Origin of the sequence: Cupriavidus phytohabitans (assembly GCF_000426345.1) — a bacterium.
GTDB lineage: Bacteria > Pseudomonadota > Gammaproteobacteria > Burkholderiales > Burkholderiaceae > Cupriavidus.
In genome coordinates, this window is sequence record NZ_AUFE01000005.1 from 57,183 (window position 1) to 169,135 (window position 111,953).

The 111,953-nt window shown below is 67.6% G+C and carries 107 protein-coding genes, 1 tRNA gene and 1 riboswitch (2 of these 109 cut by a window edge); of the genes, 44 read left to right on the forward strand and 64 right to left on the reverse strand.

Annotated features, from left to right (window positions below; all coding sequences use genetic code 11):
- The 12 genes from K309_RS0105325 to glyA all read right to left on the reverse strand — a co-directional run.
- Positions 1–602, reverse strand: partial view of a riboflavin synthase gene (locus tag K309_RS0105325; RefSeq protein WP_029045449.1) — the 5' portion only. 19 nt of this gene lie to the left of the window's left edge; the window shows 602 of its 621 coding nt (coding positions 1–602); its start codon is at positions 600–602; its stop codon lies off the left edge, out of view.
- A 38-nt stretch (positions 603–640) separates the two neighbouring features.
- Entirely contained in the window at positions 641–1,756 is a 1,116-nt protein-coding gene (gene ribD, locus K309_RS0105330) for a bifunctional diaminohydroxyphosphoribosylaminopyrimidine deaminase/5-amino-6-(5-phosphoribosylamino)uracil reductase RibD (protein ID WP_029045450.1), read from the reverse strand.
- A 62-nt stretch (positions 1,757–1,818) separates the two neighbouring features.
- Complete coding sequence (locus tag K309_RS0105335; RefSeq protein WP_051320345.1) at positions 1,819–2,394, reverse strand: GspH/FimT family pseudopilin; 576 nt, start codon at positions 2,392–2,394, stop codon at positions 1,819–1,821.
- Complete coding sequence (locus K309_RS0105340) at positions 2,394–2,852, reverse strand: type IV pilin protein (RefSeq protein WP_029045452.1); 459 nt, start codon at positions 2,850–2,852, stop codon at positions 2,394–2,396. Before K309_RS0105340 ends, K309_RS0105335 begins: the two co-directional genes overlap by 1 nt.
- The gene (locus tag K309_RS0105345; protein WP_029045453.1) at positions 2,849–4,639 is read right to left on the reverse strand and encodes a pilus assembly protein; all 1,791 of its coding nucleotides are present in this window, start codon (positions 4,637–4,639) and stop codon (positions 2,849–2,851) included. The genes K309_RS0105340 and K309_RS0105345 overlap by 4 nt, the downstream gene beginning before the upstream one ends.
- Entirely contained in the window at positions 4,636–5,241 is a 606-nt protein-coding gene (locus K309_RS0105350; RefSeq protein WP_029045454.1) for a pilus assembly protein, read from the reverse strand. The genes K309_RS0105345 and K309_RS0105350 overlap by 4 nt, the downstream gene beginning before the upstream one ends.
- Positions 5,235–6,149 (reverse strand): PilW family protein, encoded by a 915-nt coding sequence (locus K309_RS0105355; RefSeq protein ID WP_029045455.1) that lies wholly within the window; start codon positions 6,147–6,149, stop codon positions 5,235–5,237. The genes K309_RS0105350 and K309_RS0105355 overlap by 7 nt, the downstream gene beginning before the upstream one ends.
- A complete protein-coding gene (locus K309_RS41570; protein WP_029045456.1) occupies positions 6,146–6,505 on the reverse strand; it encodes a type IV pilus modification PilV family protein in 360 nt (119 codons plus the stop codon). Before K309_RS41570 ends, K309_RS0105355 begins: the two co-directional genes overlap by 4 nt.
- Positions 6,506–6,634: 129 nt before the next feature.
- A complete protein-coding gene (locus K309_RS43765; protein ID WP_255360097.1) occupies positions 6,635–6,757 on the reverse strand; it encodes a hypothetical protein in 123 nt (40 codons plus the stop codon).
- Entirely contained in the window at positions 6,733–6,936 is a 204-nt protein-coding gene (locus K309_RS42380) for a hypothetical protein (protein WP_029045457.1), read from the reverse strand. The genes K309_RS43765 and K309_RS42380 overlap by 25 nt, the downstream gene beginning before the upstream one ends.
- A 195-nt stretch (positions 6,937–7,131) precedes the next feature.
- A complete protein-coding gene (gene nrdR, locus K309_RS0105375) occupies positions 7,132–7,599 on the reverse strand; it encodes a transcriptional regulator NrdR (RefSeq protein ID WP_029045458.1) in 468 nt (155 codons plus the stop codon).
- A 157-nt stretch (positions 7,600–7,756) separates the two neighbouring features.
- Complete coding sequence (gene glyA / locus K309_RS0105380) at positions 7,757–9,004, reverse strand: serine hydroxymethyltransferase (protein WP_029045459.1); 1,248 nt, start codon at positions 9,002–9,004, stop codon at positions 7,757–7,759.
- A 133-nt stretch (positions 9,005–9,137) separates the two neighbouring features.
- Positions 9,138–9,239: riboswitch (ZMP/ZTP riboswitch) on the reverse strand.
- Between the two features lie 154 nt (positions 9,240–9,393).
- On the opposite strand from glyA, the gene ybgC reads away from it, so the two are divergent.
- The 11 genes from ybgC to K309_RS0105435 all read left to right on the forward strand — a co-directional run bounded on the left by ybgC (position 9,394) and on the right by K309_RS0105435 (position 18,403).
- The gene (gene ybgC, locus K309_RS0105385; RefSeq protein ID WP_029045460.1) at positions 9,394–9,798 is read left to right on the forward strand and encodes a tol-pal system-associated acyl-CoA thioesterase; all 405 of its coding nucleotides are present in this window, start codon (positions 9,394–9,396) and stop codon (positions 9,796–9,798) included.
- On the forward strand, positions 9,795–10,478 hold the full coding sequence (tolQ, locus tag K309_RS0105390) for a protein TolQ (RefSeq protein ID WP_029045461.1): 684 nt from the start codon (positions 9,795–9,797) through the stop codon (positions 10,476–10,478). Before ybgC ends, tolQ begins: the two co-directional genes overlap by 4 nt.
- A gap of 63 nt (positions 10,479–10,541) precedes the next feature.
- Entirely contained in the window at positions 10,542–10,985 is a 444-nt protein-coding gene (gene tolR / locus K309_RS0105395; RefSeq protein ID WP_029045462.1) for a protein TolR, read from the forward strand.
- Between the two features lie 70 nt (positions 10,986–11,055).
- On the forward strand, positions 11,056–12,144 hold the full coding sequence (gene tolA / locus K309_RS0105400; RefSeq protein WP_051320348.1) for a cell envelope integrity protein TolA: 1,089 nt from the start codon (positions 11,056–11,058) through the stop codon (positions 12,142–12,144).
- Between the two features lie 206 nt (positions 12,145–12,350).
- Positions 12,351–13,703 carry a Tol-Pal system beta propeller repeat protein TolB gene (gene tolB, locus K309_RS0105405; RefSeq protein ID WP_029045464.1) on the forward strand — a complete coding sequence of 451 codons (1,353 nt, stop codon included), beginning with the start codon at positions 12,351–12,353 and terminating at the stop codon, positions 13,701–13,703.
- 15 nt (positions 13,704–13,718) lie between these two features.
- Positions 13,719–14,225 (forward strand): peptidoglycan-associated lipoprotein Pal, encoded by a 507-nt coding sequence (gene pal / locus K309_RS0105410; protein WP_029045465.1) that lies wholly within the window; start codon positions 13,719–13,721, stop codon positions 14,223–14,225.
- An 18-nt stretch (positions 14,226–14,243) separates the two neighbouring features.
- The gene (ybgF, locus tag K309_RS0105415; protein ID WP_029045466.1) at positions 14,244–15,002 is read left to right on the forward strand and encodes a tol-pal system protein YbgF; all 759 of its coding nucleotides are present in this window, start codon (positions 14,244–14,246) and stop codon (positions 15,000–15,002) included.
- A 126-nt stretch (positions 15,003–15,128) separates the two neighbouring features.
- The gene (gene queC, locus K309_RS0105420) at positions 15,129–15,812 is read left to right on the forward strand and encodes a 7-cyano-7-deazaguanine synthase QueC (protein ID WP_029045467.1); all 684 of its coding nucleotides are present in this window, start codon (positions 15,129–15,131) and stop codon (positions 15,810–15,812) included.
- Between the two features lie 46 nt (positions 15,813–15,858).
- A complete protein-coding gene (locus K309_RS0105425) occupies positions 15,859–16,974 on the forward strand; it encodes a YeeE/YedE family protein (RefSeq protein ID WP_029045468.1) in 1,116 nt (371 codons plus the stop codon).
- Positions 16,975–17,032: 58 nt separating this feature from the next.
- Positions 17,033–17,108 (forward strand) — tRNA-Lys (locus K309_RS0105430).
- A 299-nt stretch (positions 17,109–17,407) separates the two neighbouring features.
- A complete protein-coding gene (locus K309_RS0105435) occupies positions 17,408–18,403 on the forward strand; it encodes an EAL domain-containing protein (protein WP_029045469.1) in 996 nt (331 codons plus the stop codon).
- 16 nt (positions 18,404–18,419) lie between these two features.
- On the opposite strand, the gene K309_RS0105440 is transcribed toward K309_RS0105435, so the two are convergent.
- The 3 genes from K309_RS0105440 to K309_RS0105450 all read right to left on the reverse strand — a co-directional run bounded on the left by K309_RS0105440 (position 18,420) and on the right by K309_RS0105450 (position 19,808).
- Positions 18,420–18,932: a DUF3318 domain-containing protein gene (locus K309_RS0105440; RefSeq protein WP_029045470.1), complete on the reverse strand. Its 513-nt coding sequence runs from the start codon at positions 18,930–18,932 to the stop codon at positions 18,420–18,422.
- Positions 18,929–19,309, reverse strand: a complete 381-nt coding sequence (locus tag K309_RS0105445; RefSeq protein ID WP_029045471.1) for a phage holin family protein — start codon at positions 19,307–19,309, stop codon at positions 18,929–18,931. Before K309_RS0105445 ends, K309_RS0105440 begins: the two co-directional genes overlap by 4 nt.
- 172 nt (positions 19,310–19,481) lie before the next feature.
- Positions 19,482–19,808, reverse strand: coding sequence for an ElaB/YgaM/YqjD family protein (locus K309_RS0105450; protein WP_022536174.1), 327 nt, complete (start codon positions 19,806–19,808; stop codon positions 19,482–19,484).
- Positions 19,809–20,059: 251 nt separating this feature from the next.
- Between K309_RS0105450 and K309_RS0105455 the strand changes: the two genes are divergently transcribed.
- Entirely contained in the window at positions 20,060–20,701 is a 642-nt protein-coding gene (locus K309_RS0105455) for a peroxiredoxin (protein ID WP_029045472.1), read from the forward strand.
- A 179-nt stretch (positions 20,702–20,880) separates the two neighbouring features.
- Here the strand turns inward: K309_RS0105455 and K309_RS0105460 are convergent, their stop codons facing one another.
- Entirely contained in the window at positions 20,881–22,074 is a 1,194-nt protein-coding gene (locus tag K309_RS0105460) for an acyl-CoA dehydrogenase (RefSeq protein WP_029045473.1), read from the reverse strand.
- A 223-nt stretch (positions 22,075–22,297) separates the two neighbouring features.
- Between K309_RS0105460 and K309_RS0105465 the strand changes: the two genes are divergently transcribed.
- On the forward strand, positions 22,298–23,107 hold the full coding sequence (locus K309_RS0105465) for an IclR family transcriptional regulator (protein ID WP_029045474.1): 810 nt from the start codon (positions 22,298–22,300) through the stop codon (positions 23,105–23,107).
- A 100-nt stretch (positions 23,108–23,207) separates the two neighbouring features.
- On the opposite strand, the gene kynA is transcribed toward K309_RS0105465, so the two are convergent.
- The 3 genes from kynA to kynB are packed head-to-tail and all read right to left on the reverse strand — an operon-like array spanning position 23,208 to position 26,047.
- The gene (gene kynA / locus K309_RS0105470) at positions 23,208–24,092 is read right to left on the reverse strand and encodes a tryptophan 2,3-dioxygenase (protein ID WP_029045475.1); all 885 of its coding nucleotides are present in this window, start codon (positions 24,090–24,092) and stop codon (positions 23,208–23,210) included.
- Positions 24,093–24,106: 14 nt separating this feature from the next.
- Entirely contained in the window at positions 24,107–25,363 is a 1,257-nt protein-coding gene (gene kynU / locus K309_RS0105475) for a kynureninase (RefSeq protein ID WP_029045476.1), read from the reverse strand.
- Between the two features lie 33 nt (positions 25,364–25,396).
- Positions 25,397–26,047, reverse strand: a complete 651-nt coding sequence (gene kynB / locus K309_RS0105480; protein ID WP_029045477.1) for an arylformamidase — start codon at positions 26,045–26,047, stop codon at positions 25,397–25,399.
- Between the two features lie 147 nt (positions 26,048–26,194).
- Between kynB and K309_RS0105485 the strand changes: the two genes are divergently transcribed.
- A complete protein-coding gene (locus tag K309_RS0105485) occupies positions 26,195–26,680 on the forward strand; it encodes an Lrp/AsnC family transcriptional regulator (RefSeq protein WP_029045478.1) in 486 nt (161 codons plus the stop codon).
- Here K309_RS0105485 and K309_RS0105490 read toward each other — a convergent pair.
- Both K309_RS0105490 and K309_RS0105495 read right to left on the reverse strand, forming a co-directional pair.
- Positions 26,677–27,114 (reverse strand): MarR family winged helix-turn-helix transcriptional regulator, encoded by a 438-nt coding sequence (locus K309_RS0105490; RefSeq protein WP_029045479.1) that lies wholly within the window; start codon positions 27,112–27,114, stop codon positions 26,677–26,679. The two genes, K309_RS0105485 and K309_RS0105490, sit on opposite strands and share 4 nt — an antisense overlap.
- Positions 27,115–27,129: 15 nt before the next feature.
- Positions 27,130–27,690 (reverse strand): flavin reductase family protein, encoded by a 561-nt coding sequence (locus K309_RS0105495; protein ID WP_029045480.1) that lies wholly within the window; start codon positions 27,688–27,690, stop codon positions 27,130–27,132.
- Positions 27,691–27,844: 154 nt separating this feature from the next.
- Between K309_RS0105495 and K309_RS0105500 the strand changes: the two genes are divergently transcribed.
- From K309_RS0105500 to msrA, 5 genes are all read left to right on the forward strand, one after another.
- Positions 27,845–28,915, forward strand: coding sequence for a 2,5-dihydroxypyridine 5,6-dioxygenase NicX family protein (locus K309_RS0105500; RefSeq protein WP_029045481.1), 1,071 nt, complete (start codon positions 27,845–27,847; stop codon positions 28,913–28,915).
- Positions 28,912–29,730 carry an alpha/beta fold hydrolase gene (locus tag K309_RS0105505; protein WP_029045482.1) on the forward strand — a complete coding sequence of 273 codons (819 nt, stop codon included), beginning with the start codon at positions 28,912–28,914 and terminating at the stop codon, positions 29,728–29,730. The genes K309_RS0105500 and K309_RS0105505 overlap by 4 nt, the downstream gene beginning before the upstream one ends.
- 80 nt (positions 29,731–29,810) lie before the next feature.
- Positions 29,811–31,064, forward strand: a complete 1,254-nt coding sequence (locus tag K309_RS0105510) for an acyl-CoA dehydrogenase family protein (RefSeq protein ID WP_029045483.1) — start codon at positions 29,811–29,813, stop codon at positions 31,062–31,064.
- Positions 31,061–32,602 carry a class I adenylate-forming enzyme family protein gene (locus tag K309_RS0105515; RefSeq protein WP_029045484.1) on the forward strand — a complete coding sequence of 514 codons (1,542 nt, stop codon included), beginning with the start codon at positions 31,061–31,063 and terminating at the stop codon, positions 32,600–32,602. The genes K309_RS0105510 and K309_RS0105515 overlap by 4 nt, the downstream gene beginning before the upstream one ends.
- A gap of 115 nt (positions 32,603–32,717) precedes the next feature.
- Positions 32,718–33,260, forward strand: coding sequence for a peptide-methionine (S)-S-oxide reductase MsrA (gene msrA / locus K309_RS0105520; RefSeq protein ID WP_029045485.1), 543 nt, complete (start codon positions 32,718–32,720; stop codon positions 33,258–33,260).
- A gap of 7 nt (positions 33,261–33,267) precedes the next feature.
- Here msrA and K309_RS0105525 read toward each other — a convergent pair whose 3' ends face one another.
- From K309_RS0105525 to K309_RS0105545, 5 genes are all read right to left on the reverse strand, one after another.
- On the reverse strand, positions 33,268–34,302 hold the full coding sequence (locus K309_RS0105525; RefSeq protein ID WP_029045486.1) for a DUF72 domain-containing protein: 1,035 nt from the start codon (positions 34,300–34,302) through the stop codon (positions 33,268–33,270).
- Positions 34,303–34,336: 34 nt separating this feature from the next.
- Positions 34,337–35,578 (reverse strand): class I SAM-dependent methyltransferase, encoded by a 1,242-nt coding sequence (locus K309_RS0105530; RefSeq protein WP_029045487.1) that lies wholly within the window; start codon positions 35,576–35,578, stop codon positions 34,337–34,339.
- 212 nt (positions 35,579–35,790) lie between these two features.
- Complete coding sequence (pdxH, locus tag K309_RS0105535) at positions 35,791–36,429, reverse strand: pyridoxamine 5'-phosphate oxidase (RefSeq protein ID WP_029045488.1); 639 nt, start codon at positions 36,427–36,429, stop codon at positions 35,791–35,793.
- Between the two features lie 168 nt (positions 36,430–36,597).
- Positions 36,598–37,788: an MFS transporter gene (locus K309_RS0105540; RefSeq protein ID WP_029045489.1), complete on the reverse strand. Its 1,191-nt coding sequence runs from the start codon at positions 37,786–37,788 to the stop codon at positions 36,598–36,600.
- 335 nt (positions 37,789–38,123) lie between these two features.
- Positions 38,124–40,472 carry an AsmA family protein gene (locus K309_RS0105545; protein ID WP_029045490.1) on the reverse strand — a complete coding sequence of 783 codons (2,349 nt, stop codon included), beginning with the start codon at positions 40,470–40,472 and terminating at the stop codon, positions 38,124–38,126.
- Positions 40,473–40,711: 239 nt separating this feature from the next.
- Here K309_RS0105545 and tcdA point away from each other — a divergent pair, with 239 nt between their 5' ends.
- On the forward strand, positions 40,712–41,605 hold the full coding sequence (tcdA, locus tag K309_RS0105550) for a tRNA cyclic N6-threonylcarbamoyladenosine(37) synthase TcdA (protein ID WP_029045491.1): 894 nt from the start codon (positions 40,712–40,714) through the stop codon (positions 41,603–41,605).
- A 14-nt stretch (positions 41,606–41,619) separates the two neighbouring features.
- Here tcdA and K309_RS0105555 read toward each other — a convergent pair whose 3' ends face one another.
- Entirely contained in the window at positions 41,620–42,198 is a 579-nt protein-coding gene (locus K309_RS0105555; RefSeq protein WP_029045492.1) for a P-loop nucleotide/nucleoside kinase family protein, read from the reverse strand.
- A 124-nt stretch (positions 42,199–42,322) separates the two neighbouring features.
- Between K309_RS0105555 and K309_RS0105560 the strand changes: the two genes are divergently transcribed.
- Positions 42,323–42,763, forward strand: a complete 441-nt coding sequence (locus K309_RS0105560) for a bacteriohemerythrin (RefSeq protein ID WP_029045493.1) — start codon at positions 42,323–42,325, stop codon at positions 42,761–42,763.
- 32 nt (positions 42,764–42,795) lie between these two features.
- On the opposite strand, the gene K309_RS0105565 is transcribed toward K309_RS0105560, so the two are convergent.
- A complete protein-coding gene (locus K309_RS0105565) occupies positions 42,796–43,173 on the reverse strand; it encodes a cupin domain-containing protein (protein WP_029045494.1) in 378 nt (125 codons plus the stop codon).
- Between the two features lie 17 nt (positions 43,174–43,190).
- Positions 43,191–44,036, reverse strand: a complete 846-nt coding sequence (gene trxA, locus K309_RS0105570) for a thioredoxin (protein ID WP_029045495.1) — start codon at positions 44,034–44,036, stop codon at positions 43,191–43,193.
- Between the two features lie 183 nt (positions 44,037–44,219).
- Here trxA and K309_RS0105575 point away from each other — a divergent pair, with 183 nt between their 5' ends.
- Positions 44,220–45,935, forward strand: a complete 1,716-nt coding sequence (locus tag K309_RS0105575) for a long-chain fatty acid--CoA ligase (protein ID WP_029045496.1) — start codon at positions 44,220–44,222, stop codon at positions 45,933–45,935.
- 63 nt (positions 45,936–45,998) lie between these two features.
- On the opposite strand, the gene K309_RS36025 is transcribed toward K309_RS0105575, so the two are convergent.
- Both K309_RS36025 and K309_RS0105585 read right to left on the reverse strand, forming a co-directional pair.
- Complete coding sequence (locus tag K309_RS36025; RefSeq protein ID WP_084402364.1) at positions 45,999–46,796, reverse strand: ankyrin repeat domain-containing protein; 798 nt, start codon at positions 46,794–46,796, stop codon at positions 45,999–46,001.
- Between the two features lie 17 nt (positions 46,797–46,813).
- On the reverse strand, positions 46,814–47,605 hold the full coding sequence (locus K309_RS0105585; RefSeq protein ID WP_051320350.1) for a gamma-glutamylcyclotransferase: 792 nt from the start codon (positions 47,603–47,605) through the stop codon (positions 46,814–46,816).
- 276 nt (positions 47,606–47,881) lie between these two features.
- On the opposite strand from K309_RS0105585, the gene K309_RS0105590 reads away from it, so the two are divergent.
- The gene (locus tag K309_RS0105590; protein ID WP_029045498.1) at positions 47,882–48,202 is read left to right on the forward strand and encodes a hypothetical protein; all 321 of its coding nucleotides are present in this window, start codon (positions 47,882–47,884) and stop codon (positions 48,200–48,202) included.
- A 73-nt stretch (positions 48,203–48,275) separates the two neighbouring features.
- Here K309_RS0105590 and K309_RS0105595 read toward each other — a convergent pair whose 3' ends face one another.
- The 7 genes from K309_RS0105595 to K309_RS0105625 all read right to left on the reverse strand — a co-directional run bounded on the left by K309_RS0105595 (position 48,276) and on the right by K309_RS0105625 (position 52,831).
- Complete coding sequence (locus K309_RS0105595; RefSeq protein ID WP_018008195.1) at positions 48,276–48,623, reverse strand: FKBP-type peptidyl-prolyl cis-trans isomerase; 348 nt, start codon at positions 48,621–48,623, stop codon at positions 48,276–48,278.
- A gap of 73 nt (positions 48,624–48,696) precedes the next feature.
- Positions 48,697–49,245, reverse strand: coding sequence for a YaeQ family protein (locus K309_RS0105600; RefSeq protein ID WP_029045499.1), 549 nt, complete (start codon positions 49,243–49,245; stop codon positions 48,697–48,699).
- Between the two features lie 139 nt (positions 49,246–49,384).
- Positions 49,385–49,693 (reverse strand): hypothetical protein, encoded by a 309-nt coding sequence (locus K309_RS0105605; protein WP_029045500.1) that lies wholly within the window; start codon positions 49,691–49,693, stop codon positions 49,385–49,387.
- A 100-nt stretch (positions 49,694–49,793) separates the two neighbouring features.
- Complete coding sequence (locus K309_RS0105610; RefSeq protein ID WP_029045501.1) at positions 49,794–50,387, reverse strand: YceI family protein; 594 nt, start codon at positions 50,385–50,387, stop codon at positions 49,794–49,796.
- Positions 50,388–50,390: 3 nt separating this feature from the next.
- Positions 50,391–50,774 (reverse strand): MAPEG family protein, encoded by a 384-nt coding sequence (locus K309_RS0105615; RefSeq protein ID WP_029045502.1) that lies wholly within the window; start codon positions 50,772–50,774, stop codon positions 50,391–50,393.
- Positions 50,775–50,837: 63 nt separating this feature from the next.
- Positions 50,838–51,074, reverse strand: a complete 237-nt coding sequence (locus K309_RS0105620) for an RNA-binding S4 domain-containing protein (protein ID WP_029045503.1) — start codon at positions 51,072–51,074, stop codon at positions 50,838–50,840.
- Positions 51,074–52,831: a glutamine--tRNA ligase/YqeY domain fusion protein gene (locus K309_RS0105625; protein WP_029045504.1), complete on the reverse strand. Its 1,758-nt coding sequence runs from the start codon at positions 52,829–52,831 to the stop codon at positions 51,074–51,076. Before K309_RS0105625 ends, K309_RS0105620 begins: the two co-directional genes overlap by 1 nt.
- Before the next feature lie 260 nt (positions 52,832–53,091).
- Between K309_RS0105625 and K309_RS0105630 the strand changes: the two genes are divergently transcribed.
- Positions 53,092–54,528 (forward strand): CoA transferase, encoded by a 1,437-nt coding sequence (locus K309_RS0105630; RefSeq protein ID WP_029045505.1) that lies wholly within the window; start codon positions 53,092–53,094, stop codon positions 54,526–54,528.
- On the opposite strand, the gene K309_RS0105635 is transcribed toward K309_RS0105630, so the two are convergent.
- From K309_RS0105635 to K309_RS0105650, 4 genes are all read right to left on the reverse strand, one after another.
- Positions 54,525–55,142 (reverse strand): pyridoxamine 5'-phosphate oxidase family protein, encoded by a 618-nt coding sequence (locus K309_RS0105635; protein WP_029045506.1) that lies wholly within the window; start codon positions 55,140–55,142, stop codon positions 54,525–54,527. The two genes, K309_RS0105630 and K309_RS0105635, sit on opposite strands and share 4 nt — an antisense overlap.
- Before the next feature lie 80 nt (positions 55,143–55,222).
- On the reverse strand, positions 55,223–56,083 hold the full coding sequence (locus K309_RS0105640; protein WP_029045507.1) for a PhzF family phenazine biosynthesis protein: 861 nt from the start codon (positions 56,081–56,083) through the stop codon (positions 55,223–55,225).
- A 169-nt stretch (positions 56,084–56,252) separates the two neighbouring features.
- Positions 56,253–57,878, reverse strand: coding sequence for a gamma-glutamyltransferase (gene ggt / locus K309_RS0105645; protein ID WP_029045508.1), 1,626 nt, complete (start codon positions 57,876–57,878; stop codon positions 56,253–56,255).
- Between the two features lie 71 nt (positions 57,879–57,949).
- The gene (locus tag K309_RS0105650) at positions 57,950–58,927 is read right to left on the reverse strand and encodes a Bug family tripartite tricarboxylate transporter substrate binding protein (RefSeq protein WP_029045509.1); all 978 of its coding nucleotides are present in this window, start codon (positions 58,925–58,927) and stop codon (positions 57,950–57,952) included.
- 171 nt (positions 58,928–59,098) lie between these two features.
- Between K309_RS0105650 and K309_RS0105655 the strand changes: the two genes are divergently transcribed.
- The gene (locus K309_RS0105655; protein WP_029045510.1) at positions 59,099–59,983 is read left to right on the forward strand and encodes a LysR substrate-binding domain-containing protein; all 885 of its coding nucleotides are present in this window, start codon (positions 59,099–59,101) and stop codon (positions 59,981–59,983) included.
- A 374-nt stretch (positions 59,984–60,357) separates the two neighbouring features.
- Entirely contained in the window at positions 60,358–62,622 is a 2,265-nt protein-coding gene (katG, locus tag K309_RS0105660; protein WP_029045511.1) for a catalase/peroxidase HPI, read from the forward strand.
- Between the two features lie 135 nt (positions 62,623–62,757).
- Here katG and K309_RS0105665 read toward each other — a convergent pair whose 3' ends face one another.
- The 3 genes from K309_RS0105665 to K309_RS0105675 form a co-directional block, all read right to left on the reverse strand.
- Positions 62,758–63,231, reverse strand: coding sequence for an aminoacyl-tRNA deacylase (locus tag K309_RS0105665; protein ID WP_029045512.1), 474 nt, complete (start codon positions 63,229–63,231; stop codon positions 62,758–62,760).
- Positions 63,232–63,408: 177 nt separating this feature from the next.
- On the reverse strand, positions 63,409–64,911 hold the full coding sequence (locus K309_RS0105670; RefSeq protein WP_029045513.1) for a tripartite tricarboxylate transporter permease: 1,503 nt from the start codon (positions 64,909–64,911) through the stop codon (positions 63,409–63,411).
- A 13-nt stretch (positions 64,912–64,924) separates the two neighbouring features.
- Positions 64,925–65,386, reverse strand: coding sequence for a tripartite tricarboxylate transporter TctB family protein (locus K309_RS0105675; protein WP_029045514.1), 462 nt, complete (start codon positions 65,384–65,386; stop codon positions 64,925–64,927).
- 373 nt (positions 65,387–65,759) lie between these two features.
- Between K309_RS0105675 and K309_RS0105680 the strand changes: the two genes are divergently transcribed.
- Positions 65,760–67,541, forward strand: coding sequence for a potassium/proton antiporter (locus K309_RS0105680; protein ID WP_029045515.1), 1,782 nt, complete (start codon positions 65,760–65,762; stop codon positions 67,539–67,541).
- A gap of 136 nt (positions 67,542–67,677) precedes the next feature.
- Here K309_RS0105680 and K309_RS0105685 read toward each other — a convergent pair whose 3' ends face one another.
- The 3 genes from K309_RS0105685 to K309_RS0105695 all read right to left on the reverse strand — a co-directional run bounded on the left by K309_RS0105685 (position 67,678) and on the right by K309_RS0105695 (position 70,504).
- Positions 67,678–68,673, reverse strand: coding sequence for a tripartite tricarboxylate transporter substrate binding protein (locus K309_RS0105685; protein WP_029045516.1), 996 nt, complete (start codon positions 68,671–68,673; stop codon positions 67,678–67,680).
- A gap of 28 nt (positions 68,674–68,701) precedes the next feature.
- On the reverse strand, positions 68,702–69,157 hold the full coding sequence (locus K309_RS0105690; protein WP_029045517.1) for a DUF2214 family protein: 456 nt from the start codon (positions 69,155–69,157) through the stop codon (positions 68,702–68,704).
- A 126-nt stretch (positions 69,158–69,283) separates the two neighbouring features.
- The gene (locus K309_RS0105695; protein WP_029045518.1) at positions 69,284–70,504 is read right to left on the reverse strand and encodes a CaiB/BaiF CoA transferase family protein; all 1,221 of its coding nucleotides are present in this window, start codon (positions 70,502–70,504) and stop codon (positions 69,284–69,286) included.
- Between the two features lie 307 nt (positions 70,505–70,811).
- Here K309_RS0105695 and alaS point away from each other — a divergent pair, with 307 nt between their 5' ends.
- On the forward strand, positions 70,812–73,445 hold the full coding sequence (alaS, locus tag K309_RS0105700; RefSeq protein ID WP_029045519.1) for an alanine--tRNA ligase: 2,634 nt from the start codon (positions 70,812–70,814) through the stop codon (positions 73,443–73,445).
- 60 nt (positions 73,446–73,505) lie between these two features.
- Here alaS and K309_RS0105705 read toward each other — a convergent pair whose 3' ends face one another.
- The 3 genes from K309_RS0105705 to K309_RS0105715 form a co-directional block, all read right to left on the reverse strand.
- Positions 73,506–74,270, reverse strand: coding sequence for a slipin family protein (locus K309_RS0105705; protein ID WP_029045520.1), 765 nt, complete (start codon positions 74,268–74,270; stop codon positions 73,506–73,508).
- Between the two features lie 2 nt (positions 74,271–74,272).
- Complete coding sequence (locus tag K309_RS0105710; RefSeq protein ID WP_029045521.1) at positions 74,273–75,742, reverse strand: NfeD family protein; 1,470 nt, start codon at positions 75,740–75,742, stop codon at positions 74,273–74,275.
- Between the two features lie 94 nt (positions 75,743–75,836).
- The gene (locus K309_RS0105715; protein WP_029045522.1) at positions 75,837–76,733 is read right to left on the reverse strand and encodes a LysR family transcriptional regulator; all 897 of its coding nucleotides are present in this window, start codon (positions 76,731–76,733) and stop codon (positions 75,837–75,839) included.
- Between the two features lie 141 nt (positions 76,734–76,874).
- On the opposite strand from K309_RS0105715, the gene K309_RS0105720 reads away from it, so the two are divergent.
- From K309_RS0105720 to K309_RS0105745, 6 genes are all read left to right on the forward strand, one after another.
- Positions 76,875–78,137 carry a YbfB/YjiJ family MFS transporter gene (locus K309_RS0105720; protein WP_029045523.1) on the forward strand — a complete coding sequence of 421 codons (1,263 nt, stop codon included), beginning with the start codon at positions 76,875–76,877 and terminating at the stop codon, positions 78,135–78,137.
- Between the two features lie 139 nt (positions 78,138–78,276).
- Positions 78,277–79,053, forward strand: a complete 777-nt coding sequence (locus tag K309_RS0105725) for a class II aldolase/adducin family protein (protein WP_029045524.1) — start codon at positions 78,277–78,279, stop codon at positions 79,051–79,053.
- A 53-nt stretch (positions 79,054–79,106) separates the two neighbouring features.
- Positions 79,107–79,295, forward strand: a complete 189-nt coding sequence (locus tag K309_RS0105730; protein ID WP_029045525.1) for a 4-oxalocrotonate tautomerase — start codon at positions 79,107–79,109, stop codon at positions 79,293–79,295.
- A 22-nt stretch (positions 79,296–79,317) separates the two neighbouring features.
- Positions 79,318–80,361 (forward strand): threonine aldolase family protein, encoded by a 1,044-nt coding sequence (locus K309_RS0105735; RefSeq protein WP_029045526.1) that lies wholly within the window; start codon positions 79,318–79,320, stop codon positions 80,359–80,361.
- 50 nt (positions 80,362–80,411) lie between these two features.
- A complete protein-coding gene (locus K309_RS0105740) occupies positions 80,412–80,996 on the forward strand; it encodes an NUDIX domain-containing protein (RefSeq protein ID WP_029045527.1) in 585 nt (194 codons plus the stop codon).
- Between the two features lie 28 nt (positions 80,997–81,024).
- On the forward strand, positions 81,025–81,252 hold the full coding sequence (locus K309_RS0105745; RefSeq protein ID WP_029045528.1) for a sulfurtransferase TusA family protein: 228 nt from the start codon (positions 81,025–81,027) through the stop codon (positions 81,250–81,252).
- A gap of 63 nt (positions 81,253–81,315) precedes the next feature.
- Here the strand turns inward: K309_RS0105745 and galU are convergent, their stop codons facing one another.
- Both galU and K309_RS0105755 read right to left on the reverse strand, forming a co-directional pair.
- The gene (gene galU, locus K309_RS0105750) at positions 81,316–82,206 is read right to left on the reverse strand and encodes a UTP--glucose-1-phosphate uridylyltransferase GalU (RefSeq protein ID WP_029045529.1); all 891 of its coding nucleotides are present in this window, start codon (positions 82,204–82,206) and stop codon (positions 81,316–81,318) included.
- A gap of 122 nt (positions 82,207–82,328) precedes the next feature.
- Complete coding sequence (locus K309_RS0105755) at positions 82,329–85,196, reverse strand: valine--tRNA ligase (protein WP_029045530.1); 2,868 nt, start codon at positions 85,194–85,196, stop codon at positions 82,329–82,331.
- Positions 85,197–85,465: 269 nt separating this feature from the next.
- Here K309_RS0105755 and K309_RS0105760 point away from each other — a divergent pair, with 269 nt between their 5' ends.
- On the forward strand, positions 85,466–87,814 hold the full coding sequence (locus K309_RS0105760; RefSeq protein ID WP_029045531.1) for a UvrD-helicase domain-containing protein: 2,349 nt from the start codon (positions 85,466–85,468) through the stop codon (positions 87,812–87,814).
- Between the two features lie 33 nt (positions 87,815–87,847).
- Here K309_RS0105760 and K309_RS0105765 read toward each other — a convergent pair whose 3' ends face one another.
- The 3 genes from K309_RS0105765 to sauS all read right to left on the reverse strand — a co-directional run bounded on the left by K309_RS0105765 (position 87,848) and on the right by sauS (position 92,353).
- The gene (locus K309_RS0105765) at positions 87,848–89,140 is read right to left on the reverse strand and encodes an MFS transporter (protein ID WP_029045532.1); all 1,293 of its coding nucleotides are present in this window, start codon (positions 89,138–89,140) and stop codon (positions 87,848–87,850) included.
- A gap of 241 nt (positions 89,141–89,381) precedes the next feature.
- A complete protein-coding gene (locus tag K309_RS0105770; RefSeq protein ID WP_029045533.1) occupies positions 89,382–90,911 on the reverse strand; it encodes an acyl--CoA ligase in 1,530 nt (509 codons plus the stop codon).
- A complete protein-coding gene (gene sauS / locus K309_RS0105775) occupies positions 90,911–92,353 on the reverse strand; it encodes an acylating sulfoacetaldehyde dehydrogenase (protein ID WP_029045534.1) in 1,443 nt (480 codons plus the stop codon). Before sauS ends, K309_RS0105770 begins: the two co-directional genes overlap by 1 nt.
- Before the next feature lie 178 nt (positions 92,354–92,531).
- Here sauS and K309_RS0105780 point away from each other — a divergent pair, with 178 nt between their 5' ends.
- Entirely contained in the window at positions 92,532–93,290 is a 759-nt protein-coding gene (locus K309_RS0105780; RefSeq protein ID WP_029045535.1) for an IclR family transcriptional regulator, read from the forward strand.
- Between the two features lie 82 nt (positions 93,291–93,372).
- Here K309_RS0105780 and K309_RS0105785 read toward each other — a convergent pair whose 3' ends face one another.
- The 4 genes from K309_RS0105785 to K309_RS0105800 all read right to left on the reverse strand — a co-directional run bounded on the left by K309_RS0105785 (position 93,373) and on the right by K309_RS0105800 (position 96,918).
- Positions 93,373–94,170 (reverse strand): BPSS1780 family membrane protein, encoded by a 798-nt coding sequence (locus K309_RS0105785; protein ID WP_029045536.1) that lies wholly within the window; start codon positions 94,168–94,170, stop codon positions 93,373–93,375.
- Positions 94,171–94,176: 6 nt separating this feature from the next.
- Positions 94,177–95,169 (reverse strand): homoserine kinase, encoded by a 993-nt coding sequence (locus K309_RS0105790; RefSeq protein WP_029045537.1) that lies wholly within the window; start codon positions 95,167–95,169, stop codon positions 94,177–94,179.
- Positions 95,170–95,311: 142 nt separating this feature from the next.
- The gene (locus K309_RS0105795) at positions 95,312–95,725 is read right to left on the reverse strand and encodes a membrane protein (protein ID WP_029045538.1); all 414 of its coding nucleotides are present in this window, start codon (positions 95,723–95,725) and stop codon (positions 95,312–95,314) included.
- Between the two features lie 245 nt (positions 95,726–95,970).
- The gene (locus tag K309_RS0105800; RefSeq protein WP_232232318.1) at positions 95,971–96,918 is read right to left on the reverse strand and encodes an LOG family protein; all 948 of its coding nucleotides are present in this window, start codon (positions 96,916–96,918) and stop codon (positions 95,971–95,973) included.
- A 4-nt stretch (positions 96,919–96,922) separates the two neighbouring features.
- Between K309_RS0105800 and polA the strand changes: the two genes are divergently transcribed.
- The 4 genes from polA (at position 96,923) to K309_RS0105820 (ending at position 103,274) form a co-directional block, all read left to right on the forward strand.
- Entirely contained in the window at positions 96,923–99,751 is a 2,829-nt protein-coding gene (gene polA / locus K309_RS0105805) for a DNA polymerase I (protein ID WP_029045540.1), read from the forward strand.
- 151 nt (positions 99,752–99,902) lie between these two features.
- On the forward strand, positions 99,903–101,228 hold the full coding sequence (locus tag K309_RS0105810; protein ID WP_029045541.1) for an NAD(P)/FAD-dependent oxidoreductase: 1,326 nt from the start codon (positions 99,903–99,905) through the stop codon (positions 101,226–101,228).
- Between the two features lie 123 nt (positions 101,229–101,351).
- On the forward strand, positions 101,352–102,230 hold the full coding sequence (locus tag K309_RS0105815; RefSeq protein WP_029045542.1) for a dienelactone hydrolase family protein: 879 nt from the start codon (positions 101,352–101,354) through the stop codon (positions 102,228–102,230).
- 252 nt (positions 102,231–102,482) lie between these two features.
- Positions 102,483–103,274: a ZIP family metal transporter gene (locus K309_RS0105820; protein ID WP_232232320.1), complete on the forward strand. Its 792-nt coding sequence runs from the start codon at positions 102,483–102,485 to the stop codon at positions 103,272–103,274.
- 23 nt (positions 103,275–103,297) lie between these two features.
- Here K309_RS0105820 and K309_RS0105825 read toward each other — a convergent pair whose 3' ends face one another.
- The 3 genes from K309_RS0105825 to K309_RS0105835 form a co-directional block, all read right to left on the reverse strand.
- On the reverse strand, positions 103,298–104,152 hold the full coding sequence (locus tag K309_RS0105825; RefSeq protein ID WP_029045544.1) for a sulfurtransferase: 855 nt from the start codon (positions 104,150–104,152) through the stop codon (positions 103,298–103,300).
- Between the two features lie 43 nt (positions 104,153–104,195).
- Positions 104,196–105,119: a DMT family transporter gene (locus tag K309_RS0105830; protein WP_029045545.1), complete on the reverse strand. Its 924-nt coding sequence runs from the start codon at positions 105,117–105,119 to the stop codon at positions 104,196–104,198.
- Between the two features lie 177 nt (positions 105,120–105,296).
- Positions 105,297–106,400: an aromatic ring-hydroxylating oxygenase subunit alpha gene (locus K309_RS0105835; RefSeq protein WP_029045546.1), complete on the reverse strand. Its 1,104-nt coding sequence runs from the start codon at positions 106,398–106,400 to the stop codon at positions 105,297–105,299.
- A 368-nt stretch (positions 106,401–106,768) separates the two neighbouring features.
- Between K309_RS0105835 and K309_RS0105840 the strand changes: the two genes are divergently transcribed.
- The 4 genes from K309_RS0105840 (at position 106,769) to folE2 (ending at position 110,972) form a co-directional block, all read left to right on the forward strand.
- On the forward strand, positions 106,769–107,080 hold the full coding sequence (locus K309_RS0105840; protein ID WP_029045547.1) for an exodeoxyribonuclease VII small subunit: 312 nt from the start codon (positions 106,769–106,771) through the stop codon (positions 107,078–107,080).
- A complete protein-coding gene (locus K309_RS0105845) occupies positions 107,077–107,961 on the forward strand; it encodes a polyprenyl synthetase family protein (protein ID WP_029045548.1) in 885 nt (294 codons plus the stop codon). Before K309_RS0105840 ends, K309_RS0105845 begins: the two co-directional genes overlap by 4 nt.
- Before the next feature lie 43 nt (positions 107,962–108,004).
- Positions 108,005–109,921 (forward strand): 1-deoxy-D-xylulose-5-phosphate synthase, encoded by a 1,917-nt coding sequence (gene dxs, locus K309_RS0105850; protein WP_029045549.1) that lies wholly within the window; start codon positions 108,005–108,007, stop codon positions 109,919–109,921.
- A 247-nt stretch (positions 109,922–110,168) separates the two neighbouring features.
- Positions 110,169–110,972, forward strand: coding sequence for a GTP cyclohydrolase FolE2 (gene folE2, locus K309_RS0105855; protein ID WP_029045550.1), 804 nt, complete (start codon positions 110,169–110,171; stop codon positions 110,970–110,972).
- A 64-nt stretch (positions 110,973–111,036) separates the two neighbouring features.
- On the opposite strand, the gene tsaD is transcribed toward folE2, so the two are convergent.
- Positions 111,037–111,953, reverse strand: the 3' portion of a protein-coding gene (tsaD, locus tag K309_RS0105860; RefSeq protein WP_029045551.1) for a tRNA (adenosine(37)-N6)-threonylcarbamoyltransferase complex transferase subunit TsaD. It continues 118 nt past the right edge of the window; 917 of the gene's 1,035 nt are visible here — the last part of the coding sequence; the start codon falls outside the window, past its right edge; its stop codon occupies positions 111,037–111,039.

Sequence of the window (111,953 nt, forward strand, 5' to 3'; positions counted from 1 at the left end):
GTGGACAGCATCCGCTCCACATAGCGCGCAATCAGGTCGATCTCCAGGTTCACGCGGGCGCCGGGCTTCAACTCCTGCAGCGTGGTGACCTCGACCGTGTGCGGGATCAGGTTGATCGAGAACACGCAGCCGTCGGCTTCGTCGCTGACGCGGTTGACGGTCAGCGAGACGCCGTTGACCACCACCGAGCCCTTGTAGGCCAGGTAGCGGGCCAGCTCGCGCGGAGCGCGGATGCGCAGCTCATGCGATTCGCCGACGGGCGCGAAATGCACCACTTCGCCCAGCCCGTCGACGTGCCCGGAGACCAGGTGGCCGCCGAGGCGATCGGCCAGCCGCAGCGCCTTCTCCAGGTTGACGCGCCCGGCGCGCTCCAGGCCGACGGTCTTGTCGAGCGACTCGCGCGAGACCTCGACGTCGAAGCTGTCCGCGCCCATGGCGATCACCGTCATGCAGGCGCCCTGGATCGCGATGCTGTCGCCGATGATCACATCGGACAGGTCCAGGCCGCCGGCGGCGATATGCAGGCGCACGCCGGCATCGGCGGCGCCCAGCGGGGTTACGGTTTCAATGCGGCCGACGGCCGCGACAATGCCTGTGAACATGGTGGTGTCTTCTGTCTTGGTCAATCTGGGTTGGGCGATCAGGCGTCGTTGCGGCGCGCGATCAGCCGCAGGTCATCGCCGATCTGCCGGATTTCATGCCAGCGGAACTGCGCGGCATCCTGCAGCCGCGCTAGCGGCGGCAGGTTGAACATGCCCTGCGCATCGCCGAGCAGCTTGGGCGCCAGGTAGATCAGCAGCTCGTCGGCGCAGTGTTCGCGCACCAGCGAGCCATTGAGCTTGAAGCCCGCTTCGACGTGCAATTCGTTGATGCCGCGCCGGCCCAGTTCCTGCAGCATCCGGGGCAGCTCGACCTTGCCATGCGGGTTGGGCAGGACCACCACTTCGGCGCCGCGCGCTTCCAGCGCCCGCTGGCGTTCGCGGTCTTCCACCGCGCAGAACACCAGTACCGGCTTGGCGAACTCGCCGGCGTCCGGGGTCAGGATCTTTGCGTCGAGCGGCACTTCCAGCCGCGAATCGACCAGGACCCGCTGCGGCTGGCGTGGGGTGGCGAGCGCGCGCACGGTCAGCGCGGGGTCGTCGTCGCGGACCGTGCCGATGCCGGTCAGGATCGCGCAGGCGCGTGCGCGCCAGGCATGGCCATCGTCGCGAGCCGCCTGGCCGGTGATCCACTGGCTGGTGCCGTCATGCAGCGCGGTGCCGCCGTCCATCGACGCCGCCACCTTGACCCGCACCCACGGCAGCCCGCGTGTCATGCGCGACACGAAGCCGATATTGAGATCGCGCGCTTCCTTTTCCAGCAGGCCGCAGCGCACGTCGATGCCGGCATCGCGCAGCCGCTGCAGGCCGCGTCCGGATACCGAGGGGTTCGGGTCTTCCATGGCCGCCACCACCCGCGCCACGCCGGCGCGCACCAGCGCATCGGCGCATGGGGGCGTGCGGCCGAAGTGGCTGCACGGCTCGAGCGTGACGTAGGCGGTGGCGCCGTCCGGATCCAGCCCGCGCGACAGCGCGTCTTTCATCGCCTGGATCTCGGCATGGTCCTGTCCGGCCGGCTGGGTGTAGCCCTGGCCGATGACCTTGCCGTCCTTGACCAGCACGCAGCCGACGCGCGGATTGGGCGTGGTGGTGAACATGCCCCGCGCGGCGAGCGCGAGGGCCTGTTGCATGGCGGCGTGGTCGGTATCGGAAAACATGGCGCCTGTAGCTCGTGGCCGGTTTGCGGTGGATGGAGGAGAGTCTGTCCGGGGTTCCAGGGTTACGGCGGCTCAGGGCCGTCCGCCGCGTCGCAATCGCTGTCGCGGCCCGGCGTGCAGAGCCGGATGCGGCCCTGGGCGCCAAGCCGCACCTGGCGCTGCGCGCCGCGGCAGCTGAGCGCGAAGGTGGCGGCCTGGAAGCCGCCTTGCTCAGACCGAGAGTATCCCACAGGCAGGAATTTCAGCCCATTGGTGCCACGGGCGGTCTGGCGCAGGGTGACTGACAGGCAGGCCATGCCGGGCTCCACGACGGACAGTACGGTGCGTCCCTTTATGGCGCCGGGGTTCGCGACCAACTGCCAGCCATGATCCAGCGTAGTCTCCCCCGCCAGCGGTTCAAGCATCACTTCCGTGCGCCGTCCCAGCGCGGTGGCCCGGGCCAGCGCCAGCGACGCCGCCAGGCGGTCGGCGGCGAGTGCGACCTGCTGGCGGGCGAGCAGGTCCTGGAATGTCGGATAGGCCGCCGCGGCAAGGATGGCCATGACGGCCAGCGCGGTCAGCAGCTCCGCCAGGGTCAGGCCGCGCTCGCCGCGCTGGATGCGGTGGATGCGGTGGATGCTGGCAGGGCGGGCGGTCATCAGCACTCCGGGGGTCTTGCCTGTGCCGTGGCCTGGCCGGCGGGCAGCACCAGCCATTGACCGGTGCTGCGCAGGATCAGCACACCGCATTGCGGGTCGGGCTGCCGGGGCTCGGCGCGCAATTCGACGCAGGCATCCAGTGTTTCCTCCGCGCACGCACCGGCCGTCAACGTGTGCCGGACGGTGCCGGTGGCGGGTATCTGCCGCGGCCATTGGCCGGCGGGGACGTCTGCGCCAGGTTCCGCGGCGAATGTCATGGCGCCTGCGGCGTGGCGCTCCAGTTGCAGCATCGCCTCGGTCAGCGCCGCGCGGGCCTGTGCGCGCCAGCCCCGCTGCAAATAGTGGTGCCATGCCGGCAAGGCAATGGCCGCGAGCACGGCAACGATCGCCAACGCCGTGGCAAGCTCGATCAGGCTGAAGCCATGTCCCTGGCGGCAATGTTTATAGGCAAGGCTCATGGCTTGTCCTCGGTTGCCGGTCCGATGATCTCGCGCCACCGCAGCCTGCCGGTCCGACGGCTGGCCAACGTTTGCGTCAGCAGCGTGGCCCCCTTGCCGTCGGCCGCCCACAGCGACAGTGCGTACGCCTCGCTCGCGGACAGGCCCGGCGTTGTAGCTCCGCCTGGCACTGGCGTAGTGTTGACGAAGACGGTTGCCCCCGCCGGCAGCACCTGGCCGGTTGCCATGTGCACGGCTTGCCCAAGGATGTCCCGAACCACGGAGTCGCCGGTCGCGGCAAGTACGAGGTAGCCACGCCGGACGCCGTCAGGCGTGCGTGTCACAAACATCAGGTGGCCGGGAAACACGGATTCGAGCTGCTCGACCTGCTCGCCGGGATGGGGCAGCGTCAACTGCCAGCCGGCGTATGGCGCGGCGTCGGCCTTTGCCGCGGGCGCGCGCAGGATGTAGCCGCCGTCGCTGGCTTGTATTGCGATCTGCGCAGGCACAGCGCCCGGCGTGCTGCCCTGCGCCGGGTCCGGAACGGCCGACAGGCCGTTACCACCGCCATAGACCACGACCGGCGCCGTCGGCGAACCGAGCAGCACCGGTGCCTCGTCCACCGGAGGCTGGGCCTGGCCCGGCGTGCTGTGCAGGCAAGCGGCCGCGCCCGCGCCCGCCAGCGGGAATCGCCACAGCTGCCCGGCGTTGTCCGTGGCATAGGCAGCGACTGCCTGGCCTGCCATGTCGGCCAGCACGCTGACGGCGATGAGGTCGGCCATTGCCGGCTTGTCCGCGCAGTCGCGCTCGGGCAGCGGCAGCAAGCGAGGCGCGTACTTCCCCGCCCATGCCGCGCCCGCGGGCTTGTCCAGGGACAGCAGCAACAGGCCGGAGCGGCCATAAAGCGCCCGGTCCAGCGTGACGACGGCATGCCAGCGCACGCCAGCCGTATCGGGCATGCCCGCCGCACGTATCGGGCCGCGCGCGGAGATGGGCAGCGTGTCGGAGGCGGTGGCTTCCCACAGCATGCCGAAGGGCTGCAGTGCCTCCGGATCTGACACGTCGAGCGCCAGCACCGCGGCCGGGTTGCCGGTGGCAGGGCTGCCGACGATGCCGCAAAGCAATACCGTGCGCCATTCGCCGCGCACGGTCACGTCCTGCGCTTCGGGGCGTGGGCAGGGCGCCGGCAGCAGCGGCGCACCGGCCTGCGGCAGTGCGAGGGCATAGGGCAACAAGGTCCGCGGCAGGTAGGCCGCGCGCTCGTCGCCGGTGACCGCATCGAAGGCATGCAGCAGGCCATCGGCGGTGCCCAGCCAGGCCATGTGCCGGCGCAGCCCGTAGCGCACGCGAAAGGCGGTGTGCCCGGGTTTGCCGGGTGCCCATGCCGGCGGCGCCACCACGCGCACGCGGGCCCCCGCGGCATGGCCGAGGGCTGTGTCGCGCGGCCGCAGTCCCGACACGGACTGTGCGCCGCGCAGCCAGTCCAGTCGGGCGCTCTGATCGCCGTTGCCGCTCGTTGCCGCGGCTGGCTCCACCAGTTGTTCCGGTGCTTCATCGGTGGGCGCCGACGATGTAACGATGCGACGCGATGCCGGGGGGCGCTGGTCCAGCAGGTTGCCGGCTTCCCAAAGGTAAGACGCCGGCGAAGCGCCTGCCGCCCCCTGCCAGCCGAGCGCGAACAGGCGGCCGGTCCATGGGTAGGCCCCCTCTGTGGTGCGGTAAGCGAGCGGCAACCGCCCGGCATCGGTGTCGGCAGCGGCGGCGCTCAGCCAGGTGAAGGCAAGCACAATCACGGCAAGGTGTCTCATGGCTGGACCTCGCTCTGCACGACTGCGCGTACAGCCCGGCTGCGCCCGAAGCCGATGGCCGTGATCCGGATCCTTGGGCCCGGCTGGCTGGTGGCCGGACTGTCCGCTACCGCATGGCCGGCCGGCGCCTGGTCCAGCAGCTCGGCGACGTAGCGGGGCAAGTCGCGCGTCCCGGCGGTGCCTGGCGGCAGCACGGGCAGCGTTGCGCCGGTGAAGCGGCCCAGCGGCACGCCGACCGCATCGGCGTCGGCACCGGCCAGCAGCCATGGTTGCCAGACCGGCGTGCCGCCTGCAGCAGGCAGGCAGATGCCGGCCTGCAGTCCGGTGCCGCAGTGGCCGGGTTCGGGCATGGGGTCAAGACGGCCGCTTTGGCCCTTGCCTGCCGCCGCCGCCAGCAAGTCGGCTTCGCCATCGAGCAGCGCGACCTCGGCCGCCCGGAATGCGATCTCGCGATCCAGTTGCATGACCGTGAGTTGCCGGCCGGCCATCAGCATCTGCAGCGTGGCGGCGGCCAGCAGCAGGACCAGCAGCAGCATCGTGCCGCATAGCAGCAGCGTGGCGGCGCCTGACTGGCGCGCGGGCAGCGGTTGTCGGGTCAGCATAGCGTGTCCTGGCAGCGTGGCAGGTTGCGCAGCCGTACCGTGGTGGCGAAGACGCGGCGGGCGGTGCCTGGCACGCCCGGGCCGGCGGCATCCAGGTCGGCGGCGGCGCTCCCGGCGGGTGGCGGCGGCTCGGCGTTCTCCTGGCCCGCCGCCGAGCCGGGCCGGTCGCCACGCACGGCCAGCGCGACCTGCACGGCCAGTACGCGCTCCCATGCCGCTGCGCCCTGCGCCTGGATCGTGGCGGCCGGTTCATAGCGGTCGGCCACGCCGTCGCCGTCGGTGTCCAGGCCGTAGCGGAACTGCAGCGACTCGACGCCGCGGACCAGCGCGCCGGAAGTCCAGCCGGTGCCATCGATCGTCCCCTGGCGGCGGGTCGGGTAGCGGCACAGCAGCTGCGGCACGCCATCGCTGCCGGCTGTGACGTAAATCAGGTTGGCCGCGACGTAGTCAGGCGTCCCGTAGGGACCGGCCTGTTGCGCGGCGACGCCATAGCCGCTGCAGTCGGTCATGGTCTGGTCCGGTTGCGCCAGCGCTCCCGGCAGGCCGCTGCCGTCGAAACGCACCAGCAGCGCATCGCTGCGTCCGACCCCGGCCCTGGCGCAGGACGGCAGGGGGCCGATGGCTGGCTGGCCGCAATTGTCGGCACCGCTGACGGCAGGGAATGCCGTCACTGCGGCGGTCGCCGCGCCCGCCGGTGCCATCCGCCAGCCGGCCTGCCGCAGCAACAGCGTGATGACGGCCAGCGCGCGCTGGCCGCGCTCTTCGAGCAGGATGCGATCGGCGATCACGAGGTATGCCGCCTGTGCCGCGAGGAATGTCGATACCGCGGCTGCGGCAACAACCAGTCCGAGCGTCATGCCGACCAACAGCTCCACCAGCGTGTATCCCGGCATGGTGCGAAGTCTCAAGGCCGCACCCACAATGCCATGCCTGACAGGCCATCCGTGCCGCCGCTCCATGTTGCGGTAACCAGCTTGTCAGCTTCCGCGCAAAGGCGCAGCGTCGGCGTTCCGGCGCACCGGTCAGGTATCGCCACGGCAGCGTCGGTCTCGGCGAACTCAAGCGCAAGGCGCGCTGACCGGTTGATGGTTTCCTGCTCGCGCAGATGGCCCATTGCCTGGGGCGCGAGGCCCATCAAAGGCAGCAGCCCTGTGCCCAGGACGAACAACGCGCAAAGCGAATCGTGCAGCGTGAAGCCATCTGGTCCACGGCGGGTACTGGCGAGCTGTGGCGTGGACGTACGGTAGCGATGCAGATGCGGCATGGGGAGTCAGCGTGACTGGCAGGGACCCCCAAGATAGCTGCCGGACGTGCGCGGCTACGTTTCCGAGCGTGAAGAATCTGCGGAATGTTGTGTCGGTTCAGCGCCGGCGAGGGCTGGCTGCAACTCGCCTCACTGGCACGCTGTCGACTGCGTCGCCTGCGGCCGGCAGACACGCACCCGGCCGAGCTGGCTGATGTCGACCAGCCGCTGGTTGCCGTTGCCCAGCGTCAGCAGCAACTGCGCGGATTGCATGACATCCGCCAGCGTGCGCGTATAGCCGACTGGCGAGAGTCGGTCCACTGCGTGTAGACCGGGAAGCCGTCCTTGTAGGACGCATAGCTCGAAATCGCTTCCGGCGTCGGCTGCTGGCCTTGCAGGTAGCGGATGCTTTCGTAGTACAGCTCGCTGACCGGGTCGAGCGACTTGTACACGCCGGAGCGGCCGAACTGGTTCAGGTAGTTCTTGTCGACCGTGGACGCGCCGACATACGAAAAAGGCGTTCCGACTTCGTTATTTTGTTATTTCGGACTGCTTATTTCGGCCTGCATTCCGGCCCTTTTTGTGTCTTTGCACGGGCTCGAATGGAATGCAACGGGGATTAAACAACTAGTAATTCGTTACTTTTGCTACCCCTTCCGAGGGGTGGACGCCGCGAACTCGTCCAGTACGTCGCGGAATTCCGACACATCCTCGAAACTCCGGTACACCGACGCAAAGCGGATATAGGCGATCTTGTCGAGCTTGCGCAGCTCGCGCATCACCAGCTCGCCGACCTGGCTGCTGGCGATTTCTTTCTCGCCCAGCGACAGCAGTCTTTCCTCGATGCGGGTGATGGCTTCATCGATGGCTTCAGCCGAGACCGGACGCTTGCGCAACGCCAGGCGCATCGAATCCTTCAGCTTGGCGCGCGCGTAGTCGACGCGCGAGCCGTTTTTCTTGACGATGGCGGGGAAGAACAGCTCGATCCGCTCATAGGTGGTGAAGCGGCGGTCGCAGGACTCGCAGCGGCGGCGCCGGCGTACGGCATCGCCGTCTTCCGACATGCGCGTGTCGAGCACCTGGGTATTGGAATGACCGCAAAAGGGGCATTTCATGCCTGACCACCTTCAGTTGAATTCCGCCGCCTGTTCCGCGTGGGTGTTCCGCGGAGGCGGGGCGGGTTGGCGAGGCCCGCAAGCCGGACCGCCTGTGTCATGTGACAGGGCGCGGCTTGCGGGGCTGCCGGCCACCCTCGCGGGTGGCCTGGAAGCATCAGCCGTAGACCGGGAAACGCTTGGTCAGGGCAGCCACCTGCTCGCGCACGCTGGCGATGTTGGCGGCGTCGTGCGGGTTCTCCAGCACGTCGGCGATCAGGTTGCCGACGATGCGCGCTTCTTCTTCCTTGAAGCCGCGGGTGGTCATGGCCGGCGAGCCCAGGCGGATGCCCGAGGTCACGAACGGCTTTTCCGGATCGTTCGGGATGGCGTTCTTGTTGACGGTGATGTGCGCCTCGCCCAGGATGCGCTCGGCGTCCTTGCCGGTGATGTTCTTGGCGCGCAGGTCGACCAGCATCACGTGGCTTTCGGTGCGGCCCGAGACGATGCGCAGGCCGCGCGCGATCAGGGTCTCGGCCAGCACGGCGGCGTTCTTCACCACTTGCTGCTGGTATTCCTTGAACTCGGGCGTCAGCGCTTCCTTGAACGCCACCGCCTTGCCGGCGATCACGTGCATCAGCGGGCCGCCCTGGATGCCAGGGAAGATCGCCGAGTTGATGGCCTTCTCATGCTCGGCCTTCATCAGGATCACGCCGCCGCGCGGGCCGCGCAGGCTCTTGTGCGTGGTGGTGGTGACAAAGTCGGCGTGCGGCACCGGGTTCGGGTAGACACCAGCGGCGATCAGGCCGGCGTAGTGGGCCATGTCGACCATGAAATAGGCACCGATCGACTTGGCGACGCGGCTGATGCGCTCGAAGTCGATGCGCAGCGCGAAGGCCGAGGCGCCGGCGATGATCAGCTTGGGCTTTTTCTCTTGCGCCAGCTTTTCCAGCGCGTCGTAGTCGATGTCTTCCTGCGCGTTCAGGCCATAGCTGACCACGTTGAACCACTTGCCGCTCATGTTCAGCGCCATGCCGTGGGTCAGGTGGCCGCCTTCGGCCAGGCTCATGCCCATGATGGTGTCGCCCGGCTTGAGCACGGCGAAGTACACGCCCTGGTTGGCCTGCGAACCCGAATTGGGCTGCACGTTGGCGGCCTCGGCGCCGAACAGCTGCTTGACGCGGTCGATGGCGAGCTGCTCGACCATGTCGACAAACTCGCAGCCACCGTAGTAGCGCTTGCCGGGATAGCCCTCGGCGTACTTGTTGGTCAGTTGCGAACCCTGCGCGGCCATCACGGCCGGCGAGGTGTAGTTTTCGGAGGCGATCAGCTCGATGTGGTCTTCCTGCCGCTGGTTTTCCTTCTGGATGGCGGCAAAGACCTCAGGGTCGATCTGGTCGATCGTGAAACGGCTGCGTTCGAACATGGCGAGACTCGTCTGAAAAAAGGGAATCCGATTCAAGCATCGGGAGCATCGGTTAGGGCGCGCGGGGAAGGCTAGCGGCGACCGGCGCTGGCGGCACTTTGCAGCCGTCGGCGCAGGGCGCACCCTGCTTCCCATTCGCTGCCCAGGCGAGCGGCAGGCGTGTGAAACGACACGCCAGAGAACTTGCGCTTCCTCGTGGTAGTGCCCACTGACTTCGCCAGTCGCGCAAGGTGGAATGGTTGCGCGCAGTGTAGCGCGTAGAGTGCGCCCGCCGCAAGCCGTCAACCCGCCAGCCAAGGCTGGTCAAGGGCTGGCCAGCAACTTGCTGTTGCAAACTCGTACCGCGGGTTTACACGAAACCGCGTTCGCTCTCCGTTACAATCGCGGCCATGACAAACTTTGTCTGGACCCTGCGGGTGTACTGGGAAGACACCGACGCGGGTGGCGTAGTGTTCTACGCCAACTACCTCAAGTTCTTCGAACGGGCCCGCACCGAGTGGCTGCGTTCGCTCGGTATCGAGCAGCAGGCGCTGGCCGACGAGGCCGGCGTGGTCTTCATCGTCCGTAGCACGGCGGTGGACTACAATGCGCCCGCCCGCCTCGATGACCAGCTCGAGATCCGAACGCGCATCGACCGGGTCGGCCCGGCCTCGGTCCAGTTCACGCAGGAAGCCTGGCGTGACGAGCTGATGCTTGCATCCGGCGCCATCCGCGTCGGATGTGTCGATCGAAGCACTTTCCGTCCCGCCCCGATTCCCGCCCCCGTCCTAGCTACCATCAAGTCCGCCCGATGAATCCCGTGACCGTCACGCAAGACATGTCGATCGTAACGCTGGTGCTCCACGCCAGCCTGCTGGCACAGGCCGTCATGGCGCTGTTGCTCGTCATGTCGCTGTTTTCGTGGACCTATATCTTCCGCAAGCACCTGGCGCTGCGCTCGGCGCGCACCCAGACAGAGGGGTTCGAGCGCGACTTCTGGGCTGGCGGCGACCTGCAGGCGCTATATAACAGTGCCGTCAACAACCGCCACAACACCGGCGCGCTCGAGCGGATCTTCGAATCCGGCATGGGCGAGTTCCTGAAGGCGCGCGAGCGCGGCAACGATTCCGGCGCGCTGCTCGACGCGGCCCGCCGCGCCATGCGCGCCGCCTACCAGCGCGAGATGGATGTGCTCGAGTCGCACCTGCCGTTCCTGGCCTCGGTGGGCTCGGTCAGCCCGTATATCGGCCTGTTCGGCACGGTGTGGGGGATCATGAACGCATTCCGCGGCCTGTCAAATGTGCAGCAGGCCACGCTGGCATCGGTGGCCCCCGGCATTGCCGAGGCGCTGGTGGCCACTGCGATCGGCCTGTTCGCGGCGATCCCGGCGGTGATCGCCTATAACCGCTATGCCACCGAAATCGACCGCCTCGCGATCCGTTTCGAAAGCTTCATGGAAGAGTTCCTGAACATCCTGCAACGGCAGACCCGCTAACCGAATCCAAGACAGGCAGTCCGGGTGACCGCCCGGGCTCCCGTCGTTTCCAGGAGTCCTGCAATGGCAGCCATTCAGCGCCGCGGCGGTTCGCGCCGCCGGGCAAGCGCCGACATCAATGTCGTGCCATATATCGATGTCATGCTCGTGCTGCTGGTCATCTTCATGGTGGCAGCGCCGATCGTGAGCCCCGCCACCGTGGACTTGCCCACCGTGGCCAACGCCACGCCGCAGCAGAAGGCGCCGCCGATCGTCGTCACCGTGCACGAGAACGGCGACCTGACCGCGCGCGGCAAGGACAACGCCGGCAATGCCTTCGAGCGCAAGCTCGATAAGCAGGGCCTGCTCGATTTCGTGCACCAGCGCCAGAACGAGAACCCGGACCAGCCGGTGGTGATCGCCGCCGACCGTTCGGTGAAGTATGAAGCCGTGCTCGATGTCATGTCGGTCCTGAAGGCCGACGGCATCAAGCGCGTGGGCCTGATGGTCAAGTCCAAGACTTCCTGACGCGTTGAACCCGTATAGAAGCCGCATTGATGCGCCCGACTGACAGCCTTTGCGATTGCCGTTGCGCCCGATGAATACCGTCGCCGCCTATCCCTACCAGCCGGTGAAAGAGCGGGGAACCATGCGTTCCTTCACGCTCGCGCTCGTCATGCACCTGCTGCTGGGCATCGTGCTGTATTACGGCGTGCACTGGCAGAGCAGCACGCCGGTCGGCGCCGAGGCCGAGCTGTGGGAAGAGATTCCCGCCGCCACCGCGCCGCCACCGACGCCGCGCGAGCCCGAGCCCGAGCCGGTGGTGCAGCCGCGCCCCGTGCCCGCGCCGCCGGCGCCGCAGGTGAAGAGCAAGGTCGAGGAAGACGCCGACATCGCGCTCGAGAAGAAGAAGCGCCAGGCCGAGGCCGCTGCGCGCGAGGAAGCCGAGCGCAAGGAAGCGGCCCGCAAGGAGGTCGCGCGCAAGGAAGAGGCCCGCAAGGAAGAGGCCCGGAAGGAAGAGGCCCGCAAGGAAGAGGCGCGCAAGGAAGCCGAGCGGAAAGAGGCCGAACGCAAAGTGGCCGAGCGCAAGGAAGCTGAACGCAAGGAAGCGCAGCGCAAGGAAGACGCGAAGAAAAAGGCCGCGCAGCAGGAGCAGGACCGCAAGGAACAGGCGGAGCGCGAGCGCAAGGAAGCCGCCGACGCCAAGGCCAAGGCGCAGGCCGACGCCAAGGCGAAGGCCCAGGCCGAGGCGAAGGCCAAGGCACAGGCCGATGCCAAGGCCAAGGCGCAGTCGGAGGCGGCTGCCAATGCACAGCGCAAGAGCGAGCTGGCGCGCCTGCAGGCGCTGGCCGGTGGCGGCGCCGGCGGCGGCGGCGTGGGCAGCACGACCGGCGCGGGCGCCGGTGGCGGCGGCAAGGCGTCGCCGGGCTATGCCGACCGCGTGCGCCGCCGGGTGAAGCCGAACATCGTGTTCACGGAAGACGTGCCAGGCAATCCGAGCGCGGTGGTATCGGTGCGACTGGCACCGGACGGCTCGCTGATGTCCGCGCGGCTGTCCAAGTCCAGCGGCAATTCGGCGTGGGACAACGCCGTGCTGCGCGCGGTCGAGCGTTCTGACCCGCTGCCGCGCGACGAGGACGGCAAGGCGCCGGCCAGCTTTACTATCACCTTCCGGCCGAAGGACTGAGTGACCGGCACGCCATGATTTGCAACATAATGCAACCTTCATCGCCGGCTTTTAGTCCCAACGCTACGATGGCAGGTTGCCTGACGCAGCCGGCAGTGTGCAGACCGCACGCACAACGGGGATGCGCCATGCGCGGTCCTGCCCGTGTTGCCGTCTGCCTGATTCCTGCCGTGCCCGACGAATCTTGAAATCGACTGAGGAGCAGCATGCGAAAGCTTTGGGCCCCCAACTGGCTGTCCGAGAGGCGGCACAATGCAAACCAACGAGCCGCCCGCCGGGCGGGACGCCGCGCGCTGATGGCGTGGCTGGCCGCGGCACTGACCGTGGCCGCCGGCGCCGCGCACGCGCAGCTCAACGTTGAAATCTCCGGGGTCGGCTCCAGCCAGATCCCGGTCGCTACCGCCAATTTCCAGGGCGAGGCCCAGGCCCCGCAAAACCTGACCGCGATCATCCGTGCCGACCTGGCGCGCAGCGGCCGCCTGCGCAATGTCGACCCGGGCGGCGCCACGGTGGCGGAATCCGCCAATGTCGACCTGGGCAGCTGGAAGTCGCGCGGCGCCGACGCCTTCGTCGCCGGCAGCGTGACCCCGGCCGGCGGCGGCCAGTACGAGGTGCGTTTCCGCCTGTACGACACGGTCAAGGGCCAGAGCCTGGGCGGGCTGGCCTTCACCGTCAACCAGGCCCAGCTGCGCGTGACCGCGCACAAGATCGCCGACTACATCTATGAAAAGCTGCTGGGCGAGCGCGGCGTGTTTGCCACGCGCCTGTCGTACGTGTCCAAGGTAGGCGGCAAATACCAGCTGCTGATCTCGGACTCGGATGGCCAGAACTCGCAGGTGGCGCTGACCAGCAACGAGCCGATCATCTCGCCGTCGTGGTCGCCGGACGGCCGCCGCGTGGCCTATGTCTCGTTCGAAGCCAAGAAGCCGGTCGTGTACGTGCACGATCTCGCCAGCGGCAAGCGCACGCTGGTGTCGAACCAGAAGGGCAACAACAGCGCGCCGTCGTGGTCGCCTGACGGCCAGCGCCTGGCGCTGGCGCTGTCGCGCGACGGCAATACCCAGATCTACCAGGTGAACGCCGACGGTTCGGGCATCCGCCGCCTGTCGCGCAGCAGCGCCATCGACACCGAGCCGCAGTACTCGCCCGATGGCCGCAGCATCTACTTCACCAGCGACCGCGGCGGTGCGCCGCAGGTCTATCGCATGCCCGCCGGCGGCGAAGAAGCCGGCGCGGCACAGCGTGTCACCTTCAAGGGCAGCTACAACGTGAGCCCGCGCGTCTCGCCGGACGGCAAGTACCTGGCGTACATCTCGCGCGCGGGCGGCTTCAAGCTGCAACTGCAGGACCTGAGCAACGGCGACGTGACGTCGCTGACGGATACGGCCAACGACGAGGCCCCGAGCTTCGCCGCCAACGGCAAGTACATTCTCTATGCCACCCGCGTGGGCGGTCGCGCGGTGCTGGCGGCGGTGTCCACTGACGGGCGTACCCGGCAGGTTCTGTCCCTCCAGTCCGGCGATGTTCGCGAGCCGTCCTGGGGTCCTTTCATGCAATAACAGGAGTCATTCACCATGCCCCAACTGATGAGCAAAACCCTTGCCGTCGCCGCACTGCTGGCCCTGGGCGCCTGCAGCTCCGGCGTCAAGCTGGACGACACCGCCAACGGCGCCGGCAAGGCCGGCACGGGTGCGGACCCGCGCGCCGTCACGCCGGTGACCGCTGCCGATCCGTTGAACGACCCGAACAGCCCGCTGGCCAAGCGCAGCGTGTACTTCGACTTCGACAGCTACACCGTCAAGTCCGACTACCAGGGCATGCTGACCGAGCACGCGAAGTACCTGGGCGGCAACAAGGGCCGCAAGATCCTGATCCAGGGCAACACCGACGAGCGTGGCACCAGCGAGTACAACCTGGCGCTGGGCCAGAAGCGCGCCGAAGCCGTGCGCCGTTCGCTGGCCTCGATGGGCGTGCCCGACGGCCAGATGGAAGCCGTGAGCCTGGGCAAGGAAAAGCCCAAGGCCACCGGCCACGATGAAGCCTCGTGGGCGGAAAACCGCCGCGCGGACATCAACTACTGATCTGCGGACTGACCCTCCATGAAAGCACGCGTATCCACCCTGTTGTGGCTTGCCGCCGTCGCCGGCGGCGGCATGCTCCCGCTCACGCAGGCGCAGGCCGGTGTGTTCGACGATGACGAGGCCCGCAAGGCGGTTATCGGCCTGCGCGACCAGTTCAACGGTTTCCAGGCGACCGCCACGCAGCGCATCGAGCAGAACAGCCGCACCACGCTCGACATGCAGAACCAGCTCGAGGGCATGCGCCAGGAAGTGGCGCGGCTGCGCGGCCAGAACGAAGTGCTGCAGAACACGGTGGACACGCTGCAGAAGCAGCAGAAAGACTACTACGCCGACCTCGATGCGCGCCTGAAGAAATTCGAGCCGCAACAGGTCACGGTCGAAGGCCGCGAAGGCGTGTCGCAGCCGGGCGAAAAGCCCGAATATGACGCCGCGCTCAAGCAGTTCCAGGCGGGCGACTTCAAGAGCGCAGGGAATTCGTTCTCGGCGTTCGTCAAGAAGTACCCGCAGAGCCCGTACCTGCCGCTGGCGCAGTACTGGCTCGGCAACTCGCTGTATGCGCAGCGCGACTACAAGGGGTCCACCTTCGTGCTGCAGAACATGGTCAACGCCAGCCCGACGCACCCCAAGGTGCCGGACGCGATGATCGCCATTGCCAACAACCAGCTCGAGTCCGGCCAGAAGGCGGCCGCGCGCAAGACGCTGGAGCAGGTGGTGGCCAAGTATCCTGGCACCGAAGGCGCACAGGCGGCGAGCAACCGGCTCAAGACGCTGAAGTAAGCGTCGGCGGCGGCGCGCCGCCCGCTGCTGCAAGGCCCGCTTCGGCGGGTCTTTCTCGTTTGTCGCGCTAGAATATGCGATTCGCCTGAATGTTCTTGCGCGCCGCCCCGGTGCGCCTCCCGCACCATGACCAAACGCGCCATCGTCCTGCTTTCCGGCGGACTCGACTCCGCCACCGTACTTGCCATGGCCCGCGCCCAGGGTTTCGAGACCTATGCGCTGTCGATGCGCTATGGCCAGCGCCACTCTTCTGAACTGGAGGCCGCGAAGCGCGTGGCTGCGGCGCTGGGCGCCACCCGCCACGAAATCGTCGACCTCGACCTGCGCCGCTTCGGCGGGTCGGCGCTGACCGACGACGCGCTGGAAGTGCCCACCGACGGCACCACCGGCGGCATCCCCGTCACTTACGTGCCGGCGCGCAACACCATCATGCTGTCGCTGGCGCTCGGCTGGGCCGAGGCCGTGGGTGGTCGCGACCTCTTCTTCGGCGCCAATGCGGTGGACTACTCCGGCTACCCCGATTGCCGGCCCGAGTACGTCGCCGCCTACGAAACCCTGGCGAACCTCGCCACCAAGGCGGGCGTCGAGGGTGACCGCTTCCGCATACACGCGCCCATCATCGACATGACCAAGGCCGAGATCATCCGCGCCGGCATCGGCCTGGGCGTCGACTACAGCCTGACAGTGTCGTGCTATCAGGCCGACGACGACGGCCGCGCCTGCGGCGTGTGCGACTCGTGCCGGATCCGCCGCGCAGGCTTCGAAGCCGCAGGCGTGCCCGATCCGACCCGCTACCAGGGCGCCGCCTGAACATCCCGAACTGAACGCCGGCAGAAGCCGTCCCCCTCCCAACGACATGCCTGAAATCGACCTTGCCGCGCTCTCGCGCACTGTGCTGCTGAGCACGTTCGTCCTGACCTTCCTGTTCGGCGCTGTCCTGCAGCGCACGCACTTCTGCACCATGGGCGCAGTCTCCGACGTGGTCAACATGGGCGACTGGACCCGCGCGCGCATGTGGGGCCTGGCCATCGGCGTGGCCATGATCGGCACCGGCGTGCTGGCCTGGACCGGCGCAGTCGATCCGACCAAGACCATCTACGCCGCCAGCAAGCTGGGATGGCTGTCGGCGCTGGCGGGCGGGCTGATGTTCGGCTTCGGCATGGTGCTGGCATCGGGATGCGGCAGCAAGACGCTGGTGCGCATCGGCGCGGGCAACCTGAAGTCGCTGGTGGTGTTCGTGTTCCTGGGGCTGTCTGCCTACATGACGCTGCGTGGCCTGTTCGGCGTGGTACGCGTCAACACCGTCGACGCGGTGGCGGTCACGCTGCCAACCACGCAGGACCTGCCGTCGATACTGGCGCAGGGCACGTGCATGGGGCGCGGCGTGCTGCAGCTCGGTCTCGGGCTGCTGCTCGGCGGCGTGCTGGTGGTGTGGGCGCTGGCGGGCCGCGGCTTCCGCTCGTTCGACAACCTGCTCGGCGGCATCGGCGTCGGACTGATCATCGTGGCGATGTGGTACGTATCCGGCCACCTGGGCTACGTCGCCGAGGATCCGAACACGCTCGAAGAACTGTTCATGTCGACCAACTCGGGCCGCATGGAAAGCCTGAGCTTCGTCGCGCCGTACGCCTATACGCTCGACTGGCTGATGATGTTCAGCGACAAGAGCAAGGTGCTGACCATCGGCATCGTCAGCGTGTTCGGCGTGATCGCCGGCGCGGCGGTCTATGCGCTGGCCACGCGCACGTTCCGCTGGGAAGGCTTCGGCAATGCCGAGGACGTGGCCAATCATATGGTCGGCGGTATCCTGATGGGGGCGGGCGGCGTGACCGCGCTGGGCTGCACGGTGGGGCAGGGGCTGTCAGGCGTGTCGACGCTGGCAATCGGGTCCTTTATCGCGCTGGCCGGCATCCTTCTGGGTGCAGTGCTGGCGTTCCGCTACCAAATGTGGCGGTTGGAACGCATGGTGTGAATGGCGAACGCTTGACAGTCCGGATGCTGTGTCACTATAATCGCGGTTCTGTTTTTTCGGGTCGTTAGCTCAGTCGGTAGAGCAGCGGACTTTTAATCCGTTGGTCGCGTGTTCGAGTCACGCACGACCCACCAGCATTCGAAGTACACGAAGGCCTGCGCAATGCGCAGGCCTTCGTCGTTTTCAGGTCGCAAAACGCATCCTCCAAGGGATGCGGTCTCCGTCTCCTCGCGTTGCGCACACCCCAGGCGATGCCGCCGCAGCCGCCAGCGTGCGGATTCCAGCGCAAAAGCCCGCGAAATCATTGGTTTAACCAGATCGAGTTAGAGACTTGTTGTCTTATCCACATGAGAATGAGCAGCGGACCTGGCATGGCAGGCGCGGCGGGAGACACAGATGAATTGAGCCGGGCCACCACCTGGCAGGATTCCATATGCGGCAAGCAGGTGAATCGTCACCGGCCAGTGGCCACGTGCTGCGCATCATCTGGCCGTTCGTTCCGGTTGTGGTCGCGCTGGCGTTGTTCAGCATCGCCAGCCTTGACCTGTTGTCGGCCGCGCGTGCCTTCGTCGCCGGCGAGAGCCAGTGGTCCAAGGGCCAGAAGAATGCGGTGCTGCATCTGCTGCGCTACGGCGAAGACCGCAATCCCGCGGATTTCACCGCTTATCTGGCCGCCGCTGGGCGTTTCTGCCTGTATGCACAAGAGATCGTGCCGGCGCAGCCGGATGCCGCCGCGAGCCCAGGGGGCCGCCATATCGAACTGCTGCTGCGCATGCTTGATGAGCGCGGCCGGCTGGTGCCGCCGATGGCTTTCGTGCCGGCGTGCGAGCGCTACAACCTGATGCCGATGATCGACCGCTGGGTGGTCGAGACCGCCTTCCGCGCGCTGGCGGGCCGCCAGGGGGAGATTGCCACCTGTGCCATCAACCTGTCTGGCTCGTCGCTGGCGGATATCCAGTTCCCCGAGTTCGTGCGCGAGCAGGCGCAGCGCGCCGGCATCGCGCTGGACGGCATCTGCTTCGAGATCACGGAAACGGCGGCGATCGCCAACCTCGCCCAGGCGGGATCATTCATCCGGCAGCTGCAGCGGCTCGGCTGCAGTTTCGCGCTGGACGACTTTGGCGCTGGCATGTCGTCGTTCGCGTACCTGAAGCACTTGCCGGCGGCCTACCTGAAGATCGACGGCAGCTTCGTGCGCGACATGCTGGCCGACCCGGTCAACCTGGTGATGGTAGAGGTGATCCAGCGCATCGGCCATGCCATGGCCAAGAAGACCATCGCCGAATTCGTCGAGAGCGAGGCCATGCTCGAGCGGCTACGCGAACTGTGCGTCGACCTGGTGCAGGGCTTTCATATCGGGCCGCCGCAGCCGTTCGCCCCGTGCGGGCTTGCCGCGATGGTGCCATCCGCGGCGGCGCGGACGGGCTGAGGCGCAAGCGCGAGCCTCAGGGAACGAGCGGGTCGCGGAAGCCGGTGTCGGCCGCAGCCGCGCCCGGCGAGGGGGAAGCCGTGGTGTCCGGCGCGGTGGCAGGCGGAATCGCCTGCCGCTTGGCGTCACGCCAGGTGTTGTAGACCCAGTACGCCGCGCCGGCCGCCAGGCCGACCTTGGACAGCTTCCAAGTCCAGCGCAGCACCGGCGTGCGCCGGAGCAGCGGCAGCGCCAGCGTGACGGCGGTGCTCAGCAGCGGGTAGTCCTTGGTGATGCCCGCCACTTTCATCAGCGAGCCGGGCCGCGCGATGCGCGGCAGCCAGCTGGCAAAATTTCCCAGCCGGCGCGCGCCGCCGCGTACCTGGTGCAGCGCCTGCAGGCAGTCGTGGCGTTCCAGCGCCGCGCGCGTGAGCAGCAGTTCCTTGCGCACCTCCAGCGGCAAACGGACTTCCTGCGTGAAGCGGACGGGCCGTGTGTGCTCGCGGCGGTTGCGCTCGTTCGCGCCTTCTTCGGGTTCCAGGGTGGTCATCGGCGCAGGATCTCCCGGTCTTTGTCGATTTCGGCGAGCGTGGCCTCGAACATCGGCGGGGCGTTACGCACCAGGTTGCGCGCGTACGCCAGGCAGCCGGCGCACAGCAGCAGGTAGACGATCACCAGCACGCCCAGCGCCTGCCAGCCGTAGCTGTTCCAGAACAGGATGGTGACGAGCGCGGTAAAGGTGACCAGCGCGATGCCGAAGAACACCAGCCCGAAGCAGGCCAGCAGCGCGACCTTCATCAGGCGCGTGCGTTCCTCGGCGAATTCGACGCTGGCGAGTTCCAGGCGGGTCTGGACCATGGCAACCACCGAGTTGAGGAGGTTGCGCACGGATTCCAGCAATTTGGGAGAGGGGGTGGGTTCGCTCATGGATTCGCTCGGCGGCTCCGGCGTGAAAGCGGCACGCCGGCCTGGCCGGGCGTGCCATTCTGCGGACGGGGCCGGGCGCCGCTGTGCGGGCCCCCGGGCCTCTGGCAACCCGCGCCTCGCCCGGGTTGCCGCTCTGGTGCGGCAACTGGCGCCGCACCCGGACTTCAGCCGCTTACTTGCGGTTCAGCAGCAGACCGACCAGCAGGCCCACGCCGGCCGCCACGCCCACGGCGCGCCAAGGGTGGTCATGCACGTAGTCGTCGGTGGCGCGAGCGGCTGCCTTGCTCTTGGTCACGACGGCATCCTGCAGGTCCTGGGCCTTTTCCTTGGCTTGCTTGAGCAGACCCATGCCGCGCTCGCGCAGTTCGGCGGCTTTTTCGCCGGTGGTCGAAGCGGCTTGCTTCAGCAGCTCCTCGGCGTCGGACAGTACGGTCTTGACATCGCTCATCAGTTTCTCCTGTTTGCGGGCGGTTGGTTCGGTTTGTGCGGATTCTGACATTTTCTACGCTCCGAGGCTAACGGCATTGTCTGTCTGATACTTAGCATATGTGGCGAGCCACGGTGGTTTCAAGGCCACGCGCCTCAACGCCGGTATCGGCGAGGCCATTGCCAGCATGCCCGAAAGCGCGCGAAAAGACTGTCAGAAAATGTCTATATGACTACGAGTGATTTTGTAGTGACTTTATATTCGTTTGGGTTGGATATCAATCGGGATACTGTGGTTCCACTTCGAAATCAGGAGATCTGAACATGGCATTGCGTCTCGGCGATATCGCCCCGGACTTCGAGCAGGATTCGAGCGAAGGCCGCATCCGCTTCCACGAGTGGCTCGGCGACGGCTGGGGCGTGCTGTTCTCGCACCCGGCCGACTACACGCCGGTGTGCACCACCGAACTGGGCCTGACGGCAAAGCTGAAGGACGAGTTCGCGCGCCGCGGCGTCAAGGCGATCGCGCTGTCGGTCGATGGCGTGGAATCGCACCACGGCTGGATCCGCGACATCAACGAGACCCAGTCGACCACGGTCAGTTTCCCGATCCTGGCCGACGGCGACCGCAAGGTCTCGCAGCTGTACGACATGATCCATCCGAACGCCAGCGAGACCCTGACGGTGCGCTCGCTGTTCATCATCGATCCGAAGAAGAAGGTGCGACTGATCATCACCTACCCGGCCAGCACGGGGCGCAACTTCAACGAGATCCTGCGCGTCATCGACTCCCTGCAGCTGACCGACAGCCATAGCGTGGCCACGCCCGGCAACTGGCAGGACGGCGACGACGTGGTGATCGTGCCCTCGCTGAAGGACGAGGCCGTGATCCGCGAGAAATTCCCGAAGGGCTACACGGCCGTGCGGCCGTACCTGCGGCTGACGCCGCAACCCGACAAGGCATGACGGCCAAATGAACGCGGCCCCGCATACTGCGGGGCCGGCGTCCGGAACAGGTGTTTTGTCGACGGGGGCAGCCTCGTCGTCTCCTTGGTAGTGTGCTTGGCCCGGCTTCGCAGCCGGGCATTTTTCATTTCAGGAGTTCCTGTCCGTAAGGGCGTGGTTCCGGCGTGGTTCCGGAGGCTTCAGAAGAATGCCTGGAGGCCGGTCTGGGCGCGGCCCAGGATCAGCGCGTGGATGTCGTGCGTGCCTTCGTAGGTGTTGACCACTTCCAGGTTCACCACGTGGCGGATCACGCCGAATTCATCCGAGATGCCGTTGCCGCCGAGCATGTCGCGGGCCACGCGGGCGATGTCCAGCGACTTGCCGCACGAGTTGCGCTTCATGATCGAGGTGATTTCCACCGCGGCGGTGCCTTCGTCCTTCATGCGGCCCAGGCGCAGGCAGCCTTGCAGGCCCAGCGTGATCTCGGTCTGCATGTCGGCCAGCTTTTTCTGCACCAGCTGCGTCTGGGCCAGCGGGCGGCCGAACTGCTTGCGGTCCAGCGTGTACTGGCGGGCGGTGTGCCAGCAGAACTCGGCGGCGCCCAGCGCGCCCCAGGCGATGCCGTAGCGGGCCGAGTTCAGGCAGGTGAACGGGCCCTTCAGGCCCTTCACGCCCGGCATGATGTTCTCTTCCGGCACGAAGACCTGATCGAGGACGATTTCGCCGGTGATCGACGTACGCAGGCCAACCTTGCCGTGGATGGCCGGGGCGCTCAGGCCCTTCCAGCCCTTTTCGAGGATGAAGCCGCGGATGTCTTCCTTGCCGTCTTCGCCCGCCAGCTTGGCCCATACCACGAACACGTCGGCGATCGGCGAGTTGGTGATCCACATCTTGGCGCCGGTCAGCTCATAGCCGCCGTCGACCTTCTTGGCGCGCGTGACCATCGAGCCCGGGTCGGAGCCATGGTTCGGCTCGGTCAGGCCAAAACAGCCGATCCACTCGCCAGAGGCCAGCTTGGGCAGGTACTTCTGCTTCTGCGCTTCAGTGCCGAATTCATAGATCGGCACCATCACCAGCGACGACTGCACGCTCATCATCGAGCGGTAGCCCGAATCGACGCGCTCCACTTCACGGGCGATCAGGCCGTAGCTGACGTAGTTCAGGCCGGGGCCGCCGTATTGCTCGGGGATGGTGGGGCCGAGCAGGCCGAGTTCGCCCATCTCGCGGAAGATCTCGACGTCAGTCTTCTCGTTGCGGAACGACTGCAGCACGCGCGGCATCAGCTTGTCCTGGCAGTACGCCGCGGAGGCGTCACGGACGGCGCGTTCGTCGGCGGTCAGTTGCTGGTCGAGCAGCAGGGGATCGGCCCAGTGGAATTCGGCATTGGCAGCCATGCAGGTCTCCTTCGGTGGCGCGGCGGAAGCGGGGGCGACTTGCGCGGGTGCTTCCAGAGTGTGGTTCGGTGATCGTTGGCGGAGGATTTTCGGTTCCGCATTGCGGAACTGTGTTCCGTTGAATTAGTATATCGCAAAGGCTTTGCCGCGCAACAGGCAAAACCCCAAGCCACCGATGCCTTGTGCGATGAGCGGACAACCGCCGACCAGAGAGGAGCACATCTTGAACAGTCCGTCACTTTCGAACGACGCCCCGACACCGGACACACCGGTACGTGAGAGCGATCCCAATTTCGTCACCGCGCTGGCGCGCGGGCTGGAGCTGCTGCGTTGCTTCCGTACTGGCGAGGCGATGTTGGGCAACCAGGATTTCGTGCGCCGCACTGGCTTTCCCAAAGCCACTGTCAGCCGGCTGGCCGGCACGCTGGTGCAGTTGGGTTACCTGCGCTATGACGACAGCCTGGGCAAGTACGCGCTCGATGCGGGCGTGCTGGCGCTGGGGTATGCGTACCTGTCGGCGTCCGACGTGGTGGCGCTGGCGCGGCCGCATATGCTGGCGTTCGCGCAGTCGTACGGCGTGTCGGTGTCGCTTGGCAAGCGTGAGCGGATGGAGGTGATTTATCTCGAGTCGATCCGTAACGACGCTGGCGTAATGCTGGGGCTGGGGGTGGGATCGCGGCTGTCGCTGGTGTCCAGTTCGATGGGACGGGCGTATCTGGCGGCCCTGCCGCCGGCGCGGCGGGATCGGGTACTCGCTGAATTCAGCCAGGCATTTCCGGAGCAGTGGAAACAGCAGGAAGGGCCGACGCGGGTGGCGCTGGCCGATGCGCAGCAGCGGGGCTATGCGTCCTCATTCCGGGATTGGCATCCCGCTATCCATGCTTGCGCGGTGGCGTTCCGGCCCGTTGGGGAGAAGGATCTGCATATGCTGAGTTGCAGCGCTTCTTATGGGGCGGTGGAGGAAGAGGTTTTCCACCGGACGCTGGCGCCGGCGCTGGTGGCCTTGGCCGGCAGGTTGTCGGACGGAGTTTAGAGGCTTCCCGTTGGTGTCTTTGCCTTGCGGCCGGGCATTTGGTGAATGCCCGGCCCGGGGCCTTAGGACGCCGCTATCCCGGAATGCGGGGCGCCAGGGATCAAAGATCCGTCCTGAGCTTCCAGAGCTCCGGAAACAACACCACATCCAGCATCTTCCGCAAATAGCTGACACCCTCGGTGCCGCCAGTGCCACGCTTGAAGCCGATTACGCGTTCAACCGTAGTCACATGCCGGAACCGCCATTGCCGGAACGAATCCTCCAGGTCGACGAACTTCTCGCCAAGTTCATACAGCTCCCAGTGCGCGGAAGGATTGCGATAGACCTCAAGCCAGGCCGCCTCAACCGAAGCGTTGTAGGCAGTAGGCTGGGTCCAGTCGCGCTCGACGCAGTCTGCATCGATGGCAAAACCACGCCGCGCCATCAGCCGGATCGCTTCATCATAAAGCGACGGCGTTTTCAGAGCAGTCTCCACCAGCGCCAGGTGCTCGGCCCGGTGCGCATGCGGCTTCAGCATGGCCGCATTCTTGTTGCCGAGGATGAATTCGATCTCCCGGTACTGGTACGACTGGAAGCCAGACGACATCCCCAGGTAAGGCCGCATCGCCGAATACTCCGGCGGCGTCATCGTCGCCAGCACGTTCCACGCCTGCACCAGCTGGTCCATGATGCGCGACACGCGCGTCAGCATCTTGAACGCGGGCGGCAGGCTGTCGGTCTTGACCGACTCGCGCGCGGCGCGCAGCTCATGCAGCATCAGCTTCATCCACAGCTCGGTGGTCTGGTGCTGCACGATAAACAGCATCTCGTTATGGTCCGGCGACAGCGGGTGCTGCGCGCTCAGGATCTGGTCCAGGCCCAGATAATCGCCATAGCTCATGTCCCTGGCGAAATCCATCTGCGCGCCATGCCAGCCATCACCCTGCGATGCCGTTTGCGATGCGCTCGCCGCGCCCGAGAACGGGCATCCCTTGATTTCACTCATGATGCAACTCCCGATCAGGTCACCTGGCCGCGCACCTGGAAGCGCGCATCGCGATACGCGCCGCTGTCCAGCACATCGCGCAGGATTTCCACAGCATCCCAGACTTCGGTGAAGCTGGTGTACAGCGGCGTGAAGCCGAAGCGCGCGATGCGCGGCTCGCGGTAGTCGCCGATGACGCCGCGCTCGATCAGCGCCTGCACCACGGCATAGCCTTCCGGATGTTCCCAGCTCACCTGGCTGCCGCGGCGCGCGTGCTCGCGCGGCGTGACCAGCGTCAGCGGATGGTGGCCGCAGCGCGCTTCCACCAGCTGGATGAAGAGGTCGGTCAGCTGCAGCGACTTGGCGCGCAGTGCCGCCATGCTGGTCTGCGCAAACACATCCAGCCCGCACTCGACCATCGCCAGCGAGGTGACCGGCTGCGTGCCGCACAGGAAGCGGCGCACGCCTTCGACCGGTCGGTACTGCGGTTCCATCGCGAACGGCGCGGCGTGGCCCCACCAGCCCGACAGCGGCTGCCAGAACGCATCGCGCAGCGCCGGCGCGACCCACACGAACGCGGGCGAGCCCGGGCCGCCGTTCAGGTACTTGTAGGTGCAGCCGATGGCGTAGTCGGCGCCGGACGCCTTCAGGTTGACCGGCACGGCGCCGGCGGAGTGGCACAGGTCCCAGACGGTCAGCGCGCCGCGGGCATGGGCCAGTTCGGTCAGCGCGGCCATGTCGAGCATCTCGCCGCTCTGGTAGTTGACGTGCGTCAGCATCAGCACCGCGGTATCGGCGCCGACGGCGGCGTCGATCTCGGCGGGCGAGTTGACCAGGCGCAGCGAGTAGCCCTGCTGCAGCAGGTCGGCCAGGCCCTGTGCGATGTAGAGGTCGGTCGGGAAGTTGCTGGCTTCGGACACGATCACCTTGCGCGCCGGGTCGCGCGTCTGCTGCACGCGCAGCGCGGCGGCCAGCACCTTGAACAGGTTGATCGAGGTGGTGTCCGTCACCACGACTTCATTCTCGCCGGCGCCGACCAGCGGGGCGAGCTTGTTGCCCAGCCGCTGCGGCAGTTCGAACCAGCCGGCGGTGTTCCAGCTGCGGATCAGGCCATCGCCCCATTCCTCGGCCACCACCTGGGCGGCACGCGCGGCGGCGGCGCGCGGGCGCGCGCCGAGCGAGTTGCCGTCGAGATAGATCACGCCCTCGGGCAGGGCGAACTGGTCGCGCAGGGGGCGCAGGGGGTCTTGCTGGTCGAGCTGCAGACAGTGCTCGCGGTCAATGGTTGTCATGTCTTGTAGTGGCTATGTGAATCTTTGAAGCGTTCAGTACAGGCTGCGCAGCACGGCGCGCACCGGGCTGGCATCGAGCCCGGCAAAGCGCAGCGGCAGCGCGATCAGCTCATAGTCGCCTTCGGCGACGTCATCCAGCACGATGCCTTCCAGGATCGCCAGCCCATGCCGGCGCACGGCCTTGTGCGCGTCCATGGTCTTGGATTCCTGCGGATCGAGCGAAGGCGTGTCGATGCCGACCAGCTGCACGCCGTGCGCTGCGAGCAGCGCGATCGTGTCGGCGGCGACGGCACAGAAATCAGGATCCCATTGCGCCAGCGGCGATTGCTGGTAGGTACGCAGCAGCACGCGCGGCGGCAGGTCCTGCAGGGCGTGTTCAACATGGCGCGGCTCCACCACCGGAGATGCGCCGATGCAGTGGACTACCCTGCAGGGGCCGAGGTATGGCGCCAGCGGCACGTCGCCGATCGGCGCGCCATCAGCGGCGTAGTGCAGCGGCGCGTCGGCGTGGGCGCCGGTGTGCGGCGACAGGGTAATGCGGCCGACATTCACCGGGCAGTGTTCGTCCATCTGCCACGCGGGCACTTGCTGGAACGGGGTGTCGCCGGGCCACACCGGGGTGGCCGGGGACAGCGACGGGCTGATGTCCCACAGCCGGCGCGGGTCTTGTCTGGGGGCGGTCATGGAAGGGGGCGGCGGTGCCGTTTGTGTCTGCCTCGATGTCGGCATATTAGACAAAATCCCCGGGAAGAGGCTTGCGAAATGAGCCGTCAGATCGGCCATCTTTCGCATAAAATGCGAATATCTGTAGAAACATCGCAGGAAATTCGAATGACCCTCGATCCCATCGATCTACGCATCCTCGCCTGCCTGCAGGAGAATGGCCGCATCAGCAACCAGGACCTGGCCGACCGGGTGGCGCTGTCGCCTTCGGCATGCCTGCGCCGCGTGCGGCTGCTGGAAGAGTCAGGGGTGATCGGCGGCTACCGCGCCTGGTTCGATGCCGAGCAACTCGGGCTGGAGCTGGAGGCCATCGTGCAGGTGTCCATGCGCCATGACGTGGAGGGCTGGCACGACACCTTTATCGCCGCGGTGCAGTCGTGGCCCGAAGTGCTGTCGGCCTACATCATCACGGGCGACAGCAACTACATCCTGCGCGTGCAGGCGCGCAACCTGAAGCACTACTCGGACTTCATCGTGAACCGGCTGTACCGCACCAAGGGCGTGATGGATATCCGCTCGAACATCGTGCTGCAGAGGATCAAGACCGACAGTTCGCCGCTGGCGATCCTGAAGGCGGCGGGGGAAGAGGCCTAACGCTGCGTGTGCAGCGAGATCAGCTGCCGCAACGTTTCCTTGAGCTGTGCCCCTTGCTCGGGCCCGAAATCGTTCAGCACCGCGCGCTCATGCTGCGCGGCGCGTTCCAGCAGCGGCCGGGCCAGCGCCAGCCCGTGCGGCGTGATCGAGATCAGCGCATGGCGGCGGTCGGTGGTGCCGGCGGTGCGCCTGACCAGCCCCTCGGCGGCCATGCGGTCGACCAGCTTGGTCAGCGTGGGCTGCTTGGTCAGGGTGATTTCGGCCAGCGCGCCGATGGTGCAGTCGGCGCGGTCGGCCAGTGTTGCCAGCACGCGCCATTCCGGCACGGACAGGCCGCGGGCTTCGACCTCGCGGTGGAATTCGCCGGAAATCAGATGGCTGGCGCGGGCCAGCAGGTAGGCCAGGTAGCCATCGACGAAAGGCTGGTCCGCCATGATGGAGCCGCGCGCTCAGGGTTCGAGCGGACTGGTGGTGGAAAACTGCCCGCCCTGGAACACCAGCGGGCCGTTCGGGCCTTCGAGCACGCCGCAGCGCTCCACCTCGCCGACGAAGATCACATGGTCGCCCTCGTCGTAGCGGCTGCGGTTATGGCATTCGAACCATGCCAGCGCGTTGGCCAGGATCGGCAGGCCGGTGGCCGACAGCCGGTAGTCGACGCCTGCGAAGCGGTCGCCCTTCAGCGTGGCGAAGCGCTGGCACAGGTCCAGTTGCGATGCCGACAGCACATTGATGATGTAGTGGGTGCCGTCGCGGAACATCGGCAGGCTGTTCGCCCGCGTGGCCATGCTCCACAGCACCAGCGGCGGATCCAGCGACACCGAGTTGAACGAACTGGCGGTGATGCCAATAAACGGCGGCGCGCCGGCCGCGACCGATTCGGCGCTGGCACGCGTGGTGATGACCGTCACGCCGGTCGCGAACTGTGACAGCGTGCGGCGGAAATGCTGCGTATCGAAGTCCGGTGCGGCGGCGACGCTGGCGATCCGTGGCTGGGCCTCAGGCATGCCCATGGGGGCTCCACTGGAGTTCATGAAATTTCATATATATTATTCGCGCCAGGGACTTCAACCAAGTCCGCTGACACGCCGCCCTGCGGCGGGTGTCGGTCGAGGCGCAAAAAACAGCGCGGCGCATGCCGCCACGATAACAAGCAGGAGACAAGACATGCTCATCGAGCAGATCGAACACCGCTGGCTGGCGGCGTTCCGGCGCACTCTGGAACTCTGTGCCCTGCAAGGCGCGGAAGTCGTTGGAATTGTAACGGAGTCGCAATCCCGCCCTGTCAACGTGGCCTTGGCCGAATTGGCGGTGCACTCGCTGGGTGCCACGCCGGTGCGGATCCAGGTGCCGACACCGGCACTCAGTGCCCCCGCCCCGGTACGTTCGACCGGCGCCAGCGATGCCCTGCAAAATCTCGCGCCGGTCGTCGCCGCGCTGTCCCGCTGCCACCTGGTGCTCGACTGCACCGTCGAAGGCCTGCTGCACGCGCCCGAGCTGCCGCTGATCCTGCGCGGCGCCGACGGCGTCGTGCCGCGCATGCTGATGGTCAGCAACGAACACCCGGAGATCCTGGAGCGCTGCCAGCCCGACCCCGCGCTGGAAGGCACCGTGCGCGCCGCGATGAAGCGTCTGCGCGGCGCGAAGGAAATGCGCGTGCATTCCGCGGCCGGCACCGAGCTGCGTATCGGCCTGGCCGACGCCCGCGTGGGTGGCGTCTGGGGCTTCTGCAACAAGCCGGGGCAGGTCTCGCACTGGCCGGGTGGCCTGTGCCTGGCGTTCCCGGCCAGCCGCCAGGTCAACGGCACGCTGGTGCTGGCACCGGGCGACGTCAACCTGACCTTCAAGACTTACCTGCGCGACACCGTGGTCTGCCATATCGAGGATGACTACGTCGTCGCCGTGGAAGGGCAGGGCGTCGACGCCGACATGATGCGCGGCTATTACCAGGCCTGGGCCGACCGCGAGGGCACGCGCGACGCCTACGCGGTCTCGCACGTCGGCTGGGGCCTGAACCGGGCGGCGCGCTGGGACGCGCTCGCCTTCTACGACAAGCGCGACTGCAACGGCACCGAGCTGCGCGCATTCGGCGGCAACTTCCTGTTCTCCACGGGCGCCAACGAGGTGGCGGGCCGCCATACGCTGGGCCATTTCGATTTGCCGCTGCGCAACTGCACGGTTTCGCTCGATGGCCGCAATGAAGTCGAGGCAGGCCAGCTGGTGGAGGTGCCGGCATGAGCGTGCCCACCCTCCATAAGCACCCCAATGGCATCGCCACGCTGGCGTGGGGCGACGGCCCGGTGGCGGTGGTGATGCTGCACGGCATCGGCGGCGGCAAGGCCGCGTGGCCGGCGCAGGGCGAAGCGCTGGCGCAGGCGGGCTACCTCGCGCTGGCGTGGGACATGCCCGGCTATGGCGACAGCGCCATGATCGATCCCTATGACTTCGACGGCCTGGCACGCGCGCTGGCGCCGCTGTTACAGGCCGAGCGCGATGCCGGCCGGCGCGTGGTGCTGCTCGGCCACAGCATGGGCGGCATGGTGGCGCAGCAGGCGTATGCCGCCATGCCGGCCTTGGTCGACGGCATGGTGCTGTCGGGCACCTCGCCCGCGTTCGGCAAGGGCGACGGGCCGTGGCAGCGCGAGTTCGTCGCCGCGCGCACCGCGCCGCTGGATGCCGGCAAGAGCATGGCCGAGATGGCGGCAGGGCTGGTGCGCACCATGGTCGCGCCGGATGCCGATGCGCCCGCCGTGGCGTTCGCCACCGCGGTGATGGCTGCCGTGCCCGCGCCCGCCTACCGCGCCGCGCTGGGTGCGCTGGTGCGCTTCAACCAGCGCGACACGCTTGCGCGCATCGTCGTGCCGGTGCTCGCGCTGGCCGGCCAGCACGACACCAACGCCTCGCCGGAAGTGATGCAGCGCATGGCGCAGCGCATCCCCGGCGCCGAATACCACTGCCTGCCCGATGTCGGCCACCTGGCCTGCATGGAGCGGCCGGCGGCCTTCAACGCTCCCGTACTCGCTTTCCTCCAACGGCATTTCCCGGTGCGCTGACGCGCGCGCCGGTCCCGAAGTCCCTGAAAACCAGATCAACGGCGCAGGTTCATATCGACCGGCGCCAAGGAGACCGCGACATGCCATCCGGCCAGCTCGACTTCATCCCCGCCGTCGGTACGGCGGATTTCACCCCGCGCCAGGCGCGCCTGCTGGCGCTGGCCAACCGCCTGGGCCGCGAACGCTTCGCCGCGCGTGCCGCCACCTGGGACCGCGAGGCCAGCTTTCCCTTCGCCAACTACGACGACCTGCGCGAAGCCGGCCTGCTGGGGCTGTGCGTGCCGGAAGCCTTCGGCGGCGAAGGCGCGGACTTCGCCACCTATTGCATGGTGGGCGCCGAGATCGGCCGCTTCTGCGGCGCGACCGCGCTGACGTACAACATGCATATCTGCTCGACCATGTGGACCGGCACGCTGTCCGATGGCATCGAGATGACGCCCGGACAGCGTGCCGAGCACGAGGCCCGCCGCGCCCTGCATTTCGCGCGCGTGGTGCGCGACGGCGCGGTCTACGCGCAGCCGTTCTCGGAAGGCTCGGCCGCGGCCGCCGGCAAGGCGCCGTTCGGCACCGCCGCGCGCAAGGTCGAAGGCGGCTGGGTGCTGAACGGCCGCAAGATCTTCGCCTCGCTGTCGGGCGCTGCCGACTTCTACGGCATCCTCTGCACCGAGGACCGCGGCGACCAGCATCCCGATATGCGCGATACCCTCTATATCGCCGTGCCGGGCAAGGCCGACGGCCTCACCGTCACCGGCGAATGGGACCCGATGGGCATGCGCGGCACGGTCTCGCGCACGCTGCTGCTCAAGGACGTGTTCGTGCCCGACCAGGAGCAGCTGATGCCGCGCGGGGTCTACTACCGCGCCGCGCAGACCTGGCCGGCCATGTTCTTCACGCTGTCGCCGACCTACCTCGGCGTGGCGCAGGCCGCCTACGACTTCACCGTGCAGTACCTGCGCGGCGAGGTGCCGGGCCAGCCGCCGGTCAAGCGCCGCATGTACCCGACCAAGCAGATCGCGGTGGCGCAGATGCGCATCCAGCTCGAGACCATGCGCTCGATCTTCTGGCGCGTGATCCATGAAGCGAAGCCGAACCCCTCCAGGGACGAGCGCCTGCGCCTGTACGCCGCGCACTACACCGTGATGGAAGGCGCCAACGATATCGCGCGGCTGGCGATCCGTACCTGCGGCGGGCAGTCGATGCTCAAGGACCTGCCGCTGGAGCGCCTGTACCGCGATTCGCGCTGCGGTGCGCTGATGCTGCCCTGGACCGCCGAGCTGATCCTGGACCGCATGGGCCGCGAAACGCTGTACGAATCCGGCGAGCGCGACGAATGAGCGGCGCCAGCACTGGCCCGTCCCGTTGCGGCGCCGCCGGACCCGGCGCGCTGCCATCCCTGCTGTGGGCGCACGCTGACGCGGCGCCGCAGCGGCCCGCGCTGCATTACCTCGGCCGCACGTTGAGCTACGGCGAGCTGTGGCGCCGCGTGGAGCGCGCCAGCGCCCACCTGGCGGCGACCTGGGGCATCCGCCCCGGCGACCGCGTCGGCACGCTGTGCCTGAACCATGAATTGCAGCTGGTGCTGCTGTTCGCCTGCGCGCGGGTCGGAGCGATGTTCGTGCCGTTGAACTACCGGCTCGCCGCGGCCGAACTGCACGCCATCGCCGGCCATGCGCAGCTGGCGTTGCTGTTCCACGACGACGCGCATGCCGCGCGGGCGCAGGAAGCCAGCGATGGCCAGTGCCGGCTGGCGCATCTGGAACGCATCGTCGATCACCCGGCGCCGCTCGTTGCCAGCTTCCCGCACGTTGCCGGCGCCGCGCCGCTGCTGCTGGCCTATACCTCCGGCACCACCGGCAAGCCCAAGGGCGCGGTCCATACGCAGGCCGGGCTGCTGGCCAATGCGCGGGCCAGCTGGTGGGTGCACGGCATGACGCGTGACGACCATGTGCTGTCGGTGCTGCCGACCTTCCATGTCGGCGGCCTGTGCATCCAGACGCTGCCGGCGCTGCTGGCCGGGGCGCAGGTGACGCTGCATGACCGCTTCGCGCCCGGCGCATGGCTGGCGTCGGTCGCGCAAGCGCGACCGAGCCTGTCGCTGATGGTGCCGGCCACGCTGCGGGCGGTGCTGGAGCATCCCGGCTGGGACAGCGCCGACCTGTCGCCGCTGCGCGGCGTGATGGCCGGTTCGTCGACGATCCCGCTGTCTTATATCGACGCTTTCCACGCGCGTGGCGTGCCGCTCGGCCAGGTCTATGGCGCCACCGAGACCGGACCGGTGTCGGTGGCGCTGAAGCTGGAAGACGCCATGGCGCGGCCAGGCTATGCCGGCTGGCCGGTGCCGGAGGTGACGGTGCGGCTGGCCGGCCCCGACGGCGCCGAGGTAGCTCAGGGCGAGGTCGGCGAACTGTGGGTGCGCGGCGCCAGCGTCATGGCCGGATACTGGAACCAGCCCGCCGACGGACTGCCCGGCGGCTGGTTCCATTCCGGCGACCTGGCCCACCGCGATGCCGACGGCTGCATCGAAGTGGTCGGCCGCAGCAAGGACATGATCATTTCCGGCGGCGAGAACATTTATCCGGCCGAGATCGAAAACGTGTTGCTCGGGCTGCCCGGCGTGCAGGAGTGCGCGGTGGTGGGGGTGGCCGACGCGCGCTGGGGGGAGGTGCCGGTGGCGGTGATCGTGCCGGCGCCGGGCGCCGACCGCGCGCCGCTGGCCCCGGCGTCGGTACGCGAGGCGCTGGCCGCCCGCATCGCCCGCTTCAAGCTGCCGCGGGAGGTGGTGCTGCTCGATGACCTGCCGCGCAGCGCGCTGGGCAAGGTGATGAAGCCCCAGCTGCGGGCGCTGCTGGAATCGCAACGGCAACCCGGCTGACACGGCAGTCCAGCCGCATGGCCGATGCGCGCGCGCCCGACTGCGCTTATGCTTGAGGTCCGTGACACCGGACAATCACGACATTGACATAGACCAGCCAAGGGGGCGGCGCAACATGGAACATCGATATGAAACGGCCACGCTGGGGGGCGGGTGCTTCTGGTGCCTGGAGGCGGTCTACCAGCAGGTCAAGGGCGTAGTCGCGGTGGAGTCGGGCTATACCGGCGGCCATGTGGATCATCCGACCTACCAGCAGGTGTGCGAAGGCGATACCGGCCACGCCGAAGTGGTGCGCGTCACCTTCGACCCGTCCGTGATCACTTTCCGCGAGATCGTCGAGATTTTCTTTGCCATCCACGATCCGACCACGCCGGACCGGCAGGGCAACGACGTCGGGCCGCAGTACCGCTCGGTGATCTTCACGCATTCGGAAGCGCAGCGCGCCGTTGCCGAGTACGTCATGCGCGAACTGGCCGCGGCCAAGGTCTACGATGCCCCGATCGTGACCCAGGTCGAGCCCGAGCAGCCGTACTGGCGCGCGGAAGAGGGCCACCAGAACTACTTCCAGGACCATCCGAGCCAGGGCTACTGCGCCTTCGTGATCTCGCCCAAGCTGGCCAAGTTCCGCAAGCAGTTCGCCGCCAGGCTGCGGGTGTAGCCGGCGCCTACAGCCGTGCGGCGATGGCCTCGGCCAGCCGCGCGATGCTCAGCGGCGCGCAACCTTCGGCATTGTTGCTGACGATGACGATGGCGGGCTGGCCGGCGCGCACGGTGCGCGCCACCACGTCGGCGATGGCGTCGCGCGTGCCGGGATCGTCGTCGACGATGCGGTCGAACGGCGTGTACAGCTTCTCGGCATACGCGTATGGCCGGCCCGCGTGCAGCATCCAGCGCAGCAGCAGCGGCCCTGGGCCGGCTTCATCCATCAAGGCCTGCGCCGCGGCCTGGCGCGGCACCGCCGGCAGCCGGTCGCGCGCCGACAGGCAGAAGCGCGCGCCATGGCGGCGCAGCAGCTTGATATAACGCGGCGTCAGTAGCGCCGGGTCGCGCAGCTCGACGGCATAGCAGGCATGCGGGGTGATGGACGGGTCCAGCGGCGGCAGCGCGCCCAGGAACGCGTCGAGCTGCTCCAGGAACATGCCGCTGTCCGCCAGGCTGCCCATCGGCGACAGCTGGAACAGCAGCGGCCCGCATTTGCTGCCGAGGCCTGCGGTCGCCGGGGCGATGAAGTCGCGCACCGCAATCTCGGTGTCCAGGAACGCCGCATTGGCGAGCCGGCCTGCGCCGTCCGAGCCGCGCAGCCAGGCGTCGCAGACGCTGGCCGGCGCCTTGACCACGAAGCGGAAACCGTCCGGCACTTGCCCTGCGTAGGAAAGGTAGTCCGCCAGCGGGATCGGCCCGTAGAAGCCGCGATCGATGCCCGCCGCGCGCAGCAGCGGATGGCGCGAGTACGCGGCCAGCCCCTTGCGCGACAGCATGCTGTCACCATACTCGCCGTCATAGACGAGCTTGTCCCAGCCGGGGTACGCCCACGACGAGGTGCCGAAGTAAAGGTTGGCGGGCAGGCGCGCCGACAGCGCGCGCAGTGCCTCGTCCGGCGGCGCGGGTTGCACGCCCTGGGCACGGACTGCCTTTGCGGGAGGGGCGGGAGCTTGTTGCGGGGCGGGCACGGGCAGCCCGCCAAAGAGGTCTTCGGTCAATCGGTCAATCGGTCCATGTCGGGTTCGGCATCGTTCAGCCGTTGCGCCCGATGGGCTGCTCATAGATATAGCGGCGCGACCACGGCACGGTGGCCGACGACATCCCCGCCTTGTGGCAGACCACCTGGTAGATCGACATCTTGTCGGTCTCGAAGGCATGCGAGCAGCCGGCCAGGTACACGCGCCAGATGCGGTACTTCTTCTCGCCGACCATATCACGGATGGTCTCGCCCTTTGCCTCGAAATTATCGGCCCAGTGGCGCAGGGTCTGCGCGTAGTGGCGGCGCAGCAGTTCCACGTCGAGCGCTTCCAGGCCACCTTGCTCCATCGTCTTCAGCACCAGCCCGATGTGCGGCAGCTCTCCTTGCGGGAACACGTAGCGGTCCATGAACTCGGCGCCGTCCATCGGCGTCTGGCCGTTGTCGGGGTCGGGCGAGGTGATGCCGTGGTTCATCGCATAGCCGTCATCGGCCAGCAACTCGCGCATGCGGCGGAAGTACCCAGTCAGGTTGTCCTTGCCCACGTGCTCGAACATGCCGACGCTGGTGATGCGGTCGAAGGTGCCAGAAGTGTCGCGGTAATCCTGCAGCCGGATCTCGATACGGTCGGACAGCCCTGCCGCCTTGACGCGCTCGGTGGCCAGGTCGAACTGGTTCTGCGACAGCGTGATGCCCACGCAGCGCGCCCCGTATTTCTGCGCGGCGCGCAGCACCAGCGCGCCCCAGCCGCAGCCGATGTCCAGCAGTGTCTGCCCGGGCTGCACCTGGATCTTGGTCAGGATATGGTCGATCTTCTTGAGCTGCGCAGTGGCCAGGTCCTCGTCGCCGTTCTCGAAATAGGCGCACGAGTACACCATGTTGGGATCGAGCCAGAGCTTGTAGAAGTCGTTGGAGACGTCATAGTGATACTGGATCGACTTCCTGTCTTCCTGCCTGGTGTGCGAGAAATGCTGCGCCACCTTGGCCAGCGCGCCGCCGGCACGCCGCGTGGCGGCCGCCGACAGGCCGTAGCCGACCTTGATGATGTCGGCCAGCCTGCCGTCAAAGTCGATCTTGCCCTGCACGTAGGCCTCGCCCAGGTTGTCCAGGCTTGGCGTCAGCAGCAGCGGCAGTGCTGCGGCCTCGCGCACGGTCAGCGTGACCTGCGGCTCGTCGAAATGGCCAAGGGCATATTCGGTGCCATTCCACAGGCGCAAGCAGACCGGCAGGTTGGCATTGTCACGCAGGTCGGCGATCCAGTTGTCGAGTTGCTTTTCCAGGGCTTGCTTGAAGAACATGCGTTTCACCTCCCGATGGTTGCGGCACACGCTCGACCGATCCTCCGGACAAGGCAGGTACTGCCCCGAGCCTTGACCCGAGTCCGTCGCGAGCGCTTGCGTAAAAATCACCAAGCGACGCCAGTCCCACTTTAGTCGAATTCTGCGGGCAGTGCAGCGCACCCTCGGGAAGCCCCCGGGACAGACCCGTTCGGACCTCCGCGGCCAGCGCGTCAGGGCGAGAGGCGCACGATCTGCCAGGCGCCGCCCGGGTGGACGCGATAGACGATGCGGTCATGCAGGCGCGACGGACGCCCCTGCCAGAATTCCAGTGCGGTCGGCACCAGCCGGTAGCCGCCCCAGTGCGGCGGGCGCGGCGGGTTGTCGCCGAACTTGCTGCGGTATTCCAGCTCGCGCTGTTCCAGCACGTCGCGGCCGGGTACTTCGCGGCTTTGTTCGGAAGCCCACGCTCCCACGCGCGAGCCGAGGGGGCGAGAGGCGAAATAGGCGTCGCTCTCGTCGTCGGCAACTTTTTCAACGATGCCTTCCACCCGCACCTGGCGCTCCAGCTGCACCCAGTGGAACAGCAGCGCGGCGCGGGGGTTTGCCGCCAGGTCCAGGCCCTTGCGGCTCTCGTAGTTGGTGAAGAAGGTGAAACCGCGATCGTCGATGCCCTTGAGCAGCACGATGCGTGCCGAGGGCTGGCCATCGGCGCTGACGGTGGCCAGCGTCATGGCATTGGGTTCGGGCAGCTTGGCCGTGACCGCCTCGTCGAACCAGCGCTTGAACTGGCTCATCGGGTCGGGGGCCACGTCGGTTTCGGACAGCGAGCCCAGGACATAGGTACGGCGGAGGTCGGCGAGTTGAGTCATGTCGCAATCATCAAAGAATCGGTCGGGGTGCGCGGCGTGCCCGGGGGCGGGGGCGCAGGTCCGGCTGATTCGAGTATAGCGAATGCATCGGGGGCCGCATTTGCGCGCCGGCAAGGCGTGCCGGCGGCGTCACAGCGGCGTCACAGCGGCCAGGGGGCGCGCCGGTGTTCACGCCGGTGGCAGCGTCCTGCGTCCCTGGCGCCGCGAGTAGTAGCCGGCCGCGCCCATCGCGCCGGCCATCGACAGGAAGATCGGCAGCATGCCGAGCGCCGTGCCGACCACGCCGAAGGTCAGCGGCCACACCACCTGGCTGGTATTGAGCACCGCCGAGCGCAGGCCCAGCGCCTCGCCGGCGCGTCCGTGCGGCGACACCGTGTGCAGGATGTTCATGACATTGGGCTGGGCGCTGCCCAGCGCCAGCCCGAGCACGAAGGCCAGGCCGCACATCAGCCAGAAATGCGTGATGAAGGGGTAGGCCAGGTAGGCCAGCGCGCCCACCAGCAGCGCGGTGCGGATGATCTTCCACTCCGACAGGCGGCGCGACACCACCGGCATCGCCACGCGGATGATCAGGGTTGCCATGGCAAAGGCGCCCAGCACCCAGCCGATCGACGACGGCGACAACCCGATGCGCGAGCCCTGGATCGGGATCAGGAAGGCATGCAGGTCCCAGGCCGCCGACAGCACCGCGCTGGCGACAAAGACGGCGCGCAGTTCGGGATACTGCAGCAGGCCCAGCGTGGAACGGCGGGTGCCGTCCTCGATGGCGATGCGGCTGGCATTGCCGCCCTGCGCCGGCAGCCGCGGCCGCACCCACTGCAGGCCGGCCTGGCCGACCAGCGCCACCGCGACCAGCACGGCAAAGGCGGGGCGGAAGCCGGCATGCTCGATGACATAGCCCATCGCCACCGGCCCCAGCGTCCCCGACACCGACAGCCCGAGCGCGTGCCAGGTGTAGTTGCGCAGCCGCGTGTCGTTGGTAGAGACCTGGCCGATCAGCAGTTGCATGGCCACCTGGACCAGCATGAAACCCACTCCGATCAGTGCGCACGACAGGTACAGCGCATCCAGTTCATGCCACACCGCGGGCAGCAGCGTGCCGGCCACTACCATCAGCGAGCCGGCGGTCATCGGCTTGCGCGGGCCGATCTCGTCGATGCGCTTGCCGGCGCGAATGGCCAGGAGCATCGGCAGCAGCGCGTACAGCGACATCAGCACGCCGAGCGTGACGGTGGAAGCCTTGAGGGAAATCGCGAACAGCGACACCACCACGCGGCTGGCGTTGAATGCCACGTGGTTGCACACCGTCAGCGCGATCAGCCAGGTGATCGGCGGGACGGCGGCGTGCGGCAGCGACACGGGGGCGGGCGAGTGGCGTCGTGGGACCGCGCTCGCGGGTGGCCGGCGGCCGCGCCGAGGCGGACAACAAAACGGAAAGAAGCGGAAACAAAGGGCGGCCGCAGCCGCGCCTTCCGAAGGATGCGGACGGGCGAACCCGCATCGCATCCGATGCTTGCCATGCTTAAACTTCTTGTAAATGGCCGTTTAATTATGCGCCGCATGTGGGCGAGTTACAACGGCAAACTGCGACGGGATGTCGCAGCCAGCGGAAGTGTTGCGGTTTCGCTTCAGACAACTGCAGACATGTCGCCACGCGGCGACATTCCCGGCGAGGAGCCGGTGGTGGCGTCGGCTCAACCGCCCTTGTACAGCGCCGCCTCGTTGTCCGGGCGCAATGGCTTGCGCGCTTCGCGCTCGGCCGGGCGTTCAGGGCGTTCAGGGCGTTCAGCGTGGCCGGCCTGCGCCTCCGCCTGTGCGGCAGTGCCGGGCGTTTCCGGCGGAATCGGCTTGCCGGCGGTCATGCCCGCGGTGCCGCCTGTCTTTGGATCCTTATAGGTCTTGCCGGGAGGCGGCGCGACCGGGCGCTTGCGCAGATCAGCCAGCAATGCGGCGCATTTGCTGCTGTCGCCGCCAGGCGACAGGTCCACCAGCGGCAGCACCGCGGTGGCGACCGGCGCCAGCAGCGCCAGCGACAGCGCGCCGCCGGCGCGCAGCGCCAGCACGCCGATGTCGGGGCTGACCGTCGGCTTCTTCATGGTTCCGCCCACGTACAGCGGGGAGCGCAGGGAAAAGACGCGCAGGCCCTTGGAGTCCGGGTGGATGGTCAGTGCCAGCCGCTCGCTGCGCAGGTCGATGCCGCCGGTGGTCTCGATGACTGCGTCGTCGGTATCAAGCACGAAGGTGCGCGCGCGCGCGATGCCGTTGGTAAAGGCAAAGTCGCTGACGCCGCAGTTGATCTGCACCGGCTTGTCGCCGAACAGCTTGTTGATCACCAGGCTGCCCACGTTCAGGCCGATCGCTTCCAGGATGAACTTGCTGACGGTGCCGTTCTCTACCAGCAGCTTGGCCTCGCCATTGGACGACCCTAGCAGCGCCCCGACCGAATTGCCGGTCGCCGTCAGCTTGGCGCTGCCATTGAGTTCACCGATGCTGGCGCGCATCAGGTCGATGGTGGGGAACAACTGCTTGAGCTTCATGTGGCGCGCGGTCATGTCGAGCACCGCGCCCATCGGCTCGCGCTTGCCGTCCAGGCGCACGGTCGACACCAGGTTGCCGCCGGCCACGCCGAAGTTGAGCGGATCGAGCAGCAGCACGCCATCCTGCATCTTCAGGTGGGTGACCAGGTTGGTGATGGGCAACTCCGCGTCGCGGATGATGCGCTTGCCGGCAAAGTGCACGTCGGCATCGATCTTGTCCCAGCGTTCCGTATGGAACGGCGCCGCCGGCAGTGCCTTGTCGGGCGGCTGCCGGACCGCGCTATCCTTGGCCGGGCGCCCGGGCTTGGCGTCAGCGCCGATCAGCGGCGCCAGGTCGACGAAGCGCAACTGGTTCGACAGAAGGGTGCCGGCCAGCAGCGGGCGCGGCTCGCGCTTGGTGAAGGTCAGCGTGCCGGACAGGTCGCTGCCGCCGACACGGCCGGTGAACTTCTGGTATTCGTAGATCGAGCCTTCCTTGCGCAGCGTGGCCATCAGCCGGCCGCGGGTTTCATAAGGCGGCGTCGACGGCAGCACCACGCCGGTGAGCGCGTACAGCCTGGCCATGCTGTCGCCGGCCAGCGTCAGGTGTACGTCGACAGCGGCCAGGTGGGCGGGATTGGTCACGGTGCCTTCAATGAGCGCGCGCGTGGTGCCCACGCGCACATCGGCCAGGAACGGGAACGGCACATCGGTATTGCGCAGGCTCAGCACGGTGCCTGCCTTGCCGCTGGCATTGATGGTGGCATCGTTGTAGCGGCCGGTGGCTTTCCAGCGCAAGCCGTAGCGGTCGGTGCCGGCAGTGGCCGAAGCCGGCGGCCCCGATGCGGATGGGGCCGACGCGGACGGCGCGGATGCCGCCGCCGCGCTGGCCGGCGGGCCGGGCGGCACGGCGGACGCCTGCGGCCCGACCAGCGCGCCGTCGCGCGCCTTGTCATAAAGCGGGTTTTCGCCGATGGTGTCGAGCTGGGCCTGCAACTCGATCTTCTTGAACTGGTCGGACAGCGCCAGGTTGCCGCGCGCCAGCACTATCTCGCCGATATCCAGCTCCCATTTCGACGGGCCTTTCTTGGGGCCGAACTCGAGCGTCCAGTTGTTGCGCGAATCGGCCAGCCGCTCCAGCCATACCGCCGGGCTGTCGACGACGATGGTGGGCACGGCAATCTGGTGCGCCAGCAGCGGGATCGGGCGCAGTACGAAGATCAGTTCGCGTACGGTGGCGAGGTTGGGTTGGCTGGCCCAGTCGGTATTGGCGATGGTGATGTCGCGTGCCGACAGGCGCGGCCACGGTACCAGCGTATGCCAGCCGGTCTCGCCTTCGCCGCGGCGCCAGGTCACGGTCAGGTCGCCGTTGATGGCAAAGGGACGGCCGATGGCCTCGGAAACCTTGTTGTTGAGCCAGGGCTTGGCGCGGTTCCAGTCAAAGGTCAGGAACAGGACCAACAGCAGCGCGATCAGCGCGATCGGTGTCAGCACACTCCACAGGACGACCTTGCGGCGCACGGGCATGAGGCGGGCTCCTCTATGGCGGGGCAGGTCCGCTGGTACCGGCCGGCCCTCAATGGGCCCTCAAAGGCTTGCCTGGGCTTGCGTGGGGCGGCGAACGGAACACTGCAGGTCTATTGTATAGTTGCGCGCTTCCCGTCTTTGTCGGGGATTGGCTGACATCGCCGCCGGATAATGCCGGATTTTTCCGCCGGCGCGGCCCCGGCCGCGGCCGCCTCGTCCCCACGCTCCGAGCCCTCAGCATGAACGATGCCGCACACCCCTTGCCCGGCGATCTCCCCGGCCATCTGCCTGGCCTGCCCGAGCCGCTGACCCATGAAAGCCCGGCCGACGACGACTACCACCGCCGCTTCGGCGGCGTCGCGCGGCTGTATGGCGCCGCGGGGCTGGCGCGGCTGGAAGCGGCCCATGTGTGCGTGGTCGGAATCGGCGGCGTAGGCAGCTGGGCCGCCGAGGCACTGGCGCGCAACGCGGTCGGGCGCATCACCCTGATCGACCTCGACCATATCGCGCTGTCCAACACCAACCGGCAGATCCACGCCCTGGGCGATGCCTACGGGCGCGCCAAGGTCGAGGCCATGGCCGAGCGCATCGTTGACATCAACCCGCGCTGCCGGGTGACGCAGGTCGACGACTTCGTCACCACCGACAATGTGCCCGCGCTGCTCGGTGCCGGCTATGAGTACGTGATCGACGCCATCGACGCCGTGCGGGTCAAGACCGAAATGCTGGGCTGGGCGCGGCGCCAGGGCGTGCCGGTGATCACCTGCGGTGGCGCCGGCGGCCAGCTCGATCCCACGCGCGTGCGCATCGACGACCTGGCGCGTACGATCCAGGATCCGCTGCTGTCCAAGGTGCGCGCCGGGCTGCGCAAGCAGTGGGGTTTCACCCGCGACCCCAAAAAGAAGTTCGGCATTGCCGCGGTCTATTCCGACGAGCCGCTGCAATATCCGGAGCCCGGGCAGCAGGCCTGCGAGATCGACGAGGCGCCGCCGCACGATGGGCACGCCGGCCATCCGGCTGCGAGCGGGCCGCAGGGGCTGGCCTGTGCGGGCTTCGGCTCGTCGGTGGCGGTGACGGCCGTGTTCGGTTTCGTGGCGGCGTCGGCGGCGATCGGCGCGATCGCGCGCGGCTGAAGCCGGGCCGACGTTCAGGCGCTCAACGCGCGCAGCAGGCCGTCGACCTCGGCCTCGCCCGGCGCCAGGTTGTCGAAGAAGATCAGTTCGGGAAATTCGTCCGCGCTCGGCATGAAGCGCCGCGTGCGGTACGCGTCCCAGTGCTGCAGCTTGTAGGCGTCGTTAGGGTTGCCGCGCCGGATGATGCGCGCGTGCGCCTCGTCTTCCGGCAGGTGCACCCACACGATGCGGACGGTGGTTCCCTGCGGCACCTGCAGCCATTCCGGGTCGCTCAGCAGGTGCGAGCGAATCTCGCGCGACAGCGGGCCGATCACCAGCACGCTGATGCCCAGCGCCAGGTTTTCCCGCGCGGTATCGAGCAGGCCCTGGTATTCGGGGTCGCGCAGATTGTCCAGGTAGGCCGGGCTGTCGCGGTCGTTGGGGTCGCCGGTGATGGCGGCCATGGCCGCGGCACTGTAGCGGCCGTACAGCGTGTCCTTGTCGAGCAGGCAGAAGGGCTCGCCGGTGGCCTGCATCAGCGGGCCGATCAGGCGGTGGGCGAGGGTGGTCTTGCCGGTGCCGGCATGGCCGCAGAAGAAGATCAGTCGTGGCATGGGCGATAGAGGTGGCGGGCGGGGCGCATACCCGACAGCATACCCGCCCGGCTTGCGCAAGATCAGGTCCGGGCCGCGTCGATTCGGTATCCTTGCCGTTTTCCAACGATTGCCGCCGCTCCCCATGGACGCCAAAGACCAGCTCTCCTCCGCCGGCCTGCCCGAAGACCTCCATCTCGGCGAACCGGTCACCGATGCCACCCACGCCGAGTTCGTGCAACTGCTGGCCGCGGTGGCCAGTGCGGACGATGCCGGCTTCCTGGCCGCGATGGACGAGTGGATCGACCATACGCGCCACCATTTCGCGCAGGAAGAACAGTGGATGGAGGCGATGGGCTTCGGCCCGCGCCATTGCCACGCGGGCGAGCACAAGCAGGTGCTGGCCGTGGCCGTTGCCGTGCGCGACAAGGTCCATACCGACGGCGAATTCGGGCTGGGCCGCCGGCTGGTGTCCGAGCTGTCAGGCTGGTTCGACCATCACGTCAAGTCGATGGACACGATGATGGTCGAGCATATGCGCGAGAACGGCTTCACGCTGGTGGAAGGGCCGGCCGCGGCGGCCTAAGGTTCGCTCGAGCCAGCCGAAGCCCAACGGGCTCAGGCAGGCCGCGACGCGTCGCGGTCGATCACCACGAAATACTTGCGCACCGGCTCCAGCACCTGGAACAGGCCGGTGAAGCCCGCCGGGATCACGCAGGCGTCGCCCGGGCCGAATTCGCGGGCCTCGCCCGCCTCGTCGCTGATGCGGATGCGGCCGCTGATCACATGGAAGAACTCTTCCTTGCCTGCCGGGAAGGCGATGCGCCACGCGCCGGGCTCGCAGGCCCAGATGCCGCAGTCGAAATCGCCCTGGTCGGCGCTGTAGTGTGTCCAGGTGGTGCGGTCGGGGTTGCCCGACACCAGCCGGTCGGGCCGCGGGCGGTCGTGGGTCGGGGCGGGTTCGGTCTTGAAATCGACCAGGCGGGGCGTGGACATGGCGATTGGCTCCCCGCTCAGTTCAGCGACGTGCTTAGCTGGCGGCGCCAGCGCGACACCACCTCGGGCCGGTCGGCCAGCATCTCGAATACCGACAGCATGGTCCTGCGGCCGATATCGTCCTCGAAGCCGCGGTCGGTGCGTACGATCGCCAGCAGCTGTTCCAGCGCCGGCTCGTATTGCTGGCGCGCGATCATCAGCCGCGCCAGGTCCATCCGCGCCGCGAGGTCGCGCGGATCGGTGTCGATGCGGCCGGCAAGGGTGGCTTCGTCGGGCAGGCCGGCGGCGTTTTCCATGGCTTCGATACGCGTGCGCAGTGCGCCGTAGCCATCTTCCTGCCCGGCGCGCGGCGACAGCGCCGCGAACTCCGCCCTGGCCCGGTCGACGGCGTTGCCGTCCAGCAGGAAGCCGATATACGCCAGCCGCGCGGCGTCCGATTCCGGATCCGCGGCAATCGCGTCGGCGAACAGCGTCTCGGCGCCGTCGCGGTTGCCGGAGGCGGCCAGTTCCTGCGCCTCGGCCAGCGGCGACCTGGCCTGGCCGGGCGCCAGCCGGTCCAGGAACTCGCGCAGCCCCGACTCCGGCAGCACGCCGGTGAACTGGTCCACGGCCTGGCCGTCGGCGATCGCCACCACATGGGGGATGCTGCGCACGCCGAAATGCGCGGCCAGCTCCTGGTTCTCGTCGACATTGACCTTGACCAGTTTCCAGCGGCCTTCCGCTTCGGCCTCCAGCCGTTCCAGCATCGGGCCCAGCGTCCGGCAGGGGCCGCACCAGGGTGCCCAGAAATCGACCAGTACCGGCGCCTGGTGGGAGGCGTTGATCACTTCGGTCTCGAAATTCTGCAGGTTGACGTCGCTCATGAACAGTCCTGGAAAGAGGCGGAGATCCTTCTATTGTGAGGGCGGAGGCGCCAAATACAACGGCAGTCGCCGCACACCTGGCGTTCGGGAAAGCCACCGGTTGAAAATAGAACGATCGTTCGGTTATAGTCCTTGACCATACCGACAGACCCGGTCCGAAGACCGACGCACAGGAGACGTTTCATGCAGAACCCAGCCCGCCCGCATTTGCAGTTCTGGCCAAAGCGCCTGCCGACCGCCATTGTGCTGCCCGAAACGTCGCTCTGGTACAACCTGGAAGTGTCTGCGCTGCGCTATGCCGACAAGGCGGCGATCCGCTATTTCGGCAACGCCATCACCTTCCGCGAACTGGAAGCGCAGGCCACCGCGCTGGCCGGCTGGCTTCGGCAGAGGGCTGGGGTGAAGAAGGGCGACCGGGTGCTGCTGTACATGCAAAACTGCCCGCAGTTCATCGTCAGCTACTACGCGATCCTGCGCGCCGATGCGGTGGTGGTGCCGGTCAACCCGATGAACCGCGCCGAGGAATTCAAGCACTACGTCACCGATGGTCAGGCGCGCGTGGCGATCTGCACGGCCGACCTGGCCGCCGGCGTGGATCAGGCCGTGGCGGAACTGGCGCCGGCCGAGCGCCTGCAGCACCTGCTGGTGACGCAGTACGCCGACGCGCTGCCGCCCACGCACGAGCATCCCGAAGACGCACCGCCCGCGTGGCTGACCACGCCGCACGCGCTGCCCGCCGGCGCGACCGCATGGGCCGAAGCGCTGGGCGCCGGCCTGCAGCCGGGGCCGCATACCGCCGGGCCTGACGACATGGCCGTGATGCCGTACACCTCCGGCACCACCGGCTTTCCCAAGGGCTGCATCCATACGCATCGCTCGGTCATGCACAACATCGTCGGCGGCGCGACCTGGTCGGGCTCGGGCGCCGAGTCGGTGATCCTGTCGGTGCTGCCGCTGTTCCACGTTACCGGCATGCAGTACGGCATGAACGGCCCGATCTACAGCGGCGCCACCGTGGTGATGCTGCCGCGCTGGGACCGCGAGGTGGCCGGCCGCCTGATCTCGCGCTACCAGGTCACGCACTGGACCAATATCCCGACCATGGTCATCGACTTCCTGGCCAGCCCCAACCTGGAGCAGTTCGACCTGTCCAGCCTGCGCTATATCGGCGGTGGCGGCGCGGCCATGCCGCAGGCAGTGGCCGAACGGCTGCGCGAGCAGTTCGGGCTGAGCTACCTGGAAGGCTACGGGCTGTCAGAAACCATGGCGCCGACGCACAGCAACCCGTCGGACCGGCCCAAGCTGCAGTGCCTGGGCGTGCCGACCTTCAACACCGACGCGCGCGTGATCGACCCGGTCACGCTCAAGGAACTGCCGCCCAACGAGATCGGCGAGATCATCGTCTGCGGCCCGCAGGTGTTCAAGGGTTACTGGGGCAAGGAAGACGCCACGCGCGAGTCTTTCATCGAATTCGAGGGCAAGACCTTCTTCCGCACCGGCGACCTGGGGCGCATGGACGAGGAGGGCTACTACTTCATCACCGACCGCCTCAAGCGCATGATCAACGCGTCGGGCTTCAAGGTATGGCCGGCCGAGGTGGAGAACCTGCTGTACAAGCACCCCGACGTGCAGGAGGCCTGCATCATCGGCACGCGCGACCCGTACCGCGGCGAGACGGTCAAGGCGGTGGTGGTGCTGCGCGCCCATGCCAGGGGCAAGACCACGCCGGACGAGATCATCGATTGGGCCAAGGAGAACATGGCCGCGTACAAGTATCCGCGGGTGGTGGAACTCGTGGACGCGCTGCCAAAGTCGGGAACCGGAAAGGTGATGTGGCGGCAACTGCAGGAGAGCGAAAACGCTCGGGCTGAGGGAGAGCTGAAGCCCGCAGCGGCCTGATCTATGCTGCCAGCCTATGCCCGGGGCGGGTTCCCATCGCATGCGAACCGCCCAGGGCAAGGCTCAATGCCCCCGCACCCGCATCAGCATCTTCACCATGGTCTTGTACCCCCGCTCGCGCGCGTGGCGGGTTGGGGTCACGCCTTCGCGGTCGGCCAGGTTGGCGTCGGCGCCGGCATCCAGCAGTAGCTGCACCGTTTCCTCGTAGCGCGTGCTGCCATCGCCCAGCACCACCGCCTCGAGCAGTGCCGTCCAGCCGAGGTTGTTGACGTGGTCGACGGCAATGCCCGCTTTCAGCAGCAGCTTCACCACTTCCACATGGCCCTGCTGGCTCGCGCCGATCAGCGCGGTGCCGTCGTAGCGGTCGGTGCTGGCCAGGTCCGCGCCATGCGCCAGCGCCAGCCGGACGATCTCGGCCTGGCCACTGGCGGCGGCCAGCAGGAAGGGGCTATTGGCGTCGGCGTCCTTGTGGTTCACGTCCGCGCCGGCCAGCATCAGCATCCGCGCGACTTCGACGTGGCGGCTCTGCACGGCGGCCAGCAGCGCGCTGCGGCCGCGTTCGTCGGCAGCGCGCGCGGTGGCGCCCGCGGCCAGCAGGCGCGCCACCATGTCCTGGTCGCCGATACCGGCGGCGGTGATCAGGTTGCGGTCGAGTGCGCTCAGGCCTTCACTGCGCACGGGGGCGCGCGCCGTGCCGCGCGGCCGCGCGGCGCCGGGCTGGCTGGCGGCGCCGGCCCCGGGGCGGGCCGCCAAAGTCTGGCCGCCCTGTGCCGCCAGCAGGCTGCCCCCGACCAGCAAGCCCATCAGGCCCAGCATCTCATTGAGTGCTTGTCTGCGGCTGCGGGTGGCGGGGCGCGTCATGGCGGCAGCTCCTGGGCTCAGGCGGTTTCGCGAGGCCGGGCCGGCAAGGGCGGGGTATCGTCCGCGCGGGTGCCGGCGGTGCCAGTTTTGGCGGCGGCACTTTCGGCGTCGGCGGCATCGCCCGCCTGGAGCTGGCGCCACAGCCGTCCCAGGTAGGGATCGTCGACGCCGTTGGTGGCCAGCCCCAGCAGGGTTTGCTGCAGGTATTCGCGCGCCGGGCCGTACAGTCCGGCGGCGTGGCGCAGCCGCTCGACCACGCTGGTGTCCGGCAGCCGGCCGGCGTAGGACTCGTGCGCGCGGTTCATGACGAAGGCCAGGGCGCGTTGCTCCGGACCCTCATCGCCATCACCATGGCCATCCCCGCCGGTGCGGATGCGCAGCCAGCGCGGGTGGTAGGCGCCCGTCAGCATCTCGCGGCGCCATAGCACGCGGAACTCCTGCTCGACCACGTGGCTGGGGATCCGGAACGCCATGCCGTGGCAGCAGCCGCCCCGATCCAGGCCCAGCACCAGCCCGGGGTTGTCCCACGTGCCGCGGTTGATGCGGGAATAGAGGTAGAAGCCGCGGTGGTAGCCATGCACGGTTGCGCGCCGGCGCTCGGTGTGCACCACCATCGGGTTCCAGATCAGCGAGCCATAGCCGAACACCCAGACATCGCCGTCGAGCGCGGGGTCGTCGGGCTTGCGTGCCAGCGCGTCGCAGAGGGACTGCTCCAGCACGTGCTCGGGCAACAGCGAGGACGCGACCGGGGTACTGCACAGCGAGGTGCGCAGCCGGTCGGATTCGAGGTCCTGTCGCGTAATGGCCATGCTGCAAGCATAAATCAAAGCAGCGTCCCGGGCAGGTGGGGAAAATGACATAAGTGCCAGTTTTTCCCGGAAATGCCTGAGCCGGCGGCATCGGTGTGGGTGTTAGGCAACGGTCGCCGCCGCGCGGCGGCGATGCCACCCTTGCCACCCCGCGCGATGCCGGGACCGATGCGTGCCCGCGCAAGCTTGTCCGCGGTCAGCCCGGGGCGTTTTGCTGGCACGCGGTGGCGGGCAGTCTTTACAATGGGAGCTTCATCCGACCAGGAGGAACCTGCGATGACGCGTACGCTTACGGTGGTGTTCGGCAGCGGCAAGGAATATGACTTCACGATCGGCGCGGACGAGCTGGCCGCGGTGGCCGAGGATGCGGCGTGGCGCTGGTTCGACCGCGAGTACACCGAGCTGGATTGCCAGGCGTCGAGCCCGGTCGGCAAGGTGCTGGTCATCGACAAGATCCTGAACGTCGCCAAGTTTTCCGGAGAGTCACGCTTCTCCGGCGATCCTGCCTGGGCGCAGGAATATGCGCGCCATGCGGCGCGGCTGCTGGACCGCGACAAGGTCCGCGTCGATGTCGGCAACGCCGCCATCGGTTTCTGAGGGGGCCTGGGCAGGCCCCCGGATCTGACAAGACCCCTGGTTGTGGCTCCCGCCTTCGCGGGAGCCACAGTCGTTAAACCGCCAGCAGTTCCACTTCAAACAGCAGCGTCGCGTTCGGCGGGATCACGCCACCGGCGCCGCGCGCACCGTAGCCGAGATCGGCCGGGATCACCAGGCGGCGCACGCCGCCGACCTTCATGCCCTGCACGCCTTCGTCCCAGCCGCGGATCACGTGGCCGGCGCCCAGCGGGAACACGAACGGGTCGTTGCGGTCCTTGCTCGAATCGAACTTGCGGCCAGCCTGGCCGTTCTCGTACAGCCAGCCGGTGTAGTGCACGGTGACGTGCTTGCCGGCGGTGGCTTCGGCGCCGGAGCCGACGGTGGTGTCTTCGTATTGCAGGCCAGAGGGCGTGGTTTGCATGGTGATTTCCTTCCGATAAAGACTGGCAGGGACCAGTCGAGGTGAATCGGGAGCGCGGCGGTGGCCGCCTCGTTCAATCCTGGGCGCGCTGCAGCACGTCCAGTTGCAGTTGCACGTTGCGGTCGTCGTCGGCGACCCAGATATCGCCGTCCTGGATCGTCACCGACAGGCGCATCGCGCGCTGCGCCAGCGCGGCGAGCGCGTCGACCGCTTCCGTCGGGACATTGTAGACGGTGACGTTGCGCAGCTTGCCGGCCTTGCCCGCCATACCTTTCCACCACTCGCGCGCGCTGGCGCCGCTGTAGGTGTAGACGGTCACGCGCTCGGAGCGGGCGGCGGCGCGCTTCAGGCGCGCTTCGTCGGGCTGGCCCAGCTCGACCCAATGGGCGATGTCGCCGGTCAGGCGCTTGTCCCACAGGTCGGGCTCGTCCGGCTCGTCCAGGCCGCGGGTGAAGGCGAGCGTCTCGGTGGCTTCGCAGGCGAAGGCGAGCAGGCGCACCATCATGCGCGCGTCGTTCTCGGACGGATGCTGGGCAATGGTGAGGCTGTGGCTGCCGTAGTAGGGCCGGTCCATGTCGGAGACGGCCAGCTCGGCTTTGAAGATGGTGGACTTGAGCGCCATGAAATGAGGTCTGCGGGTGCGTCCGGCACGGCGGCGCGGAACGCGAAAGGCCGCATCATACGCGATTCGGCGGCGCCGCCGTACGCGCGTGGGCAGGGCAAGGTGGGCCAGCCGGCACAAACGGCCGGCCGGAGACGCCTCAGCGCTTGCGGTATTCCTTCAGGTAGAAGCGCAGCAGCGCCGACAGCAGCAGCGTGGTCAGGAAGCCGGCTGCCACCACCAGCGCCTGGCCGGCATCGGTATCGAGCTGGCCGGCCACGCCCAGGCGGAACAGCCAGGTCCCGACCATCATGGCCAGGAACGGCATCAGCAGGGCACCGCGGCCATAGGTGCGCACCGCCCACAGCGGGAAGCGGCGCAGGAAATCGCCCGGAGTGCTGCACAGCAGGCAGGCGCCAGCGGCAGCCAGGGCGGCCGCGACGATGTCGCCGGAATGGATTTCGAACATGGTCTCTGTCTCGCGTTGCCGCACACGCGGCGGGCGTGGCAGGGATTCGGCAAAGCGCTGATTCTACAAGAGAAATCTGTCCGGCAGGTGACGCATTGGGCTAGCGCGCGGCGTTGCTCGCCGGTGATGCCTCGACCGCCACATGGAGCGTCACGATGTCGCCCGCATCGGGCACGAAGCGGGTCATGCCGAAGGCACTGCGCGGCACTTCGGCGCGGAAGTCGCCGCCGCACACCTGCCGCGTCACGCCGAACAGCGTGACCTCGCCGCAGCGGAAGCGCTCGGCCTGCAGCCGGACCGGACGGGTGACGCCGTGCAGGCTCAGCTCGCCTTCTACCGCCACAAGCCGGCCGCCGTCGCTGATAAAGCGATCGGCGCGCAGCCGCGCCTGCGGAAACTGCGCGATATCGAAGAACTGTGCCGAACGCAGCACGCCGTCGAGCGTGCGGTTGCCGGTGTCGACCGAGGCCAGCTCGACGGTCACGTCGATCGCGCCGGCGCCGCTGTCGGCGTCGTAGACGATGCGGCCGTCGATCTTGCCGAAGCGCCCGCGCACCGAGCTGCGCTCGAAATGGCTGGCGCCGAAATAGACGGAGGTGTGGACCGGGTCAAGCGTGTATTCCACCGGCGCGGCGCTGGCGCTGCCCAGCATGGCGATCGCAACGGCGGCCAGCAGACGAACGGGTGCCGCCATGGCTCAGTGCACGAACACCGGCAGCAGGAAAATCCCCACCACCGACAGGTACCCGATGGTCCAGCACAGCGTGCGCAGCGTGGCCCGGTCAGTCACGTAGCACGCGGTGTAGAGGATGCGGGTGAGGATGAAGACCATCGACAGCTCGTCGATGCGCGCCTGCGGCGCCTGCAGGAAACTGGCGGTGAGCACCGCTGCGGCAAAGAAAGGGAAGGCCTCGAAATGGTTGCGGTGCGCCATGTCGGCGCGCCGCGCGCGCCCGGACTGCTTGTCGAGCCAGCCGCGCGGGTCGTGGTTGTCGAAACCGGGCGCGCTGGCCTTGGCGATGGCTACCGTGGCGAGCGGCAGCACGCCGGCCAGCAAGACGCACCAGAACGCGATCGGCATGGTTTCGGTCCTCTCCGTTACAGCGCCGGAGCGGCTCAGCTGCCGCTGCGGCCGGTAGCGCGGTCAGGCGGCGACCACGCGAATCTCGATGCCCGCCAGGCCTACCACCTGTCCGGCGCGAATCTTCGCAGTCTTGCGCGATTCGGGCGCGCCGTCCACCGAGACTTCACCGGCGGCGACCAGCGCCTTGCCGGCGCCGCCGCTGTCGCACACGCCAGCCAGCTTGAGCAGGTCGTTGAGGGCGATGAACTCGCCCTCGAGCGGGAAGGTGATGGTCTGTACCGGAGTTGCCTTGCCCATCACTTGCCCCAGCTGTCCTTCAACCCGACGATGCGGTTGAAGACCGGCTTGCCCGGCTGCGAATCATTGCGGTCGGCAACGAAGTAGCCGTGGCGCTCGAACTGGAACCGGTCTTCCGGCCGCGCCTCGCGCAGGCCCGGCTCCAGGTAGGCGGTGACCACCTTCTTGGAGTCTGGGTTGAGCGCATCCAGGAAGTTCTTGCCGCCGGCGTCCGGGTTGGGGTCGTTGAACAGGCGGTCGTACAGGCGCACCTCGGCCTCGTAGCCGTGAGCGGCGCTGACCCAGTGGATCACGCCCTTGACCTTGACGCTGTCGGCGCCCGGCGTGCCGCTCTTGGTGTCGGGCAGGTAGCTGGCGTGCACGGCGACGACGTTGCCGTCGGCGTCCTTGTCCACGCCGGTGCACTCGATCACGTAGCCGTACTTCAGCCGCACCTTGTTGCCCGGGAACAGGCGGAAATAGCCCTTGGGCGGGGTCTCGTTGAAGTCCTCGCGCTCGATCCACAATTCGCGCGACAGCGGGAACACACGCTTGCCCAGTTCCGGCTTCTTCGGATGGACCGGGGCCGAGCATTCCTCGCTCTGGCCTTCGGGGTAGTTGTCGATGATCAGCTTGAGCGGGTCCAGCACGGCCACGCCACGCGCGGCCCGGCCGTCCAGGTCGTCGCGCACCGCGCCTTCGAGCGTGCTCATGTCGATCCAGCTGTCGGCCTTGGCCACGCCGACGCGGTCGCAGAACAGCTGGATCGACTCCGGCGTATAGCCGCGGCGGCGCACGCCGACCAGCGTGGGCATGCGCGGGTCGTCCCAGCCGTCGACACGGTTCTCGTCGACCAGCTGCTTGAGCCTGCGCTTGCTGGTGATCGCGTAGGTCAGATTCAGGCGCGCGAACTCATACTGGTGCGGCAGCGGGTCGCGGAACACGCCGGCGTCGCGCAGGTGCTCCAGCACCCAGTCGTACAGCGGGCGGTTGTTCTCGAACTCCAGCGTGCACAGCGAGTGCGAGATGTTCTCCAGCGCGTCCGAGATGCAGTGGGTGAAGTCGTACATCGGATAGATGCACCACTTGTCGCCCGTGCGGTGGTGATGGGCGTGCCGGATGCGATAGAGCACCGGGTCGCGCATCACGATGTTGGGGGCGGTCATGTCGATCTTCGCGCGCAGCACGTGCTCGCCGTCGCCGTACTTGTCCGCGCGCATGTCGCGGAACAGCTGCAGGTTTTCCTCGACAGTGCGGTCGCGGTAGGGCGAGGGCTTGCCCGGCTCGGAGAAGTTGCCGCGGCTGGCGGCGATCTGCTCGGCCGACTGGCTGTCGACGTAGGCGGCGCCGCGCTCGATCAGCGTCTCGGCAAAGGCGTAGAGCTGGTCGAAGTAGTCGCTGGCGTAGTACAGGTGCGGCTGCTTCTGGCCGTCCTTGCCTTCGCTGTCCCAGGAGAAGCCGAGCCAGTGCACGGCGTCGATGATCGAATCGACGTATTCGGTATCTTCCTTGACCGGGTTGGTGTCGTCGAAGCGCAGGTGGCAGCGGCCGCCGTAGTCGCGCGCCAGCCCGAAGTTCAGGCAGATGCTCTTGGCATGGCCGATATGCAGGTAGCCGTTGGGCTCCGGCGGGAAGCGGGTGATGACGGTCGGCAGCGGCTCGCCTTGCTTGTCCTGGCGGCCGGCGTAGGTGCCGGCGGCGAGGTCCTGGTCGATGATGCTCCGCAGGAAGTTGGAGGCGGCTGGGGTGCTGTCGGTAGGCTTGTTGTCGTGGCTCATGGTGGCGCCGGTTGGCCGGCCGGATGGATCGATGGTAGGGATCGATACGGTGGCCGGTCGGGTCGTCAGATTGCGTGGCGGAATGCCAATAAGGGGATTTTACCGTGCCGGCGGCGCCGCACGCCGTGAGCCTCGGCTCATTTATGGTCTTGTCCGCCGCCGGCACAGGTTGGCCGCACCGAAAGTGATGTGTCGGAGTAGCATGGAGACCCGTGCCGGCCGGCTACGGCCACCAGTCACCCATCGCTGCAGGAACGCCCATGAACGCCCACCCCGATGCGGCACAAGTGCCGCCCATGCCCCACGATGTCGTTGCCGCGCTGTGGCGCGATGCCGGCCTGCCGGCCGAGGCGCTGGCCCACCTGCGCCTGGACGGCGCCGATCCGGTGCTGCCTTCAAGCTTTGCCGTGGGGACCGCTGCGCAGGCCAGCCTCGCCGCTTCGGCGCTGGCCGCCGCCACGCTGTGGCAAGGCCGCGGCGGCCGCTGGCAGGACGTCAGCGTTGACATGCGCCATGCCATCACCGAGTTCCGCAGCGAGCGTTACCTGCGCGTCGACGGCGGTCCAGCGCCCGAGCTGTGGGACAAGATCGCCGGCATCTACCGCTGCGGCGACGGCCGCTGGGTCCGGCTGCACACCAATTTCCCGCACCACCGCGACGGCGTGCTGCGCTTGCTGGGCTGTGCCTATGACAAGGCGGCGGTGCAGGCGGCGCTGGAAAAGTGGGAAGCCGAGACTTTCGAAACCGCCGCGTCCGACGCCGGCCTGGTGGTCGCCGCGCTGCGCAGCTTCGACGAATGGGACCGCCATCCGCAGGCCGCGGCGCTGCGCGGCTTGCCGCCGGTGACGCTGGAGCGTATCGGCGACGCACCGCCACAGCCATTACCACCGCCCGCGTCGGCCGATGCGCAACCGCTGTCAGGCGTGCGCGTGCTCGATTTCACCCGCATCATCGCCGGCCCGGTCGCCGGGCGCACGCTGGCCGCGCACGGTGCCGATGTGCTGCTGGTGACCGCCGCGCACCTGCCGTCGATCGCGCCGCTGGTGATCGACACCGGCCGCGGCAAGCGCAGCTGCCAGCTCGACCTGCGCGATCCCGACGACAAGCGCACGCTGCACAAGCTGCTGCACGGCGCCGATGTGATGGTGCAGGGCTACCGGCCTGGCGGGCTGGCCGAACTGGGCATCGGCCCGGAAGCCGCGGCACGGGCGCGGCCGGGCATCGTTTATGTGTCGCTGAGCGCGTATGGCCACGTCGGGCCGTGGGCGCACAAGCGCGGCTTCGATTCGCTGGTGCAGACCGCCACCGGCTTCAACCAGGCCGAGGCGGAAGCGGCCGGCGGCGACACGCCGCGCCCGTTGCCGGCACAGGTGCTGGACCATGCCGCGGGCTATCTGCTGGCATTCGGCGCGATGGCCGCGCTGCACCGGCGCGCGCTGGAAGGCGGCAGCTGGCACGTGCGCGTATCGCTGGCGCAGGTGGGGCAGTGGCTGCGCGGGCTGGGGCGGGTGCCGCAGGGGCTGAAGGCGCCCGAGCAGAAGATCGACGATGTCGCCGACCTGCTCGAAGCGGTGCCGTCCGGCTTCGGCATGCTGACCGTGGTGCGCCACGCGGCGCAGCTGTCCGAGACGCCGGCGCGCTGGACGCTGCCGTCCGAGCCGCTCGGCACCCACGCGCCGGAGTGGCTGCCGCGTTAGTAAAGCGTGTTGCGCTGCCGCTCGGGCAGCTCGCGGTCATAGGCGGCGCCGTCGATGGCGTTCTCGCTCAGCGTGGCCAGGATCTCGCCATTGCTTGGCAGTGTCTGCCGTGCGACCTGCGCATCCGCGGACCACAGCCGCGAGCGGATCAGCGCCCGGGCGCACTGGAAGAACACCGACTGCACCGTGATCACCAGCACCGTGGTCGGCGCCTTGCCGTTGGCCACGCAGCGCGCGATCAGCGCCGGCTCGACGCTGATCTGCGCGGTGCCGTTGACGCGGATGGTCTCGTTGACGCCGGGGATCACGAACAGCAGGCCCACGCGCGGATCGGCCACGATATTGCGCAGGCTGTCGATGCGATTGTTGCCGCGCCGGTCGGGCAGCAGCAGCGTGCGCTCGTCCAGCACCTGCACGAAACCGGGTGTGTCGCCGCGCGGCGAGCATTCGGCCCAGCCCGCGGCGACGGTCGACAGCAGGCAGAACGGTGCGGCCTCGATAAAGGCGCGGTAATGCGGGTGCAGGTAGTCGACTTCCTTGGACAGCGACGGCGCCGCGGGTTGGGCGTAGAGCGCTTCCAGTTCGGCCAGGGAGGTGATGGCGTGCGAGGTCATGGCGGATCGGGGCGATGGGCGGGGAGATTGGCGGGGCAAGCCGACAATGTAGCGCAGCCGGCAGGGCTGCGCAGTGGCCCTCAGAGTGTCACGGTGCCGCGGCCAATCTCGAGCACGCGGCCGCCCACGCGGATCGCGCCGTCCGAGCCGACCGACAGGCGCAGCCGGCACGGGCGGCCGACGGCCTCGCCCTGGTCGATGATGTATTCCGCCGGCAGCGCGCGGCTGGTGGCCAGCAGCCAGCCACCCAGGTTGGCGCAGGCCGAGCCCGTGCCGGGATCCTCGGCCACGCCGCCGCCCTGCTTGGTGAAGAAATAGCGCGACAGGATGCCGCCCGGCTGCTCGGGATCGAGGGCGAACACGTACGCGGTCTTGCGGCCGAGGCTGCTCTGCGGCCAGATGTCGAGCCGCGCGCTGTCAGGATTGGCGCGCCGCACAGCATCGGTGCTGCGCACGGCCACCAGCAGCTGGTCGGCGCCGGTGTCGACCCACATCGGAGAAATCAGCAAGTCGCTTTCGTGCAGGCCGAGCAGGGCTGCCATGTCGGCATCGGGGAGGCCGGCCGGCGCGGTCTTCGGCTCGCCGCTGTGCGGCGCGGTGAAGGTCCAGACATCGCCCTGCGCCGTCACAGGGACCACGCCGGCGAGGAATTCGAGCGTCAGCGCATCGCCGGTGCCGGCCAGTTCGCGGACCACGTGCGCGGTGCCCAGTGTCGGATGGCCGGCGAAACGCATCTCATAGCCGGGGGTGAAGATGCGGACTTTTGCGCTGGCATTGTCCGACGGCAGGACAAAGGTGGTCTCCGACAGGTTGAACTGCAGCGCCAGCGCCTGCATGGTGGCCTCGTCCATGCCGCGCGCGTCTTCGAACACGCACAGGGGATTGCCGCCGAAGGTGGATTCGGCGAAGACGTTGAGCAGGCGGAAGGCGTAGGTGGTCATGGTGCGGGCTCCGGAGGCTTGTCGGCGAACCAGTGTACGGAGCCGTGGCGCCCGCGCCATGCACAGTTGCTGCGATCGCGAGCGGGCCAGTTGTGGGATGGGGGGCAGAAAGCAAGAACGCCCCTTTCGGGGCGTTCCGCATGTCGCTGGCAGCTCAGGCCCGGCGGGCTCAGAACCCCACCGCCTGCCCGTCGCGCCGGCTGTCGCTGGCTGCCACGTACCCTTGCTCGGGATCGTCCGACAGGCGCCAGATGAACTGGCCCGACCCAAAGTCCATGTATGGATCGTCCACCGACTTCAACTGGTGCCCGCGCGCCTTCAGCCCCTCGACCGTGGCCGGGTCCATGGTGCCTTCCACGTCCAGCGTGAAATCGCGGTTGACCTTCCAGCGCGGCGCGCAGCATGCGGCCTGCGGCTGCTGGTTGTAGTCCAGCATGCGCACCACCGTCTGCAGGTGGCCCTGCGGCTGCATGTCGCCGCCCATCACGCCGAAGCTCATCACCGGGTGGCCGTTCTTGGTCAGGAAGGCCGGGATGATGGTGTGGAACGGGCGCTTGCCGCCGGCCACAGCGTTGGCAGACCTGGGATCCATCGAGAAGCCGACGCCGCGGTTCTGCAGGCTGATGCCGGTGCCCGGCACCACCACGCCCGAGCCGAAGCCCATGTAGTTCGACTGGATGAACGACACCATCATGCCGTTCTCGTCGGCGGCGGTCAGGTAGATGGTGCCGCCCACCTTGGGCATGCCGAAGTTGAAGTGCGTGGCGCGCTGCATGTCGATCAGTTTGGCGCGCGACTTGAGGTAAGCATCGTCCAGCATCTGCTCGGGCGTGACCTCCATGCTGCGCGGATCGGCGACGTAGCGGTACAGGTCGGCGAAGGCGAGCTTCATCGCTTCGATCTGCAGGTGCTGCGAATCGACCGAGTCGACCGGGATCGAGGCCATGTCGAACTGGCCGAGGATGCCCAGCGCCACCAGCGCGGCGATGCCCTGGCCGTTGGGCGGGATCTCGTGCAACTCGTAGCCGCGGTAGCTCTTGCTGATCGGCTTGACCCAGTCGGGGCGGTAGTTGCGCAGGTCGTCCAGGGTCATCGCGCCGCCGCACTGCTTGCTGAAGGCGGCGATCTTCTCGGCGATTTCGCCTTCGTAGTAGGCGCGGCCGCGCGTCTCGCCGATCTTGCGCAGCGTCTCGGCGGCGGCCTTCATCGTGAACTTCTCGCCGACCAGCGGCGCGCGGCCCTTGGGCATGAAGGTCTCGGCATAGCCCGGCTGGTCCTTCAGTTCGGGCACCGCGGCGGCCCACTTGTGCGCCACCACCGGCGGCACGGCGTAGCCGCGCTCGGCGATCTCGATCGCCGGCTCCATCAGGTCGGCGAAGGGCAGCTTGCCGAAGCGCTCGTGCATCGCCGCCCAGCCGGCGATCACGCCGGGCACGGTGACCGAGTCCCAGCCCCGGATCGGGCGGTTGGCCAGGCCGTTGGCGTCGGTGCCGTACTTGTTCTTGAAGTACTCCGGGTTCCAGGCGGCCGGGGCCACGCCAGAGGAGTTCAGGCCATGCAGTTCCTTGCCGTCCCACAGGATGGCGAAGGCATCGCTGCCCAGGCCGCACGATACCGGCTCGACGATGGTGATGGCGGCCGCCGCGGCGATGGCGGCATCGACGGCATTGCCGCCCTTGAGCAGCATGCGCAGGCCGGCCTGAGCGGCCAGCGGGTGCGAGGTGGACACCACGTTGCGCGCAAACAGCGGGATGCGCACGGAGGGGTAGGGGTTGGTCCAGTTGAATTTCTGCATGGCTTTGTCTGTCGTTTCAGGAGGCGGCCGGGGCCATTGTCGGGGCGGCCGCATGGGCGCACGCGGCGCCGTTATTCTGCCGTGATCTTGCGATCCTTGATCAGCTTGCCCCAGCGGGCGCTGTCCTTCCTTACCATGGCGGCGAACTGTGCCGGCGTGCCGCCGACTGGCTCGGCGCCCAGCTTGCCCAGGCGCTCCCTGACTTCCGGCGACTGGATTGCCTTGTTGAACTCGGCATTGAGCCGGCTGACGATATCCGCCGGCATTCCCTTGGGCCCGTAGATGCCGAACCACGTATCGGACTCAAAGCCAGGCAGCCCCGACTCGCTGGCCGTCGGGATCTCCGGTGCCAGCGGCGAGCGCTTCGCGCTGGTCACGGCCAGCGCCTTGAGCTTGCCGTCCTTCACGTGCGGCAGGCCCGAGACGATGCTGTCGAACAGCACCTGCACCTTGCCCGAGATCAGGTCGGGCACGGCCAGCGCGGTGCCGCGGTACGGGATATGGGTGATGAACACGCCCGCCTGTGCCTTGAACGCCTCGGCCGTCAGGTGCACCACGGTGCCGTTGCCACTGGAAGCGTAGTTGAGCTCGCCGGGATGCTTCTTGGCGTAGTCCACCAGCTCGCGCACGTTCTTCACCGGCAGGCCGTTCGGCACCACCAGCACGTTGGTGGCGATCGCCACCTGGCTGATCGGGGTGAAGTCGGTCTCGGTGTTGTACGGCAGGCGGGTGTTGATGTACGGGCCGATCGAGTGCGTGCTGGTGGTCGCGATCAGCAGCGTGTAGCCGTCCGGCGCGGCCTTGGCCGCCATGTCGGAGCCGATCGCGCCGCCGGCGCCCGGGCGGTTGTCCACCACGATCTGCTGGCCGATGTCGGTGCCCACCTTCTGGGCAATGGCGCGCGCCAGCAGGTCGGTCGCACCGCTGGCCGGGAACGGCACGATCAGGCGGATCGGCTTGCCGGGATAGTTGTCGGCCAGTGCGGGCGTGGCGGCAAGGCACATGCCGCAGGCGGCGGCGATGCCGGCGAGGCGCAGCCAGGATTTCATGCTTGTCTCCGGAGTCAGGCTTGGGGCGGGCAAGGATAAGCGGGCAGGAATTGATGAGCCGGCTTAATTATTCCGTGCCGTCGGTCACAAAGAAAGCTAATATTTCTTTCCGATGTCACAAGAAAAATTTAAGTATCGGCGCGGCTTCGCCGGCGTTGCGCACGAACACCGATGAGCACTATCCGATTCCTCCGCACCTTCGTCGCCGTAGCCGAGCAAGGCTCCTTCGCCGCGGCCGCCGGGCAGGTGGCCCTGACCCAGGCCGCTGTCAGCCTGCAGATGCGCGCGCTGGAAAGCGAGCTGCGGCGTGAACTGTTCGACCGCAACGGCCGCGTTGCGGTGCTCAATGCCGATGGCCGCGCGCTATTGCCGCAAGCGCGGCGCCTGCTCGCGCTGTACGACGAGATGCGGCTGCCGCTGGCATCGGACCAGGCCATGGCCGGTGCCGTGGCCGTGGGCGCGGTGGTTTCGGTGATGGGCGGCCTGTCGCACGCGGTGGCCCGCATGAAGCGCACCTACCCGGCGCTCGACGTGCGCCTGGTCGGCGCCAAGTCGATCGAGCTGGCGGCACAGGTCGAGGCCGGCGAACTCGATGCGGCGATCCTGGTGGAAGGCGCCACGCGGATTCCCGGCACGCTGCGCTGGACGCCGCTTTACCAGGAGCCGCTGGTGGCGATCGCCGCACGCGGCAGTCCCGGCCGGGACGCGCGCGAGGCGCTTGCGCAGAACCCATACCTGCGCTTCGACCGCAGCCAGCGCACCGGCGTGCTGGTCGAGCGCGCGCTGCGCCGCGCGCACGTGAAGGTCAACGAGTTCCTGGAACTGAACGCCATCGAGGCGCTGGTCGAGCTGGTGCGCCAGGAGGTGGGCGTGACGGTGGTGCCGCTGCTGCGGCGCGCGCGCTGGCACGACGACGAGGCGCTGCGCATCCTGCCGCTGCTGGTCAACGGCGAGCCGGTCATGCGCCACATCGGCATGCTGGAGCGGCGCGACCACGCGCGCGGGCAGGTGACGGCTGCGGTGCGGGCGGCGTGCAGTGAACTGTTTGGCGCCTGAATGCACCGGAGTGGCACCTGAGCAGGTCGCCCTGGCGCCATAAGCACGGTCTATCGGCCAGATAGACAGAATCGCATTCTCCTCGGGCCGGGCTGTGCGTATATTTTGGTTGCGGACAGCTGCCGCGGAAGTCAGTCAGACCATTGCGGCTTCGCCCTGCGCGCGCCCGGATCATCACGCCGGTGCGCGCCCGCGCGCGTCCGCGCACCGGCGGCAACCAGCCGGGCTGCATTGCAGGAAGGTCCGGCAAGAAGCGAAGCGCCGGAGCGGGATCGTCGAAGTCAGGCAGCTATCGGGCAACAACAAGCAATCGAGCGACCGCTGACGCCATCGCGGCAGGCGTATGCAGTACGTCCCCACCAAGGAGAGAACGTATGTCTAACGAAGCAAAGTGTCCCTTCACGCATACCGCTGGCGGCGGTACGACCAATCGCGAGTGGTGGCCGAAGCAGTTGCGGCTGGACTTGCTCTCCCAGCACTCCGGCAAGTCCAACCCGCTGGGCGCGGACTTCAACTACCGTAAAGCGTTCAAGGACCTGGACCTCGCCGCGGTGAAGAAGGACCTGGCGGCGCTCATGACCGACTCGCAGGACTGGTGGCCGGCGGACTTCGGCCACTATGGCCCGCTGTTCATCCGCATGGCGTGGCACGCCGCCGGCACCTATCGCATCGGCGATGGCCGCGGCGGCGCCGGGCGCGGCCAGCAGCGTTTCGCGCCGCTCAACAGCTGGCCGGACAACGTCAGCCTGGACAAGGCGCGCCGCCTGCTATGGCCGATCAAGCAGAAATATGGCCAGAACATCTCGTGGGCCGACCTGCTGGTGCTGACCGGCAACGTCGCGCTCGAGACCATGGGCTTCAAGACCTTTGGTTTCGGCGGTGGCCGCGAGGACACCTGGGAGCCTGACGGCGATGTGTACTGGGGCGATGAAAAGACCTGGCTCGGCGGTGACCTGCGCTACGGCAAGGGTGCGGCGGGCAAGTACGATGACGCCGGCGTGCTTGTCGCCGACGAGGATATGCATGGCGCCGAGGCCAGCCGCACCGATCAAGGCCGCAATCTGGAGAACCCGCTGGCCGCGGTGCAGATGGGGCTGATCTATGTAAACCCGGAAGGCCCGGAAGGCAACCCGGACCCGCTTGCCGCGGCGCACGACATCCGCGAGACCTTCGCACGCATGGCCATGAACGACGAGGAAACCGTCGCGCTGATCGCCGGCGGGCATGCCTTCGGCAAGACGCACGGTGCCGGACCGGCGGACAATGTCGGGGCCGAACCGGAAGGCGCGGATCTCGAACTGCAGGGCCTGGGCTGGTCGAGCAGCTTCCAGACCGGCAAGGGCGCCGATACCATCACCAGCGGGCTGGAGGTCACCTGGAGCAAGACGCCGACGCAGTGGGGCAACAGCTACCTGGAAAACCTGTTCGGCCATGACTGGGAGCCGACCAAGAGCCCTGCGGGCGCCAACCAGTGGGTGGCCAAGAATGGCGGCGAAACCATCCCGCATGCGTTCGATCCGTCGAAGAAGCTGCGGCCGACGATGCTGACCACGGACCTGTCGCTGCGCTTCGACCCCGAGTACGAGAAGATCTCGCGGCGCTTCCTGGAACATCCCGACCAGCTCACAGATGCCTTCGCCCGCGCCTGGTTCAAGCTGACCCACCGCGACATGGGGCCGATCGCGCGCTACCTGGGCCCGGAAGTCCCGCAGGAAGATCTGCTCTGGCAGGATCCGGTGCCGAAGGTCGACCATCCTCTGGTCAACGACCAGGATGTCGCCGCGCTCAAGCAGAAAGTGCTGGCATCAGGCCTGCCGCTCTCGCAACTGGTGCAGACCGCGTGGGCGTCGGCATCGAGCTTCCGCGGTTCGGACAAGCGGGGCGGGGCCAATGGCGCCCGCATCCGGCTGGCGCCGCAGAAGGACTGGGCCGCGAACGAGCCCGAGCAACTGGGCAAGGTGCTCAAGGCGCTTGAAGGCATCCAGGCCGAGTTCAACGGCGCGCAGTCCGGTGGCAAGAAGATCTCGCTGGCGGACCTGATCGTGCTGGCCGGCGGCGCGGCCATCGAGCAGGCGGCGCAGAAGGCGGGCCACAAGGTCACAGTGCCGTTCTCGCCGGGCCGCACGGATGCCTCGCAGGAACAGACCGATGTGGAGGCGATGGCGTCGCTCGAGCCGAAGGCGGACGGGTTCCGCAACTTCGTCAAGGCGAAGTACAGCATCCCCCCCGAGCACCTGCTGATCGACAAGGCCCAGCTGCTCACGCTGACCGTGCCCGAGATGACGGTGCTGATCGGGGGCCTGCGCGTGCTGAACGTGCATACCGGGCCCGATGCGCATGGCGTCCTCACCGACCGCCCGGAAACGCTGACCAACGACTTCTTCCGCAACCTGCTCGACATGCGACTGGAATGGAAGCCGCTGTCGGACGAGCGCGACCTGTTTGAAGCGCGCGACCGCAAGACCGGCGACAAGAAGTGGACCGGCACGCGTGTCGACCTGGTGTTCGGTTCGAACTCGCAGTTGCGAGCCCTTTGCGAGGTCTATGCCAGCGAGGATGCGCAGGAAAAATTCGTCAGGGATTTCGTCGCGGCCTGGGCCAAGGTGATGAACCTCGACCGCTTCGACCTGCTCGATTGACGCCCGCTGTTTGAGCGCAGCGCGACCCTGTCACGGTGTCATGCCGTGGCGGGGTCGGCGCATGCGCGCCGTCATCAACAGGCGGCGCGGAAAAAAACGGCCGGCATGCGCCGGCCGCGGTGGTGTGGCATTGCCCTACATCATCCTGTGCGCGAAGTGGCCGCGCTTTGCATCGGCCATCAGTTCCATGAACTGGTCGGTGCTCATGTGCACCAGTTCCTGGTGGTCGCCCGCTTCGAAATAGACGTCGGCATGCGTCAGCAGGCTGTCGTCCAGCCAGGTCTGCGTGCCATACGCCATGGCGACCGGCGGGATCGCGCCGTGGTCGCAGTCCCTGAACACTTCGCGCACGCCATCCTCGTGCGCCAGCGACAGGTTGCGGCCGGTCTGCTCGCGGATCTCCGCCAGTTTCAGGTGGTGCGTGGAAGGAATCACCGCAGCGACATAGCCGCTGTCGTCTTCCAGCAGGACAGTCTTGGCCAGGCGGTCTCCGGGAATGTGTGCAGCGTGTGCAGTGGCCATGCTGCTCAGGCTGTAGGGGTGCCGAACGGTGTCGAACTGGCTGTGCCTGGTGCTCAGGCATTTCGCCAGCGTACTAGCCATGGTCATGATCTCAAACCTCCGACGCGCTCATCGCGACAGTTGTCCGGGTGCTAATACTATAGGTCGCTGCGGGCCCGGTGGAGGCGTGTCGCCGTGTCCATTCCCGGCAACAAAAAAAGGGCACCTTGCGGTGCCCTCAGTGTTGCATTGCGAGCCGGCCCACAGGCCGGCGGCAAGTCCTGCTTATTCTTCCTGGAACGCTTCTTCGCGCTTGGCCTTGATCGAAGGCAGCGCCACGATCACCACCAGCACCGCGGCGGCGATCAGCAGGCCCATCGACAGCGGACGCGTCACGAACACGCTGAAGTCACCCCGCGACAGCAGCAGCGAGCGGCGGAAGTTTTCTTCCATCATCGGCCCCAGCACGAAGCCGAGCAGCAGCGGAGCGGGTTCGCAGCGCAGCTTGATGAACAGGTAGCCCACCACGCCGAAGGCGGCGGTCTGGAACACGTCGAAGGTGGTGTTCTGGACCGAGTACACGCCGATGCAGCAGAACGTCAGGATGGCCGGGTACAGGTAGCGGTAAGGCACCTTCAGCAGCTTCACCCAGATGCCGATCAGCGGCAGGTTCAGCACGATCAGCATCAGGTTGCCGATCCACATCGAGGCGATCAGGCCCCAGAATAGCGCCGGATTGCTGGTCATCACCTGCGGGCCGGGCTGGATGTTGTGGATGGTCATCGCACCCACCATCAGCGCCATCACCGCGTTGGGCGGAATGCCCAGCGTCAGCAGCGGGATGAACGAGGTCTGCGAAGCCGCGTTGTTGGCCGATTCCGGACCGGCCACGCCTTCGATCGCGCCCTTGCCGAATTCCTGCGGGAACTTGGAGGTCTTCTTCTCCAGCGAGTACGCCGCGAACGAAGCCAGCGAGGCGCCGCCGCCCGGCAGGATGCCCAGCGCCGAACCCAGCGCGGTGCCGCGCAGCACGGCCGGGATCATGCGCTTGAAGTCGTCCTTGGTCGGGAACAGGTTGGTGATGTGGTCGGTAAAGGTTTCGCGCTGCTCCTTCTGCTCCAGGTTGGCGATGATTTCAGCAAAGCCGAAGATACCCATTGCCACCGAGACGAAGTTCAGGCCGTCGGTCAGTTCCGGCACGTCGAACGAGAAGCGCGCTGCGCCCGAGTTCACGTCGGTACCCACCAGGCCCAGCAGCAGGCCCAGCACGATCATGGCGATCGCCTTGACCAGCGAGCCCGAGGCCAGCACCACGGCGCCGATCAGGCCCAGCACCATCAGCGAGAAGTACTCGGCGGGGCCGAACTTGAAGGCCAGTTCCGACAGCGGCGCGGCAAACGCGGCCAGGATCATGGTGGCCACGCAGCCGGCGAAGAACGAGCCCAGGCCGGCGGTGGCAAGCGCCACCCCCGCTCGCCCTCGTCTTGCCATCTGGTAGCCATCGATGGTTGTCACCACCGAGGACGATTCACCCGGAAGGTTCACCAGGATGGCAGTGGTCGAGCCGCCGTACTGGGCACCGTAGTAGATACCGGCCAGCATGATCAGCGCGGCCACCGGCGGCAGCGTGTAGGTCACCGGCAGCAGCATGGCGATGGTCGCCAGCGGCCCCAGGCCCGGCAGCACGCCGATCAGGGTGCCCAGCACGCAGCCCAGGAAGGCGTACGCCAGGTTCTGGAAGGTCAGGGCGGTGGAGAAGCCCAGGCCCAGGTTAGTGAGTAGTTCCATGTTGGCGGCCTCCTTAGCTTGCCAGGAAAGCCGGCCACACCGGCATCTGCAGGTTGATGCCGTACACGAACGCGCCCAGGCTGATCAGCACCAGGATGATGGCGTTCAGGATGGCGCCCTTCCAGCTGAACTCGTGACTGGCCATCGACGACACCAGCACCAGCACCAGCACCGACAGCACCATGCCCAGCGGCTTGAGCAGCAGGCCGAACAGCACGACCGAGCCGAGAATCCACAACAGCGTCTTGATGTCCCAGCGGGCCAGTTGGTCTTCCTCAGCCTTGGAAGACAGCGAGCCCCACAGCACCAGCACGCCCAGCAGGGCGAGCACGATGCCGAGCCAGAACGGGAAGTATCCGGGTCCCATTTTTGCGGCGGTTCCCATGGAATAGCCGCGTGCGACCCAGGAAAAGCCGAATCCGACCAGGATGAACATCAGGCCGGAGGCGAAGTCCTTTTGGCTACGTATGCGCAAAGTGAATCTCCTCGAAAAGACGCTTGAAATCTGCGGTTGACCCTTTGTTGCGCCGCATCAATGTGGTCTGCAACGAAGGGCCCTCCTGCGGGCAGGGTGGAAGTTAAGGGGGCGACCTTTCAGCGACCTTTCAGATGTCTGCAAACAGGGTCATGGTTCGGGTATCCCCTAGTGAGATGGCGCTTAAAAGGCGCCTCGCCGGTTCGCAAAGCCAGTCTGGAGGCGGGCTGGCGGGTAAGGTGGCGGAAGTGCTGCGCTATCATCCGGAGCAGCCGGCGCCTTCGCATGGCGGTCTCCGCGGGAGCGCCGGCCTGAAAGCCCTGTAAGGTTTGAAAGGTTTCGGCAAGGACACATAGGTGAGGCAAGGAGCAGCTTGGAGAGCATCGACCACGTCATCCTGATCGGCGGCATCGTGATGTCGCTGGGCATCGTGCTGGGGGCGTTTTCGGCACGCTTCGGCGTGCCGTTCCTGCTCGTGTTCCTGGCCGTCGGCATGCTGGCCGGCGTGGACGGCCCGGGTGGCATCCGCTTCAACGACACCTGGCTCAGCTTCCTGGTCGGCAACCTGGCGCTGGCGGTGATCCTGCTGGACGGCGGCCTGCGCACGCGCTTTGCCACCTTCCGGGTTGCGCTCAGGCCGTCACTGTCGCTGGCGACCGTGGGCGTGCTGGTGACGGCGGGGCTGGTGGGCGTGTTCGCGGCGTGGCTGCTCGGTATCGACTGGCGGCTCGGGCTGCTGCTCGGTGCCATCGTCGGCTCGACCGATGCGGCGGCGGTTTTCTCGATGCTGCACAGCAGTGGCATCCGCCTCAAGGACCGGGTCGCGAGCGTGCTGGAGATCGAGTCGGGCATCAATGACCCGATGGCGATTTTCCTGACCCTGACGCTGATCGAATGGGTCACCGCACCTGGCGGGCTGACGCCGCTGGGTCTGGTGATGAGGCTGCTGGTCCAGTTCGGCGTGGGCGGTGCGCTCGGGCTGGCGCTGGGATATTGCCTGGCGCATGTGCTGGAGCGCATCCAGGTGGCCGAAGGCCTGCAGGCGATCCTGCTGTGCGCAGGCGGGGCCATGGTGTTCGCGCTGGTGCAGACCGCCGGCGGCAGCGGCTTTCTGGCGGTGTACCTGACCGGCATGCTGATCGGCAACCGCGAGCGCGCGGTCACCGCCGACGTGATGCGCGCGATGGACGGCATGGCCTGGCTGGCGCAGTCGGCGATGTTCCTGCTGCTGGGCCTGCTGGTGGCGCCGCATCGGATCCTGGAAGTGGCCGGGCCCGCTGTCGCGGTCGCCGCGTTCCTGATGCTGGTGGCGCGCCCGGTGGCGGTGTGGGTGGCGCTGCTGCCGTTCCGCTTCAATGCGCGCGAAAAGGGCTTTATCGCGTGGATGGGCCTGCGCGGCGCGGTGCCGATCGTGCTGGCGCTGTTCCCGCTGCTGCGCCAGGCCCCGGAGGCCGGCCTGCTGTTCCGCATCGCTTTTGCCGTGGTGCTGGCCAGCCTGCTGTTCCAGGGCACCACCGTATCGGTCGCGGCGCGGCTGGCGCGCGTGCGCCGGCCAGGCTATCCGGAGCCGGTGGCGCGTTCGCGGCTGCGCGGCACGCGCGCGCCGATCCTGGAAGTGATGCAGTTCTGCGTGGGCCCGAACGCGCCAGTGGAAAACGTACGCGCCGACCAGCTTGAGCTGCCGCCGCGCAGCCGCCTGCTGACGGTGGCGCGCGACGACACGCTGGCCGAACCGGGCCAGACGGTATTGCGCGCAGGCGACGCGGTCTGCGTGCTGGCGCCGGCCACCTCGTTGCCGACGCTGTCGGCGCTGTTCCAGACCCCGGGCCGGGCGCCCACGTGGGAACAGGTGTCGCACGATTTCCTGCTGTCAGGCGATGCGCCGCTGCGCGAAGTGGCTGCGCTCTATGGCACGCGCGAGCTGACGCCGGAGGAAGAGCCGCTGACGCTGGAAAAAGCGATGCAGCGCATGTTCACGTCGCCGCCGGTGGAGGGCGACAGCGTCGTGATCGCGGGGGTGCCGCTGACGGTCACGCGGATGGAAGGCGCGGAGATCGTGCAGGTGGGATTGCTGCTGCCGCGGCTGGAGGGGGATTCCGGCGGGAAACTGTGGGTGCGGCGGCGCAGGGAAGAAGCGGGCCGCGAGCGCACGTAATGCGCCGGTTGTCTCCCCTCTCCCGCCTGCGGGAGAGGGAGAGCGGCTGGGGGAGAGGGAGAACACCTTACCTTACTTAGGCAAGCTCGCGCGGCCTGGGAGCACCCCAAACCGTTGGTGCCGCGAGTGCTTGTCCTCAGTCGACCTTCGCCCCCGACACCTTCACGATCTGCGCATACTTCTTCAGTTCCTTCTGCACCAACGCGCCAAACTGCTCCGGCGTAGTTGGGGCCGGCTGTGCCCCGATGCGGGCCAGGCGCGCCTTCATGTCGTCCGTCTTCAGGATCGCCACGATCTCGTGGTTCAGCTTCTCCACGATTTCGCGCGGCGTATTGGCCGGCGCGAACACGCCGAACCAGGTCGAGATATCGAAGCCTTCGAGCCCCAGCCCCTTGCCGGCCTCGGCAATGGTCGGCAAGTCCGGGAATGCCGCCGCCCGGCCGGCGGTGGTCACGGCGAAGGCCTTGAGCTTGCCCGCCTTGATATTGGCCGATGCCGAAGCGAGGTTGTCGAAGATCAGGTCGGTCTGGCCCGACAGCACCGACAGCTGCGCGGGCGACGCGCCGTTGTAGGGAATATGGACCATGCTGATCTTCGCCATGCTCTTGAACAGCTCGCCCGAAAGGTGCCCGGCGCTGCCGTTGCCGCCCGAGGCATAGTCAAGCTTGCCCGGATTCTTGCGCGCGTAGGCAACCAGGTCGCGCACATTGTTGATATGCAGCTCGGCGGCCTTGCCGGGGTGCATTACCAGCACGTTGGGCACGTCGGCGACCAGCGTGATCGGCGCGAAGTCCTTCACGGGGTCATACGGCATCTTGCTGAACAGCGTCGGGTTGATGGCATGCGTGGCCACCGCGCCCATGACGATGGTGTAGCCGTCGGCCGGCTGCTTGGCGACGTAGTCCGCGCCCAGGTTGCCGCCGGCGCCCGGCTTGTTTTCCACCACCACCGGCTGGCCGAGGCTGTCGCGCAGCTTGTCGCCAATGGCGCGCGCCACGGTGTCGAGCGGGCCGCCGGCGGGATAGGGCACCACGAAGCGCACGGGCTTGGTGGGGTAGGCGTTGGTGGCCGCCACGGCGGCGGCGGGCATCAGCGCCGCGGTCAGCGCGGCGGCAAGCAGTTTTTTCAGCATGTTGTGGATGACAGAAGGATAGGGATTCCTAGCGGGCCCCGATGCCGCGCGCCATCATCACGGCGCACAGCGGCAGCAGGATCACCAGATGCGATTCGATCATGACCCAGCGCCGCGCCGCCTTGATCTCGGACGGCGGCGGCACGTAATCGGGCAGCCTGCGCGCCTGCTTGCGCCAGCGCGCGATGGCAAAGGTCGGCGGCAGCGAGCACAGCGCGATCAGCACGAACACGCCCATCTTGGCGTGGAACCACGGGTTGTGCAGGTAGAAGTCGACGCCCTTGGCGCCGTAGAACAGGCGCAGCAGGCCGGTCGCCAGTGCCAGCATCGCCGACAGGAAATAGAACAGGTCGTACAGCGACAGGCGCCGCACGGTGGCCGGGTTGAGGTCCGGGCGCAGCGCCACGGCCTCGGCGGCCATCAGCGTGATCAGCACGAAGATCGCAAGGAAATGCAGGAAGGCCAGGATGGCGTCGGTCAGCATGGGTTCTCCTTTGCTTTGCGCAGGCCAGCGCGGGTGGCGCGGGCCCGGGGAAAGTACTTCAGTGGGAACTGAACTTCCGGAAAGCACTTGCGGCAGGGCTGGCCCGCCGCAGGCAGGAGGAGAATCTTACAGCACACCTTTTGCGCGAAGTGCGGCGATCTGCCCGGCGCTGTAGCCCAGGGTCCCGGCCAGCACCGTGTCGGTGTGCTCGCCCAGCAGCGGCGGGTGGCGCAGCGCCTGCGGTGGCGTCGCGCTCATCTTGATCGGGCTGCCGACCAGCTTGACCTCGCCGGCGCTGGGGTGGGGCAGGTCCACGCGCAGGCCGCGCGCCTTGACCTGGTCGTCCTCGAACACGTCGTCGAGCGTGTTGATCGGGCCGCACGGCACGCCCGCGGCTTCCAGGTCGCGGATCCATTGCGCGCGGGTGCGCGGGCGCACCATCTCGGCCAGGATCGGCACCAGGATGTCGCGGTTGGCCACGCGCTGCGGGTTCGTGGCAAAGCGCGGGTCGTCGGCCAGTTCGGGCTGGCCGCCGTCGGCGACGAACTTGCGGAACTGCCCGTCGTTGCCCACCGCGACGATGATCCAGCCGTCGGCGGCCTGGAAGGTCTGGTAGGGCACGATGTTGGGGTGCGCATTGCCCCAGCGGCGCGGCGCCTCGCCGCTGGCGAGGTAGTTGGTGTTCATGTTGGCGAGCATGGCCACCTGCACGTCGAGCAGCGCCATGTCGATGTACTGGCCCTCGCCGGTGCGGTCGCGGTGCGCCAGCGCCGCCAGCACGGCGATGGTGGCGTACTGGCCCGTCATCAGGTCGGAAATGGCTACGCCTGCCTTCTGCGGGCCGCCGCCGGGCAGGTCGTCGCGCTCGCCGGTCAGGCTCATGAAACCGCCCATGCCCTGGATGATGAAGTCATAGCCGGGGCGCGCGGCGTACGGGCCGGTCTGGCCGAAGCCGGTGACCGAGCAGTAGATCAGGTCGGGCTTGACCTGCTTCAGGGAGTCGTAGTCCAGGCCATATTTCTTCAACTGGCCGACCTTGTAGTTCTCCAGCACCACGTCGCTCTGCGCGGCCAGGTCGCGCACGATCTGCTGGCCCTCGGGCGTGCTGATGTCGCAGGTGACAGAGCGCTTGTTGCGGTTGGCGGCCAGGTAGTAGGCGGCCTCGGCGGTGTCGCGGCCGTCTTCGTCCTTGAGCCAGGGCGGGCCCCAGGTGCGGGTGTCGTCGCCGGCGCCGGGGCGCTCGATCTTGATCACATCGGCGCCGAAGTCGGCAAGGTTCTGGGCGCACCAGGGACCGGCGAGGACGCGGGTCAGGTCGAGCACGCGGAGATGGCTTAAAGCTCCCATGGCGATAGAAGAAATTCTGAGGTGGTGCGGGGAAGGATCGGAAAACCGGCTGCCGGCGCCGCGGCGCGCAACGGGCCGGCGCGGGGTGCCTGCACTGTATCACCCGGGCCCGGCGAGGCAAGCCATGAGGTGATGCAAAAGCCTCTCCTCAGTATTTGATTTGGGCGATAGCCGGCCGGTGCCGGGGTATGGCGCCGGGCCTGCCCGGCATGCCCTGCTGGCGCTGCCTTGCCCGTATAATCAACGGTTTGCAAATCCAAAACTGACTCGTCGCGCCCGGCCCAGCCGCGGAAGCGTCCGCCATCCCATGAAAGTCTCAGACATTCGCAGCAAGTTCCTGCAGTTCTTCGAATCGAAGGGCCATACCGTGGTCCGCTCGTCCAGCCTGGTGCCGGCGAACGACCCGACGCTGCTGTTCACCAATTCCGGCATGGTGCAGTTCAAGGACGTGTTCCTGGGCACCGACAAGCGCCCGTACACCCGCGCGACCTCGTCGCAGCGTTCGGTGCGCGCCGGCGGCAAGCACAACGACCTGGAGAACGTGGGCTACACTGCCCGCCACCACACGTTCTTCGAGATGCTGGGCAACTTCTCGTTCGGCGACTACTTCAAGCGCGACGCCATCCTGTACGCGTGGGAACTGCTGACCAAGACCTACATGCTGCCGGCCGAGAAGCTGTGGGTGACGGTCTACGCGGAAGACGACGAAGCCTACGACATCTGGGCCAGGGAAGTGGGCGTGCCGACCGAGCGCATCGTGCGCATCGGCGACAACAAGGGCGCGCGCTACGCCTCGGACAACTTCTGGCAGATGGCCGACACCGGCCCCTGCGGCCCGTGCTCGGAAATCTTCTACGACCACGGCCCGGACGTGTGGGGCGGCCCGCCGGGATCGCCGGAGGAAGACGGCGACCGCTACATCGAGATCTGGAACCTGGTGTTCATGCAGTTCAACCGCGACGAGCAGGGCAACATGACGCCGCTGCCGAAGCCGTGCGTGGACACCGGCATGGGTCTGGAGCGCATCGCCGCGGTGCTGCAGCACGTGCACAGCAACTATGAGATCGACCTGTTCCAGGCACTGATCAAGGCGGCCGCGCGCGAGACGCATATCGACAACCTGAACCAGAACTCGCTGAAGGTCATCGCCGACCATATCCGCGCGTGCTCGTTCCTGATCGTCGACGGCGTGATCCCCGGCAACGAAGGCCGCGGCTACGTGCTGCGCCGCATCGTGCGCCGCGCCATCCGCCACGGCTACAAGCTGGGCCAGAAGACCCCGTTCTTCCACAAGCTGGTGCCCGACCTGGTCGCGCAGATGGGCGAAGCCTATCCGGAACTGGCCGAAGCCCAGTCGCGCGTGACCGAAGTGCTGAAGGCCGAGGAAGAGCGCTTCTTCGAGACCATCGAGAACGGCATGTCGATCCTGGATGCCGCGCTGGCCGAGCTGAAGCTCAAGGGCGGCAAGACGCTGGACGGCGAACTGGCCTTCAAGCTGCACGACACCTTCGGCTTCCCGCTGGACCTGACGCAGGACGTGTGCCGCGAGCAGGAAATCGGCGTGGATGAAGCCGCTTTCGACGCCGCCATGAGCCGCCAGCGCGAGCAGGCACGTGCCGCCGGCAAGTTCAAGATGGCCGCCGGCCTGGAGTACACGGGCGACAAGACCGTGTTCCATGGCTACGAAAAGCTGGAACTGCCGCAGGCAACGGTCACCGCGCTGTATGTGGATGGCGCCGCAGTCGACGCCATGCAGCCGGGCCAGACCGGCGTGGTGGTGCTCGACAACACCCCGTTCTATGCCGAGTCCGGCGGCCAGGCCGGCGACCAGGGCGTACTGAAGGCCGCGAATGGCAATGGTGCTGTCTTCGCCGTGGCCGATACCACCAAGGTCCAGGCCGACGTGTTCGGCCACCAGGGCACGCTGGCGGGCGGCGCGCTGAAGGTGGGCGACGCCGTGTCGGCCCAGGTCGACGCGCTGCGCCGCGCGCGCACCGTGCGCAACCACTCGGCCACCCACCTGATGCACAAGGCCCTGCGCGAAGTGCTGGGCACGCACGTGCAGCAGAAGGGCTCGCTGGTGGATGCGGACAAGACCCGCTTCGACTTCTCGCACAACGCGGCGCTGACCGAAGACCAGATCCGCCGGGTGGAAGAGATCGTCAACGCCGAGATCCTGCGCAACGAAGATACGCACGCCGAGATCATGCCGTTCGATGACGCCGTCAAGAGCGGCGCGATGGCGCTGTTCGGCGAGAAGTACGCCGACGACGTGCGCGTGCTGTCGATCGGCACCTCGAAGGAACTGTGCGGCGGCACGCACGTTCACCGCACCGGCGACATTGGCCTGTTCAAGATCGTGGTGGAAGGCGGCGTGGCCGCCGGCATCCGCCGCGTGGAAGCGATCACCGGCGACAACGCGCTGCACTACCTGCAGAACCTGGATGCGAAGCTGAATGAAGCCGCCGCCGTGCTGAAGGCGCAGCCGTCCGAGCTGGTGCCGCGCATCGGCCAGGTGCAGGACCAGGTGCGCGCGCTGGAGAAGGAGCTGGAGCGCCTGAAGAGCAAGCTGGCGGCTTCGCAGGGCGATGAGCTGGCGGCACAGGCCGTCGACATCAAGGGCCTGAAAGTGCTGGCTGCCCAGCTCGACGGCGCCGACGTCAAGACGCTGCGCGAGACCATGGACAAGCTCAAGGACAAGCTGCAGAGCGCGGCGATCGTGCTGGCGGCCGTGGCCGACGGCAAGGTCAGCCTGATCGCCGGCGTCACCGCCGATGCGACCGGCAAGGTCAAGGCCGGCGAGCTGGTCAACTTTGTCGCCCAGCAGGTGGGCGGCAAGGGCGGCGGCCGTCCGGACATGGCGCAGGCCGGCGGCACCGAGCCGGCCAAGCTGCCGCAGGCGCTGGCGGGTGTCAGCGAGTGGGTGGCGGCGAAGGTCTGATGGCCTGACCGTACCGCAAGCCGATGAGGAAGGGGCGCCAGTGGCGCCCCTTCTGCTTTTCTACTTCTTGGTGTTCTCCGTAATACTTCGCAACACCGTCAACAAATCGATCGGCATCGGAAAAACGATCGTCGAGCTCTTGTCCCCGGCGATCTGTGTCAGCGTCTGCATATAGCGCAGCTGCATCGCCTGCGGCTGCCGCGCGAGCATCTGCGCCGCTTCCAGCAGTTTCTCGGATGCCTGCAGCTCGCCCTCGGCGTGGATCACCTTGGCGCGCCGCTCGCGCTCGGCTTCGGCCTGCCGCGCGATCGCGCGCACCATGGACTCGTTCAGGTCGACGTGCTTGATCTCGACATTCGAGACCTTGATCCCCCACGCATCGGTCTGCGCATCCAGCACCTTCTGGATATCAAGGTTGAGCTTTTCCCGTTCGGCCAGCATCTCGTCCAGTTCGTGCTTGCCGAGCACCGCACGCAGTGTGGTCTGTGCAAGCTGGCTGGTCGCCTCGAGGAAGTTCGCCACCTGGATGATCGCCAGCTCCGGATCGACCACGCGGAAATACACCACCGCGTTCACCTTGACCGAAACGTTGTCGTGCGAGATCACGTCCTGCGGCGGCACGTCCATCACCACCGTGCGCAGGTCCACCCGGACCATCTGCTGCACGGCGGGAATGATCAGCACCAGGCCCGGGCCCTTCACCTTCCAGAAGCGGCCAAGCATGAAGACCACGCCGCGTTCGTATTCGCGCAGCACGCGGAACGACGTGATGATGAGCAATGCCAGCAGGAAGATCAAACCGCCGAAGCTGAATCCGAATGCCATGTTCAAGCTCCCTTGTCTGGAGTCGATTGAGCAGAAGAGGGCGCGGCGACCACTTCGAGCACCAGCCCATGCCGCGCGGTCACCACCACCGGCGTGCCGCGCGCCAGCGGATTCGCGCTGCGCACGCGCCAGCGTTCGCCGCGCACCGAGGCCCAGCCTTCCTGGCCGGGTGCCCCAGGCATGTCGTCGAGCAGTTCGCCGCGGCTGCCGACCAGCGTGTCGGCGCCGCTGACCACCGGCCGCCTGCGCGAGCGCAGCAGCAGCGCCGACATGCCGAACACGAACACCGCTGACATCGCCGACAGCGCCGCCACCATCGACAGCGGCACGCCGAAGCCCGGCATGTCGGTGTCGATCAGCATCACCGCGCCGAAGGCAAAGGCGATGATGCCGCCGACGCCCAGCGCGCCGAAGGTCGGCAGGAACAGCTCGGCCACCATGCAGCCGATGCCGAGCACCACCAGCGCCAGCCCCGCATAGTTGACCGGCAGCATGTGCAGCGCGAACAGCGCCAGCAGCAGGCAGATCGCGCCGACGATGCCGGGCACCACCATGCCGGGAGTGGAGAACTCGAAGATCAGCGCGTAGATGCCGATCATCATCAGCATCAGCGCCACGCTGGGCTCGGTGATGACGGCCAGGAAGCGGTTGCGCCAGTCAGGTTCCAGCGTCACCACCGGCGCATCACGCGTGCGTAGTTCGCTGGCCTTGCCGCCAGCGGTGGCCAGCTTGCGGCCTTCGACCTGGCGCAGCAGCGCCGGCAGGTCTGGCGCGACCACGTCGATCACCTTCTGTGCCAGTGCTTCGTCGGCCGACAGGCTGACGGCTTCGCGCACGGCGCGCTCGGCCCATTCGACATTGCGCCCGCGCAACTGGGCCAGGCCGCGGATATAGGCCGAGGCATCGTGCATCTGCTTGCGGGCCATGGTGTCGGCCGCGGCCGGTTCGCTGGAGGGCGCCGAGGCGGGCGTCGCGCCCGGCAGGGCGTCCGGCTTCTGCGGCCCGCCGATGCCGATCTGCACCGGGCTGGCCGCGCCCAGGTTGGTGCCCGGCGCCATGGCCGCGATGTGGCTGGCGTAGAGGATGTAGGTGCCCGCGCTGGCTGCGCGTGCCCCGCCCGGATAGACGTAGCTGGCCACCGGCACCGGTGACGCCAGGACCGCCTGGATGATTTCGCGCATCGAGGCATCGAGCCCGCCCGGGGTGTCCATCTCCAGTACCACCAGCTGCGCGCCAGCCTCGCGGGCACGCGCCATGCCGCGCACGATAAAGCTCGCGCTGGCCGGGCTGACCGCGCCTTTGAGCGGGATCACGTAGACCGGCGCGGTGGCCGTGGCGGCGGGCGCAGGAGCGGAAGCGGGTGCGGCCCGCGCATGCAGGGCGGCGAAGCCGACGGCCAATGCAGCGCTGCACGCCAATACAAGGCCGGCCAGCAGCCGAATCGCCCGCATGGGCGCGGTGACAGGTTTCATCGCAAGGGCGGGGCACGCAGGGTGCCGGGGTGGCGCCACTTTCAGTGTAGGCCACCGGGCACATCTTGTATGGCGGCGATGCGTGACGGCCGATTCAGGCGGCGGCGAGTCCGGCCTCGCCCCGCGGCCTCGGCGCGGGAGCGGGCAGCATGTCGGCCAGCGCATGCAATGCGGCGCCGGCCATGGCCGGATGCCAGGCCAGCATGGTGCGCACACGGCCCGCGCGGCCCAGGCTGTGCTGGCTGATGGCGGGCAGGTCCCGGTAAAGGCTCAGCACCGAACGTGGCACGATCGCGGCGCCGATGCCGGCCGCCGCGCACGCGACGATGGCATGGTAGGAGCCCAGCTCCAGCACGCGGGGCGGCGGCGCGCTTGCGCCGCCGGCATACCAGGCCTCGACCCGCGCGCGGTAGTTGCAGCCTGGTTCGAACGCCAGCAGCGTCGGCACTTCCAGGTCGGCGGAGGCGTGGATCGGGCGATGGCCCGCACGCGCGATCACCACCAGCTCTTCCTCGAAGGCCGGAATGGCCTCCAGTCCGGGTTCGGATATCGGCTCGGCGACAAAGGCGCAATCGACCTCGAAGCGCGCCAGTGCATCGAGCGCCTGCCGTGTCGCCAGCGTCACCAGCTCGAGCTGCACCTCGGGCCACGCCTGGTGATACGCCGCCAGCACATTGGGCAGCCGGCTGGCGGCGGTGCTTTCCATCGAGGCGATGCGCAGGCGGCCGCTCGGCCGTGCCGGCAGCACCGCCTGGCGCGCCTCCTCGGTCAGCTGCAGGATGCGGCAGGCGTAGTCGAACAGGGTCTGTCCCGCCGGCGTCAGAACCATGCGCCGGCCGTCGCGCACGAACAGCTCGACCCCTAGCGACTGCTCCAGCTGACGGACGCGCGTGGTGACATTGGATTGCACCCGGTGCAGCCGCTCGGCAGCGCGGGTGATGCCGCCGGCTTCGACGACGGCTCGGAAGATTTCAAGTGCGGCAAGGTCCATGGCCACTGGCTCCGGAGCGTGAATCCGACATCCATCTCGACTCAGAATGCATTGCATCTACATAATTCATTTTTCGGGATGGTTTGCACAGCGTAGCATACAGGGACCGCAATGCAACCGCTGCCCCAACAGCCAGAGCCAATGTCCAAGCTCAACAGCCTCGACCCCGACCAGGCCGCCGGCGCGGCCAGCCCGATACCGGCCGCGCAGATGCGTCACGCTGGTCCGGTGGCGGTAGCGATGGCCGGCCTGGTGTCGCTGGCGGTGGTGATGGGAATCGGCCGCTTCGCCTTTACACCTCTGCTGCCGATGATGCTGCACGACGGTATCGTCAACCTCCATCAGGGCGGCTGGCTGGCGACGGTCAACTACATCGGCTACTTCCTTGGCGCCGCGCTGTGCCTGTTTATCCGCCCCGACGCCGTGCGCATGGTGCGCTGGGGCCTGGTGGCGACGGTGCTGCTGACGCTGGGGATGGCGCTGCCGGGCGGCATGCCGGTGTGGTCGCTGTGGCGCTTCGCCGCTGGCGTGGTCAGCGCGGTGGTGATGGTCTATACCGCCGGCTGGTGCCTGCAGCGGCTGGCCGAACTGGGCACGCCGGAACTGGGCGGGCTGATCTTCTGCGGCCCGGGGCTGGGCATCGTCGCCACGGGCCTGGGCGCCTCCGGCATGGTTGGCGTGGGCTGGCATGCCGACCATGGCTGGCTGGCCTTCACCGTGCTGGCCGCGGTGCTGGTGGCGCCGGTGTGGCGCATCCTCGTGTCCACCCCGATGGCCACGGACGCCAGCCAGGCACCTGGCGCAGCGCCGCCAGCCACTGCCGCCGCGCGCCTCGACGCCCAGACCTGGGCCCTGACGCTGGCCTACGGCCTGGCCGGCTTCGGCTACATCATCACCGCCACCTTCCTGCCGGTGATCGCGCGCGAAGCGCTGCCGGGCACGGTCTGGGCCGACCTGTTCTGGCCGATCTTCGGCGCCGGCGTGGCGCTCGGCGCCTTGCTGGCGACGCGGGTGAGCATGGCCCACGACAGCCGCAAGCTGCTGACGCTCTCCTACGGCATGCAGGCGCTGGGGGTGGCGATCGCGGTGCTGTGGCCGACGGTGGCCGGGTTCGCGCTGAGCAGCCTGCTGGCCGGCCTGCCGTTCACCGCGCTGGTGGCCTTCGCCATGCGCGAGGCCCGGCGGCTGTGGGGCCCGCACGCGCCGCGGCTGATGGGGCTGATGACCGCGTCGTACGGCCTTGGCCAGATCGCCGGACCGCCGCTGGCGACCGCGCTGGTGGCGCGCACGGGCGGCTTCGCCAGCTCGCTGGCATGCGCGGCGGCGTCGCTGCTGGCGGGTGCGCTGGTGTTTGCCTGGATGCGCCGCGCCTGGCCGCTGGCGCCCGCACGGAGCGGATCGTGAAGGTGCGCTACAGTATCGCTTTTGCCGCCTGACGCGCCACGCATCGCGGCTGCCGCGCGTGCGCCGCAGCCCGTGGCGCAGCACGGAAGGCCGGGGCCGATCCCGGCACGCGAGACCGGGCGGCGCAGGAGCGAGCCCCATGTCTTTTGCCTTGCAGCCCGCGCGTGCCGCGGGCGCCTCCCCGCAGCCTGTCTCCGCCGACGAGCAGCGCGTGCGCGTCGACCTTGCCGCAGCCTACCGGCTGGCTGCGCGCGAGGGCTGGGATGACCTGATCTACACCCATATCTCCGCCACCGTGCCCGGTGAGCCCGACCACTTCCTGATCAACCCGTTCGGCTTTGCCTTCGACGAGATCCGCGCCGGCGACCTGGTCAAGATCAACGGCCGCGGCGAGGTCGTCGGCGAGACGGTGCACCCGGTCAACGTCACCGGCTTCGCGCTGCATGCCGCCGTGCACGCGGCCCGGCCCGACGCGATGTGCGTGATGCACCTGCATAACACCGCCGGCATCGCGGTGTCGGCGCAGGCCGCCGGCCTGCTGCCGCTGTCGCAGCACGCGATGCGCTTTTACGGCCGCATCGCCTATCACGACTACGAGGGTCTGGCTTTCAGCCCGGCCGAAGGCGGGCGGCTGACCGCGTCGTTGGGCGAGCACCCCGCCATGCTGTTGCGCAACCATGGCACGCTGACCGTCGGCCGCACCGTGGCCGAGGCCTACGTTCTGATGGCGACGCTGGTCAAGGCCTGCGAAATCCAGATCGCCGCGCAGGCGGGCGGCGCGCTGGTGCAGCCGGATGACGCGGTCGCGCACAAGACATCCGAGCAACTGTTCGACAACGGCGCGGTCGAGGGCGTGATGGAGTGGCCCGCGTTGCTGCGCAAACTCGATAGAATCGATCCTTCCTACCGGGACTGATTTCCGCGTCCCCGGCGAATTTCCAGAACACCAATCATCACAAGGAGCATTGCATGCCGACTTTCCACGTTGAAATGTTTGAGGGCCGTACCATCGATCAGAAGCGCAAGTTCGTCGAGGAAGTGACGCGCGTCACCTGCGAGACGCTGGGCTGTTCGGCCTCGGCGGTCGACATCATCATCACGGATGTCAAGCGCGAGAACTGGGCTACCGGCGGCGAGCTGTGGGCCGACAAGAAGTAAGGCACTGAACGGCCTGAACACCATGCAGCACTTCGCCTCCGACAACTACGCCGGCTTCTGCCCGGAATCGCTCAAATACTTCCTGGAAGCCAATGCCAGCGGCCATGAGCAGGCCTATGGCGACGACAGCTGGACACAGAAGGTCTGCGACCGCATCCGTGACCTGTTCCAGACCGATTGCGAAGTGTTCTTCGTGTTCAACGGCACGGCGGCCAACTCGCTGGCGCTGTCGGCGCTGTGCCAGTCGTACCACTCGGTGATCTGCCACGAGCTGGCGCATATCGAGACCGACGAGTGCGGCGGCCCGGAGTTCTTCTCCAACGGCTCCAAGCTGCTGACCGCGCCGGGCGAGGACGGCAAGCTCACGCCCGATGCGATCGAGGCGCTGGTGACGCGCCGCTCGGATATCCATTACCCCAAGCCCAAGGTGGTGTCGCTGACGCAGTCGACCGAGGTCGGCACGGTGTACAGCGTGGAGGAAGTGCGCGCGATCGCCGCGATCGCCAAGCGCCGGCAGCTGCGCGTGCATATGGACGGCGCGCGCTTTGCCAATGCGGTGGCGTATCTGGGCGTGCATCCGTCCGAGATCACCTGGCGCGCGGGCGTCGACGTGCTGTGCTTCGGCGGCACCAAGAACGGCCTGCCGGTGGGCGAGGCGGTGGTGTTCTTCGACCGCCGCCTGGCCGAGGACTTTGCCTACCGTGTCAAGCAGGCCGGGCAGCTGGCGTCGAAGATGCGGTTTATCTCGGCGCCATGGCTGGGCCTGCTCGAGAACGATGTGTGGCTGGCCAACGCGCGCCATGCCAACGCGATGGCGCAACTGCTGCAGCAGCGCATTGCCGATATCCCCGGCGTGCGCATCATGTTCCCGACGCAGTCCAATGCCGTCTTTGCCGAGCTGCCGCTGCCGGCGATCGAGGCGCTGCGCGCCAGGGGCTGGCGCTTCTATACCTTCATCGGCGCCGGCGGCTGCCGCTTCATGTGTTCGTGGGACCTGCAGCCGCAGACCGTAGAGGCGCTGGCCGCCGACATGCGCGCCGCATGTGGTGCCTCAATGGGTGCCTGAACACGGCAGCGCGATCATACTGATAACGAGACCCCTACAGGAGCCACCAAATGCAATACCGATTCTGCCCGCAATGCGGCGCGCCGCTCGAGGTGCTGCCGCTGTCCGGGCGCGAACGCCACGCCTGCGTGCAGCATGAATGCGGCTTCGTGCACTGGAACAATCCGCTGCCGGTGCTGGCCGCGGTGGTGGAGTACCAGGACAAGCTGCTGCTGGCGCGCAACGCCGCCTGGCCGCAGCAGATGTTTGCGCTGGTGACAGGGTTCCTGGAGCGCGACGAGCCGCCCGAACTGGGCGTGGCGCGTGAACTGAAGGAAGAGACCAACCTCGATACCGAGTCGGTCTCGCTGATCGGCGTCTACGAGTTCATGCGCAAGAACGAGCTGATCATCGCGTACCACGTCAAGGCGACCGGCACAGTCGAGCTGTCCGAGGAACTGGCCGAATACAAGCTGGTGGCGCCCGAGGACGTGCGCGTGTGGTCGGCAGGCACCGGCTTCGCCGTGGCCGACTGGCTGGCCGCGCGCGGCTACCCGGTGCGCTTCTTCGACCGGCAGACCGGCGAGGATATTCCGGATCCGCGCCGCCCGCATGACTTCAGCCAGGTCGGGGCTTCGCTACAATACCGCTGGTAACAGCCTCAGAAACCGAAGGAAGAGACGAATGGAGTTCCAGAAAGAAGTGGATGCGCGCGGCCTGAACTGCCCGCTGCCGATCCTGCGCACCAAGAAGGCGCTGGCCGACATGGCCAGCGGCGAAGTGCTGAAAGTGCTGGCGACCGATCCCGGCGCGACGCGCGATTTCCAGGCCTTTGCCAAGCAGACCGGCAACGAGCTGCTGTCGCATTCCGAAGTCGACAAGGTGTTCGTGTTCTACATGCGCCGCCGTTGATCGAAGGAAGAGAAAGAAAAAGCCGCTTTCGAGCGGCTTTTTCTTTTGGGGCGAGGCGAACGCTCAGCTGTTCGGTCGCGTCAGGTGCTCGCGCGACTCCAGGTAGGCGCTGAATTCGGCGCCCACTTCCGGGTGCTTCAGCGCAAACTCGACCGTCGCCTTCAGGTAGCCCAGCTTGCTGCCGCAGTCATAGCGGCGCCCCTGGTAGCGGTAGGCCAGCACCTGCTCCTGGCCCAGCAGCGACTGGATCGCGTCGGTCAGCTGGAACTCGCCGCCGGCGCCGGGCTTCAGCTCGCGCAGGTGGTCGAAGATGCGCGGCGTCAGGATGTAGCGGCCAACCACGCCCAGGTTGGACGGGGCGTCTTCCGGAGCGGGTTTTTCCACGATGCCCGATACCTTGATCACGCCTTCATCCCATTCGCGGCCATCGATCACGCCGTAGGAACGGCTTTGCTCCGGCGTGATTTCCTCGACGCCCAGCACCGAGCAGTTGTAGTGGTTGTAGGCGTCCACCATCTGCTTCATCACCGGCGGGTTGCCGTCGATCAGGTCATCGGCCAGCATGATCGCGAACGGCGTGTTGCCGACCAGCTTGGCCGCGCACAGCACCGCGTGGCCCAGGCCCAGTGCCTCGGGCTGGCGCACGTAGTAGCACTCCACGTTGGCGGGCTTGATCGAGCGCACTACGTCCAGCAGCGCCTGCTTGTTCTTGGCTTCGAGTTCGACTTCCAGCTCGAAGGCCTTGTCGAAATGATCCTCGATGGCGCGCTTGGAGCGGCCGGTGACGAAAATCATCTCGGTAATGCCGGCGGCCATGGCTTCTTCCACGGCGTACTGGATCAGCGGCTTGTCCACCACCGGCAGCATTTCCTTCGGGCTGGCCTTGGTGGCTGGCAGGAAGCGGGTGCCCAGGCCCGCGACCGGGAAGACGGCCTTGGTGACGCGATTTTCCATATCAGGTGTACCTCTCAGATGCTGGTTCATAACCCTGCCAGCCATTACCGGCGCCGTCTGTCCGGTTCCGTCCGACGCCGCCGGACGGAAACCAGACTGGCAGGGGCGTCATCGGCTGCCGGTCATGCCGGCAGCCGCTGCAGCTGGCCCTGCAGCTTGGCCAGCGTTTGCTCGAAATCAGCGAGTCGTTGCGTCTCTTGCGCCACCACGGCGGGCGGCGCCTTGGCGACAAAGCTTTCATTGGAGAGCTTGCCGCGGCACTTGCCGATCTCTGCAGCGATGCGTTCGACCTCCTTCGACAGGCGCGCGCGCTCGGCGGCGACGTCGATTTCGATCTTCAGCAGCAGGTGGTTGCCGCCGGCAATGGCGACCGGCGCACCTGCGCCTTCGGCCTGCAGGGTGCTCTCGTCTTCGAAGACGCGAACCTCGGAAAGTTTCGCCAGCGCCTGGATATGTGCGCTGGCCGCCTTCAGGAATTCGCTGTCGCCTTCGGCATAGAGCGGGATGCGCTGCGCCGGCGAGATGTTCATCTCGCCACGCAGGTTGCGGCACGCGTCGACCACTTCCTTCAGGCGCGCGACCCATTGCTCGGCGTCCTCGTCGATCTTGGCGACGGCCGGCAGCGGGTAGGACTGCATGGAGATGGTCTCGCCGCCGTCGCCCTTGGCGCGCCCGGCCAGCGGGGCCACCTTCTGCCACAGCTCTTCGGTGATGAACGGGATGATCGGGTGCGCCAGGCGCAGCACGGTCTCGAGCACGCGCAGCAGCGTGCGGCGGGTGGCGCGCTGCTGAGCCTCGGTGCCGGTCTGGATCTGCACCTTGGCCAGTTCCAGGTACCAGTCGCAATACTCGTCCCAGACGAACTTGTAGATCGCGTTGGCGACATTGTCGAAGCGGTACTCGGCAAAGCCCTTCTCGACCTCGGCCTCCACGCGCTGCAGCAGCGACACGATCCAGCGGTCGGCCTGCGAGAAGTGCAGGTAGCCGTCCGGGCCGCAGTCGTTGTTGCACGGGCCCATGCCGCAGTCGTGGCCCTCGGTGTTCATCAGCACGAAGCGGGTCGCGTTCCACAGCTTGTTGCAGAAGTTGCGGTAGCCTTCGCAGCGGCCGGTATCGAAGTTGATGTTGCGGCCCAGTGTGGCCAGCGAGGCGAAGGTAAAGCGCAGGGCATCGGCGCCGAAGGCGGGAATGCCCTCGGGGAACTCCTTCTTCGTCTTCTTCTCGATCTTGGGCGCGTCCTTGGGGCGGCGCAGGCCGGTGGTGCGCTTTTTCAGCAGCGTATCGAGGTCGATGCCGTCGATCAGGTCCACCGGGTCGAGCGTGTTGCCCTCGGACTTGCTCATCTTCTTGCCTTCCGAATCGCGCACCAGGCCGTGCACGTAGACGGTATGGAAGGGCACCTTGCCGGTGAAGTGCTTGGTCATCATGACCATGCGCGCCACCCAGAAGAAGATGATGTCGTAGCCCGTGACCAGCACCGACGACGGCAGGAAGTGCTTCAGCTCAGGCGTTTCCTCGGGCCAGCCCAGCGAGGAGAAGGGCACCAGCGCCGACGAGAACCAGGTGTCGAGCACGTCTTCCTCGCGGCGCAGCGCACCGGTGCTGCCCGCGGCCTTGGCCTTGGCGAGCGCTTCCTCTTCGGTACGGCCGACGAAGCAGTTGCCGGCATCGTCATACCACGCCGGGATCTGGTGGCCCCACCACAGCTGGCGGGAAATACACCAATCCTGGATATTGCCCAGCCACTGGTTGTAGGTGCTGATCCAGTTCTCGGGCACCAGCTTGATCTCGCCACTCTGCACGGCTTCCAGCGCCACCTCGGCGATCGAGCGGCCGGGGTAGAAGGTGCCTTCCGGCGCCGGCTTGCTCATGGCGACGAACCACTGGTCGGTCAGCATCGGCTCGATCGCGCTGCCGGTGCGTTCGCTGCGCGGGGTCATCAGCTTGTGCTTCTTGACCTCGGCCAGCAGGCCTTGCTTTTCCAGGTCGTCCACGATGGCCTTGCGCGCGTCGAAGCGGTCCAGGCCGGCGTAGGCGGCCGGCGCGTCGGCAACGATCTTCGCGTCCAGCGTCAGGATCGACAGCTGCGGCAGGTTGTGGCGCTGGCCGACGGCGTAGTCGTTGAAGTCGTGGCCCGGGGTCACCTTGACCACGCCGGTGCCGAACTCGCGGTCGACGTATTCGTCGGCGATCACCGGGATCTGGCGGCCGGTCAGCGGCAGGTGCACGGACTTGCCGATCAGGTGCGCGTAGCGCTCGTCTTCCGGGTGGACCATCACGGCCACGTCGCCCAGCATGGTTTCCGGACGGGTGGTGGCCACGGTCAGGTGGGTCAGGCCGCCCTTGGCGTCAGCCTCGACCAGCGGATAGCGGATATGCCACAGCGAGCCTTCTTCCTCCACGCTGTCGACTTCCAGGTCCGACACGGCGGTGCCCAGCACCGGGTCCCAGTTGACCAGGCGCTTGCCGCGGTAGATCAGGCCCTGCTCGTACAGGCGCACGAACACTTCGGTCACCGCCTTCGACATCTCCGGCGACATGGTGAAGTACTCGCGGCTCCAGTCGATCGACGCGCCCATGCGCCGCACCTGGCGGGTGATGGTCGAGCCCGATTCTTCCTTCCAGGCCCACACCTTCTCGGTGAACTTCTCGCGGCCGAGGTCATGGCGCGACACGCCCTGGCCCTCCAGCTGGCGCTCCACCACGATCTGGGTGGCGATGCCGGCGTGGTCGGTGCCCGGCACCCACAGCGTATTGGCGCCCAGCATGCGCGCATGGCGCGCCAGGCCGTCCATGATGGTCTGGTTGAAGGCATGGCCCATGTGCAGCGTGCCGGTCACATTCGGCGGCGGCAGCTGGATCGCGAAGTCCGGGCGGGCAGGATCGAAGGTCGGCTTGGCGATGCCGCGGCTCTCCCACTCGGGGCCCCATTTCGCCTCGATGGCGGCGGGTTCGAAGCTCTTGGCAAGCGATTGGTCTTGGGCGGTCATGCTGGGAGGATGTCGATGTTGGCGTCTGGATGCGTCGCAAGGCGCAGCGGGGGTGCGGCAGCCTGCGCCTGGCGGCCTTGGCGCCAGTGAAACCCCAAATTATACGGGGGCGGGCCGGTCGCTGCCTATTTTGCGGACAGCGGCCCCGGCCGGGAAAGGCTGGCCAGGGCCGGCGCGCGTCCGCATGCGGGGCAGTTTCCGCCTCTCGGATGTGACGGATCGGACAGGGCCCATCGGTATAATTGGCGCCATTCCACAAGGCCCCTCCGATGTCCGACCTGCTCGCCAACCTCAATGCCGAACAACTTGCCGCCGTCACCCTGCCTGACGAGCCGGCGCTGATCCTGGCTGGCGCGGGCAGCGGCAAGACCCGCGTGCTGACCACGCGCATCGCCTGGCTGCTGCAGAACGGCCGGGTCTCGCCGGCGGGCATCCTGGCGGTGACCTTCACCAACAAGGCCTCCAAGGAAATGCAGACGCGGCTGCAGTCGATGCTGCCGATCAACACCCGCGGCATGTGGATCGGCACCTTCCACGGCCTGTGCAACCGCATGCTGCGCGCGCATTTCCGCGACGCCGGCCTGCCGCAGACCTTCGCCATCCTGGACAGCCAGGACCAGCTTTCGGCACTGAAGCGCCTGCTCAAGTCGCTCAACGTCGACGATGAGAAGTACCCGGCCAAGAACCTGCAGTACTTCATCAACAACGCCAAGGAGCAGGGGCTGCGCCCGGCCGATGTCGAGGCCAACGACGACTTCAACAAGCGCTTCGTCGACCTCTACGCCGCCTACGACATACAGTGCCAGCGCGAGGGCGTGGTCGACTTTGCCGAACTGCTGCTGCGCTGCTACGAGCTGCTGCGCTACAACGACGCGATCCGCCAGCACTACCAGCACCGCTTCCGCCACGTGCTGGTCGATGAGTTCCAGGACACCAACGTGCTGCAGTACCAGTGGCTCAAGCTGCTGGCCGGCCACGGCACGCAGAACCCGGCCGCGGTCTTTGCCGTGGGCGACGACGACCAGAGCATCTACGCCTTCCGCGGCGCCAACGTCGGCAACATGCGCGACTTCGAGCATGAGTTCCGCGTGCGCCGGCTGATCAAGCTGGAGCAGAACTACCGCTCGCACGGGCACATCCTGGATTCGGCCAACCACCTGATCTCGCACAACGCGCGCCGCCTCGGCAAGAACCTGCGCACCGACGCCGGCCACGGCGAGCCGGTGCGCGTGTACCAGGCCGGCTCCGACGGCCAGGAAGCGGGCTGGATCATCGAGGAAATCCGCGACCAGATCGCGCAGGGCGCCAGCCGCGCCGAGATCGCCATCCTGTACCGCAGCAACGCCCAGTCGCGCGTGATCGAACACGCGCTGTTCTCCGCCGGCATCCCGTACCGCGTTTATGGCGGCCTGCGCTTCTTCGAACGCGCCGAAATCAAGCACGCGCTGGCGTATATGCAGCTGCTGGAGAACCCGCGCAACGATGCCGCCTTCGGCCGCGTGGTCAACTTCCCGGCGCGCGGCATCGGCGCGCGTTCGCTGGAGGTGCTGCAGGACATGGCGCGCCAGTACGACTGCGCGCTGTCCGAGGCCGTGGCCTACGTGCCCGGCGCGGCCGGCAGCAAGCTCGCCGCCTTCACGCGCCTGATCGACAAGATGCGCGACGACACCCGCCGCATGACGCTGGCCGAGACCGTCGAGTACATGATCAACACCAGCGGCCTGATCACCCACTACCAGGGCGAGAAGGAAGGCCAGGACCGCATCGAGAACTTGCAGGAACTGGTGACCGCCGCGCAGGCCTTCGTGGTGGAAGAAGGCTATGGGCTGGACGCGCTCGCCGCGGTGATCCCCGCGGACCGTGCCCCCGCCACGCCGGTGCTCGCCGACGGCGACCAGTCCCAGCAGGTGCTCGACCCCGAGGCGCTGCCGGTGGTGATGACGCCGCTGGTCGCGTTCCTGACGCATGCCTCGCTGGAGGCCGGCGACAACCAGGCCCAGGCCGGGCAGGACGCGGTGCAGATGATGACGGTGCACGCGGCCAAGGGGCTGGAGTTCGACGTGGTCTTTATCACCGGGCTGGAAGAAGGGCTGTTCCCGCACGAGAACAGCATGATGGACCCCGACGGGCTGGAGGAAGAACGCCGCCTGATGTACGTGGCGATCACGCGTGCGCGCGAGCGCCTGTTCCTGTCGTTCGCGCAGAGCCGCGTGCTGCACGGCCAGACCAAGTACCACGTCCGCTCGCGCTTCTTCGAGGAACTGCCGGAAGGCGCGCTCAAGTGGCTGACGCCCGCGGTGCAGGGCTACGGCGGCGTGCGCCGCCAGGAACGCGACAACGCCTGGGGCCGCGACTGGTTCCGCAAGCCGGAGGATGTTCCCTACACTGGCACGCGCCCGACCGGCGGCATGGACAAGGGCAACGGCTACGCCGACGCCAAGCGCGAGGCTGGCACCGGCTTGCGCGTGGGCCAGTCGGTGTTCCACAACAAGTTCGGCGAAGGCGTGATCACCGCGCTGGAGGGCGAAGGCAACGACGCCCGCGCCAATATCAAGTTCAAGCGCCACGGCGCCAAGTGGCTGGCGCTGTCGGTGGCGAAGCTGGACGCGATCGACTGAGCGGCGCCGGCCGGGCCGGCGCCGCTTGCGGGCTCAGGACAGGGCGTGCCGCACTTCGCCGGCCTTGGACTCGGGGCTGTCCACGGTCAGCCGCGGGTTGATGAACAGCGATGCCACCGCACCGACGCCAAGCAACGCCCCCGAGATCATGAACGGCAGGTCATAGCTGCCGGTCCGCTCGATCAGGTAGCCGAACACCACTGGCGACACCATGCCGGCCAGCCCGAAGCCGGTGTTCATCATGCCGCCCGCGGTACCGGCGTACTTGCCGGCAATATCCAGCGGCAGGCTCCACAGCACGGCATTGGTCAGCTCCAGGAAGAAGAACGACAGCGACAGCAGGATCACCGCGTTGACGGCATCGGCCGTGAAGGTCATCGGCGCGATGAACATCAGCGAGCCGGCCAGCCCGACGAACAGGATCGCGCCGCGCGCCAGGCGCAGGTTGCCAGTGCGCCGGTAGATGCGGTCCGACAGCACGCCGCCGAGCGTATCGCCGACCACCCCCGCCATCAGCGGCAGCGCGGTGAACAGCGCCAGCTGCTTCAGGTCGAAACCACGCGCCTCCTTCAGGTACGACGGCAGCCACGTCAGATAGACCCACAGCGACCAGCCGTAGCAGAAGTCGACGAAGGTCACCAGCCACATGCGCCGGAACAGCCGGCGCCACGGCGTGGGCGCCTTGGCCGCCTGCTGCGAATCGCCGCGCCGGTAGCCGATCTCCTGCAGTTCTTCCGGCGTGACGCGCTTATGCTGGTCGGGCGAGTCCTTGAACATCATTGCGTACAGCACGGTCCAGCCCAGGCTCACCACACCCAGCACGACGAAGGCCTCGCGCCATCCCGCCGTGGCGACGATGGCCAGCACGATCGGCGGCGTGATCGCACCGCCCAGCCGCGCGAAGCTGTGCGTAATGCCCTGCGCGAAGCCGCGTTCCGCCACCGGCATCCAGTAGGTGAAGGCGCGCGTGGCGGTCGGGAACGCGCCGCCTTCGCCGATGCCGAGCACGAAGCGCAGCACCACCAGCATCATCACGCTGCCGGCAAAGCCGGTCAGCACCGTCGCCACGCCCCAGATCAGCGACAGCACGATCAGCACCTTCTTGGGCCCGAACTTGTCGGACATCCAGCCGCCCAGGATCTGCATGGCGGCATAGGGATAGGCAAAGGCCGAGAACACCAGCCCGAGTTGCGATGACGTCAGCCCCATCTCTTCGCGGATCAGCGGGGCGGCGACCGAGATGTTGACGCGGTCGATATAGGCGATGAAATACATCAGGCACATGACGCCGAGGATCATATGCCGGGTCTTGATGCGTTGCTTCATAACCACCTCCTATGCGCGGCGGGCGCGCGTGGTGTTGACGGGGCGGCGGCCGGCGCATGGTCCATTGCCATGCGCTTGCGGCTCGTCAGGGGCGCGCCAGTGGTAAGTCCTGGCTGCGCTGCCCCGTCCTTGAGCAAACAGCTGTGTGTCTCCGTGTGTGTCTCCGTGTGTGTCTCCGGGAATCGTGGTGGCGGGTGATTGGGCTCCTTGGCGAGGGTGGGGGAAGGGAAGGGCCGTCAGGTCAGGCAGGGTCCAGCAGCTTGAGTCGCTGCACCTTGCCGGAAGGCCCGCGCGGCAACTCCGCGATGAAGCGGAATTCCCTGGGCGTCTTGTAGCGGCCCAGCTCGCGCAGGCAGTGCGCGCGCAGCGCCGCGTCGTCGCAGGCCACGGCCTCGCGCCGGACGATGAAGGCGACGATCTCCTGCCCGTAGGCGGGGTCGGGCACGCCAACTGCCGCCGCTTCCAGCACGCCCGGATGGCGCAGCAGCGCTTCGTCGATCTCGCGCGGCGCGATGTTCTCGCCGCCCTTGATGATCAGTTCCTTGGCGCGGCCGGTGATGTAGAAGTAGCCCTCCGCATCGCAATAGCCGAGGTCGCCGGTGCGCAGCCAGCCGTCGGGTGTAAAGGCTTCACGCGTGACCTCGGGCGCCTTGTAGTAGCCCGCCATCACGCTCTCGCCTTGCAGCACGATCTCGCCGATCTCGCCATCGGGCAGCGGTTGCCCGTCGCGCCCCAGCACGCGGGCTTGCGTGCCGGAAGGCCGGCCGATGCTGCCGATGCGCCGCTGCTGCGGATCAAGCGGATTGCTGAACGCCGGCGCCGCGGTTTCGGTCATGCCCATGGTCTCGATCACGCCAATGCCGAAGCGCTGCTCGAACGCGCGATGGTGCTCCGGCGGCAGCGCGGCGGAAGCGGAGCGGCAGAAGCGCACGCCGGCCGGCGCGCGGCCGTCGGGATCGTTGAGCAGGTAGGCGATGATGGTCGGCACCACGTTGAGCCAGGTGCAGCCATGTCGGGCGATCTCGTGCCAGAACGCGCTGGCCGAGAAGCGCATCGGCATCACCACCGAGCCGCCGTGCACCAGCGGCGCGATCGCGGTCACCACCAGCCCGTTGATGTGGTACAGGGGCAGCGTGGCCAGCACGCGATCCCCCGCGCCGAGCGCATGCTCGCGGCTGACGCTGGCGCCGTTGGCGGAGAGGTTGCGGTGGGTCAGCAGCACGCCCTTTGGCGTGCCGGTGGTGCCGGAGGTGTACATCAGCAGCGCCGGGTGGTGGGGCTGCGGTGGCGGAAGGGGGGCTGCGCCGGGCTGCATTTCCCGCAGCGCGGGCAACACGCTGCCGTCCGGCGCGGTGACCACCACTGGCACCTCGACGCCGGCTTCGGCCAGCGCCGTGCGGATCGCGGCTTCGCCTTCGGGCGAGGTGAATACGAGCCGCGTGTCGGAGTGCCCGAGGATGTAGCGCAGTTGCGCGGGCTGGCACAGAAGATTGATCGGATTGGCCACCAGCCCGCAGGCCATGGTGCCAAGCAGAAGTCGCGCGGTCTGTTCGCCGTTGGGCAGGTACACCGACACCGTCTGGCCGCTGGCGAGGCCGGCCTCGGCGTAGCGGCGGCAGAGTGCATCGGCGTCGGCAGCCAGGGCGCCGAAGCTGAGCGCGCGGCCGCTGTCGGGAGACAGCAGGTAGGGTTTGTCGGGGGCTTGCGCGGCACGGGCGGCCAGCAGCGTGGCCACGGTGTCGAGCACTTCGGGGCGGATGCGCGCGTTCATTAGCCGACCCTCGCGAAGTAGTCGCCCAGCAGCTCGCGCTCGTCGGGCACGCGCTCGGCGATCGGCTCTGCGATGCGGGTGATGTTGAGGTACTGCCGCCAGCCGAGGTTGTCCGAGAAGTTGTTGCCGCCCCAGGTGCCGCAGCCCATTGACAGCGAGAACGGCAGGCCGTTGTCGAAATTGCCGCCGGTGGCGAAGCAGTGCGCCTGGTTCACGATCACGCGCGCCACCGGCAGTTCCTGCCCGAGTTGCAGCGCCTGCTGCGGATCGGCCGTGTGCAACCCGACCGAGTGGCCCGCGCCCATGTAGTCGTAGAGGCTCGCCACGCGCGCCACGGCGGCCGTGAAGTCGGCGGCGCGATAGAGCGTAAGCACCGGCGAGAGCTTTTCGCCGGAGAAGGGATAGTCGCTGCCGACGCCGGTCTCCGGCACCAGCAGCATGGTCGGCTGCAACGCACGCACGCGCGCCAGGCCCGCCAGTTCGGCAATGCGCGGCGCGCTCTGGCCGGTCATGTCGCCGGCGAGCTTGCCGTGCCGCCACATCAGCGCCTGCAGCCGCGCCTTTTCCTCGGCCGTCAGCAGCACGCCGCCGACGGCGGCAAGCGCTTCGAGCATGGGCTGGTAGACCGCGTCGAGGATCACCAGGCTGTTCTCCGACGAGCAGCTGGTGGCGTTGTCGAAGGTCTTGGAGCGGACGATCTTTGCCGCCGCATCGGCCAGCGCCGCGCTGCGATCGACGATGGCGGCCACGTTGCCGGCCCCGACGCCGAAGGCGGGCGTGCCGCAGGTGTAGGCCATGCGCACGTTTGCCTGCGAGCCGGTGGCCACCACCAGGTCGGCCTGGCGCATCAGCTCTGCGGTCGAGGCTTTCGACACCGGCGCGGGCAGCATCTGCACCAGGTCCGCGGGCAGGCCGGCGCGCGCGAACTCGGCGTGGATGAACCACAGCAGCAGCTCGCACGTGCCCTGTCCCTTGGGCGAGGGCGCCACCACTACGCTGTTGCCGCACTTGAGCGCGTTGATGATCTTGTTGGCCGGCGTCGCCCCGGGGTTGGTCGACGGCGTGATCGCGGCGACCACGCCGACTGGCCGCGCGATCTCGGTGATGCCGGTGGCCGTGTCACGCGAGATCACGCCGACGGTCTTGCGTCCGTGCAGGTCGCGCAGCAGGCCCAGTGTCTTGCGATGGTTCTTGCGGATCTTGTCATCGACGTTGCCAAGGCCGGTGTCGGCCACGGCCCGCTCGGCCAGCCGTCGGTTGCGCGCGGGCTCCATGATGGCCCACGCGGCGGCAGCCGCGGCGGTGTCGACGGTGGCCTGGCCGGCACGCGCGAACACGCGCTGCGCCTGCCGGGCGCGCGCCACGATCGCATCGACCTGGTCTTCCTGCACGGGCACATCGGTGGAATGGGACTGCTGGCGCTGCAGTATCTGCACACTCATGGATCGGCTCCGGGGTTGGTTCGGGTAGGTCCGCCGCGGCGGCCCCGGATCGAATCTAGTGAACCCGGACAGGCATGCCGTCCCAATTTGTGCGCTTTCGCGAGCACGGCTGCGGGCTGCAACCGCTAATGCAGTTTTCGGGACGCCAGGGCGTCCCGGAATCCGCTAAATTGCATCCATGAGCAATCACTCGAACGCCGCCGCGGTGCGTGCCTTCCGCATCCTGGAGATCCTGTCCGCGGCCGACGGGCCCATGCCGCTGTCGGCCATCGTGCAGGAGATCGGGCTGCCCAAGCAGACCGTGCACCGCATCCTCAAGCAGCTGGAAAGCACGTGGCTGGTATCGCGCACGGCGGGCAGCCCCGGCTATGAATGCTCTTCACGGGTGCGCCAGCTCGCGGTCAACGTGCTGATGCAGGCGGGGCCAGCCGCGGCGCGACACGCGATCCTGCAGCAGCTGGTCGACAAGGTCGGCGAGACCTGCAACCTGACCATGCTGTCGGGCGACGACGTGGTCTACCTGGATCGCGTGGAAACGCAATGGCCGCTGCGCATGCACCTGCAGCCGGGCTCGCGCGTGCCGCTGCATTGCACCGCGAGCGGCAAGCTGTTGCTGGCGTTCCTGCCATGCGCGCAGCGTGAACGTCTGGTGGCCAATCTGCCGCTGCGCGCGCATTCGGCTCGTACCATCACCGACGCTGCCGCACTGCACGCGGAGCTGGCCGAGACTCGGCGGCGGCGCCTGGGCATCAACAACCAGGAAAATCTCGAGGGGATGATCGCGGTGGCGGTGCCGGTGATGCGCAATCGCAACCGCGCCTGCGCGGCGATCGCGGTGCAGGCACCGCTGGCGCGGATGACGATGGACCGGCTGATGGGATTCGTGCCCGACCTGCGCCTGGCGGCGGACGCGATGGTGAAGACGTTCGGGGAGTAATTGTGAGCGTGTTTGCCGCTGGTTTGCTCCCCTCTCCCGCGAGCGGGAGAGGGAGCAAACCATCAGCGCTGAAAATGCAGACTTAGACCGTCGGCGCAGCCGGCTCCACCCCCGGCGGGGTCACGTTGAAACACCCGCGGTAGGTCGCATAGAACGAGCAATACAAAATCGCCAGCATCAGCAGCGAATACGGCGTCACCAGGAACGACAGCACCGTTTCCGCCCCGAACACGCTGAACACCGCTTCCAGGAAGAACGGGATCGCAACCAGCAGCATCGCGAACAGCACGATGTACGTAAAGAACGCGCCACGGTTGCGCCAGCATGCGGTCCAGCTGAAGAACAGCGCCTTCACCGGCGGCACGCCATGCCAGGCCGCCAGCAGTGGCGCGAACCAGAACATCATCGCGATCGGTGTGTACAGCAGCGCGCCGATCATCATCGCGTAGTAGAGCTGCCGCACTGCTTCGGCCGAGGGTGCTTCTTCCTTCAGCACGATCGGCACCAGCGCGCTCATGTCGACCACGGCGCCGGCGATCAGCCCCAGCATGAACACCAGCCCGGCGTAGATGCCGCCCAGCACCAGCAGGTTGCGCGTGGCTTCCTTGCCATTGGCGCGAAAGCCCGCCAGCAGCACGGTTGGCAGCACGCGCTTGTTCTGGATCACGTCGCGGCATGCGGTCATCACGCCGACAGAAAGGCCCGGCGTGACCACCAGCAGCGCGATGATGCCGATCAGCGGCACCACGATGGCCAGCTGCGCGGCAATCAGGTAGACGAACAGCAGCATCAGGAAAGTCAGCGGGTTCTTGCGGAACAGCCAGATACCCTGGCGGAACCAGACGTAGCCTTCCTTGGCAGGAACTTCCAGTAGTTGCATGACGGATCAGATCCAGGGGAGCGGGCGCGCGGGACTGGCGTCCAGGCGCCGGCGCAGGATGCGTTCGAAATGGGTGGGATCGTGCGGCTGCAGCATGTCGGCCTCGCGCGGCAGGTAGAAATCCCACAGCCGTGACACCCAGAAGCGCAGCGCGCCCGCGCGCAGCATGTCCTGCCAGTGCGCGGCCTCGGTGCCGGTCAGCGGCCTGACCGCATGATAAGCCCGCAGCATTGCCTGCGCCCGCGCGTGGTCGAGTTCGCCGCTGGCCAGGTCGATGCACCAGTCGTTGACGGTGACCGCCAGGTCGAACAGCCACTTGTCGTTGCCGGCAAAGTAGAAGTCGAAGAACCCGCCTAGACGGTGGCGGCCGCTGCCGTCTTCCTCGAACAGCACGTTGTCGCGGAACAGGTCGCAGTGGCAGGGGCCTTCGCCCAGGCTGGCGTAGTCGGCGCTGCCGAAGAACGCCGCCTGGTGCGCGATTTCCCGTTGCAGCAGCGCGCGCTGGCCGGCGTCGAGGAAAGGCAGGATCTCGGGCTCGGTCTGCTGCCACCACGGCAGGCTGCGCAGGTTGGGCTGGCGGCGCGGGTAGTCCTGGCCGGCCAGGTGCATGCGGGCCAGCATGTCGCCGACTTCGGCGCAGTGCTGCGCGTCCGGCGCCAGTTGCGAGGCCCCGGGCAGGCGCGTGACGATGGTGGCCGGCTTGCCCTTGAGCGGGCGCAGGATCTCGCCGTCGCGCGCCGGGATCGGCGCCGGCACGCGGATGCCGCGCTCGGCCAGGTGCGCCATCAGGTGCAGGTAATAGGGCAGCTGCGCGAACGACAGCCGCTCGAAGATGGTCAGCACGTACTGGCGTGCCTGGCCATCCTGCTCCATGGTAAGGAAGAAATTGCTGTTCTCGATGCCCGAGGCGATGCCGCGCAGTTCGCGCACTTCGCCAAGGTCGAAATCAAGCAGCCAGCTGGCGATCTCGTCCTGCGAGACCGTGGTGAATACGGCCATACTCGTTGTGTGAAGCGAATCGGAAAGCGGCGGCAAAGCAAGGGCCGCCGCCGCGGCATGACTGCCGGAGGGCCGGCGCGGCCCGGTCACGCCGGGCCGTGGGTCAGCGTCCCGCCGCCGCTGCGGCGGGACGCTTGCATGGTCAGAACTTCAGGTTGACCGAGGGCACGCGGTTGACATCGTGCTCACGGATCCGCGGCGAGCTGTCTTCCGGCTTGCTCATCTCGTACTTGGTGCCGAAGCCGGACTTGACCTGGATATCGGTGGCCCGGCCCTTGTCGCGGTACTCGCGCACCTGCGTGCCGTCGCGCTCGTTGAGCTGGAAGCTCGGCTGGCGCGGCTGGTTCAGCTGCGTCTTGGCTGCCGGCGCGATCGGCTGGTTGTTGATCTGGTTCAGTTCCTGCTGTGTCAGTGCGCTGCTTTCCTGGTTGCCCTGGGCCAGCACGGGTGCCGCCAGCGCAAATGTGGCGGCAGCCGCGGCCATCAGGCGCAGGCCTGCGGGCAGGGGGTCGTCGGACCGGGCAGAACGGCACGACCGGGTGGAACGGGAGGTCATCAGGGGCTCCTGTGCGGCGTCGCGGCGCTCCATAAGGGCAATAAGGGGCGGCGGGCGGCGCCGCGGCATGCGGCGGTTGGCTGCAACCCGGCGGCGCCGGGCTTGGCAGAACGGACAGGTTCCATTCTAGCAATTCTGCCGTGCCCGGAGGCCGGGCCGTGCCCCGCGGCGCACCCGCGCAACGCCCGGTGTGCCTGACGCGTGGCTTGCGGCGCAAGCCGGCCGGGCCGAACCCGGCCGGGCGCTTACAGGTAGAACATCTCTTCCTTGGGCGGGATCGGCTTGTCGCCGCCACGGCGCTCGTAGTAGTCGTAGACTGCTTCGAGCACTTCATGCGGCTCGTCGACGATCTTCATCAGGTCGAGGTCGTGCTCGGCGATCAGGCCCATCGGCAGCAGCGTGAAGCGGAACCAGTCCAGCAGGCCCTTCCAGAAGCGGCTGCCGAACATGACCACTGGCACCGAGCGCGACTTGCCGGTCTGCACCAGCGTCAGCACCTCGGCCAGCTCGTCCAGCGTGCCGAAGCCGCCCGGCATCACAATAAACGCGTCCGAGTTCTTGACGAAGGTGACCTTGCGCGTGAAGAAGTGGCGGAAGCGCATGGCAATGTCCTGGTATGGATTGCCCTGCTGCTCGTGCGGCAGCTCAATGTTCAGGCCCACGCTGGCCGACTTGCCGGCGTGCGCGCCCTTGTTGGCCGCTTCCATGATGCCGGGGCCGCCGCCCGAGATGACAGCGAAGCCGGCATCGGAGAACAGCCGCGCGATCTCGATGGTGCGCTGGTAGTAGGGCGAATCCTCGCGCAGGCGTGCGCTGCCGTAGATCGACACGGCCGGGCGGATCTCCGAGAGGTACTCGGTCGCCTCGATGAACTCTGCCATAATCGTGAACATTTGCCACGATGCGCGCGCCTTCTTTGCGGTAGCGCGGTCTTCGTCGGCCAGCGCACGCAGGCTGGGGATCATCTTGCGCGGATTGGCGCGCGCGGCCGCGGCGGCGGCTTTTTCAGCGGCCACTTCAGGCGGATGGCCTGCGGCGGCGGCATCGGCCGCGGCGGCTATGGCTGCGGCGTGTTCGGACGCTGCCTCCGGCGGGGGTTGCACGGTATCGCCGGAGATATCGGAAACATCCGGATCAGCAAGGGGGGCGGTCGAGGCACCGCCCGCAGCGGCACCAGTCAATTTTGAGTCCATGGGAATGTCGGATAGTCCAAAAACACTCTTGCTCGTCGACGGATCGAGCTATTTGTATCGCGCTTATCACGCTCTGCCGGACCTGAGGAATGGAGAGGGTCTGCCCACAGGGGCAATCTACGGCATGATCAACATGCTGCGCAAGCTGCGCAACGATTACCCGGCAGAGTATAGCGCCTGCGTGTTCGACGCGAAGGGCAAGACCTTCCGCGACGACATGTATCCGGCCTACAAGGAACACCGGCCGTCCATGCCGGAAGACCTGGCGCGCCAGATCGAGCCGATCCACGAAGCCGTGCGCGCGCTGGGCTGGCCGATCGTGGTGGTCGACGGCGTCGAGGCCGACGACGTGATCGGCACGCTGTCGCGCCAGGCCACCGAGCAGGGCGTGCGTACGGTTGTATCCACCGGCGACAAGGACCTGGCGCAGCTGGTCAACGACCGGGTCACGCTGGTCAACACCATGAGCGGCGAAGTGCTCGATCCCCCGGGCGTGGCGGCCAAGTTCGGCGTGCCGCCCGAGCGCATCATCGACTACCTGTCGCTGATCGGCGATGCGGTGGACAACGTCCCCGGCGTGCCCAAGGTGGGCCCCAAGACCGCAGTCAAATGGCTGGCCGAGCATGGCTCGCTCGACGGCGTGATGGCCGCCGCGCCGGGCATGAAGGGCGTGGTCGGCGAAAACCTGCGCAATACGCTCGACTGGCTGCCGATGGCGCGCCAGCTGGTCACGGTCAAGACTGACTGCGACCTGAGCAAGGCGGTGGCGGATTTCCACGCGCTGCGCGAGACCGGCGAGGACAAGGACAAGCTGGTCGAATTCTTCCAGCGCTACGGCTTCAAGACCTGGTTGCGCGAGGCCACCGGTGAACGCCTGCCGGATTCGCGTACCCAGGCGCGCGCGCACGCCCGCGCCCGCGCGGCCGCGGCACCGGCGCAGGGCGGCCTGTTCGATGCGCCGGCCGCGTCCGCTGACAATGTGGCCCAGGCAACGGAAGAGAGCGCGCCCACCGAGATCCGCTACGAGACGGTCACCACCCAGGGCATGCTGGAAGACTGGATGCGGCGCATCGAGGCCGCGCCGCTGGTAGCGATCGATACCGAGACCGATTCGCTCGACCCCATGCAGGCGCAGCTGGTCGGCATCTCCTTGTCGGTGACGCCGGGCGAAGCCTGCTACATCCCCGTGGCGCACCGCGGCCCGGACGTGGCCGGCCTGCCAGAGCACGGGCAGCTCTCGCGTGAATTCGTGCTGGAGCGCATGCGCGCCTGGCTCGAGGATGCCAGCCGCCCCAAGCTCGGCCAGAACCTGAAATACGACATCCACGTCTTCGCCAACCATGGCGTGACGCTGCGCGGCGTGGCGCACGACACCATGCTGCAGAGCTACGTGCTGGCATCGCACCGCAACCACGGCATGGACAGCCTGGCCGAGCGGCTGCTCAGCCTGAAGACCATCACCTACGAGGAAGTGTGCGGCAAGGGCGCCGGCCAGATCTGCTTCGACCAGATCGACCTGGCGCGCGCCACCGAGTACGCCGCCGAAGACGCGGACGTGACGCTGCGCCTGCACCGCAAGATGTTCCCGCAGGTGGAAGGCGCCGCGGGGCTGCGCCGGGTGTACGAAGAGATCGAGATGCCGGTCTCCGTGGTGCTGCAGAAGATCGAGCGCAACGGCGTGCTGATCGACGCCGAACGCCTGGCCGCGCAGAGCGCCGAGCTGGGCCAGCGCATGCTGGCGCTGGAGCAGTCCGCCTATGAGGCCGCCGGCCAGCCGTTCAACCTCGGTTCGCCCAAGCAGATCGGCGAGATCCTGTTCAACCAGATGAAGCTGCCGGTGGTGAAGAAGACCGCCAGCGGCGCGCCGTCGACCGACGAAGAGGTGTTGCAGAAGCTGGCCGAGGACTACCCGCTGCCCAAGCTGCTGCTCGACTACCGCGGCCTGGCCAAGCTCAAGTCCACCTACACCGACAAGCTGCCCAGGATGGTCAATGCGCGCACCGGCCGCGTGCACACCAGCTACGGGCAAGCGACCGCGGTGACGGGCCGGCTGGCATCGACCGAACCCAACCTGCAGAACATCCCGGTGCGCACCGAGGAGGGCCGCCGCATCCGCGAAGCCTTTATCGCCGAGCCGGGCAGCGTGATCGTATCGGCCGACTACTCGCAGATCGAGCTGCGCATCATGGCCCATATCTCGGGCGACGAGAACCTGCTGCGCGCCTTCGCCAACGGCGAGGACATCCACCGCGCCACCGCTGCCGAGATCTTCGGCGTGGAGCGCGATGCGGTCAGCAGCGAGCAGCGCCGCTATGCCAAGGTCATCAACTTCGGCCTGATCTACGGCATGAGCGCGTTCGGGCTGGCCAGCAACCTGGGCATCGAACGCGAAGCGGCCAAGCACTATATCGACCGCTACTTCATGCGCTACCCCGGCGTGGCGCACTACATGGAAGAAACCCGGCAGACCGCGCGCGAGCAGGGCTATGTCGAGACCGTGTTCGGCCGCCGGCTGTGGCTGCCCGACATCAACGGCGGCAGCGGCCCGCGCCGCCAGGCCGCCGAGCGCGCCGCCATCAACGCGCCGATGCAGGGCACGGCCGCCGACCTGATCAAGCTGTCGATGATCGCGGTGCAGGGCTGGCTGGAGCGCGACGGGCTGCAGACGCGCCAGATCATGCAGGTGCACGATGAACTGGTGCTGGAAGTGCCCGAGCATGAGCTGGAACTGGTGAAGGCGCGCCTGCCGGAGCTGATGTGCACGGTGGCGCAGTTGCGCGTGCCGCTGGTGGCCGAGGTGGGCAGCGGCGCCAACTGGGAAGAAGCGCACTGAAGTTGAGCGGACAACCTCCGCCCGCGATGCATGGTGGTATCGATTGAAGCGACTGCTGAGTCGGTTTATGCGGCTTGCCATGCATGCTGCAATGCAGCAGACTGTGGTTCATGCCTCAGGCACGGATTTCACAATACGCATCGGGTAGACCATGACAGAAGCAAAGGCGCACCGCATCGTAGTCGTCGGCGGCGGGGCAGGAGGGCTGGAACTGGTAACCAGGCTGGGCGACAAGCTTGGCAGGAAGGGAACAGCGCAGGTGGTCCTGGTGGACCGCCTGCCGACCCACATCTGGAAACCGCTGCTGCATGAAGTTGCCGCCGGCAGCATGGATCCGAACACGCACCAGCTCGAATACGCGGCGCAGGCGCGCTGGCACCATTTCGAGTTCCAGCAGGGCGAGCTGACCGGCATCGACCGCACGCGCAAGACCATCGCGGTGTCGGCCTGCAATGACCAGGACGGCGCGGAGCTGCTGCCCGCGCGCGAGCTGCCGTACGACACGCTGGTGCTGTCGATCGGCTGCGTCACCCATTTCTTCGGCGTGCCCGGCGCCGCCGAACACGCCATCGCGCTCGATACCGTGGCGCAGGCGGAACGCTTCCGCAAGCGCCTGATCGCCGCCTGCGTGCGTGCGCAGAACGGGCGCGGGCGCATGGGCGAGGATGGCCGTCCGCGCGTGGACGTGGCCATCATCGGAGCCGGCGCCACCGGCGTCGAACTGTCGGCCGAGCTGCGCAACACCGCGCATGTGCTCAGCGCCTATGGCCTGCACCGCCTCGATCCGCGCCGCGACGTGCGCATCCATGTGATCGAGGCCGGCCCGCGCATCCTGCCGGCGCTGTCGGAGCGCGTCTCCGCAGAAACCGCCAAGCTGCTGAAGAAGCTCGATGTCGATGTCTTTACCAGCGAGCGCGTCACCGAGGTCACGCCGCAGGCTGTGCTGACCGCCAGCGGCAAGACCATCGATGCCGACCTCACGGTATGGGCCGCGGGCATTACCGCGCCGCAGGTGCTGGCCACGCTGGCCCTGCCGACCAGCCGCCAGGGCCAGGTCGTGGTCGGCCCAACGCTGCAGAGCGAGGGCGATCCCGACATCTTCGCCTTCGGCGACTGCGCCAGCTGCCCGTGGCCGGAGAAGCAGACCTCGGTGCCGCCGCGCGCGCAGGCGGCGCACCAGCAGGCGACCTTCCTCTACCAGGCGCTGTGCGCGCGGCTCGAAGGCAAGCCGCTGCCGTCGTTCGCTTTCAAGGACTTCGGTTCGCTGGTGTCGCTGGGACACTTCAGCGCGGTGGGCAGCCTGATGGGCGGGCTGATCGGCGGCTCGATGTTTATCGAAGGGCTGATGGCGCGTGTCATGTACACCTCGCTGTACCGGATGCACGTGATGGCGCTGCACGGTGCGGTCGGCATGGCGCTGGATACCGTGTCGCACTGGCTGCGCAGCAAGACCAGCCCGCGGGTGAAATTGCACTGAGGCTGCACCGAGGCTGCACTGAGCGGAACGTCGTGCCAGCATGCGCACGAAGCGTCATGTCTGCTTAGAATCGGTGGCTGGCGATTTTTGGCGCGCCAGCCACCCACGTTCCTGGAGACATGCATGCTCAAACCTGAAGTGGAAAGCCTCGTCCCCGGCCAGACCTTCGACCGCCGCGGCTTCGTCAAGACCGCGCTCGGTTCCGCCTTCGCCGCAGCCGCCCTGCCGGTGATGGCCCAGCAGGCGATCAAGACCGATTTCGCCGGCCTGACCGCCGGCGAGGTCACGATTCCGTCCGGCGGCTTCAACATGCCTGTCTACCGGGCCCAGCCGGAAGGCAAGAAGAACCTCCCGGTGGTGCTGGTCGTCAGCGAGATCTTCGGCGTGCACGAGTACATCGCCGATATCTGCCGGCGCTTCGCCAAGCTTGGCTACCTGGCGATCGCGCCCGAGCTGTTCGCGCGCCAGGGCGACCCGCAGAGCTTCGGTTCCATCCAGGAACTGCAGCGCGAGGTGATCGCCAAGGTCTCCGACGCCCAGGTCATGGGCGACCTCGACGCCGCGGTGGCCTGGGCCCGCACCAATGGCGGCGACGTGTCGCGGCTCGGCATCACCGGCTTTTGCTGGGGCGGCCGCATCGCCTGGCTGTTCGCGGCGCACAGCCGCCAGCTCAAGGCCGCCGTGGCCTGGTACGGCCAGCTGTCGCCCGAGCCGGCGCCGCTGAAGCCAAAGAACCCGATCGACCTTGTCGGCCAGCTGCATGCGCCGGTGCTCGGCCTGTACGGCGGCAAGGACACAGGCATCCCGCTGGAGCATGTGGAGAAGATGAAGGCTGCGCTGGCGGCGTCGCCCGACCCTGACGCCAAGGCCTCGCGCTTCGTCATCTATCCCGAGTCCGGCCATGCTTTTCACGCCGATTACCGTCCCAGCTACCGCGAGGCGGACGCCAAGGACGGCTGGCAAAAGTGCCTGGCCTGGTTCAAGCAGCAGGGCGTGGCGTGATCCGTTCGGGGTGACCTGGCCGACAGCAGGATTGCAAAGTCCCGGCGGATACGTACAATGCGGCCTTTGAGTTATTGCAACATTGTTGCGTTTGCCGCCCGGCGCAATGCGGGCGGAACGGCGGGGCTGCTTGGCGTGCTTTAAGGTGCTTTAAGGTGCTTAAGGTACGTAAGGGATGGCTGAAAGGCCGGCAGCGTCGCCACCTGGGAGCCCATCATCCATTCGACGCTTTTGTACATCCTGCTCGCCGCCATGATCTCGGGCGTGGGCAGCATCTTCGGGGCGGCGCTGCTGTCGCTGACGGTGGCGTCCCGCGTGGTCGAGCGCATGGTGAGCTTCTCGGTGGGCGTTCTGCTTGCCACCGCGCTGCTGCATTCGCTGCCGGAGGCGTTCGAGTCCGGCGCCGACCCGCGCGCGCTGTTCGGCACGCTGCTGGCGGGGCTGCTGGGCTTCTTCCTGCTGGAGAAGATTTCGCTGCTGCGCCACTCGCACCACCACGAGGGCGACGGGCACCACCACCACCACGGCCATGACCGCGAAGAGGCGGGGCGCAGCGGCCTGACCATCCTGGTGGGCGACACCTTCCATAACTTTGCCGACGGCATCGTGATCGCGGCGGCCTTCCTGGCCGACCCGCATATCGGCGTGGTCACTGCGCTGGCGATCGCCGCGCACGAGATCCCGCAGGAAGTGGGCGACTTCATCGTGCTGCTCAACGCCGGCTTCTCCAAGGCGCGCGCCTTCGCCTTCAACCTGCTGTCGAGCGTGGCGGCCCTCGCCGGCGGCCTGGTCGGGTATTTCCTGCTCGACGAGATGAGCGGCTGGGTCCCTTACGTACTGGTGATCGCCGCCAGCAGCTTCCTCTATATCGCCGTCAGCGACCTGATGCCGCAGATGCAGCGCAAGCCGCGCTGGCGCGAGTCGGCGATCCAGGTGGTGCTGGTGGCCGCGGGGATTTCGGCGATCGTCTTTATCACCAACGGCGTGCACGAGCGGCACAGCCACGGGCACGGCGGCGCCGCGCCGGTGGCAACTTCGCACTAGGCAGGAACGTCAGGCCCGGATCGTCAGGTGGCGGTCGCCACCGGGCGCGCCGGGTCGGCGCACCATTCGCTCCACGAGCCCGGATAGAGCGCCGCGCCGCCCAGTCCGGCCGCTTCCAGCGCCAGCAGGTTGTGGCAGGCCGTGACGCCTGAACCGCACTGCATCACCGCCTGCGCGGGCGCGCGCTGGCCCAGCACGGCGCCGAACTCGGCGCGCAGCGTTTCCGGCGACTTGAAACGGCCTTCGGCGTCGAGGTTGTCCTTGAAGAAGCGGTTGACGGCCCCGGGAATATGGCCTCCGACCGGATCCAGCGTTTCGTTCTCGCCGCGGAAGCGGTCGGGCGCGCGTGCGTCGACAACCAGCAGCGCGGCGCGGTCGAGGTTGGCGAGCAGGGCGGCGGCGTCCACCGTCGGCACCAGCGATTCGCGGCGCGAGATCTTGCCGGGAAACTCAGGCTCCGGGGTGGCCTCATGCTCCAGCGGCATGCCCGCCTTGATCCAGGCGTCCTTGCCGCCGTCCAGCACCGCGACCTCGCCATGGCCGATCCAGCGCAGCAGCCACCAGAGCCGGGCGGCGAACATGCCGCCCTGCGCGTCGTAGGCCACCACCGGGGTGTCGTCTTCCACGCCCAGCGCCTGCAGCCGCGCGACGAAGTCGTCGGCGTCGGGCAGGGGATGGCGGCCGTTGCTGCCGGTCTTGCGGCCCGAAAGTTCGTTGTCCAGGTGCAGGTAGAACGCGCCCGGCAGGTGGCCGGCGTGGTACGCCTCGCGGCCGGCGGCGGGGTTGGCCAGGTCGAAGCTGCAGTCGATCACGACGCACCGGCCGTTGCCGGCCAGCAGCGCCTGCAGTGCGGTGACGGAAATCAGCGGTTTCTGCATGGGAATCCTGTAGCAAGCGAAGGGAACGAAAGCTTAACGGATGCTACACCTCGGGATGCACTTCCGCCTCCGGCGACTTGACCGGCGTGGCCGGCGTCGGCTTGGCGTCGGTGCCCTGGCGGGCGCGCATCAGCGTGGTGGCGATGCCGCTGGCGATGATCAGCCCCATGCCCAGCCACGACAGCCAGTTGAGCTGGTCGGACCAGATCAGCATGCCCCAGACACTGGAAAAGACGATGCCGGCATATTGCAGGTTGGCGGTCAGCAGGGTGTTGCCGCGCTTGTAGGCGCGCGTCATCGCGGTCTGGCCCAGCGTCGCCAGGATGCCGATGGCCAGCAGCAGGCCGACGCCATACCAGGTATGCGGGCTCACGCCCGAGATCAGCATCCACGCCAGGCCGGCGATCATGCCGACCAGCGAGAAATAGAACACGATGCGGCCCTCGGGCTCGCCCAGCTGGCCAAGCTGGCGCACCTCGACATACGCCAGCGCGGTAAAGACCCCCGAGATCAGGCCGACCAGGCCGCCGGTAAGCTGGTCCTTGCCAACCGACGGCTGCAGCAGGCAGATCACGCCGGCAAAGGACAGCAGGATCGCCAGCACCAGGCGCCGGTCGGCATTGCCGGCGGTGCCGGCCAGGGCGGCGCTGGCGCCGAGGATCAGCGCGATCCACACCGGCGACATGTAGTTCAGCGTCATCGCGGTCGCCAGCGGCAGCAGCGTGATCGAGGTGAACCACAGCATCAGTGCGGTGACCCCGAACACGCTGCGCTTGATATGCGACAGCATGTACGGCGTGCGCACCGGCACGCCGCGCGACGACAACAGCACCCACATGATGACCACGCTGATCAGGCCACGGTAGAACACGATTTCGCCGGTGGTGTACAGGTCGGATGCCAGCTTGACGCCCACCCCCATCAACGAGAACGAGAAGGCGGCGAACAGCATCCAGAGCGATTGCATGGCGGGGGCGCGGGGGGCGAGGTGTGGCGTGGTGTTGCGAGGGTCTTGCGAAAGACGCGGGCGGCGACGGCTCGGCCCGGCATTGCGGAGCAATGATTCTATCAGCGCACATCGCGCCCTAAAGCAAAACGGACCGCCGCAGCGGTCCGTGATGGCGCAAGGCGTGCGGTTATCGCACTAGCCCTGGTATGACATGGCGCGGCGATACCACTCGTGGAAGTGCTGCATGCCATCTTCCATCGGCGACTGGTATGGCCCGACCTCGCTGGTGCCGCGCTTCATCAGCGCCAGCCGGCCGGCGTCCATGCGCTCGGCGATCTCGTCGTCCTCGACGCAGGTTTCCATATAGGCGGCGCGCTCGGCCTCGACGAATTCGCGCTCGAACAGCGCGATTTCCTCGGGGTAGTAGAACTCCACCACGTTGCGGGTCTTGCGCGCACCCAGCGGGTGCAGCGTCGAGATCACCAGCACGTTCGGGTACCACTCCACCATGATGTTGGGGTAGTAGGTCAGCCAGATCGCGCCGTGCTTGGGCAGCACGCCGTTGTTGAAGCGCAGCACCGCGTCGTGCCATTTCTGGTACGTCGGGCTGCCGGGGCGCTTCAGGCCCGCATGCAGGCCCACGGTCTGCACGCTGTGCCATTCGCCGAACTCCCATTTCAGGTCGTCGCACGAGACAAAGCTGCCGAGCCCCGGATGGAACGGCACGACGTGGTAATCCTCCAGATAGACCTCGATAAAGGTCTTCCAGTTGTAGTCGCAGTCGTGCACCTCGACGTGGTCGAGCATGTATCCGTCGAAGTTCAGGTCCTGGGCCACGCCCAATCTGGCGAGGTCGGCACGCACGTCACGCTTGCCGTCGAACAGCAGCCCGTTCCAGTTCTGCAGTGGGGAGCGCTTCAGGTGCAGGCACGGCTGCTGGTCGAAATGCGGCGCGCCGAGCAGTTCGCCCTTGAGGTCGTAGGTCCAGCGGTGCAGGGGGCAGACGATGTTCTGCTTGTTGCCGCGGCCGTTGAGCATGATGGCCTGGCGGTGGCGGCACACGTTGGACATCAGTTCCACGCCGGCGGCATTGCGCACCAGCATGCGGCCCTCGTCCTCGGCCTTGAGCGTGTGGTAGTCGCCGACCTCCGGAACCATCAGTTCGTGGCCGACGTAGCCCGGGCCTTGCCTGAACAGCAGTTCGAGTTCTTGTTGATGCAGCGTTTCGTCGAAGTAGACGCCGACGGGCAGTTGCGTATCAGCCGGCGCCAACTTGAGCGCGGTGCTGAGATTGGACATTATCCCCACTCCCAGATGAACAGGTGAAAGCAGTGAACAACCCAACCATCGAAAATTGAATCGATTTGGGAAAGACAGCCGCGGGTTTGGCAAGGATGCGCCAGACCCTCGCGGCGAGCGGGAGATTGTACCCGACCCAAAAAGTTAAGGGACTGATTTTTTTGCGTTTTTAGCGAAAAAGTCGACCCGGGTCGTCATTGGGGTGCCGTACCGGCCGCATTCGGAAAGACGACCCAAGCGCACAAGTCACATATGCCCCGGCGGCACTCCGCGCGCGTGCTCAAGGATGGGGCAAGCGCCGGCTTTGGCGTAAAATCCGGGCTTCCCCATCCGGGTTTTCCCCCGGCGCCATATTTTCAGGGCCCTACATGCCAAAGACGACGACCGCCGCGGTCCAGACCGAAAACACCATCACGGACTCCGCGCCGCCCGCTTCCTATGAAGCGGCGATGGCCGAGCTCGAGACCCTGGTGGCCAGCATGGAGAGCGGCGAACTGCCGCTCGAGGCCTCGCTGGCGGCCTACCGCCGCGGCGCCGAGCTGGTGCGCTACTGCCAGCAGAAGCTGGAGCGCGTGGAGCAGCAGGTCAGGGTGCTGGAAGGCGAGGTACTGAAGCCGCTCGCCGGCGAAGGCAACGGGGCCAACGGGATCAATGGCGCGCAGGGGGCGGACGAGGCATGACCGATTTCGCCCAGTGGATGCAGGCGCAGGGCGCCCGTACCGAAGCCGCGCTGCGGGCGGCGTTGCCCGATGCCAACACCGTGCCGCATACGCTGCACGAAGCCATGCGCTATGCTGCACTGAGCGGCGGCAAGCGCGTGCGGCCGCTGCTGGTGCACGCTGCCGGCGAGGTCAGCGGGGCCGACCCCGCAGCCTGCGATGCGGCGGCTTGCGCGGTGGAGATGATCCACGCCTACTCGCTGGTCCACGACGACATGCCGTGCATGGACGACGACGACCTGCGCCGCGGCCGGCCTACCGTGCACAAGGCTTACGATGAGGCCACCGCGCTGCTGGTGGGCGATGCGCTGCAGACCCAGGCCTTCATCGTGCTGGCCGGCGCCGACATACTGAGCCCCGCGGCACGGCTGAAGCTGGTGGCCGAGCTGGCGCAGGCATCGGGTTCGACCGGCATGGCCGGCGGCCAGGCGATCGACCTGCAGAACGTGGGCCGCGCCATGACGCGCGGCGCGCTCGAGGCCATGCACCGGATGAAGACCGGTGCGCTGCTGCGCGCCAGCGTGCGCATGGGCGCGCTGTGTGGCGAAATCGACGCCAGCGGGCTGGCCGAGCTGGACAAGTATGCGGCGGCGGTGGGATTGGCGTTCCAGGTGGTTGACGATATTCTGGACGTCACCGCGGATACCGCCACGCTGGGCAAGACCGCCGGCAAGGACGCCGCGCACGACAAGCCGACCTACGTGTCGCTGATGGGGCTGGCGGCGGCGCGCGACCTGGCCGGGGCGTTGCGCACCGAGGCGCATGCGGCGCTGGCCGGCTTTGGCAGCCGCGCGGCCCGCCTGGCCGACCTGGCGGACCTGATCGTGCTGCGCACACACTGAATTGACGAGCCGGACGAAAGAATCCGGCGGCCGAACGGACACTATGACCTACGCACTCCTCAAGAAGATCGACGCCCCCGCAGACCTGCGCAAGCTGGACCGGCGCGAGCTACAGACGCTGGCCGAAGAGCTGCGCGCCTACGTGCTGGAATCGGTCTCGCAGACCGGCGGGCACCTCTCTTCGAACCTCGGCACGGTCGAACTGACCATCGCACTGCATTACGTCTTCAACACTCCCGATGACCGGCTGGTGTGGGACGTGGGCCACCAGAGCTACCCGCACAAGATCCTGACCGGGCGCCGCGAGCGCATGGGCACGCTGCGCCAGTGGGGCGGCATCTCGGGCTTCCCGCGCCGCAGCGAGAGCGAGTACGACACCTTCGGCACCGCGCATTCGTCGACCTCGATCTCGGCCGCGCTTGGCATGGCGCTGGGCGCGCGCACGCTGGGCCAGAAGGGCGTCTCGGTGGCGGTGATCGGCGATGGCGCCATGACCGCGGGCATGGCCTTCGAGGCGCTGAACAACGCCGGCGTGTACAAGGACCTGCCGCTGGTGGTGGTGCTCAACGACAACGACATGTCGATCTCGCCGCCGGTGGGCGCGCTCAACCGCCACCTGGCGCGGCTGCTGAGCGGCCAGTTCTATGCGGCCACCAAGAAGGGCATCGAGAAGGTGCTGTCGGTGGCGCCGCCGGTGCTGGAATTTGCCAAGCGCTTCGAGGAACACGCCAAGGGCATGATGGTGCCGGCGACGCTGTTCGAGGAATTCGGCTTCAATTACATCGGCCCGATCGACGGCCACGACCTGAACTCGCTGGTGCCGACGCTGCAGAACATCCGCGAGCGCGCGCTGGAAGGCGCCGGTCCGCAGTTCCTGCACGTGGTGACCAAGAAGGGCCAGGGCTACAAGCTGGCCGAGGCCGACCCGATCCTGTACCACGGCCCGGGCAAGTTCAACCCGGCCGAAGGCATCCGCCCGGCCGCCAAGCCCGCGCGCAAGACGTATACGCAGGTGTTCGGCGAATGGCTGTGCGACATGGCCGCCGCCGACAAGCGCCTGGTCGGCATTACCCCGGCGATGCGCGAAGGCTCGGGCATGGTCGAGTTCGAGAAGCGCTTCCCGGACCGTTACTACGACGTCGGCATCGCCGAGCAGCACGCGGTGACCTTCGCCGGCGGCCTGGCCTGCGAGGGCCTGAAGCCGGTGGTGGCGATCTACTCCACCTTCCTGCAGCGCGGCTATGACCAGTTGATCCATGACGTGGCGCTGCAGAACCTGCCGGTGGTGTTCGCGCTGGACCGCGCCGGCCTGGTCGGCGCCGACGGCGCCACCCACGCGGGTGCCTACGATATCGCCTACCTGCGCTGCATCCCCAACATGATGGTGATGACGCCGTCGGATGAAAACGAGTGCCGCCAGCTGCTGACCACGGCGTTCCACCAGACTTGTCCTACCGCGGTGCGCTATCCGCGCGGCTCCGGCCCGGGTGCGGTGATTGCCGCCGAACTGGCCGGCGTGCCGGTCGGCAAGGGCGTGGTGCGCCGCGAAGGCACCGGGCGCGCCGGCCAGCGTGTCGGCTTCCTGGCCTTCGGCTCGATGCTGCATCCGGCCCTCGGTGCAGCCGAGGCGCTGGATGCGACCGTTGCCGACATGCGCTTCGTCAAGCCGCTCGACGTGGAGCTGGTCAAGCGCCTGGCCGCCGGGAACGACTTCCTCGTCACGGTGGAAGAGGGCAGCGTGATGGGCGGCGCGGGCAGCGCTGTGCTCGAGGCGCTCGCCGAAGCCGGCATCGATATCCCGGTGCTGGTACTGGGCCTGCCCGACCGTTTCGTCGACCATGGCGACCCGGCCTACCTGCTGCAGCAGTGCGGGCTGGACGCAGCCGGCATCGAGCGCTCGGTGCGGCAGCGCTTCGGCCTGGACCAGCCCAAGGTCACGGTCGCTTCGCGCGTGGCCTGACCGCTGCCGGCGTGTTCCCGTGCGGGTGGCTGAGATCACCCGCGCCGGCCAAGGGGATTCGGCCCTCGGCAACGAGTGCGTCCGAATTCCCTTAAACTTCCCTTTTTTGTGTTCGCAGCTGCGGGTCGGCGCACCCTGTGCCGGGTCCCGTGGTTTCACACTCGTTGCGCGGCATGATGGACTGCGAAGATGCCGCGACCGTAAGGACCTGTGCCAACCGCTGGCGCAGCCCTGGAGGAAACCGTAGATGAATGACATCAATCCCGCCTTCGTGATGCCCGACGTCCAGTCGAGCCTCGACACCCGCCAGATTCCCATCCAGCGCGTCGGTGTCAAGGGCGTGCGATATCCCGTGACCCTGAAGACCCCGACCGGCACCGTGCCGAGCGTGGGTACCTTCAACCTCGACGTGCATCTGCCGGCGGACCAGAAGGGCACGCACATGTCGCGCTTCGTCGCGCTGCTGGAAGAAGAGCGCGCGCCGCTGGAGCTGGCCAGCTTCCGCCTGCTGCTCGACAAGATGCTGGAAAAGCTGGAAGCCGAGGCGGGCCGCATCGAGGTCACCTTCCCGTACTTCATCAGCAAGATCGCGCCGGTGTCGGGCGTGGAGTCGCTGCTGGACTATGAGGTCACGCTGACCGGCGAAGTGCGCAACGGCCAGACGCGCGTGTTCCTGAAGGCAGTGGTGCCGGTGACCAGCCTGTGCCCGTGCTCGAAGAAGATCTCGCAGTATGGCGCGCATAACCAGCGCTCGCACATCACGATGGACGTGGAACTGGCCGCAGAGCTGCCGGTGGAAGCGCTGGTGAGGATGGCCGAGGAAGAGGCGTCGTGCGAACTGTGGGGGCTGCTCAAGCGCCCGGACGAGAAGTTCGTCACCGAGCGTGCCTACGAGAACCCCAAGTTCGTCGAAGACCTGGTGCGCGATATCGCGATGCGGCTGAATGCGGATGACCGCATCGTGGCCTATGTGCTGGAGGCGGAGAACTTCGAGTCGATCCACAACCACAGCGCGTATGCGGTGATCGAGCGGGACAAGCGGGTGAACTGATCCCGTGGGTCGCTGAAAAGGAAAAAGCCACCGCATGCGGTGGCTTTTTCCTTTGCGAGCATTGTCAGGCTGCGGACGGCAGCCGGATATCCGCCAGGTCCCACCTCGGCGTCACGCCATAGCCATACTCGCGTCGCGCCAGCTCAGGCGCCGCCTGCAGCCGCATCGCGCCGGCAAATGCAATCATCGCGCCGTTATCGGTACAGAACGCCAGATCCGGGTAGTAGACCTCGACCTTGCGTTGCTTGCCGAGCTGGTCCAGCCGCTCGCGCAACTGGCGGTTGGCGCCGACGCCGCCGGCCACCACCAGCCGCTTGTGGCCGGTCTGCTTCAGCGCCGCGAACGACTTGGCCGCCAGCACATCGACGATGGCATCGACAAAGGCCCGCGCCAGGTTGGCCCGATCCTGCTCGCAGGTATTGGACAGCTTGCGGGTTTGCGTCAGCACCGCGGTCTTCAGCCCCGCGAAGGAAAAATCGAGATTGCCCGAATGCAGCATCGGCCGCGGCAGCGCGAACGCGCCCGGCGTGCCGAACTCGGCCAGCCGCGACACCTCCGGCCCGCCGGGATACCCCAGCCCGAGCAGCTTGGCGGTCTTGTCGAAGGCCTCGCCCGCGGCGTCGTCCAGCGTCTCGCCCAGCAGCGTGTAGTCGCCGATGCCTCGCACATCCATCAGCTGGGTATGCCCGCCCGACACCAGCAGCGCCACGAACGGGAACGGCGGCGGCTCGCGCGTCAGCAGCGGCGACAGCAGGTGGCCCTCCAGGTGGTGCACGCCGACCATCGGCACATTCAGCGCGAAGCCCAGCGCGTTGGCCACCGAGGCGCCGACCAGCAGCGCGCCGGCAAGGCCCGGCCCCTGGGTAAAGGCGATGGCGTCGATGTCCCGGCGGGTGCGGCCGGCATCGGCCAGCACCTGCTCGAGCAATGGCAGCACACGGCGGATATGGTCGCGCGAGGCGAGTTCGGGGACCACGCCAC

Coding starts and splice junctions, on each gene's coding strand:
- ribD (WP_029045450.1), bottom strand. CDS start 1,756: ATGTTTTCCGATACCGACCACGCCGCCATGCAACAGGCCCTCGCGCTC.
- K309_RS0105335 (WP_051320345.1), bottom strand. CDS start 2,394: ATGACCGCCCGCCCTGCCAGCATCCACCGCATCCACCGCATCCAGCGC.
- K309_RS0105340 (WP_029045452.1), bottom strand. CDS start 2,852: ATGAGCCTTGCCTATAAACATTGCCGCCAGGGACATGGCTTCAGCCTG.
- K309_RS0105345 (WP_029045453.1), bottom strand. CDS start 4,639: ATGAGACACCTTGCCGTGATTGTGCTTGCCTTCACCTGGCTGAGCGCC.
- K309_RS0105350 (WP_029045454.1), bottom strand. CDS start 5,241: ATGCTGACCCGACAACCGCTGCCCGCGCGCCAGTCAGGCGCCGCCACG.
- K309_RS41570 (WP_029045456.1), bottom strand. CDS start 6,505: ATGCCGCATCTGCATCGCTACCGTACGTCCACGCCACAGCTCGCCAGT.
- K309_RS43765 (WP_255360097.1), bottom strand. CDS start 6,757: ATGCAATCCGCGCAGTTGCTGCTGACGCTGGGCAACGGCAACCAGCGG.
- nrdR (WP_029045458.1), bottom strand. CDS start 7,599: ATGAAATGCCCCTTTTGCGGTCATTCCAATACCCAGGTGCTCGACACG.
- glyA (WP_029045459.1), bottom strand. CDS start 9,004: ATGTTCGAACGCAGCCGTTTCACGATCGACCAGATCGACCCTGAGGTC.
- ybgC (WP_029045460.1), top strand. CDS start 9,394: ATGACAAACTTTGTCTGGACCCTGCGGGTGTACTGGGAAGACACCGAC.
- tolQ (WP_029045461.1), top strand. CDS start 9,795: ATGAATCCCGTGACCGTCACGCAAGACATGTCGATCGTAACGCTGGTG.
- tolR (WP_029045462.1), top strand. CDS start 10,542: ATGGCAGCCATTCAGCGCCGCGGCGGTTCGCGCCGCCGGGCAAGCGCC.
- tolA (WP_051320348.1), top strand. CDS start 11,056: ATGAATACCGTCGCCGCCTATCCCTACCAGCCGGTGAAAGAGCGGGGA.
- tolB (WP_029045464.1), top strand. CDS start 12,351: ATGCGAAAGCTTTGGGCCCCCAACTGGCTGTCCGAGAGGCGGCACAAT.
- pal (WP_029045465.1), top strand. CDS start 13,719: ATGCCCCAACTGATGAGCAAAACCCTTGCCGTCGCCGCACTGCTGGCC.
- ybgF (WP_029045466.1), top strand. CDS start 14,244: ATGAAAGCACGCGTATCCACCCTGTTGTGGCTTGCCGCCGTCGCCGGC.
- queC (WP_029045467.1), top strand. CDS start 15,129: ATGACCAAACGCGCCATCGTCCTGCTTTCCGGCGGACTCGACTCCGCC.
- K309_RS0105425 (WP_029045468.1), top strand. CDS start 15,859: ATGCCTGAAATCGACCTTGCCGCGCTCTCGCGCACTGTGCTGCTGAGC.
- K309_RS0105435 (WP_029045469.1), top strand. CDS start 17,408: ATGCGGCAAGCAGGTGAATCGTCACCGGCCAGTGGCCACGTGCTGCGC.
- K309_RS0105440 (WP_029045470.1), bottom strand. CDS start 18,932: ATGACCACCCTGGAACCCGAAGAAGGCGCGAACGAGCGCAACCGCCGC.
- K309_RS0105445 (WP_029045471.1), bottom strand. CDS start 19,309: ATGAGCGAACCCACCCCCTCTCCCAAATTGCTGGAATCCGTGCGCAAC.
- K309_RS0105450 (WP_022536174.1), bottom strand. CDS start 19,808: ATGTCAGAATCCGCACAAACCGAACCAACCGCCCGCAAACAGGAGAAA.
- K309_RS0105455 (WP_029045472.1), top strand. CDS start 20,060: ATGGCATTGCGTCTCGGCGATATCGCCCCGGACTTCGAGCAGGATTCG.
- K309_RS0105460 (WP_029045473.1), bottom strand. CDS start 22,074: ATGGCTGCCAATGCCGAATTCCACTGGGCCGATCCCCTGCTGCTCGAC.
- kynA (WP_029045475.1), bottom strand. CDS start 24,092: ATGAGTGAAATCAAGGGATGCCCGTTCTCGGGCGCGGCGAGCGCATCG.
- kynU (WP_029045476.1), bottom strand. CDS start 25,363: ATGACAACCATTGACCGCGAGCACTGTCTGCAGCTCGACCAGCAAGAC.
- kynB (WP_029045477.1), bottom strand. CDS start 26,047: ATGACCGCCCCCAGACAAGACCCGCGCCGGCTGTGGGACATCAGCCCG.
- K309_RS0105485 (WP_029045478.1), top strand. CDS start 26,195: ATGACCCTCGATCCCATCGATCTACGCATCCTCGCCTGCCTGCAGGAG.
- K309_RS0105490 (WP_029045479.1), bottom strand. CDS start 27,114: ATGGCGGACCAGCCTTTCGTCGATGGCTACCTGGCCTACCTGCTGGCC.
- K309_RS0105495 (WP_029045480.1), bottom strand. CDS start 27,690: ATGGGCATGCCTGAGGCCCAGCCACGGATCGCCAGCGTCGCCGCCGCA.
- K309_RS0105500 (WP_029045481.1), top strand. CDS start 27,845: ATGCTCATCGAGCAGATCGAACACCGCTGGCTGGCGGCGTTCCGGCGC.
- K309_RS0105505 (WP_029045482.1), top strand. CDS start 28,912: ATGAGCGTGCCCACCCTCCATAAGCACCCCAATGGCATCGCCACGCTG.
- K309_RS0105510 (WP_029045483.1), top strand. CDS start 29,811: ATGCCATCCGGCCAGCTCGACTTCATCCCCGCCGTCGGTACGGCGGAT.
- K309_RS0105515 (WP_029045484.1), top strand. CDS start 31,061: ATGAGCGGCGCCAGCACTGGCCCGTCCCGTTGCGGCGCCGCCGGACCC.
- msrA (WP_029045485.1), top strand. CDS start 32,718: ATGGAACATCGATATGAAACGGCCACGCTGGGGGGCGGGTGCTTCTGG.
- K309_RS0105530 (WP_029045487.1), bottom strand. CDS start 35,578: ATGTTCTTCAAGCAAGCCCTGGAAAAGCAACTCGACAACTGGATCGCC.
- pdxH (WP_029045488.1), bottom strand. CDS start 36,429: ATGACTCAACTCGCCGACCTCCGCCGTACCTATGTCCTGGGCTCGCTG.
- K309_RS0105545 (WP_029045490.1), bottom strand. CDS start 40,472: ATGCCCGTGCGCCGCAAGGTCGTCCTGTGGAGTGTGCTGACACCGATC.
- tcdA (WP_029045491.1), top strand. CDS start 40,712: ATGAACGATGCCGCACACCCCTTGCCCGGCGATCTCCCCGGCCATCTG.
- K309_RS0105555 (WP_029045492.1), bottom strand. CDS start 42,198: ATGCCACGACTGATCTTCTTCTGCGGCCATGCCGGCACCGGCAAGACC.
- K309_RS0105560 (WP_029045493.1), top strand. CDS start 42,323: ATGGACGCCAAAGACCAGCTCTCCTCCGCCGGCCTGCCCGAAGACCTC.
- K309_RS0105565 (WP_029045494.1), bottom strand. CDS start 43,173: ATGTCCACGCCCCGCCTGGTCGATTTCAAGACCGAACCCGCCCCGACC.
- trxA (WP_029045495.1), bottom strand. CDS start 44,036: ATGAGCGACGTCAACCTGCAGAATTTCGAGACCGAAGTGATCAACGCC.
- K309_RS0105575 (WP_029045496.1), top strand. CDS start 44,220: ATGCAGAACCCAGCCCGCCCGCATTTGCAGTTCTGGCCAAAGCGCCTG.
- K309_RS36025 (WP_084402364.1), bottom strand. CDS start 46,796: ATGACGCGCCCCGCCACCCGCAGCCGCAGACAAGCACTCAATGAGATG.
- K309_RS0105585 (WP_051320350.1), bottom strand. CDS start 47,605: ATGGCCATTACGCGACAGGACCTCGAATCCGACCGGCTGCGCACCTCG.
- K309_RS0105590 (WP_029045498.1), top strand. CDS start 47,882: ATGACGCGTACGCTTACGGTGGTGTTCGGCAGCGGCAAGGAATATGAC.
- K309_RS0105595 (WP_018008195.1), bottom strand. CDS start 48,623: ATGCAAACCACGCCCTCTGGCCTGCAATACGAAGACACCACCGTCGGC.
- K309_RS0105600 (WP_029045499.1), bottom strand. CDS start 49,245: ATGGCGCTCAAGTCCACCATCTTCAAAGCCGAGCTGGCCGTCTCCGAC.
- K309_RS0105605 (WP_029045500.1), bottom strand. CDS start 49,693: ATGTTCGAAATCCATTCCGGCGACATCGTCGCGGCCGCCCTGGCTGCC.
- K309_RS0105610 (WP_029045501.1), bottom strand. CDS start 50,387: ATGGCGGCACCCGTTCGTCTGCTGGCCGCCGTTGCGATCGCCATGCTG.
- K309_RS0105615 (WP_029045502.1), bottom strand. CDS start 50,774: ATGCCGATCGCGTTCTGGTGCGTCTTGCTGGCCGGCGTGCTGCCGCTC.
- K309_RS0105620 (WP_029045503.1), bottom strand. CDS start 51,074: ATGGGCAAGGCAACTCCGGTACAGACCATCACCTTCCCGCTCGAGGGC.
- K309_RS0105625 (WP_029045504.1), bottom strand. CDS start 52,831: ATGAGCCACGACAACAAGCCTACCGACAGCACCCCAGCCGCCTCCAAC.
- K309_RS0105630 (WP_029045505.1), top strand. CDS start 53,092: ATGAACGCCCACCCCGATGCGGCACAAGTGCCGCCCATGCCCCACGAT.
- K309_RS0105635 (WP_029045506.1), bottom strand. CDS start 55,142: ATGACCTCGCACGCCATCACCTCCCTGGCCGAACTGGAAGCGCTCTAC.
- K309_RS0105640 (WP_029045507.1), bottom strand. CDS start 56,083: ATGACCACCTACGCCTTCCGCCTGCTCAACGTCTTCGCCGAATCCACC.
- ggt (WP_029045508.1), bottom strand. CDS start 57,878: ATGCAGAAATTCAACTGGACCAACCCCTACCCCTCCGTGCGCATCCCG.
- K309_RS0105650 (WP_029045509.1), bottom strand. CDS start 58,927: ATGAAATCCTGGCTGCGCCTCGCCGGCATCGCCGCCGCCTGCGGCATG.
- K309_RS0105655 (WP_029045510.1), top strand. CDS start 59,099: ATGAGCACTATCCGATTCCTCCGCACCTTCGTCGCCGTAGCCGAGCAA.
- katG (WP_029045511.1), top strand. CDS start 60,358: ATGTCTAACGAAGCAAAGTGTCCCTTCACGCATACCGCTGGCGGCGGT.
- K309_RS0105665 (WP_029045512.1), bottom strand. CDS start 63,231: ATGACCATGGCTAGTACGCTGGCGAAATGCCTGAGCACCAGGCACAGC.
- K309_RS0105670 (WP_029045513.1), bottom strand. CDS start 64,911: ATGGAACTACTCACTAACCTGGGCCTGGGCTTCTCCACCGCCCTGACC.
- K309_RS0105685 (WP_029045516.1), bottom strand. CDS start 68,673: ATGCTGAAAAAACTGCTTGCCGCCGCGCTGACCGCGGCGCTGATGCCC.
- K309_RS0105690 (WP_029045517.1), bottom strand. CDS start 69,157: ATGCTGACCGACGCCATCCTGGCCTTCCTGCATTTCCTTGCGATCTTC.
- K309_RS0105695 (WP_029045518.1), bottom strand. CDS start 70,504: ATGGGAGCTTTAAGCCATCTCCGCGTGCTCGACCTGACCCGCGTCCTC.
- alaS (WP_029045519.1), top strand. CDS start 70,812: ATGAAAGTCTCAGACATTCGCAGCAAGTTCCTGCAGTTCTTCGAATCG.
- K309_RS0105705 (WP_029045520.1), bottom strand. CDS start 74,270: ATGGCATTCGGATTCAGCTTCGGCGGTTTGATCTTCCTGCTGGCATTG.
- K309_RS0105710 (WP_029045521.1), bottom strand. CDS start 75,742: ATGAAACCTGTCACCGCGCCCATGCGGGCGATTCGGCTGCTGGCCGGC.
- K309_RS0105715 (WP_029045522.1), bottom strand. CDS start 76,733: ATGGACCTTGCCGCACTTGAAATCTTCCGAGCCGTCGTCGAAGCCGGC.
- K309_RS0105720 (WP_029045523.1), top strand. CDS start 76,875: ATGTCCAAGCTCAACAGCCTCGACCCCGACCAGGCCGCCGGCGCGGCC.
- K309_RS0105725 (WP_029045524.1), top strand. CDS start 78,277: ATGTCTTTTGCCTTGCAGCCCGCGCGTGCCGCGGGCGCCTCCCCGCAG.
- K309_RS0105730 (WP_029045525.1), top strand. CDS start 79,107: ATGCCGACTTTCCACGTTGAAATGTTTGAGGGCCGTACCATCGATCAG.
- K309_RS0105735 (WP_029045526.1), top strand. CDS start 79,318: ATGCAGCACTTCGCCTCCGACAACTACGCCGGCTTCTGCCCGGAATCG.
- K309_RS0105740 (WP_029045527.1), top strand. CDS start 80,412: ATGCAATACCGATTCTGCCCGCAATGCGGCGCGCCGCTCGAGGTGCTG.
- K309_RS0105745 (WP_029045528.1), top strand. CDS start 81,025: ATGGAGTTCCAGAAAGAAGTGGATGCGCGCGGCCTGAACTGCCCGCTG.
- galU (WP_029045529.1), bottom strand. CDS start 82,206: ATGGAAAATCGCGTCACCAAGGCCGTCTTCCCGGTCGCGGGCCTGGGC.
- K309_RS0105755 (WP_029045530.1), bottom strand. CDS start 85,196: ATGACCGCCCAAGACCAATCGCTTGCCAAGAGCTTCGAACCCGCCGCC.
- K309_RS0105760 (WP_029045531.1), top strand. CDS start 85,466: ATGTCCGACCTGCTCGCCAACCTCAATGCCGAACAACTTGCCGCCGTC.
- K309_RS0105765 (WP_029045532.1), bottom strand. CDS start 89,140: ATGAAGCAACGCATCAAGACCCGGCATATGATCCTCGGCGTCATGTGC.
- K309_RS0105770 (WP_029045533.1), bottom strand. CDS start 90,911: ATGAACGCGCGCATCCGCCCCGAAGTGCTCGACACCGTGGCCACGCTG.
- sauS (WP_029045534.1), bottom strand. CDS start 92,353: ATGAGTGTGCAGATACTGCAGCGCCAGCAGTCCCATTCCACCGATGTG.
- K309_RS0105780 (WP_029045535.1), top strand. CDS start 92,532: ATGAGCAATCACTCGAACGCCGCCGCGGTGCGTGCCTTCCGCATCCTG.
- K309_RS0105785 (WP_029045536.1), bottom strand. CDS start 94,170: ATGCAACTACTGGAAGTTCCTGCCAAGGAAGGCTACGTCTGGTTCCGC.
- K309_RS0105790 (WP_029045537.1), bottom strand. CDS start 95,169: ATGGCCGTATTCACCACGGTCTCGCAGGACGAGATCGCCAGCTGGCTG.
- K309_RS0105795 (WP_029045538.1), bottom strand. CDS start 95,725: ATGACCTCCCGTTCCACCCGGTCGTGCCGTTCTGCCCGGTCCGACGAC.
- K309_RS0105800 (WP_232232318.1), bottom strand. CDS start 96,918: ATGGACTCAAAATTGACTGGTGCCGCTGCGGGCGGTGCCTCGACCGCC.
- polA (WP_029045540.1), top strand. CDS start 96,923: ATGTCGGATAGTCCAAAAACACTCTTGCTCGTCGACGGATCGAGCTAT.
- K309_RS0105810 (WP_029045541.1), top strand. CDS start 99,903: ATGACAGAAGCAAAGGCGCACCGCATCGTAGTCGTCGGCGGCGGGGCA.
- K309_RS0105815 (WP_029045542.1), top strand. CDS start 101,352: ATGCTCAAACCTGAAGTGGAAAGCCTCGTCCCCGGCCAGACCTTCGAC.
- K309_RS0105820 (WP_232232320.1), top strand. CDS start 102,483: ATGATCTCGGGCGTGGGCAGCATCTTCGGGGCGGCGCTGCTGTCGCTG.
- K309_RS0105825 (WP_029045544.1), bottom strand. CDS start 104,152: ATGCAGAAACCGCTGATTTCCGTCACCGCACTGCAGGCGCTGCTGGCC.
- K309_RS0105830 (WP_029045545.1), bottom strand. CDS start 105,119: ATGCAATCGCTCTGGATGCTGTTCGCCGCCTTCTCGTTCTCGTTGATG.
- K309_RS0105835 (WP_029045546.1), bottom strand. CDS start 106,400: ATGTCCAATCTCAGCACCGCGCTCAAGTTGGCGCCGGCTGATACGCAA.
- K309_RS0105840 (WP_029045547.1), top strand. CDS start 106,769: ATGCCAAAGACGACGACCGCCGCGGTCCAGACCGAAAACACCATCACG.
- K309_RS0105845 (WP_029045548.1), top strand. CDS start 107,077: ATGACCGATTTCGCCCAGTGGATGCAGGCGCAGGGCGCCCGTACCGAA.
- dxs (WP_029045549.1), top strand. CDS start 108,005: ATGACCTACGCACTCCTCAAGAAGATCGACGCCCCCGCAGACCTGCGC.
- folE2 (WP_029045550.1), top strand. CDS start 110,169: ATGAATGACATCAATCCCGCCTTCGTGATGCCCGACGTCCAGTCGAGC.